Source organism: Virgibacillus byunsanensis, assembly GCF_042675965.1.
Taxonomy (GTDB): Bacteria; Bacillota; Bacilli; order Bacillales; family Amphibacillaceae; genus Virgibacillus_R; species Virgibacillus_R byunsanensis.
Genome location: NZ_JBHTKJ010000026.1, coordinates 1 through 114,931, shown reverse-complemented (window position 1 = coordinate 114,931; position 114,931 = coordinate 1). Strand labels below are relative to the sequence as shown.

The following is a 114,931-nucleotide window of genomic DNA, read 5'->3' as shown; positions in this document are numbered from 1 at the left end:
TATCGGACTTCCACTAACTATGGTGGGTAGGAAAGGACCGGGCGGGGTTTGCCCGGTTTTTCTTATTGTTTAAAAGTGGACAATAAATTACCTATATGCTACGTTTTATGTGGAAATTTGTAAGTTTGAGAGGGTTTGAATAAAATGAACAATACAACTCCGATTCTAATTAAAAATGCAAAGCTATTTTGTGAAAATAAAATGATAAATAATGGTCATTTACTTATAGAACAAGGGCTAATTAGTGCCATATTTTCTGAACAACCAAATCTAACTGAATTACCAAATTATGTGCGTATAGTTGATGGGACTAACTTAAACCTGATTCCAGGATTTATTGATGGGCACATTCATGGTGCAGCAGGTGCTGATGTAATGGATGCTACGGAGGAAGCGTTAGATACGATGGCGAATGTTTTACCTGAGGAAGGAACGACGAGCTTTCTCGCTACAACAATTACACATTCTCCTGAAAATATTGAGAAAGCTTTACGAAATGTTGCAGTTTACAAAAGTAAACTGGGTAAGGCAGAGGTAATAGGTGTTCACCTCGAAGGTCCTTTTATTGAAAAAAGTAAAAAAGGGGCACAACCAGTTGAATACATATTAGAACCAACTATAGAGCAATTTAAGGAATGGCAGAATACCTCAGGAAATAAAATTATGACGATAACAATGGCTCCTGAACATGATGCAGATGGATCGTTTATTAAATATGTTTCACAAACAGGTGTTAATGTTTCTGCTGGTCACACTGGTACAAACTTTGAAGGAATTAAAAATGCCATCAAGCATGGCTTAAGCCAGGTGACACATTTATGCAATGCGATGACCGGAATCCATCATCGTGATATCGGAGTAGTAGGAGCTGCACTACGGTTAAAGGAAATTCGAGCCGAGCTAATTGCGGATGGTATCCATGTTTCTAAAGAAATGATGCAATTAATTTATAACAATATGGGAAGTGAACGTCTCCTTTTAATAACAGACTCTATGCGAGCGAAATGTTTGCATGCTGGGGATTACGAACTTGGCGGACAAGCGGTAACGGTAACTCATGACCGGGCGGTGTTAGACGATGGTACGCTGGCCGGGAGTATTTTGAAAATGTATCAAGGAGCACAACAAATGCTTGCATTAGATGATGTATCCATTCAACATATTATAAACATGGCTTCCATTAATCCAGCAAAACAAGTTGGCATCTATGAGAAGAAGGGTAGTTTAAAAGTTGGAAAAGATGCTGATATGCTTTTAGTTGATGATGAATTGAATATTAAATACACATTTTGCAGAGGACACATAGCTTATGAGGTGAAGTAAAACATGGAAGTGATTAAAGTAAAAAATTATGATGCGATGAGTGAAAAAGCTTGTTCTATCATTATGAATCGAGTTATTAATTTAGACAATCCAGTATTAGGGCTAGCAACGGGATCCACTCCTGAAGGGTTATATGAATATTTGATAAACACGTATAAAGAGGGAGAAATATCATTTAAAGACACAGCGACATTTAATTTAGATGAGTATGTTGGTTTAGCACCAAGCAATCCAAATAGCTATCATTATTATATGAATGAAAAACTATTCAAACATATAGATATCCCAGATAAACTAGCGCATGTTCCGAATGGATCAGCACAAGATCTTGATAGTGAATGTCGTCATTATGAACAATTAATGCGAGACAGAAAGCAGATTGATGTTCAGATTTTGGGTTTAGGTTTAAATGGACACATTGGTTTCAATGAACCTGGAACATCCTTTGAGAGCAGGACACACGTTATTGACTTGGATGAAACGACAAGAAAAGCAAATGCACGCTTTTTTGATGCTCCTGAAGATGTTCCGAATAAAGCTATTACGATGGGCTTGGAGACCATTATGGATAGTAAAGAGATTATCCTACTTGTTTCTGGAGCAAGGAAAGCTGAGCCATTGGCCAGATTATTGCATGGTGAAGTTTCAGAAGAATTTCCAGCATCTATTCTGCAAAATCATAAAGATGTGGTTATTATTGCTGATGAAGCATCGTTATCAGAATTGGAAATATAATAAAGTGGCTTCCATGACACTTTCGTGGAAGCTACTTTATTTAGTCATCAGTAGTTGGAAGTAAATCATTTTCGACATATGCAGTACCTTTTTCCGATAGAATTGCTTGGTCACTTGTCAGGTCAATGATCCAGTTATGGAAGTTCTGTTCTTCCCCGTTTTTTACATATACCAGAAATTCAACTTGTTCTAGGTAGTTAATAGATTCTAATACATGTTCAGAATTACGTATTACATTTTCGAGCTTTCCTAACATGGAGTAATCAACTATAATAGAAATACCTTGCATTAATTGCCTGGTGACGACACCTGTATCCTGTATTACTTGAGATGTTGTACTTCCATATGCGCGTATTAATCCACCGGCACCGAGTTTTATACCGCCAAAGTATCTCGTAACAACTACCACTGTGTCTTTTAATTGTTGTTTTTTTAATACTTCTAACATTGGTACACCAGCAGTTCCGCTTGGTTCTCCATCATCATTTGCTTTTTGAATTTGATCCTGTTCACCGATAATATAAGCAGAACAATTATGATTTGCATCATGATGGTTTTTTTTGATCTCTTGAATGAATGCTTGAGCAGATTCCTCTGTTTCGACCCGTTTTATATATCCTATAAATCGGGACTTTTGGATTATTTTTTGTACCGATCCCTCTTGTTTTATTGTATAATAGTAATTTAGCATCCTTGCTTTTCCCCTCCTAAACTAACATTATAGTATATATAACTTCTAATATTCATTTTTTTTCATTTCAAGGAATAACTTTCCTATTAGTATGATAAAAGACCCTATTAAAAAAAGTAGTTATTGCGAATAAGTATATCATAGGTTGGTGGAATTTAATGGCACAAAAAACAAAAGAGAACGTGTTGGATTCAATTATTGATGAAATGGTAGATGTAGTGGAAAATAGTAAGGATGAAATATTCAACATAAGTGAACTCGCACGGACAGATCATGAAAAGTTAGTACAAGAACTACAAGAAACAAAAGAAAAGGTAGTGCGTCACATTTATGACGGGGATCAGCTAGAACAAAAAGTAAAGTTCTCGAGACAACGACTATCAGAAGTAAGTAAATATTTTGATAGATATTCAGAAGTTGAAATAAGAGAAGTTTATGAAAATACACATACTATGCAAACGGAATTAGCCATGATTCGCCAAGAAGAAAAAGCACTCCGTGTAAAACGTGATGACTTAGAGAGGCGATTACTGTCATTAGATCAAACCATTGAGCGCGCAGAGGGATTAGCTAGTAAGATTTCCGTTATTTTAAACTATTTGAACGATGATTTTAGACATGTAAACGAATTAATTGAGGAAGCAAAAGAAAAGCAGGAATTCGGTCTTAAAATTATTGAGGCACAAGAAGATGAACGGCGAAAGATTTCCCGTGAAATTCACGATGGCCCTGCACAGATGTTGGCAAATATATTGCTTCGTTCAGAGCTTGTAGATAGGACGTTTCGTGAAGGTAGTGTAGACGCAGCATTAAAGGAAATTAAAAGTGTACGTAAAATGATACGGTCTTCTCTCTATGAAGTACGGCGGATTATTTATGATCTTCGTCCGATGGCACTGGATGATTTAGGTTTAGTCCCAACTATTAAAAAATATGTTTCAACTGTTGCTGAGTATAACAATATTGAAATTGAATTTACGACTATTGGCAATCAAAAGCGTTTGCATCAAAAATATGAAATTGCATTTTTTCGTCTTATACAAGAATCCTTGCAAAACGCGATAAAACATGCTGAATCAACGTTAATTAAAGTGAAATTAGAAGTAGGTAGTAATTACCTTACAATGGTTGTGAAAGATAATGGTAAAGGGTTTGACCCAGCCATGAAGCGGGATAAATCATTTGGTCTAATAGGTATGCGGGAGAGAGTGGAGATGTTGGATGGAACGTTGTCCATAGAATCCTTTATTGGTAAAGGGACTTCCATTATTATAAAAGTTCCTTATAATACTGCTGTCTAAAAATTTTAATTTTTATAACAAATAGAGAACAGGTTTATGTATAATAGAAATAAACCGATATAGAAATAAAAGTATAACTATCATAGTAAATGTAATAGGGGTAATATAATTAACTAGAATTCGATGTAGGAGGAACAGAAACAATGAACACAACTAAGCAGACAAAAATTGTTTTAATTGATGATCATAAGCTATTTCGAGAAGGTGTTAAGCGAATATTGGAATTCGAACCGTCTTTTAATGTTGCCGCAGAAGGTGATGATGGTACTAGTGCTTCTGCTTTAGTAAAAGAGCATCAACCAGATGTTGTCCTAATGGATATTAACATGCCTAACATGAATGGGATCCAAGCTACCTCAGATCTTGTACGTCATTTTCCGGATACAAACGTTATTATTCTATCCATTCATGATGATGAAAGCTACGTTACGCATGCACTAAAAACGGGTGCACAAGGCTATTTATTAAAAGAAATGGATTCAGATGCTTTAATTGAAGCAATTAAAGTAGTAAGTGATGGTGGTTCCTACCTTCACCCAAAAGTTACACACAATTTAGTTCAGGAATACCGGCGTTTAGCGCAGGAGAACTCATCAAACATATCTGAAAGTGGAATTGAATACAGGAAACCACTACATCTACTAACGCGTCGTGAGTGTGAAGTACTGCAACTATTAGCCGATGGTAACAGTAATCGTTCAGTCGCAGAAACGCTTTTTATTAGTGAAAAAACGGTGAAAAATCACGTTAGTAATATTCTACAGAAAATGAATGTTAATGATCGTACACAAGCAGTAGTTCAGGCAATACGAAAAGGTTGGGTAGAGGTGATGCAGTAGACTGCAAACTTTTAATTGTTCGCTCTTTTTGTTCCTAACGATGATAGTTATGGTACGTAGAAATAATGTTTTTTTACCCTGATGCGTTGAGAGTATCAGGGTAATTTTTTTGGTAAATAAGAAAGCATAAAACTTGGTCCGGTTATTGGTACTCACTTGGGTAAAGGAGCAATTGAAGTAAGCTGGTATCCAAAGAAATAAAAGTAGTTTATTTATGATGTCAGCCAAGTATGGGTGGCAGAATTCTCTATATCTTAATTCCGACAACAAAATAAAGGAGTGTGACATAATCAAATGAGCACAGAATCCCCTAATAGACCTGCTAAAACCCCCTCAAAGAAACTAGACAAACTAACGGAACTATCTTATCGTTTTTCCGGAAAACTTTTATTGCGTAATGAGATTCCACTTCTTGAGCCCATTTTCCAAAAACTACTATCGGTTTCCTATTTTAAATCTGTTCCAGCTTTTAAACGCAGCCTATTTCGAACGCAATGTCAGCGGTGTGGAAATCAGAAACGGTCTTTACTTGCTACTCTTCCATGCCAAATATGTAATCAGACCCATTTGTACTGTCGTAAATGTATTAAAATGGGAAGGGTGATGGAGTGTGAGGCCCTCTATTATTGGGATGGCCCAGATGTGGAATGGCTACATCATGAAAACCCTTGTACATGGAGCGGTGAACTTACTAAGGCACAAAGTCAAGCAGCACAACGGATTACGAATGCCGTAATAAATAAGGAAAAAGAATTGCTATGTTGGGCAGTTTGTGGGGCAGGAAAAACAGAAATGTTATTTCCCGGAATGACAGAGGCCCTCAAGCAAGGGAAGCGAGTTTGTATAGCAACACCACGTGCTGATGTTGTTCGTGAGCTTTTACCCCGTATTCGCGAAGCGTTTTCTAGAGTTTATGTGCAAGGACTATATGGAGGTAGTAAAGATAACGATGCTACCGCCCAAATTATTATTGCAACAACCCACCAATTACTTCGTTTTTCAGCTGCTTTTGATTTGTTGATAATAGATGAAATCGATGCTTTCCCTTTTCACGCTGATCGATCGCTGCCGTTTGCTGCAAATCGAGCACGTAAACCAATTCATACCACCATTTATTTAACAGCAACCCCACGCCCTAAACAACGTTTGCAAATTGCTAGAAAAAAGTTGCCACATATCTTCGTGCCTATTCGCTTCCATGGCCATCCATTACCTGTTCCGAGATTAAAAATGTGTTTATCTTTACAAAAGCATTTGCTTAAACACCTACCTCCGACTGCATTTATGACATGGTTGACTAACCGGGAAAACAAGGATCGTCAAGTGCTTCTTTTTGTACCGAGTATAGAATTAGCGGAGAAATTACGTGATAATCTTATTCGACTATTGGTTAGAGAGTCTATTATAAAAGAGGAAGATGATGTAATAACGGTGCATGCTGGTGATAAAGACCGTGAAGAGAAGGTTCAACAGTTCAGACAAAAAAGAATTTCGTTTTTAATTACCACAACAATACTTGAGAGAGGCGTAACGTTTCCATCTGTAGATGTTGTTGTATTAGATGCCGGACATGATGTATTTGATGAAGCAGCCCTTGTTCAAATAGCTGGTCGTGCAGGTAGAAGTCCCGATGATCCGACAGGTGAGGTGTTATTTATTCATGATGGAAAAACGGAGTCGATGGTACAAGCAGTTCGTTCTATTATCACAATGAACAAGCGGGGAGGTTTTCATTAACATGTGTTGTTTATGGTGCGACGAAGCTATTATTCCAGAAATAAATTGGAGTAATATAATACTTTTACCAAAGCCAAAAACGTTATGTGATGATTGCAAATCTAAACTAAAGATCTTACATGGGAATAGATGTAAGAAGTGTAGCAGGTCAAGTGAAGAAGTTATTTGTAAAGACTGTAGCAGGTGGGAGGGGCAAACTGCTCAGACTGATCCGTTGCAGTTTAATTATTCCATCTTCAGCTATAACCAACAAATGCAAGACATCATAACGAAATGGAAATATCGTGGGGATTATTGTTTGGGTAATATATTTAAAGATAAATTTGTTCAAGGTTTTAAGGACACGTTTTCATTTTTGTCTAAGGATATTCGGATCGTTCCTATCCCACTAAGCACTGAGCGACTAAAGGAACGGGGATTTAACCAAGCCCAGATGTTAGCAGGTTTTTTACCATATAAACAAAAGGATGTTCTCAAACGAATTCATGGAGAAAAACAATCAAAAAAGACACGTCAGGAACGATTGATTACATCTAATCCATTTATAATCACAGAAAGGCTTAACAAACCTGTAGTTCTTGTCGATGATATATATACAACAGGCACAACAATAAGACATGCTGCAGTGCTTCTGAAAGAACAAGGATGCACGGAAGTATATGCTTATACGTTAATACGAGGATAGTGTAAATACGTTATAAAAAATATGCTATAATTTTTAAAAAGGGGGAAGCAAAATGGGGGAACTTGCAAATTGCTCTCGCTGTGAAGCGGTCTTTGTAAAAACAATTCGGGATATATGTCAAAACTGTTATAAAGAAGAAGAGAAAGAATTTAATACGGTTTATCATTTTTTAATAAAACGCGAGAACCGAGAATCGAACTTAATGGAAATAGTAAAAGAAACAGGTGTTAAGGAAAATATAATTATTAAGTTTATTAAAGAGAAGCGGCTGCGACAATCAAAATTCCCAAAGCTTACATACCCATGTGAGAGGTGTGAAGCGGAGATAATTAAGGGAAGGTTATGCACGAATTGTTCGCAAGAGATTTTAGATGGAGTAGAACAACATGAAAAAATGGAACGTCAAGCGAGTGAAAGGAAAGCAAAAGAGCGAAAGATTTCTCAAGTATATTACACGTTTGATAAAGATTAACATACTTAACTATTTTCACATAAACACTTAATTTTAATGGTTAAGTACCGATAATAATGGTAAGTAAATAAATATAAATTATAAAATAGATCGAAATTTAAAAGAGGTGATTTACCATGAAAATAAATGGACCTAATCAGACAAATTTTAATCCATATAAAAATCAAATCCAAAAGCAGCAAGACTATGCAAAGGATATAAAAAAAGAGGATCAATTACAGATTTCCAGCCAGGCGAAGCAACTACAGGAGAACGAAAAGCCAGAACCTAAACGAGCTGAATATGTGCAGGATATTAAAAAGGCCGTTGAATCAGGAGAATATCTGGTAAATCCTGAGAAAACTGCACAAAAAATGATTTCATTCTGGTCGAAGCAATAAAGGAGGGCATAAGTTGTCCGTTTTTAAAATTATAAAATCACTACATAAGTTAGTGGACATGCATAAAACCCTTATAGATATTTCTGGACAAAAAACAGAAATCATTAAGGAAGGTTCCGTTGATAAGCTGCAAACATTGCTGATAAAAGAGCGAAAACATGTAAAAGCAATCGAACAAATAGAAAAGCTTCGTCAAACTGAAGTGAAAGAATGGTTTACCCAACAGGGATCTAAGGAAGACCCGCCAACGATAACCCGGATGCTAGCTATTATCTCTGATGATGAGCAGCAGAAGGAATTAGAGGCTATGACGGTAAGTTTAACGGAGGCAATTACACAACTCAAGCAACAAGAAGAGCTGAATCAAGCATTAATACAACAATCTATGCAATTTGTTCAATTGTCGTTGGATATGATAAATCCTTCCATAAAAAGTATGAACTACGGCAACAAAAAAGAAACTGAATCCATAAAACGATCTGTTTTTGATTCAAAAGCGTAGGAAATAACAATAATAATTCATAGTGTTTGGAAGGAGCAAGAAGATGAGTACTTTTCACGGATTGGAAATGGCCAAACAAGCCCTGTTTACCCAACAGTCAGCTTTGTATACGACTGGTCATAATATTTCAAATGCGAATACAGAAGGTTATACACGTCAACGGGTCAATTTTGAATCGTTATCACCATATCCAACAGCCTCAAGGAATCGCCCAGAAATACCTGGGCAAATGGGTACAGGCGTGGAAGCGGGTACAGTTGAGCGTGTACGAGATAAATTTTTGGATATGCAATTTCGTGCTGAAAATAGCAAGTCCGGATATTGGGAAGCATTGTCTGCTTCAACCGATCGTATGGAAAGGTTGTTAAATGAACCATCTGAAAGTGGCTTATCGAAATCGATGGATCAATTATGGCAATCTCTTCAAGATTTGTCTGTAAATCCAGAGAATTCTGGGGCAAGATCGGTTGTTGTGCAACGAGGAGTTGCGTTGGCTGAATCATTTAATTATACGTCTGATTCCCTTGAATCCATACGATCTGATCTGAAAAACGAGACAGATGTCACTGTAAAAAACGCTAATTCCTTACTTGAGCAGATTAGTGGAATTAATAATCAAATTAAGCAAATTGAACCACATGGATATTTGGCAAATGATTTGTATGATGAACGTGACCGATTAGTTGACGAACTATCCGGAATTGTCAATATAAATGTTAACTATTCGAAAAGTGGAGGTAACGCACCAGAGATAGCGGATGGATTAGCAACTATTAAGCTAGCAGATAAAAATGGAAAACCTACTGATACTCTTTTAGAAGGAAATGCAGATGAGGGCGTATTTAATCAACTCTCCATTAACTATTCAGATGTGGATGGTGAGCGTAGTGCAGTAACCGGGATTGGTGTAGGTGATGACAAGGTTGTTTCTGTGGAAGAATTCATTTCGAACGGTTCATTAAAAGGAAATATTGAAGCATATGGTTATACTTCAGAAGATAATGCTGGAAATTCTACTGTTAAAGGTCTATATACCGACATGCTTTCTAATATAGATGATATGGTTGTTGAATTTTCGAATGCTTTTAATGGAGTTCATAGTGGAGGAGAGGATTTGCAAGGTCAAACAGGACAAGATTTTTTTGTGAACGGTGATTCTGAAGGAGCACCAATCACAGCTTCAACAATTGCTGTTAATGCTGCAATTCAGGATGATCCTGATTTGGTCGCTGCAAGTGATGAAGATGGAGCATCGGGTAACGGTAATAATGCCATAGAATTGGCAGGCGTTTTTGATGCTGACCTACAAGGATTAGGAGATAATACTACGGTAAGAAGTTACTATGAATCACTTATTGGTGATTTAGGTGTTGTTGCACAGGAAGCGAACCGTATGACAAGTAACACTGGTATATTGCGTTCACAAGTGGAAGAACAGCGTCAGAGTGTTAGTTCGGTATCTTTAGATGAGGAAATGTCCAACATGATTAAATTTCAACATGCCTATAGTGCTGCAGCACGTAATATGACGGCAGTTGATGAACTAATAGATCGTGTCATAAATAATATGGGATTAGTTGGAAGGTAGGTAAAACGGATGCGAATTACACAGAGTATGTTATCGAATAATATGCTGCGGAATTTGTCCGGTAGTTATTCAAAAATGGATACGTATATGAATCAACTTTCGACTGGGAAGAAAATAAACCGGCCTTCTGATGATCCGGTAATTGCAATGAAAGGGATTAATTATCGTTCACAAGTTACTGAAGTTGAACAATTCCAACGTAATACCAACGAAGTACATAACTGGATGGATAATTCGGATGCTGCATTGGATAAGGCAGTTCAGGGTATGCAAAAATTACGAGAATTAGCAGTTCAAGCAAGCAACGATACGTACGATCAAGAAGAACGTAAAAACATCATGCAAGAAGCGGAGCAGTTAAAAGAGCATCTTGTAGATATTGGTAACACAAAAGTAAACGGGAAATACATTTTTAATGGTACCAATACAGATGAAGCACCATTTGATGTGGACGGGACTCCAAATTACAGTGTTAAACCAGTATATATTGAAGTAGCAAACGGCACCAAACTTCAAGCAAATGTAAATCCTGAAGATGTATTTTCTGGAGATCCTGCTAGCGGAGATGATCTATTTGTAAATATTCAGGGGCTTATAGATGACCTTGGTAATAATAACCAAGAGGGAATTGAGGCAAGTATTGAAACAATTGATGCTAATATTGATAACATCATCAATGCTAGAGCTGACCTTGGTAATCGTATGAATAGGTTAGAACTGGTGGAAAATCGCTTAAGTGAACAAAAAATCATTGCAACTGAAACGATGGCTAATAATGAGGACGTTGATTACGAAGAAGCAATTACTAATTTAATTACCCAAGAAAGTGTCCATCGTGCTGCCCTTTCAGCTGGATCACGCATTATACAACCATCTTTACTAGACTTTCTACGGTAAAAGTTAGCCCTGGCCACTTTTGTTTTAGTGTCCGGGGTTTTGTTTCTTAAATGAGGGGGAAGTTTATGCAACTACCGCAAATTCGGATGAATTCACAAATGGCCCAAATTCAAATTCAGCAAACGAACGGTAAACAATACATAAAACAACCAAAAGCTGATCTATTCATACAACAGCCGCAGGCAGATATATCAATTAACACAACCCCTTCCAGGCTAACCATTGATCAAACACAGGCATGGGAAGATATGGGGTTAATGCATATTTCAAAACGTATTAAGCAATTTGCCAATGAAGGGAAACAAGGACTTTTTGAAGGTATTGCTCGAAAAGCACAACAAGGGAATGAATTGATGGAAATTGAAAATCAAGGTAGTCCAATTCCCCGCCAAGCAGCGCAAAATAGTTTTGAAGGTATGAAATCCTTAGCTATTGAATTCATCCCATCGCATTTTGCGGTAAAAACTTCTTTCCAGCCTTCTGAAGTAGACATAAATGTAAAAGTTAACAAACCAATTATAGAAGCTAGAGTAAATAAGCCAACACACCAATATGAAAAAGGTGCTGTCGATACTAGTATGAAACAGTATCAAAGTTTAGAAATTGACGTTGTAAATCTTTTCACTGAATCGGTATAAAAAAGGATGGTAAAAAATGAACATTGAAACAAAATATTTAGGAGAAGTAGAAATAGATACATCTAAATGCATAACTTTCCCTAATGGGTTGCCAGGATTTGTGGAGGAGACTAAATTTGTATTATTAGACTTACCAGGTAATCCTTTATTTCAAGTTTTACAATCAACTCAAACTTCCAATACCGCTTTTATCGTGACAAACCCATATCATTTCTATCAAGCGTATTCATTTGAATTAGATGATGCTATTATTGAAACGTTAAATTTGAACGACCAAAAAGATGTGGTTGTTCTGGCGATTATTACATTAAGAAAACCGTTTGATCAGAGTACTATAAATTTAAAAGCACCTGTTATTATCAATGCAAATAATGGAACTGGAAAACAATTCATTTTGAATACTGATGACTATCCGTCAAAAGCTTCTATAACAATAGAAGCGAAAGGAGATTAATCATGCTGGTATTAACGAGAAAAAAGAATGAAGCAATTCAAATAGGTGAGGACATAGAAATAAAAGTACTCGGAATAGAAGGAGATCAAATTAAGCTGGGAATTAATGCACCTAAGTATGTAGATATTTACAGAAAAGAAATATATCTTGATATTCAAGATCAAAATAATGAAGCTGTAAATCTATCAGCAGATTTACTTGATTTAATAAATAATGATAAAGATCGTACATAAAAGCTTCACAACGAAGCAATCTTTTCCGATATAAGTAAAAAGTAGACATGTAAGAGGAGATGCTAGGGCAATGAGATTTGAACAAATTGGAAGTAGATCACAACCCTTGCAACATAGAGAAAACATAAAGAGTAAAGCACCTACTGAAAGTAATTCTATAGAAGAGCATGAACAAAAACCAAAAGATGAAAAAAGGATTACCACAGAAGAAGTGGAAACAGTAGTCTCTAAACTAAATGAATTTATGGAACCAGAACGAACAAATTTAAAATTTGAATTACATGATAAATTGGATAAGTACTATGTAAAGGTAGTTAACACTAGTACAGACGAAGTTGTCAAAGAGATTCCACCTGAGAAAATGCTTGACATGTATGCGGCAATGGCAGAATTCATGGGATTTTTAGTGGATGAAAAAGTATAAAGGAGTTGATCTATAATGCGTATCGGTGGTTTAGCTTCAGGGATGGATATTGATTCACTTGTTGGCAAATTGATGGAAGCTGAAAGAATGCCATTACAGAAGATGGAACAAGATCAAACTAAGCTTACATGGCAACGTGACAGCTTTCGAGATATAAATAAGAAGTTACTAGAATTAGACGATATGATGTTGAATATGAAGATGAGTAGTACGTATAATTCTAAGTCGGTAAGTTCATCGAATGAGAGTGCTGTAACGGCTACTGCTTCTTCAAGTGCAGATAATGGGTTGTATAATATAGAAGTAACACAAATGGCCACCTCTGCGATAAATATAAGTCAGTCAGCTATTGGCCAAGAGATTGACCCCAATGAATCTATGAATACTCAACAGTTCACAACGGATGTGAATAATGGAACATATAAATTTTCTACGTATGATGAAGAAACAGAAGGAATGAAGGAACATACTTTTGAAGTTAAAGATGGTGATTCATTAAATGATGTGCTAAAGCGGATTACCGACGCAGATAATAATGTTCGTGCCTTTTTTGATGAACCTTCACAGAAAGTTATTATGGAAACGATTAGAACAGGTAATTACAATGAAAACGGTAGTGAAATAGACTTTAACGGAACTGACAACGCATTTTTTACTGACGTATTAAACCTGGACCCAACTCAAGAAGATGGTGGTGAAAACGCACAATTCACTTATAACGGATTAGCTACTGTAATGGAATCAAAAACCAACTCCTACCAGTTAAACGGTGTCAATTTTCAATTCAAAAGTGAAGGAAGTGCTAGTTTAACGGTTACAAATAATGTGGAATCTAGTTTTGAAAAGATCATGGATTTCGTTGATAAGTACAACGAAGTAGTAGAAACGTTAAATGGTACTCAACAGGAAGAGAAGTTTCGTGATTATAAGCCATTAACTGATGAACAAAAAGAAGATATGTCTGAAAAGCAAATTGAACTTTGGGAAGAAAAAGCAAAAAGTGGTTTACTACGTGGAGAGTCATCGATTTCCAGCGGATTATTTTCCATGCGACAAAGCTGGTATTCGACCGTTGAAACGGGTGGAGATATAACTTCTCTAACTCAAATAGGGATTAAAACTTCAAGTAATTATATGGATGGCGGAAAGCTAGAAGTTAATGAAACTGATTTAAAAAATGCACTACGCGATAATCCAGGTGATGTGCAAAAACTGTTTTCCAATAATGCAGAAGGTGATAGTCGTGGGCTTGTTAACCGATTAGAGGATGCTGTTGAATCTACCATGAGTAAAATAGAAGAGCGTGCTGGAAAAGGAACAGATACCCTTGAAAATTATACACTAGGAAAACGTATGAAAGATGTAACCACCAGAATTGCAGCATTTGAAGATCGATTGGTGCAAAAAGAAAACCGTTACTGGAGCCAATTCACACAAATGGAGAAGGCAATACAACGAATGAACCAGCAATCAGCACAATTAGCACAATTTAGTGGCGGAGGCGGAATGATGTAGTCATTGCCTCTATAGAAAGGTATTAATAAAGGAGTGTAGAATGCCGTATGTCAGCGAGCAAACACTATCAAACATATCAAAATAATTCTGTGAATACTGCTTCTAAAGGTGAATTAACGCTTATGTTATATAACGGGTGTATCAAATTCATTAAGCAAGCTATTAAAGATATGGATCAGCAGTATTATGAAGCGAAAAATACAAATATTCAGAAGGCCCAAAATATCATTCAGGAACTGATGGTAACATTAGACCAAAAAGCTGAAATATCCAAGCAAATTCTTCCATTATATGAGTATATGACGCATAGACTTCGAGAGGGAAATATTAATAATGAAGTCGCTGCACTGGAGGAAGTTTTACAACTTACTACTGAATTTCGTGATACATGGAAACAGGTTATTTTAAAAACAAGGCAAAATCAATATTCTGCACAAGGTGCCAGAGTCTGATGAATCGTCTGAGTCGTCTTTATAATATAACAGTGCAGCTAGATAAAATCTTAAATCAAACGATCTCGTCTAAAAACCGTGAAGAAATTATTACAACTGTGAATCAGTTAATTGAACAGCGAGGAGACTATTTGAACCAGGTAACTCCCCCGCTTACAGCAGATGAAAAAATAATTGGTAAAGAAGTTGTTGTGTTAAATGAAAAAATAGAAGAACAGATGAATGATCTTTTTGATTCACTAAAACAAGAAATGAAACAAATGAAGAAACAAAAGAAATCAAATCAGTCGTATATAAATCCGTATAAAAGTGTACAGGCAATGGATGGAATGTTCCTAGATAATAAAAAGTGAAATAATAATAAACACTTTCTGAATTTCAGGGGGTGTTTTTATTTTTTTGCAGAACCGTACGTGTGAAGGGTTTCAATGAAAGCGGTAACAAATCCTGCGAATTCTGCCACAAATAATCAATAGTTTAAGCAGGAATTATGGAGGGAAACATAGTATAATATATATAAGATGAAAGGAGGACACTTTTTATGAAATACAATATTCGTGGGGAAAACCTTGAGGTGACTGGAGCCATAAGGGATTACGTAGAAAAGAAGATTAGTAAACTAGAAAGATACTTTGATACACCACCAACCTCCGATGTACATGTGAACTTAAGTGTCTATAATGATGAGCAGCGAATTGAGGTTACGATTCCAATGACAAACTTGTTATTGCGAGGAGAGGTACAACACGTAGATTTATATGCTGCTATTGATCTTGTAGTAGATAAACTTGAGAGGCAAATTCGAAAATATAAAACAAAAGTAAATCGTAAATTCAGACAAGAAGGTTCTCCAAAACATATTTTTGCTGAACTTGAAAAAGAAGCTAATAATGCTGAAGCGGAAGCGGATGAAATAGAAATAGTTAAAACAAAAAGATTCGATTTAAAGCCTATGGATTCTGAGGAAGCTGTATTGCAAATGGATATGCTAGGTCATGCATTTTATGTATTCACTAGCGATATTTCAGGTGAAACAAATGTTGTCTATCGCCGAAACGACGGCAAATATGGACTAATCGAGCCAAATGCTTAATAATAAGTACGAAAAAGGCGACTCCTACAGGGGTCGTCTTTTAAGTAGATAAGAAAGCATATGCTTTCTTATCTACCAAAGTACATCCTAGGATTTAACCATTAAGGCTTGGCGATAAGCCAAGTCTTCTAATAGTCTAGGAAATTATAAAATTAGGATCGGGTGGATAATTTATTGACTGTGTAAGCCACATTCAGTTCGACATACAGAACAAAGAGTACTTCATACAGCTTAACATCGTACGAAGTTAAGCGAACTTCTTTTTCGGGACGTACTAGTACCGATAACGCTACAGGATAAGGGAAGGTTCTCTTAAAAAGCATCATACGAAGAAATAGCTGTTTTCTTTTTCAAGGACGTGGCGTTTTCATCGACAAGCGCCTAGACACTCGGGGACATTAAGCAGTTCAACTCCCATCCACACTACGCGACCTGTTTATGCTTGTCGTGTCTTTCAAGACGCTTTTGCTTTTGTACAAACAGCTGGATCGATCGTTGTCGAAAATTGTCATACGAAATACTAAAATTAAAAAATAGACGGTTAAAATGTCGCATTTTAATAGGATTCAATTTTATTCACTGACAAAATACCGAAATACACTAAAAAATTTGTCGAATACAACTCTAAAATTGAAAAATGGCAATTAGCATTCCAATCTAATTACATGATATAACTATATCGAAGAGACTAAGAAGGGGGTAAGTTATGGATGACAATGAGTGTCTAACATTTAATGATCTAGTTTTAAAAGTTCAACAACATGAAGAAACCATCACCCAGTTAGTAGAAATAATTGCTGTGACAAATCGAAGGCTTTCTGAACTATATGCCCAAGAACATAACAAGGAACATAACTTTTCGTTTCCGTAACAAGATTTCCACGTAATGAGTTTCTCCCAATATTCCACATAACTCCCACATGTATGGTTTTAATAAAAGAGTAGTTTACCCTCGAACTACTCTTTTTTATGTACTTTCAAGACAGGTCTCGAGTGTCCAAGTAGTTGTCATACAGCTTTATAAAATGTTATTATTTAAGATAGACTAAAATAACTATAGATGTTTATATTTTATTTTGTAGGTAAGAGAGCATAAAACTTCCTTATCTGCATAAGTGTTACTAGGTCATTCGCCATAAAAGCTTGACGAATGCCAGTTTTCTAATAATTAAACTACTAAAAGAAGTTTTATTTATATTATTGAGGAGCGTTTATATGGCTGGATTATTGACGAAAATTTTTGGAGATGGAAATCAAAAGCAGTTAAATCGATTACAAAAACAAGTAGAGCAGATAGAAGCGGTTGAACCTGATTATGAAAAATTGTCTGATTCAGAATTAAAGCAAAAAACAGATGAATTCAAAGAGCGATATGTAAATGGTGAAACTTTAGATGATATGTTAGTCGAAGCATATGCGGTTGTTCGTGAAGCATCAAAGAGAGTGTTAGGTATGCGTCCATTTCCTGTTCAGCTTGTAGGTGCTGTTGCATTACACGAAGGTAACATTGCTGAAATGAAAACAGGTGAAGGTAAAACACTAGCTTCAGCTATGCCTTCATATTTAAATGCATTAGGTGGAGAAGGCGTTCATATCATTACCGTAAACGAATATTTGGCTGATCGTGATGCGAAGGAGATGGGTCGATTATTTGAATTTCTTGGTTTAACTGTAGGCTTAAATGTTAACGGACTAACTAAAGAAGAAAAAAGAGCAGCTTATTATTGTGATATCACTTATGGTACGAATAATGAATATGGTTTTGATTACCTTCGTGACAATATGGTTCTATACAAAGAGCAAATGGCTCAGCGTCCATTAAATTTTGCTATCATTGATGAGGTAGACTCTATTTTAATTGATGAGGCTAGAACGCCCTTGATTATTTCTGGATCCGCTAAAAAATCAGCCTCTATGTACCAACAAGCTGATGGATTTGTTAGTAGACTAAAGAAAGATACTGATTTCACATATGATGAGAAGACGAAAGGTGTTCAGTTAACAGAGGAAGGTATTAATAAAGCAGAACGGTATTTTCAGATTGAAAACTTATTCGATTTAAACCATGTGACATTAACACATCATATTAATCAAGCATTAAAAGCGCACGCATCGATGCATCGTGATACAGATTACGTTATAGAAGAAAGTGAAGTCGTCATCGTAGACCAATTTACTGGTCGTTTGATGAAAGGTCGCCGATATAGTAATGGTCTTCATCAGGCAATTGAAGCAAAAGAAGGTTTACAGATACAAAATGAAAGTATGACGTTAGCATCCATTACATTCCAGAATTTTTTCCGGATGTACAATAAACTTTCTGGAATGACTGGTACTGCAAAAACAGAAGAAGAGGAATTCCGTAACATTTATAATATGGATGTTATTGCAATTCCAACCAATCAACCAATTATACGTGATGACAGAGCAGATATGATTTATAAAACGATGGACGGAAAATTCCGTGCTGTAGTTGAGAGTATTAAAGACGCTTATGAAGCTGGTCAGCCGGTTCTTGTAGGTACTGTTGCGGTTGAAACATCTGAGTTAATTTCAAAACTACTAACCAAAGCCGGTGTTAAACATAACGTACTAAACGCGAAAAATCATTATCGTGAAGCGGAAATCATTGAAAATGCTGGTCAAAAGAAAGCCGTTACGATCGCAACGAATATGGCGGGGCGTGGTACGGATATTAAATTAGGTGAAGGTGTAAAAGAATTAGGTGGTCTAGCAGTTATTGGTACAGAACGTCATGAATCCCGACGAATTGATAACCAGTTACGTGGACGTTCTGGTCGTCAAGGAGACCCTGGTATGTCGTTGTTCTACTTGTCTATGGAAGATGAGCTCATGCGTAGGTTTGGGTCTGATAATCTGCGTAATATGATGGAACGCTTAGGAATGGATGATACACAGCCGATTGAAAGCAAAATGGTATCCCGAGCTGTAGAATCAGCACAGAAACGAGTAGAAGGTAATAACTTTGATGCTCGTAAAACAGTATTGTCCTATGACGATGTACTTCGTGAACAACGTGAAATTATATATAAACAGCGCTTTGAAGTTATTGATTCCGACGAAAATTTACGTGAAATCATCGAGAATATGATTGTTTCTACACTTGAGAGAATTGTAGGTACACACACTCAAGATGACTTAGACGAAAACTGGAATTTAGAAGCAATTACGGAATATGTTTATGGAAACCTATTGGATCAAGAAGATATCTCAGTAAATGATCTGAAAGGTAAAGAGCCAGATGAAATAACAGATACTATCATGGAAAAAGTACGTGCACGATATGATGAAAAACAAGAAGAACTCTCAGAAGAGCAAATGAGAGAGTTTGAAAAAGTGATTTTATTACGTACAGTAGATACGAAATGGATGGATCATATCGATCAAATGGATCAATTACGCCAAGGTATTCATTTACGTGCATACGGACAAAATGACCCATTAAGAGAGTATCAGATGGAAGGGTTTGCCATGTTTGAAGAAATGGTGGCAAATATTGAAGAAGAGGTTTCAAGATATGTTATGAAAGCTCAAATACGGGATAATTTGCAACGCCAGGAAGTTGTAAAGAATACCCAAGCAGTATCAGGTGGTCAGGAAGAAAAGAAAAAATCGCGTAAACCATATGTGAAAAAAGATGATGTTGGAAGAAATGAACCATGTCCATGTGGAAGTGGCAAAAAATATAAAAATTGTCATGGTAAATAGTGAAAACACTCCCACTTTAGGGGAGTGTTTTCATGAGGTTAGAAAAAAATACACAGAGGTGAGTTATATGGAATTAGTAGAAATTAAACATGAATTAGATAAGATGAAAACACGTATTGAAGACTTTAGGGGGTCTCTTTGACTTAGATACAAAGAAAGAACGAATTGGTGAATTAGAAGGACAAATGACCTACCCTGATTTCTGGGATAACCAGGATACAGCACAAAAAGTAATCAATGAAACAAATAGTTTAAAGGAATATGTAGAAACATTTGAGGACTTAGAAGAGCAGTTAGAGAACTTAGAAGTGTCTTATGAATTAGTAAGGGAAGAAAATGATAAGGAACTGTTCGATGAATTAGAAACAGAAATAGTAAATCTTAGAAAAAAGATAAATGAATTTGAATTACAAATGCTGTTGAGTGAACCGTATGATGCTAATAATGCCATATTAGAGTTGCATCCAGGTGCTGGGGGTACTGAGTCACAAGATTGGGCAAGTATGTTATTGAGAATGTATCAGCGCTTTGCTGAAAGTAAAGGATTTACAGTGGAAACATTGGATTATTTACCAGGTGATGAGGCTGGTGTAAAAAGTGTGACGTTGCATATAAAAGGCCATAATGCTTATGGTTATCTAAAAGCAGAGAAAGGTGTCCATAGGCTAGTACGGATTTCACCATTTGATTCATCTGGTAGGAGACATACATCATTTGCTTCTTGTGATGTTCTCCCTGAATTGACAGATGATGTGGATATTGATATTAAGACAGAAGATTTAAATATAGATACGTATCGCGCTAGTGGAGCAGGCGGTCAGCATGTAAATACTACAGATTCGGCAGTTCGGATTACTCATTTACCAACAAATGTGGTGGTTACCTGTCAATCTGAGCGATCTCAAATTAAAAATAGGGAAACAGCAATGAAAATGCTAAAGGCAAAGTTGTATCAATTAGAGATCGAACGCCAGCAGCAAGAGGTGAATGAAATTCGTGGAGAACAGAAGGAGATTGGCTGGGGAAGCCAAATACGCTCCTATGTATTCCATCCATATTCCATGGTTAAAGACCACCGAACTAATATCGAATCCGGTAATACTCAGGGAGTTATGGATGGAGATTTAGGCCAGTTTATTGATGCCTATTTACGGTCACAAATCAACTAGTTGGAATCGAATTCATGAAATTGACACAAATTGTCAAAAGCCTTGATCCGATTACATTTCTCATTGGTTTCGCTTGAATAAGAGTCTACTAAAAGGGTTTTAAAAGTTAATAAATAGGTTATAATGTTAATGATAGCCTTTACACTACATTTTGTTAGGGGGATTTAACATGAAAAAATGGTTATTAACAGCTCTTATCGGTACGGCGCTAGTGCTCGGCGCTTGTGGCGGCGGGGATGATGATGCTGCAGAAGAACCTGCAGACAACGGAGATAATGGAACTGAGGAAAATGCTGATGGTGGCACAGTAGATTCAGCAGCTGCTGAAGCGGCTTTTGAAAGCAATTGTGCATCTTGCCATGGTGCAGACCTATCAAGTGGATCAGCTCCAGACTTAACACAAGTTGGCTCTACTTATTCTGCAGATGAAATTGCTGACATTATCGAAAATGGTCAAGGCAGTATGCCAGGTGGAATGGCAACTGGTGATGACGTAGAATTATTAGCAAACTGGTTAGCAGAAAAGAAATAACTAATTTCATACTTAACTAAACAAAGCTTGGCCATTGGAATTTTCCAATGGCCAAGCTTTTTTATAGCTTAGGAAATTATTGGAAATTATAAAATTAGGAGCCTGTGGATAATTTATTAACTGCTTAAGCCACGTCCAGCTCCGATGTACAGGACGTACTAGTAGGCCTTCCTTTTCCTCCTTGATAAGTCAACATTGAATCGCTTAGCAAAGGAAGGCCGACTAAAACCGGGCTCCCGGCCCAACGTCGGCATACCCCTATGAAGGGGCATGTTTCCTTTTAGATGAACTTGACTTTTCGCCAATAATGGCGAAAGTCAGAGTGAATCTTATACTCTGGAGTGAATCTCATACGGATTTGGAAGATCGACTAACATCACCGCTTTGCGCGACAACGTCGACCCACCCGCGATGCGCGGGCGCAGCCCATACGTCGCTAAACGGGCTCTTACGCTTTTGCTTTTTGCATTCTAATTAATGATTTCGATAGGAGTAATCATTGGTTAAATTAAAATAATTCGAACATTATAGATCAGTTCGCTTCAAGGAAGCTAGCGTGATCTTTTTTTATGGTTTTCATCAAAAAAAACCAAAATATTACAAAAAAACTAAAAATTTAATGGTTTGAAATATAAATGTAATATAATTTTGTCTAAAAAAGTTGGCGAAAAATGTTATAATATAAATTATATATTGAGACTTAGCAACATGTGAACAATAACAAAAAGATAAAGGTGATTACATATATGATTTTAATGAAGGATGTATATAAAACATATCCCAACGGAGTAACAGCTCTAAATGGGATAAACATTGATATAAAACAGGGTGAATTTGTATATATTGTTGGACCTAGTGGAGCTGGGAAATCAACGTTTGTAAAATTGATGTATAGAGAGGTGGGTGCAACCTCTGGATCAATCATTATAAATGATATAGATATGAGTGAGCTCAAAGAACGAAAAGTACCTTTTCTCAGAAGAGATATCGGTGTTATTTTTCAGGACTTTAAACTATTACCAAAACTATCAGTCTATGAAAATATAGCTTATGCATTAGAAGTGATAGAAGAATCTCCACGTAATATACGTAAACGGGTAATGGATGTGCTTGATCTTGTTGGTTTAAAAAATAAGGCGCGTTTTATTCCAGACGAATTATCTGGGGGAGAGCAGCAGCGTGTTTCAATAGCACGTGCGATTGTAAACCATCCCAAAATGGTGATAGCAGACGAACCTACAGGAAATTTAGATCCGGACACATCATGGGGTATTATGCGTGTCTTTGAAGAAATTAATGCAAAAGGTACAACGATTATTATGGCTACACACAGTAAAGATATCGTTAACACGATTAAAAAACGTGTAATTGCTGTTGAAGACGGAATGATCGTGCGAGATGAGCACCGAGGAGAATACGGCTATGAAGTTTAGAACTATAACAAGACATTTTCGAGAAGGGCTTAAAAATATATTTCGTAACGGTTGGATGACTGTTGCATCTATTGGTGCAGTAACCACAACATTAATCCTTGTAGGTGCTTTTCTTGCATTAATGCTGAACCTTAATGAAATGGCAAATAAAATCGAGGAAGACGTTGAAATTAAAGCAATAATTGATGTTACTGCAGATGAAGATCAAATAACTGCCCTTGGTGAACAAATTGAAAATATTAATGAAGTGGATACCGTGGTTTTTTCCTCAAAGGACGACGAATTACAGAATCTTATTGAAAGCATGGGTGAAGAAGGACGAACATGGGAAATGTTCGAGCAGGATAATCCATTAAACCATGCTTATATTGTAAGAACAACAGATCCTTTAGATACAATGGCCATTGCTGCAGAGATTGAATCATATGAAAGTGTAGACGAGGTAAATTATGGCAAAGATGTCGTTCAGAATCTGTTTAAATTTAACGAGTACGCTCGTAATATTGGACTAGCAATAATTGTTGGACTAGTTTTTACGGCAATATTCCTCATTTCAAACACTATTAAACTTACTATTATGGCTAGAAGTAAAGAGATTGGAATTATGAAACTGGTGGGCGCTACAAACGGATTTATCAGATGGCCATTTTTTATTGAAGGAATGCTTTTAGGAGTTCTTGGATCAATCATTCCAATTGCAGTTATATTAACGGGATATTATTACCTAGTGAATAATATTGGCGATAGAATCAACTTTACATTTGTTGAACTATTACCGTTTAATCCATTTGCATGGCAACTTTCATTATTAATTCTAGGGATCGGTACATTCATCGGTGTCTGGGGAAGTGTCATGAGTGTAAGGAAGTTTTTAAAAGTTTAAATATAAAATTTTGTTAGAGATAAAATGCTAACGGTTATACAGAGGGAAGGGGAAAACGAGATGAAAAGAACCGTACTTTACATACTTGTGATTACGTTGATCATGGGTACTAGTCTAGTAGATTGGAAGCAGGTATCAGCACAGTCAAGGGACAGTATACAAAAAGAAATTAAAGAATTTGAAAATAAACAGGATGAATTAAAAGAAAAACAAGGAAATGTAAATAGCAAAAAGAAAAATACAGAAAATAAGATTGATGAAAATTTAAATAAACAAGATACTGTAAAAAATGAAATTGCATCAATCGATCAGAAGCTATCTAAAACACAATCAGCTATCACCACAAAAGAAAACGAGATAACGCAAACGAATAACGAGATTGAAGAATTAAAAAGTCAAATAGATGAATTGAAAAATCAACTTGAGGAATTAAAGGCAGAGATTGAAGCATTAATTGAACGCATAGAAAGACGAGAAGCACTATTAAAGGATCGTCTACGTGCTATACAGAAAAATGGCGGAGACATGAAGTATATGGAAGTGATCTTAGGATCACAAAGCTTTGGCGATTTCATAAGCAGATCCTCAGCAGTTAATACAATCATGGATCAAGATAAAAACATTATGGAAACGCATTTAGCTGAAAAAAAGCAAGTTGAAACTAAAAAAGCTGAATTAGAAAAAAAGAAAACAGATATGGAAGCAAAGAAAGTAGAAGTAGAAGATAAAAAGACTGCACTTGAGGGACAAAAGAATGAGCTTGTTTCATTAAAAGGCCAGTTGGATAGCCAAATGGCAGAAAAAGAAAAGTTACAAGCAAAGCTTGAAGAAGAACATCAGCATTTAGAAGAGCTAAACATGAGTTTGGAAGAACAACAGAGAGTTTTAAAGAATCAGGAAGCTGCTGTTAGGGAAGCTAAAAAATCTGCCAAAGGTAAACTACAGCAATTTGCTGCTAAAGACAAAAGCTCAGGACTTAGTGCGGGTGGAAACGGTATTTTTAAATGGCCAGCTCAAGGGAGATTTTCTTCCGGATATGGACCAAGAAGGCAACCATATGGCGATCATTATGGAATAGATATTGCTGCAAGCAAAGGGACAACAATAAGTGCTGCTGCATCGGGTATTGTAACAAGGTCAGAATATTCAGGTAGTTATGGACATGTAGTATATATATATCATCCACAACATGATATGACAACAGTATACGCTCACTTGTCAACTAGATCAGTAAGTAATAGACAGGAAGTGAATGTAGGACAAAAGCTTGGAGGAATGGGTAATACTGGTCAATCATTCGGTGACCATCTACATTTTGAAGTTCACCATGGTATATGGAGCTATCGTGGTGGAGTAAACCCAATGCAATACCTCAATTAATTTATTTGCATAAGTTTAGTATATTATATAGATAAAAGGCATCGCACATTTCGGTGTGATGCCTTTTTAGTATTTTAAAAACGTATATTAACTTCGATATAAAAATATGGAACGAGTTTGAATACTATATAAAATCCATGAATTAAAGTATACTATTATCAAAAGTCTTATCATAAATTAGGTAGTCTAATACTACATAATTATTAGAAAACTTGGCTTATCATTAAAGGGAATCTTAGTAAGCGTACTTTGCTTTCTTAGAATCCCTTATCTACATAAGTGCAAGCCTTAGTTGCACTTATGTAGATAAGAAAGAATAGTGTATTCATATAAGGTGTGTTTGTTATTAAAGCGTAATTGAAAAAGGGGTGAGGACATGAATTTGAGAAAGACACATATAGTACTTATTCTTCTTGCTGCGGTAGTTTTAGGTTTTATCGGAGCATACGCAGGTGTTAAGATAGCCCAGCCGGAACAAGTAAATCAGGAACCTATATCATTAAGTGAAGAAGATAAAGGTTTAGATGATGAAGAAATACAAGAAGCCAATGTTCCAGAAAACATGGACAAAGTTGTTCAGGCATACAATGTTATTAAAGATAATTATTTAGAGGATGTAGAAAATAAGCAATTAATTGAAGGTGCCATAGAAGGAATGCTTAACACATTGGAAGATCCGTATAGTGCATATATGGATGTTGAGACAATGGAGCAATTCAATGAAACAATCGAATCGTCCTTTGAGGGGATTGGTGCTGAAGTAAGTATGGTGAATGGTAAAGTAACGATCATTGCTCCTATTAAGGACTCACCAGCAGAAGAAGCAGGTTTAAGACCAAATGATCAAATCATAAGTGTGGACAATGAAAGTGTTGAAGGTTTGGATCTATATGAAGCTGTAGACAAAATTCGTGGTGAGCAAGGTTCAGAAGTTATAATTGAGATTCAACGATCTGGAGTATCGGATACATTTGATGTCACAATTGTTCGTGATAATATTCCTCTTGAAACGGTTTATAATGATGTACAATCTATTGATGGTAAAAAGACAGGAATTCTTGAGATTACTTCTTTTTCTGAAAGGACCGCTGATGAATTTGAAGAACAGTTAACTGCTTTGGAAGAAGATGGAATCGAAGGGCTTGTGATTGATGTTAGAGGCAATCCTGGTGGTTTACTTAATTCAGTTCAAGACATTCTAGAAAGTTTTATTCCAAGTGACACCCCCATTGTTCAAATTGAAGATCAGGAAGGAGAAAAGTCACCATATTATTCTGATTTGGAATCTAAAAAAGATTATCCAATCAGTGTTGTAATTGATGAAGGAAGTGCTTCTGCTTCAGAGATTCTAGCAGTTGCCATGAAAGAAGTAGGGTATAATGTTGTGGGAACAAACAGTTATGGAAAAGGAACTGTTCAACAAGCACTCCCACTAGGTGATGGTAGTAATATTAAACTTACATTTTATAAATGGCTTTCACCTAATGGTAATTGGATTCATGAAGAAGGAGTTAAGCCAACAATAGAAATGGAACAACCAGCCTACTTCTATGCTAATCCTGTTCAAGTTGATGATGAATTTTCCTACGATCAATCAGATGAAAAAATAGAAAACATCCAAATTATGTTAGACGGATTAGGGTATGACCCAGGACGCTTAGATGGATATTTCAGTAGAGAAACAGAAGAAGCCGTAAAAGCTTTCCAAAACGATAACAATGTGAATGCAACTGGTGATGTTGATCAAGATACGGCGGGTATGATTGAAACCAAGATGGTGGAGAAAATTCGTAGTGGTGAAGATGATAAACAGTTAGAAGAAGCATTGGACACATTATATAAATAAAATGATCCGCGAGTAGAACTCGCGGATTTTTCAAAAGTAAGGAAAACATATAACTTGAAATTTACGTATATTTTCTACAAAATCAGTCACGTCCAAATCTAGTGTCTAAATACTCGAGTCATAAGTTCTACTCCGTGTGGTAAAGGCATTTACACTACGCGAACTGCTTATGCTTGTCGTGTCTTTCAAGGCGCTAGCGTTTTTGTTCGCAGATAAGCAAGTATAAAACCTTCTTATCTGCATAAGTGTAACTAAGGCTTGCACTCCAGAGCATAAGGGATTCTAAGAAAGCAAAGTACGCTTACTAAGAATCCCTTTAACGATCAGCCAAGTTTTCTAAAGTAACTAAAATTTATAAGGTATTTTGCAGGAATTAATTCGATAACTATCGAATATATGATAAAAGGAATCAGCTACGCTGGAAGGTGATCAAAGTGGTAGAAGCATGGGCTATTGAAACAGCTAAAGGGATAGGAAAGGTATTTTTAAATCCTTTATTATATTGGATAATCCTGCTAGTAGTAATATCAGGATATCAGCGGGTTAAACAAGAAAGAATAAATTTTGGAACCAAAGTGTTTGATATATTTACAGAATGGAAAAATACGTTGGCTGTATCAATAATTGCAGGAATCATTATTTCTCTTGCCGTAGTCGGAACTGGAATTATATTTTCCTATGAAACTATTTTATTGCTGAGTGTTGTGATGATTGTACTAAGTTTGACATTTAGATTCACGATGCTTTCTTCGAGTCATACGATAGGTATTACATATATCTTACTTATTTTTATGCCTTTTTTGTTAAGCCAGCAATCGTTTATGGAATCAGACATGTTTTCTCATACTAATTTTGTTGGATTATCAATATTAATAGGACTATTTTTAATGGTAGAAGCTATTTTAATTAAGACGGTTAAGCGAAATGACTTTTTGCCCAGTTTGGAAGTAGGTAGTCGTGGAGATTGGATTGGAAGACAACAGTTAAAAAAATTAAGTATTATACCTTTTTTTACTTTAGTACCTAGTGGTATGATTACGTCTTTTGCTCCTTTTTGGCCTTATTTTTCGTTGGGAAGTGAGACATATAGCTTGTTAGTAGTACCATTTATAGTTGGTTTTAACCATATAATTAAAGGTGAATTGCCTAGTCTCTCTAGTTCAAAGTTAGCAAGAGCGATTTTCCTGCTTGGGGTAATTATAGTTATGATTGCAGTTGGAAGTGTGTTCTTACCCTGGTTATCGCTTGTTGCTGTTCTTGTTGCAATAGTAGGAAGAGAATATATCAACTTTAGACATCGTATTACGGATAAAGAAAAGACTTTTTATTTTAATAGAAAAGACAATGGTTTAAAGGTGCTTGCAGTTATACCTGGAACTCCAGCTGATCGACTCGGTATATTAGTTGGGGAAACAATTAAGAAGGTAAATGGAATAAGAACAAATGATGTAAATACATTTTATCAGGCACTGCAGGATAGCAGTGCAGTTTTCAAACTGGAACTATTAAGTGATACCGATGAAGTAAGATTTGTGCAAAGTGCTTTTTATCAGGGGGATCACCATGAATTAGGACTTATATTTGTGAAAGAACCACACAAAAATAAAGTGAAGCAGAAAGCAATATAGAATTGGGATAAAGAATCTATACGATAAGCGTTACAGGTGAGAAGGAGAAATCCTTTTCACCTGTTTTTTTGGCAAATAAGAAAGAATAAAACCTTCTTATTTGCATAAGTGTAACTAGGTCATTCGCCATAAAGGCTTGCACTCCAAATAAGGGCTTCTAAGAAAGCAAAGTACGCTTACCAAGAATCCCTTTAACGAATGCCAAGTTTTCTAATGTTTAGCAGTAATGTCAAGTTAACCCTATTATCATGGTAAAAACCATGTAAATTAAAATAAAAAATTGTGAACAGAAATAGTCGCAAATAGTGAGCTGAGTCACTATTATTACATGATTAATTACGTATGATAAATTTGTTAACGCATAAGAGTTATTTTTAGTAGATAAGAAAGTATAAAACTTTCTTATCTACGTAAGTACAACTAAGGCTTGGCGATAAGCCAAGTTTTCTAAGAAATTATTGAAGAAATAATATGTTGGTCAAGAACGAAGAGGGGGGATTTGAAATGGTACAAACAGCAGCATGGATTGTAAGTTTGTTTTTTATGCTTATCGTAGTAGCGGTATTTGGTTTTGTTGCCTGGAAGTCAACAGAGAGACGTGAATATGCACCAATCAAAAAGAAGTGGTATAAGGCCCGCACCTTTTATGGTGTAACATTAGTTGTCTTCTTTTTAATTATTACGATTTATACGTTACGGGAATTACCTTATGATCAACCAATTTACGGGGAAAGTAATGACCCAACCATTGTCGATGTAGAAGCACTTCAATTTGGTTGGAACATTAGTAAAACAGAATTTAAGGTTGGAGAGCCAATCGAGTTTCATGTAACTAGTGCAGATGTTAATCATGGGTTTGGTCTTTATGACGAAGATATGAACATGGTAGCACAAACACAGGCTATGCCTGAGTACACAAATAAGGTGTACATAACTTTTGATGAGCCTGGTACTTATGAGATTCTTTGTTTGGAGTATTGTGGATTAGCGCATCATGTGATGATATCAAAAATAGAGGTCATTGAATAATAAATTGGGGGTGTCTAAAGATGGATATAACGTTAAGCAATAAAGAAGAACGCTCACGTAATAAGCATGTAATCACATATCTAACAATTAGCGGGATTATTATTGCAATTATGATGATCTTTGGGATTTTAATGTTGTTTACCCAAGGTGGGGTATTAAATGTGCCACCTGCAGCTTTTTATCAGTTTCTAACCATTCACGGGACAGGAATGATAGGTGGAGCGGCGTTAGCTGGAGCAGCAGTAATGTGGTATTTCTTAAGTAAATATGTGGAATTATCCAAAAAGATACTCGTTTTAAATCTGGTTCTATTTTTAATCGGAGTAGGAATGGTTATAATCGGGGTATTTTCCTTTGAATATGCTAGCTCATGGACTTTTCTATATCCGCTACCAGCATTATCAGCAAATGCATGGGGAACAATTGGTGCATTATTATACTTGTTCGGTATGTTGATATTAGGAACTGGGTTTCTCCTATTCTTTATTGACTCAGGTCGCGCTATTATAAAAAAATATGGTAGTTTAGCTAAAGGTTTAGGATGGGATGTCATTTCAGGTAAAAAGCCTGAAGAGGATGCTCCTTCATCGACAGTTGTTGCTAGTACAATGGTTACGATTGTTAATGTGACAGCTATTACTGCAGGTGCAATAGTTTTAATCATGAACATTATAAACGTCATTAATCCTGCGTTTACGTTTGATCCTTTACTAGCTAAAAACTTAACATATGCATTTGGACATATTTTTGCTAACTCAATTATTTATATGGCAGTTATTGCGGTGTATGAAATTTTGTCACGCTATACAAAACGTCCATGGAAAGCAAACAAGCCATTTTTGATTGCTTGGACAATGTCAACCGGATTTACATTACTTATTTATACACACCATTTGTTGATGGATTCTGTCATGCCAAAATGGATGTTAATTATGGGGCAAGTACTATCTTACGCTAATGGATTACCTGTTTTAGTTATTACAGCATACGGAGCCTTAATGATTGTATATAAATCTGGCATTAAGTGGGATATGGCTTCAGGGCTCATTTTTCTTTCCATGTTTGGATGGGTAGTAGGTGTAGTGCCTGCAATAGTTGACGCTACGATCGTTGTAAACCATGTTATGCATAATACTAAATGGGTGCCTGGACATTTCCATATGTATATGGCTCTTGGAGCTTGTGCAATGATTTTCGGATTTATGTATTTCCTTGCAAAAGAGGATAGCAATATTAAAACAAATGCGCTGGATAAGATAGCATTTGTTGGTTTCACTGTGTCTATTGTTGCACTCAGTGGCTCCTTTTTAGTATCTGGTGCATTAAGTACACCAAGAAGATGGGCAACACACATACCAGAATGGATGGCACCTGCCAATTTTGGTGCAGTAGCTGGAATAGTTTCTGTATTAGCCGCAACCATATTTATAATTCACTTTATACGCTATATAGGACTTAGAAATAAAATGGACACGGAACAAGTTGATAGAAAAACAGCTTAGCTGCTAAGTCAATTTATTACTTTTAAACTAACTAACAACTTGGGGGGATAATAATGAAGCAGGCAATTAGCGGAACAGTCTTGTATTTGATCTTAATTATCCCTCCAGTAGTTTCTTTTTTAGAATCGATGATGATCTTACACATGCTAGTACAACTCCCTCTTCTGATACTATCAGGGTGGTTGATAGGGAAGGTAATGATCACCAAATATAAAAGTTTATTTAATAAGTGGAATAAAGACGGCGTACCTGGAATAATGCTAGTGGTATTTATAACAATATATTGGATGCTTCCGCGGTCTTTAGATGAAGCTTTGACAATAACGGTTGTTGAGTTGTTTAAGTTTGTTAGCCTTCCTTTATTAGTAGGAATATCATTACGTGATAGCTGGGGAAAACTACAATCATTAGGAAAGAGTTTTATTTATTTAAATTACTTATCGATGTTTGGATTCATGGCGTGGTTATATATAGATACTCCTATTCAAATTTGTAATAATTATTTGGAGATTCAACAGAGAGTTTTAGGATGGGGATTTTTAGTTTTAACTGCAGCAATGGCCCTTTATATAATTCAAATGGTTTTTACAGACCATTCAGAGTCAACTTAAATTGGATAAGGTAATATTTCATAAAACAGTATCTATTAAATAGTAACGGGTCCACTTGTGAGGTGCAAAACAGTGAATCAAAGTTAAATCTCACGTATAATCACATAACTTTCACTATTAAATTCACAGTAAAATCCACAGTAAAAAATGGCTTGGAAAAATATCCAAGCCATTTTTATTTCTAAATATCTGTTGTTAAACTAAAGCACCCTTTACTTAAATAGAAATTATACTGCTTGAACATAAGACAGCCTATCTTTTTTGCGGACTTATTGAACCTTATTTCCTTTCATTATGCATAATTATCGCTGTTGTCGGACTGAGTGGACCTTATTTGTAACAGTTCCAGGAGTTATAGACTATTTTTCATGTAATAAGATCCCCTGAGTCCGCTTAACCTTAAAAATCATTGTTTTTGACACAAATAAGGGCACTGGGGTCCGCTTAAAGTTCGTTCGTCTATTATCTACCTTGTTTACACAAGAAGCGACTGCTCTTCTTGAGCAATCAAAGTTGGCAAGCGTAATATCATTCCTATAAAATTAGGGAATATCGTGGAGTATATAGCTAGTAGCTCTAGTGGGGCTTCATAGATTAAATCTCTTAATTTCTAAAAGGAGTTTTATATCCCCAGAAAATTAAAGTTAGTACCCATCTTGCGAATTAAGTTGTGAATCATTCTGTGAATAGACATTAAAAACTCTTTCAAACCTTGTTATAGCAATAAGAAAACACACGAGATTACCCTTGTGAAAATCCGTGTGTTTTATGATGTGTTTTTAATGTTTGCACCTCTGAAGTGAACCCGTTAATTAAATAGTAGAGCTGTTTTTTTGTATACCCCAAATGTAAATTAATGGTAAATAAAGATGTTTATTTTTGCACATAATGAAAAACATGTTTACCTCATAAGCATAGAGTTAATAAGGTTTTCACTATATTTACTATTGACATATATTGTTCACAAATGCACAAAGTTTGAGTGATGTAAATCACAGGTGTGAAGAGGTGAACAAACTATACTGTAACTAGATAAGATAATCCATTCAGTCAAGTGGAAAAACATAAATCAAAAGTAAGATAGTGATTGGGTGGTCAATGATAAATTGAACTTATCTAATACTAAAACTATGAGGTGAATAACATGTTAAAAAAATTAAGCTACAGTATTGTTGGTTTGAGTGCCGCGGTATTATTGTTATCTGCTTGTGCTGAAGAAACTAAGGAAGCTGAACATGAAGTGTCACCGGAAATAGAAAATGCAATTAAAAATGTAAATGCTGAAGAAAGAACGAATGAAGTATTTAAGCCTCATCAGGGAATCAATCAAGATCCAGTACCGTTAGAAATGGAGCGCGACGGAACCGATGTCTACGTCAAGATGACCGCACAGATTACTGACATCGAAATTGAAGAAGGTTACGACTATAAAGCTTGGACATTTAACGGAGAAGCACCTGGTCCTTTAGTTGTTGTAAACGAAGGAGACACCATTCACTTTACGTTAGATAATATAGACCCAGCGGTTCCACATAGCATGGACTTTCATGCAGTCCACACAGCTCCTAATAAAGGATTTGCGGATGTAGCACCAAATGAAGAAGGTACATTTTCTTACCAAGCAACTAAGCCAGGGGTATTCATGTACCATTGCGGAACTGATCCAGTGCTAGCTCACATTGCTAATGGAATGCACGGTGTCATTATCGTACAGCCTGATGAAGGTTATCCAACAGATGATGAAGTGGATAAAGAATATGTTGTGATTCAAAATGAATGGTATAAATATAACGACTTGGATGATATGACAAACAATGTACCATCTCAAGTAGTATTTTCTACAAAAGCATTACATGAGGATCAAGCTAATACAAACGGAACAGTAACAGCAGTAAAAAATGAACCGTTACTTGCAAAAGTCGGTGACAAAGTACGGATCTATGTGAACAATGTTGGACCAAATGAAGTAAGTAGCTTCCATGTTGTTGGAACTATCTTTGACGATGTATATATCGATGGTAACCCTGCAAACCATTTTGAGGGAATGCAAACGGTTATGTTACCAGCGAGTGGTGGAGCGGTTGTTGAATTCACAGTTAAAGAAGAAGGTGTCTATCCATTCGTAACACACCAATTCAACCACGCAACAAAAGGAGCAGTTGGATATGTTAAAGTAACAGCGGATGGTAAAGATGATGGTTCAGAAGTTAGCGGACATTAATTTAAAAGTAAATATTAAAATAAAAAAACAAGGCTTCTTCTGAATCTAAACAGGAGAAGCCTTTTTATCTTGTCTTATTTAGGCATTTGCGATTCTTAACAGAGGAAAATTTTCTAAAATATACCTTCTATAATTTGAGTCTCTTTTAACCAAACTAAAAAGGAAATAAAGTTAGAAAGAAAGGGATAGAATGAAAAGTTACTTGTTAGGTGTATGGAATGCTATTGACCCTGTATATTATAATCTTACTCGTTTACACTACGTACCAGATACAGAACAGCGCAATACGTTATTTCGCGTAAGACTTACGACATACAGAGGCGTATCAGTAGTACTAAGTGATGGTACATTAATAAAAAAAGGGGATTTATTAATAAAAATTCATTTGCATAATGTTCGAATGATTAATGAACTACAATCCACTACCAGTGAGGTCAAAAAGGCGGTATTCATTTACCATATGGTTAAACGTTCTTTGCCGCGGCTCGCTAATTATGTGGAAAGCAATTATGGAAATAAGAATATTAAAGGCATAATTGGTATTACTACTCTTTATAGAGGTGCTAGTCGACTGGGGTTTGAAGTGTTTCCTATTAAAAATAGGTATTATCGGTTTTTTAAAAAAAGTACCTTCATACCAATTAATCTTTTGGCAAATACAATAGATGATAGCACACCAGTGTATTTATTCATGTCCAAAAGTAATTTAGTAAAAAGGTACACGCTTTAATGTTTAACTAGCTTTTGTTTGGATAGAAAGGTCGTGAAAGGTAATTTCAGGTCTACTTCCTACACGGATATTTACGCCGGTTTGTCCTAGTCCTTCACTTATATAAAAAGGGGCGCTGTTATGCATATGCAAGCCTTTTATAATGTTTTTTTGTGCGAGCTTACCCATTTTTGCGAGATGATATGCTTTTGGATAACATATTTGACCTCCGTGAAAATGGCCTGCCATTAAATAATCAAATTTATATTCTGCCATATCAAGTACAACAGTTGGGTCATGGGTTAAGATAATATTCGTTCCCTGTTTTACTTGCTGGAATGACATGGAAACATCACTTCGGTTTGTACTGTAATCATCTATACCAATAATGTTTATGGTTTGTCCGTTTGCTGTTATTGTTTCACTCGAGTTTTGTAATACGGTGCAATTGTATTGTGTCAAAACATTTTTTAAGGTGTTTAAATCATTTTCCTTTAACACATAATCATGATTCCCTAAAACTGCATATATTCCATACTTTGGCTGAATGTCGTTTAATACTTTCAAATATGGAATCAATTTGGGGATACTACGTTTGCGATCCAGAAAATCTCCGGTTAGGGCGATTAAATCCACAGATTTGTTTTCTAGTTTTTTAGCCAATTGTTCGGGCTTTAGTGAAATATTTTCTAAATGCAAGTCTGAAAGATGCAGAATGGATAATGATTCTGTTGAACTAGTTACTGATTTTGACGCTATCTTTATATTATTTATCTTTATATCTTGTGTGTTTTTATAAGCTTTATAGATAAGAAAACCAATTATAACAATAGATAAAATTGTATAAATCATGTTAGTCTCTCCTCTCCGAATAGAGAGTATAACATGTATTTGTTGTCATTTCATTGGTAATTGAAGGATAAATCCAAAAGGAAACAGATGGAGATGGACGTATGAAAGAGATTCAAGTTAAGGAAGAGGCCTTGTTTTTACCATTTATGCAGATTCCATCAGGACATCATCATGTCGCAGATGCATTAATGTATGAGTTGCAAAACTGTAAAGATGAACTGTACTGTGACAAAGTTGATATATTATCATATAGCTATGGAAGAATCGAAAAGCTTGTATCGTCCACATATCTAACATGGATCAAACTTTTACCAGACGTTTATAATTGGCTTTATTATCAGTCAGCATATAAAAAGGTTTCTCGGCGGAATCGCAATCACCTCTATGAAACATTATTTATGTATTTCTTCAAACGACTGATGAATGAGAAGAACCCAACCATTCTATTTTGTACACATTGTCTGCCCTCAAATATCGCTGGTGTTTTGAAACAACAAGGAAAATTAAATAATATTGTTGTGAATGTTTATACTGATTTTTTTGTAAATCGTGTGTGGGGACTAGAAGGAATTGATTATCATTTTGCACCATCCTTACATGTGAAAGATCATTTGCTGGAACAAGGAGTACTTGAAAATCGTATTTATGTTACAGGAATCCCTGTTCATCCTGCCTTTAATGGAAACGAGATTAGTAACAAGAGCTATAGTACTAAGGAACAGCCAATTTCCGTTTTAGTTACAGGAGGGAATTTAGGGGTTGGAACTTTAGAGAAGTTAGTAACAAATACAGACGGTCAGGTTCACTATTATGTACTTTGTGGTACAAATGAGGCATTGTATCACCGGTTGTGTAATGAGGAGAATTCACTTGTCACACCACTGCCATATATCACTTCACGTATGAAAATGAATAGATTGTACGATAAGGTAGATGCAGTTATAACAAAGCCAGGAGGGGTCACCATAAGTGAATGTTTAAAGAAAGGTAAGCCCACTTTTGTTTATAATCCTCTTCCTGGACAAGAAAGAATAAATGTGGAGCAATTGGAACAATTAGGCGTCATCATGCCATTAGACAAAGATAGCGATGTAGAACAGCAAGTGTTACGTTATTTTCAGGATAGCGCAAAGCAAAATTATTTGAATCAAAAAATACAAGTCTATAATCAAAGCCTAGAAAGTAAATCAATAACGACCATACTAGAAGAAATCATAAATAAAAAAATAAAACATTAGCAATTATTCTGCTAATGTTTTATTGATTTTCGCTTAGTTCACATGAAAAGTAAATTCTTTATGGTCATGAATATCTTCTTTTTTTACATGTACATTAACAACATAATCAACGCGCTCATCAAAGGTAACCTCAGCTACGTATTGGCCGGGGGAGTTTTCGTTTGCTTCTATCCAATTATGTTCTTCTGCTCCTTCATGCCAAATTTCTAGTGAAATAGTTGCAGACTCAAGGGCCTGGTCTTCATGTTGTAACTCTACGGTTAAATCATAGGAATCACCAACAGTTATATTTTCTGGTTGATGAAGCTGGATCGATACATGGGAATCGCTGTGATCACTATCGTCATCGTGTTCGGATTCTGCTTCTGCAGATGGCTCCACATCACCTACTCGTACTTCCTTTTGTGGCATGGCGTGCATTCCCCGTGCAGTAACATGGGATTGAACCATGTATATACCTTCTTTAGAAAATGCCTTTTCAATTGCATAGACACCATTTCCTTCATGTTTTGCTTCGATCATTTCGCTTTCATCTTTTTCAGTGTCTTTCCATATTTCAAAATCAACTTCATCAGCATCTTCAACAGGGTTATCAGCTTGAGTAACGGTTGCCGAGAAAACGGTCAATTCGTCGGCATTTACTTGTTCAGGAGCTTCTAATTGAACATCAATTGCTTGAACAGCATCCTCATTGTTACCACTACTGGAGTCTTCTTCTTGACCACAAGCTGATAAAACAACGATAATAATGAATAAAAATAGGTATGATATATTTTTCATAGATATGTTCCTTTCAAATAATAGTAAGAGCTAACTTGATTATAGGATAGAGAGCAAACGGAAACAATGTTAATCCTGTGAAACCTTTGTGAATGATTTTTCATATAAATAAACGGGTAGTAGTAAATAAATTCTAATCAAAACAATCGAATATTTGTTCGTATCTATGTTAAACTATATAAATAATTATGATAAACTATTAAGTAGGAAGATGAACGGAGGCTTGCCTTGTGATAAATCAGTTTGAACTTGTGGCGCAATACGAGCCACGGGGAGACCAACCAAATGCAATAAAAGAAATAGTAGATAAAGTTCAATCGGGGCAGCGGCATCAAACATTACTTGGAGCAACCGGTACAGGAAAAACGTTTACGATGTCCAATGTTGTTACAGAAATAAATAGACCAACACTTGTGATTGCACATAACAAAACCCTGGCAGGACAGCTGTATAGTGAGTTTAAAGAGTTTTTTCCAAATAATGCTGTTGAATACTTTGTTAGTTATTATGACTACTATCAACCAGAAGCATACGTGCCATCAAGCGATACATTTATTGAAAAAGATGCAAGCATAAACGATGAAATTGATAAACTTCGACACTCAGCAACATCATCTTTATTTGAACGACGTGATGTATTAATTGTTGCAAGTGTGTCTTGTATATATGGGTTAGGTTCACCAGAAGAATATCGTAGTCAAGTACTATCTTTAAGAATGGGAATGGAAAAGGATCGTGATCAGTTATTACGCGATCTCGTGGATATTCAATACGCGCGAAATGATATAAACTTTCAGCGTGGTACGTTTCGTGTACGTGGGGATTCGGTAGAAATTATCCCTGCATCTCGTGAAGAACACTGCATCCGGATTGAGTTTTTTGGAGATGAAATCGATCGGATACGAGAAGTAGATGCATTAACTGGTGAAATTGTGGGTGACCGTGAGCATATTGCCATTTTCCCAGCATCACACTTTGTTACACGTGAGGAAAAGTTAAAAAAAGCAATTGTTAATATTGAGAAGGAATTAGAAGAACGTCTAAAAGAATTGCGTGATGAGAATAAACTTCTAGAGGCACAACGATTAGAACAGCGTACAAATTATGATATTGAAATGATGAAGGAAATGGGATTTTGCTCTGGAATTGAGAACTATTCGAGACATTTAACATTTCGAGAAGCTGGGTCAACCCCATACACACTACTGGATTTCTTTCCAGATGATTTCTTAGTAGTTGTCGATGAATCACATGTTACACTACCACAGATTCGAGGCATGTATAATGGTGATAAAGCTCGAAAGCAAGTGTTGGTTGATCATGGTTTTCGATTGCCATCAGCAATGGATAATCGCCCCTTGAAATTTGATGAATTTGAAAAGAAAACCAACCAACTTGTGTATGTTTCTGCAACTCCTGGACCATACGAGTTAGAACATACTCCTGATATGACAGAGCAAATTATACGTCCAACAGGGTTGTTGGATCCTAAGATTGATATAAGGAAAATTGATGGTCAAATTGATAATTTAATCGGTGAAATTAATAAGCGTTCTGCTTGTAATGAACGCGTTCTTGTTACGACATTAACGAAAAAAATGTCAGAGGATTTAACCGATTATTTAAAAGAAATAGGGATCAAGGTGGCATACTTACATTCTGAGATTAAAACATTGGAACGAATTGAAATAATTCGTGACTTACGTGTAGGAAAGTATGACGTACTTATTGGAATTAATCTATTACGGGAAGGTTTAGATATTCCAGAAGTTTCACTAGTTGCGATCCTTGATGCGGACAAAGAAGGATTCTTACGATCAGAACGTTCCCTTATACAGACCATGGGACGTGCAGCACGAAATGAAAACGGTGAAGTTGTCATGTATGCTGATCGGATCACTAACTCGATGCAAGTGGCAATTGATGAAACAACACGTCGCCGTGAAATACAACATGCATTTAATGAAAAACATGAAATTAAACCAACTACTATTAAAAAAGATGTACGTGATGTAATTCGTGCTACTGTAGCTGCTGAGGACCAGGACGGTACCGAAGAGAAGACAAAGAGTCTTGCAAAGCTAACGAAAAAAGAAAAATCAAAAGTAATCAAACAAATGGAGAAGGAAATGAAGGAAGCAGCAAAGTCGCTTGATTTTGAGAAGGCTGCAGAACTTCGTGATATATTACTTGAACTTAAAGCGGAAGGATGACTTATCCATGCCTAGTAAATCAATTCAAATACAAGGTGCCAGAGCCCATAATTTAAAAAACATTGACGTAACTATACCGAAAAATAAACTTGTAGTCTTAACAGGATTATCCGGATCCGGTAAATCTTCACTTGCGTTTGATACGATATATGCAGAAGGTCAACGACGTTATGTTGAATCATTATCGGCGTATGCACGTCAGTTCTTAGGGCAAATGGATAAACCAGATGTTGATGCAATTGAAGGTTTGTCCCCAGCCATTTCAATTGATCAAAAAACGACAAGTAAAAACCCACGTTCAACCGTTGGTACAGTAACCGAAATCTATGATTATTTGCGCTTATTATACGCACGTGTTGGTCGGCCTACTTGTCCAAAACATGGAATTGAAATTAGCTCACAAACAGTACAGCAGATGGTAGACCGTATCTTACAGTATCCCGAACGAACAAAGATGCAAATTCTGGCACCTGTTGTTTCAGGTCGTAAGGGTGAGCATGCCAAGATCTTTGAAAAGCTGAAGCAAGAAGGTTATGTTCGTATCCGGGTGGATAAAGAAATGCGAGAAGTAACTGATGATATTCAACTTGAAAAAAACAAAAAACATTCTATTGAAGTAGTTGTCGACCGGATTGTTGTAAAGGACGGTGTAGCTAGTCGTTTAAGCGATTCTATAGAAACAGCACTTGGGTTGGGTGAAGGAAAGATCATAGTCGATGTTATTGGAGAAGAAGAATTGATGTTTAATGAAAATCATGCTTGTCCAATTTGTGGGTTCTCCATAGGCGAACTGGAGCCAAGGTTATTTTCATTTAACAGCCCTTATGGTGCTTGTTCTAAATGTGATGGTTTAGGAACAAATTTGGAAGTTGACCTTGAATTAGTTATTCCAGATTGGGGAAAATCATTAAATGAACATGCAATTGCAGCGTGGGAACCAATCAGCTCACAGTATTATCCTCAATTATTGAAGAGTGTCTGTAATCATTACGATATCGATATGAGCGTGCCCGTTAAAAAGATACCGAAAGACAAATTGGATATATTATTATATGGAAGTGGAAAAGAGAAGATTCGTTTCCATTATGTAAATGAATATGGCAATACAAGGGACAATCAAATTAATTTTGAAGGTGTGTTAACTAACGTCGCGCGCCGTTACCGAGAGACGTCATCTGATTTTATACGAGAGCAGTTAGAAAAGTATATGGCGCAAACTAACTGCCCGACCTGTGATGGTTATCGCTTAAAGAAAGAAGCTTTAGCGGTCTTGGTTAATGGTAAACATATTAGTAATACTACCGATTTTTCCATTACGGAGGCGAAGGACTTTTTCAGCAATTTATCATTAACTGAAAAAGAAGAGAAAATTGCCCGAATGATCTTAAAGGAAATTTATGACCGACTCGATTTTCTGAATAATGTTGGACTAGATTATTTAACATTGTCTCGTGCAGCAGGAACCCTCTCAGGTGGAGAAGCACAGCGGATCCGGCTTGCTACACAAATTGGTTCCGCTTTGACAGGTGTGTTATATGTTTTAGATGAGCCATCAATTGGTTTACATCAACGTGATAATGATCGGCTAATTAGTACGTTAAAACGAATGCGGGACTTGGATAATACCCTTATAGTTGTTGAACATGATGAAGATACGATGTTAGCTGCTGATTGGTTGATTGACATTGGACCAGGTGCAGGTGAGCATGGTGGTGAGATTGTTGCTTATGGAACACCTGAAAAAGTAATGAAAAATAAAAAGTCATTAACAGGAAAGTATTTATCCGGGGAAAAATATGTACCATTACCAACGAAACGCCGTAAGCCTGATAAGCGAAAAATCGAAGTTGTAGAAGCTGAGGAAAATAACTTAAAGCGTGCTACTGCAAAATTTCCGATTGGCCTTATGACGGTAGTAACGGGTGTTTCTGGCTCAGGCAAAAGTACGCTTGTAAATGAAATATTATATAAATCATTAGCAAAAGAGTTGTACCGAGGGAAGCATAAGCCAGGCAAGCACAAAAAGGTTAAAGGGATCAATCATATTGAGAAAGTTATTGAGATCGATCAGTCTCCTATTGGAAGAACACCACGTTCAAATCCAGCAACGTATACCAGTGTTTTTGATGATATACGAGATGTATTTGCACAAATGAACGAAGCAAAGATACGCGGGTATAAAAAGGGCCGTTTCAGTTTTAATGTTAAAGGTGGACGGTGTGAAGCATGTCGTGGAGATGGAATCATTAAGATTGAGATGCATTTTTTACCGGATGTGTATGTTCCGTGTGAAGTTTGTCATGGGAAGCGATATAACCGTGAGACATTAGAAGTGAGATATAAAGGGAAAAATATTTCAGAGGTACTCGGATTAACGATTGAAGAAGCACTTGAGTTCTTTGCAAATATTCCTAAGATCAAACGTAAGCTACAAACGATTTATGATGTTGGTCTAGGATATATTAAGCTTGGTCAACCTGCGACAACTCTTTCAGGTGGGGAAGCGCAACGAGTGAAACTAGCTAGTGAATTACATCGCCGCTCAAATGGCAAATCATTTTACATTTTAGATGAACCAACAACTGGCTTGCATGTCGACGATATTAAGCGATTGTTAAGCGTCTTGCAACGGCTTGTTGATAATGGTGATACTGTAATAATCATCGAGCATAATTTGGACGTCATTAAAACAGCAGATCATATTATTGATTTAGGACCTGAAGGTGGTGACCGGGGGGGCGAGATTATTGCTTCAGGGACACCAGAACAAATCTCAGAAGTAAAGGAATCCTATACTGGAAACTATTTAAAGCCTATTCTAGAGCGTGATCGAAATCGAATGGAAGAAACCTTTGCTAAAAAAGAAAAAGTAAGCGTGAAATAAGTAGTAGGGCAGCAAGCAATAGTATGCTTGCTGCCCTTTTTAAACCAGGAAACTAGAGATAAGTTCAAAACTTTTGACGCATAACATTCGTTTCGGTAAGGTTAAACAAGAAGTATGTTGGGAGGAAAAATAAATGAAACCAATTGATATTAATAGTGTACAAAAAACGTTAGAAAGTTTTATAAATAAAGATGTGTATATCCATATCGAAACAACTAATGGGGCCTATGCTAGCCATTTTGACGATAAAGCATATAATGTAGGTGCTTATGTACGGAACGCTAATGTTTCGTTCTCGCAAGCTAAAATAATTGGGGATGGAAAAGTGTATCGTGCAGGTTTGAAAATGGATAAGGGCTGGATTTATGCGGAAGGGTTAACAGATTGGGTGATGCATGAAGATTCGAAATTATTACTTGCTGGTCATGACCGCCAAGGGCGCCTAATGGTATCCTTGCAGGTCAGTGAAACCCCGTTTAATTACTAAAATTAATATATGTAAAAGGAAAGGTGATATATATGGAAAAGCACGTTGTTGTTATTTATCCACATCCAGATGATGAATCATTCGGGGCTGCGGGTACAATTACTAAATTTCGCAAAGAAGGAGTCCCGGTAACGTATTTGTGTGGCACGCTAGGGGAGATGGGCAGAAATATGGGGTCACCTACATTTGCAAATAGAGAAACCCTGCCTGAAATAAGGAAAGAAGAATTGATTCAAGCATGTCAAGTACTAGATGTGGAATTACAGATGCTAGGTTATCGAGACAAAACATTAGAATATGAGGACGTACAAGAAGTAGCAGAACATTTAAAAGGAATTTTAGAGGACATTAAGCCAAGTCTTGTTATTACACATTATCCAAAGCATGCGGTTCACCCTGATCATAATGCACTTGGAGCAGCTGCCATTGAAGCGGTTCGTTTAATGGATGAGGGAAATCGACCTACCGTTTGGGCTCAAGCTATTACTAATAACTATTATGATGTTCTTGGTAAGCCGGATATAAGTAATGATGTTACTCCATTTTTTGATAAAAAAATGGAAGCGATTCTCTCACATGATTCACAAGCTGGTGGTATTCTGGGAAAATTTAAAAACCCTGACGCTGATAATGATTTAAAAGAGGATGCTAAGAAAAGATTAGGCAAAGAACAATTTTATATTTGGAACTTCGGAGCATAAGCTTGAAAATCCCCACCTATAAAAATTAGAGCGTGAGGTTTCTTTATCTAATAGTTATAGAACCTTTTGATGCATTCATTCGTATAAATGTTTATCAGGAAGAGAAAACAGGAAAAACTAACTATAGGAATGAAAAGGAGGGGGATGATGTATGAAACGGTTATATCGATCAAGTAATGAACGTATGTTAGGTGGGGTTTTAGGTGGACTTGCAGAATATTTTAATATAGATGCAACTATTGTAAGACTAGTATTCATCGTAGGATTATTTATGAGCGCATTTACCTTATTATTTGTCTATATAGTAGCCATCTTTATTATTCCTGACGAGAGGGAGATACACTAATGCTGCTTCGCTGGTTTATATCTATATTTTTAAATGCTGTTGCACTAATTGCGGTAGCTCAACTTTTTGATGGCTTTCAACTTAAAGGTTTCGGTACAGCGTTGTTAGCTAGTTTAATTCTTTCTGTTTTAAATATCATCATTAAGCCAATCTTAATTGTGTTTACATTACCGATTACATTTTTGACATTGGGTCTTTTCCTATTTGTCATTAATGCAATTACCCTAATGATAACCCAAGCATTGATGGATGCATCCTTTGTGATAGAAGGCTTTGGAACAGCGATAATAGCAGCAATAGTTATATCGATTTTAAACCTACTATTAAATCAACTGGTGAAAGATACGATGAAAAAATAATGAGTAAGTTTGGTTGATCATTCAGCTACATCCAGCGCAAGCGCCTAGACGCTAGAGGCATAAGTCGTTTCTGCTTATACTTGACGTGTCTTTTAAGGTGATTGCGTTTTTTTAAGGCAGTTTTCGCACGCCCTGTTGCTTTTTTAACTACGTAGTTGATATAAACTGCGACGTAACTTTAGGCTTATTTCTAAGAACGCGTGCTATTGCCGCCGTCTGGGATCGCTACGGTCGGATGCTTTCCGCGGGCACGGCTTCAGCCTCCGAAGCGGTAGGTTAACCGTCACATCAAGTTATGTCGCAGTTTACATCTATTCTCTCAAAGGCAATAGTCTTTACGAAAACAGCCTTTTTAAAAATAAAACTTACCTATTACATCAGTGCAACTAAGGCTTTCACCATTAAAGTTTGGCGATAAGCCACGTTTTCTAAAATTCATTAATCCTTCTACTCCTTCCTAATAAAAAAATATGCTACAATAAAAATCAGTATTGTGCCTTCGGAGGGATAACATATGACCAAAGTTCGAACAAAGGATTTATTAGAAAACTTTAACCTGACACTTATTGCTGGGGAAGATGGAATACATAGAGAAATTACAACTAGTGACATATCACGTCCAGGTATTGAAATGACGGGATATTTTAGATACTATCCAAAAGAAAGACTTCAATTAATTGGTAAAACGGAAATGACTTATTTCCTTGACTTAAATGATGAACAAAAAAAGGATCGTGCAGAACGTTTATGCACAGATATTACACCTGGAATTGTTGTGTCAAGGGGGATGGAAGTACCTGAAGTGTTGATTGAGGCAGCAAATAATTCAGGAGTACCAGTTCTTCATTCTCCAAGGAAAACAACGAGGGTTATTAGTCGGCTGACGAACTATCTAGAAGTTAAGTTTGCACCGTTCACTGCTATCCATGGTGTACTTGTTGATATCTATGGGGTTGGTGTTCTAATTACTGGCCAAAGTGGTGTTGGTAAAAGTGAAACAGCACTTGAACTAGTTAAGCGTGGACATAGACTGGTTGCCGATGACAGTGTTGAAATTCGTCAAGAAGATTATGATACCTTGATTGGTAACTCTCCACCCTTAATTGAGCATTTATTGGAAATTAGAGGGCTAGGTATTATTAATGTTATGACCCTTTTTGGGGCAGGTTCGATTCGTAACTTTAAGAAGATATCCTTAATTATCAATTTGGAACTATGGGATCATCAAAAACAGTACGATCGCCTTGGATTAGATGAAGAAACGATGAAAATTATGGATGTGCATTTACCGAAAGCTACCATTCCTGTCCGTCCTGGGAGAAACCTTGCAGTGATTATTGAGGTAGCAGCAATGAACTTTAGATTAAAACGGATGGGCGTAAATGCTGCTGAGGAGTTTTCTGACCGACTAACAACCATGATTGACCAAGAAAAAGATGAAACAGAATAGGAGTGATTTTTTTGAGTTGTAGCGCACCTGAACTAAACAGGGTTTTTCTTGAAATTGGACCTCTATCAATCTATTGGTATGGTGTCATTATAGCTTTTGGCGCATTTTTAGGATTATATATTGCAACAAGAGAAGCAGATCGCTTAGGGTTAAAGAAAGATTTAATAGTAGATCTAGTCGTTTTTGGGATTCCAATTGCCATACTATCTGCTCGTATTTATTACGTTATTTTTGAATGGGATCGTTATGCTGATGGGCCTTGGTGGAATATTTTTGCCATTTGGGAAGGCGGAATAGCGATACATGGAGCGTTGATCGGTTCTGTTATTACCGCAGTTATATATGCACGAGTGAAAAAAGTTTCATTCTGGCAAATAGTAGATATAACAGCACCTGGTATCATCCTTGGACAGGCAATTGGACGTTGGGGAAACTTTATGAATCAAGAAGCACATGGTGGCCCGATTTCTGAATCTACATATAACAGTTTTCATCAATATTTACCTGATTTTATTATGAACCAGATGTGTATCGATGGTGTCATGTATCACCCGACATTTTTGTATGAATCGCTATGGAATATGTTAGTACTTATATTACTACTTGTATTACGAAGATATAACCCATTACGTGGTGAGGTATTTTTAAGTTATTTAATAGCTTACTCAGTTGGGAGATTCTTTATCGAGGGAATGCGCACAGATAGTTTGTATGTTATCGGGCAAATCCGAACAGCTCAACTTATTTCGATTGTACTAATTTTGGGTGCACTTGCATTAATCCTTTATCGTCGTAAATCAGGCTTGGCAAATAAACATTATGATGGTAAAAAGGTTATTAAGAAAAAATAAATGTTATAAACGAACAGAGAGAAGGAATATAGATTGAATGGAATTGCTTACCGTGGCCTACAACAAGGCTTAAGACTTATATGGACATTAGGGAAGGTAATCTTTCCAATAACTTTAATTGTTACCATTTTGAATTACACACCAGTCTTACCATGGGTCATTAAACAATTAAGCCCACTTATGAATATTTTGGGACTTTCTGGTGAAGCTGCAGTTCCGCTGGTAATTGGTAATGCCTTAAATTTGTACGCAGGAATTGCAGCGATTATTTCCTTTGACTTTACTGTAAAAGAAGTTTTTATATTAGCGATAATGCTATCTTTTTCGCACAATTTATTTGTGGAGTCGGCTGTTGCCTCTAAGGTTGGTGTAAGCTGGTGGTTGATATCCGGAATACGCATTGTTATAGCCCTGGTAGCAGGAATATTGATTAATTTAATTTGGAATGGTGGTTCCGAGCAAGCCCAATATGGTTTCATTTCCTCAAATGAAGTAGTACTTAATGGATGGGGAGAGATTGCTTTACACGCGATTCAAACTGCAGTTGTGGCAGTTGGCCAATTAGCACTTATTGTCATTCCCTTAATGATTATGATGCAATACTTACGTGAGAAAGGTTGGATGACTACTTTTTCCAATAAACTAGAGCCATTCACAAAGTTGCTTGGTATGAATAAAAATACGTCCATGACTCTAGTGGCTGGGTTAACAATTGGTTTAGCATATGGCGCTGGTTTAATGATTCAAGCAGTTAAAGAAGATGGTGTTTCACGAAGAGATATGTATTTAGCGTTACTATTTCTTGTTTCGTGTCATGCTGTAGTTGAGGATACGCTTATTTTTATTCCATTAGGGATTCCTGTTTGGCCCTTGCTTCTTATTCGTTTGACTACGGCAATACTATTAACCATGACTATAGCTTATATTTTAAAAAGACATGATTATCGAAAAAGGAAGGATACACATCATGAGCAGCATTCGTACAATACTATTTGATCTTGATGGCACATTAATTGATACAAACGAACTGATCATTGCTTCGTTTGTGCACACATTCCAGCATTATGGCAAGGAATTTACCCGAGAAGAAATCATTGAATTTAATGGACCGCCATTAAGAGAAACGTTTGAAAATACGTATCCTGATCAGGTGGAGGAAATGATCGAGACGTATCGTGAACATAATCTTTATCACCATGATAACTATGTAAAGCTATTTCCAAATGTAGTGGAGACATTAGAACGGTTAAAAAGTGAAAATATACAGCTAGGAATTGTTACAACTAAAATGCGTAAGACAGCAGAGAAGGGTTTAAAGGCAACAGGTATAGAACATTTCTTTGATCTAATTATTGCTCTTGATGATGTCGTGCATGCTAAACCACATCCTGAACCTGTTTTAAAAGCAATGGAACAATTTGATGCGCATCCAAAAACGACGTTAATGGTCGGTGATAATCCTCATGATATCAAATCCGGGATAAATGCAGGTGTACAGACTGCTGCGGTTGCTTGGACATTTAAGGGGAAAGAAAGATTACAAGCGTACAATCCTACCTATATGTTGAATGATATGGAGGATCTGTTAAAGATTGTAGGGGTGTAAAATATGCGTAAGACACAGCGATATTCTGTTCAAGAAGCTAATTCATTGTGGCAAATATATAAGACGGTTTCATTTTGGAAAGTTGTTAAGAACTTTATCGTCATCCAAGTGGCCCGTTACACACCTTTTATGAAAACAAAAAACTGGTTATACCGTACTTTTTTACAGATGAAGGTTGGTAAACAGACTGCATTCGCATTGATGGTGATGCCTGATGTTATGTTTCCTGAAAAAATTACAGTGGGAAATAATAGTATTGTTGGGTACAATACGACACTATTAGCACATGAATACTTAATAAAAGAATATCGTATTGGTAACGTTACAATTGGAAATGAGGTTATGATCGGAGCCAATTCTACAATCTTACCAGGTGTTACCATTGGGGATAAAGCAATTATATCGGCTGGAACCTTAGTTCATAAAGACGTTCCACCAGGTGTGTTTGTTGGTGGAAATCCGATGAAGCTTATATATACAAAGGAAGAAATGGAAAAACGGATGAACGATGATCAATTCTAAATGGTTGAGACGGTTGTTAGTATCCACCTCAGATTCCGCATCTTGGAATTTTGAAATAAATATTACTTTTCAAAAATAGAGGAGGAAAACGTCATGCAAACATATATTATGGCACTGGATCAAGGAACGACAAGCTCTAGAGCAATATTATTTAATCATGAAGGACAGATCGTAGAAACAGCGCAGAAGGAATTTGAGCAATTCTTTCAAAAGCCTGGGTGGGTAGAACATGATGCTAGTGAAATATGGACTTCCATGCTTTCGTGTATAGCAAATGTATTGCGTAAGGCTGATGTTGATCCAAAACAAATTGCTGGAATAGGTATCACTAATCAACGTGAAACAGCTGTTGTATGGGATAAAAATACAGGTAAGCCTATATATAAAGCTATTGTATGGCAATCAAGACAAACAGCGGATATATGTAATGAATTGCGTGATCAGGGCTACAACAACTTATTTCGTGAAAGAACAGGGTTATTGCTTGATCCTTATTTTTCAGGAACAAAGGTAAAATGGATGTTGGATCATGTGGATGGCGCGAGAGAAAAGGCAGATCGTGGGGAACTATTATTCGGAACGATTGATACGTGGTTAGTTTATAAGTTAACTGGCGGGAAAGAACACATCACAGACTACTCAAATGCATCTCGAACTCTGATGTACAATATATATGACCTGCAATGGGACGATGAATTGTTAGATATTTTAAATGTCCCTAAATCCATGCTTCCTAAAGTAAAACAGTCATCAGAGGTTTATGGTAAAACAGTAAGTTATCATTTCTTTGGACATGAAATACCAATTGCAGGAATTGCTGGTGATCAACAGGCTGCATTATTTGGTCAGGCCTGTTTTGAAAAGGGAATGGCGAAAAATACGTATGGTACTGGTTGTTTTATGCTTATGAATACCGGGGAAAAAGGCATTAAGTCGGAAAACGGCCTTCTTACTACATTAGCCTGGGGTGTTGATGGAAAAGTTGAATACGCTTTAGAGGGTAGTATCTTTGTAGCTGGTTCAGCAATTCAATGGTTGCGTGATGGTTTGAAACTTATTGAAAGTGCACCCGAAAGTGAACCCTTAGCTGAATCGGTAGAATCGACCGACGGAGTATACGTTGTTCCTGCATTTGTAGGGTTAGGAACACCATATTGGGATAGTGATGTCCGTGGAGCAGTTTTAGGACTCACAAGAGGCACAAAAAAAGAGCATTTTGTCCGTGCAACACTGGAGTCCTTAGCCTATCAAACACGTGATGTAGTTGATGTCATGATGGCTGACTCCAGCATTGAATTAAAAACGTTACGGGTTGATGGTGGAGCAGTTAAAAATAACTTTTTAATGCAATTTCAAAGTGATATGTTAGGTGTTCCCGTTGAGAGACCAATCATTAATGAGACGACTGCACTAGGAGCAGCATATCTAGCAGGCTTAGCCGTAGGTTTTTGGCAAAGTAAAGAAGAAATAGCAGAACAGTGGCATATTGATCATACATTTAAAGCTAACTTATCAGAAGATGAACGCGAGAAACTTTATGATGGATGGCAAAGGGCTGTCAAAGCAGCTCAAGCATTTCACTAAAAGATTTTATTGCGAAATATAACGAATGTGTTAAGATTAAAGTAAGTTAATAATTTGGCCGGAGAAATGGAGAAACCGCAAACTACTAATGGTAAAGAAGCCATTAGTGTGTTTTGTGGTTTTTATTTTCTCTTTGATAATACGATGTGCAGAATTTTTAAAGGGAGTGAATTGGAAATGGCTGTTTTTTCTAGTCTAAAAAGAGATGAAATCTTTACATCTCTTACAGAAAAACCGCTCGATATGCTAATTATTGGCGGTGGTATAACAGGCGCTGGAATAGCACTGGACGCTGTGACACGTGGATTACATATTGGATTAATTGAAATGCAGGATTTTGCTGCGGGAACGTCCAGTCGTTCCACTAAGCTTGTTCATGGTGGCTTGCGTTATCTAAAGCAATTCGAAGTGAAAATGGTAGCAGATGTTGGAAAAGAACGAGCTATTGTGTATGAAAACGGCCCCCATGTTACTACTCCAGGGTGGATGATGCTTCCTTTTCATAAAGGAGGATCATTTGGAACGTTTTCCACCAATATAGGGTTATGGGTTTATGATTTTCTAGCAGGTGTTAAAAAGGGAGAACGTCGAAAAATTCTCACCCCTGAAGATGCTTTATTAAAAGAACCATTAATTAAAAAAGATGGTCTTCAAGGTGCTGGGGTTTATGTAGAGTATAAAACAGACGATGCACGTTTAACCATCGAAGTATTAAAAAAGGCAGTTGAGAATGGGGCTTATGCACTTAACTATGCTAAAGTTATTGATTTTGAGTATGATCAGTCTGGTAAACTTGTAGGTGCTGTAGTTGAGAATCAAATAAGTAGGGATGTTCATACCATTTATGCTAAGAAAATCATTAACGCAGGCGGTCCTTGGGTTGATGAATTGAGAAGTATGGATGGTTCCATAAATGAAAAGTCATTGCAATTGACAAAGGGAGTGCATTTGGTATTTTCAAACGAACGTTTTCCTTTGCAACAGGCCATTTATTTTGATGCTCCAGATGGACGCATGATTTTTGCAATACCCCGTGATCATAAAACATATGTGGGTACAACGGATACAAGTTATGAAGGTGATATAGCTCATCCTACCATGACGAAAAAGGATAGAAATTATATACTGGATGCTATCAATTATATGTTTCCTACAATAGATATGAAAGTTAATGATGTTGAATCAAGTTGGGCAGGGTTACGTCCACTCATAGCTGAAGAAGGAAAGAATCCAGGCGAGATATCCCGAAAAGATGAAATTTTCGTTTCTGATTCAGGTTTGATCTCGATGGCTGGAGGTAAATTGACAGGTTATCGAAAAATGGCACATGAAGCTGTGGATAAAGTTGTCGGTTTATTGAAAGAAGAAGATGGGATTTTATATTCCGAATCGGATACAAAGCACCTACCTATTTCAGGTGGAAATGTCGGTGGTTCAGAAGGGTTTAAGCGTTTTAAGCAACAGAAAATATCTGAAGGTATCTCACTTGGATTAGACGAAGAAACAGTGTTAAAGCTGGTTAAAACATATGGTTCAAATATTGACATTATTTTCGATATTTATGAAAGTGAAAAAGACACGGCTATTTTAGAAAATATCGATCCTATTGTGTTTACGGAGTTAGTTTATGCCATGAAATACGAATCAGCTTATAAACCAGTAGATTTCTTTATACGACGTACAGGTGCATTATTTTTTGCCATTGATTGGGTAAATAATCATAAAGAAAATGTTATTAACTATATGGCTAAAACGTTACAGTGGAGTAATGAACAAAGAAAAGTGTTTGTCGAAGAACTTGAACAATCATTAAGGGAAGCGGTAGTTCCAGAAAACGATTAAAATAGTTTAAAAACGTGCTTGGCATGGCTAACGGGTTCACTTCAGAGGTGCAAACATTAAAACACATCATACAGCACACGGGTTTTCACAAGAGAAATCTCGTGTGTATTTCTATTGCTATATCAAGGTTTGAAATAGTTTTTAATGTCTATTCACAGAATAATTCACAAGGGTGATTTATTCTGTGAATAGGGATAGAGCAATGCTTATTCCACTATTGCAGTGATTCTTGTTACGTCACTTGTATGGGTCCGTTTGGTTATCTTCTGAAATGGATAATAAAAATGAGTTATATTAACGTGTATCTTTTAAGCTGCTTTAGTCATTTTATGTAATATCCTTTATTACGAGTTCCCAAACATTTATAAAACTCCTTTAGAAATTATGAGAATTTAATCTACGAAGCCCCATTAGAGCTACTGGCTATATACTCCACGATATTCCCTGATTTTATAGGAATGATATTACGCTTGCCAACTGTGATTGCTCAAAAGGAGCAGTCGCTCCTTGTGTAAACAGGTATATATAGACGAACGAACTTTAAGCGGACCCCAGTGCCCTTATTTGTGTCAAAAACAGTGATTTTTAAGGTCAAGCGGACTCAGGGGATCTTATTGCATAAAAAAACAGTCTATAACTCTGGAAATGTTACAAATAAGGTCTTCTGAGTCCGCCACCACGATAATTATACATAATGAAAGGAAATAAGGTTCACTGAGTCCGCAAAAAAGATAGGCTGTCTTATGTTCAAGCAGTATAATTTCTATTTAAGTAAGGAGTGCTTTAGTGAAAGATGAACAATAAGTTATTGTGCTAATATGGCAGGCTGGTGGAAGGAGTGGGGATTCAGATGAATATTAGAAGAGCAATTTTATCAGACGCAGAAGGAATCGCAAAAGTACACGTTGATAGTTGGATATCTACTTATAAAAACATTGTACCAGACTCATTTCTTGACCAGCTCTCGTATAAACAACGAGCGTCATTATGGGAACGCAATATAGCTAAAGAGGGAAATTATGTATTTATTGCTATTTCGGATGATGGAGAAATCGTTGGATTTGCAGATTGTGGAAAAAGAGATAGTAATAGTGTGGAGAACTCTGGGGACTTAACATCTATTTATTTACTTCAAGAGCATCATGGCAAAGGTATTGGGAAGCTACTTATGAAACAACTTTTTCTTCAATTTAAGGAACTTGGACTCCATAGAGTTTTTGTTGAAGTTTTAGAAGATAATAAAACCTGTTATTTCTATGAATATTATGGTGCTAATTTACATAAATCAGAAACGATTACAATTGCAAGTGCAGAACTGAAACTTCTTATATACGAGTGGGATAACCTTAACCAAGTATTAAATAAGTTCGATTAATTATTATTCAACAAACGCGATTGTTTAACAACAGATATAAGACAGAAAAATGGCTTGGTGAAATATCCAAAGCCATTTTTTACTGTGAATTTAATAGTGAAAATTATGTGATTATAGGTGTGATTTAACTTGTGATTCACTGTTTTGCACCTCATAAGTGAACCCGTTTTAATCCTTAGGTGCAGATAGCCGTCGTGCATACAATGAGGCAAAGCAATATGCGTGTGATCGAGAAGCCTTTGGTCAAACATTAACAAATTATCCGATGATTCGGGATACGTTAGTTGATCTAGCAGTTAAATTAGAAGTGGAGACAAGTGAAACTTTTGAATTAATAGCGCTTTTTGATGAGGTAATGCCAAAAACACAAATGCTACGAATGAGGATCGAGCTCGTCTAAGGCTGTATATAGCTATTTTAAAAAAGGAAACTGCAGAGCAATCCATCCATTTTTGTCATGAAGCAATTGAAATACATGGTGGAAACGGGTATATTGAAGACTTCGTTACACCAAGATTATTGCGTGATGCTCAAGTTTTAACGGTATGGGAAGGGACTGCCAATTTACTTGGGTTAGAAGTATTACGCTTGCTTGAAAAGTTTGAAGTTCATCCATTATTTTTGAATAAGATGAAAGATAGGTTAACTATCATGTCTGAAACAACAAAAGAACTAGCTGCACCAATCTATGATGCGATGGAAAAATTAGCAGAATCACTTGAATTATTATCCCAAATGATGAAAAAGTTCGTTTAATGTACCCGAGAAAAATAGCAAAACAGATGGTTGATATTTTTGAGGGAGTAGTTGCGTTACGAAATATTGAGCTGAGCAAACAGGAAGATCGGGAAAGATCTATGGTAATTGCAAAGATTTATTTAGAAAAAACATTTGGCAACAGAGAAGAGTATCGTGCAGAACCTTTATCACTAAGCTACTTTAACATGATTGTGATGAACAGCTAATAACGAAGCGGGTTGATATTACTATATATCAATCCGCTTGTCTGTTTGTAACGCCTATCTTTCGCCTATATTATTCCTCCTGCGAATATGGTATACTTTTGTCGTATGTTTCACTATAAAATGTTAACTATTATACAATTTATTATATAAGAAAAATAAGGGGGATAAGTATGCAGCATATGAAGGATAAAACAGATAATAATCAGGATAATGTTATCCCTTTTATACCTGACGGTGACTTTTATTTCACGAAGGGCGTAGAAGCTTTTCAGAGAAGGAAATTTGAAATTGCTATTAAATGGCTAAAAAAAGCTGTTGATACAAAACCTAATGATCCATTATATCAATGTCAAATGTCGATTATATATACAGAGGTTGGTGCGTTTCATGCAGCCAATCAATTGCTGACTAAAGTTTTACAATCAACCGGTGATCAGTATGCAGATTGCTATTATTTACTAGCAAATAATTATGCTCATTTAGGGCTTTTAAACGATGCACGAAAATATGCTACATCGTACCTTGATAAGGAGCCTGATGGTGACTTTACCGAAGAGGCAAAAAGTTTGTTGAATTTAATCGACATTGATGAAGAGGATTACGACTTTGAGCTTGAATCAGAAGATGAGCTACTCATTTTCCAGGAAACTGTTTTTTATCACATGGAAAATAAGGAATATGATAAAGCACTGCCATTGTTAGAGGAAATGATCACAATATTTCCAGATCATCAATTACCAAAGCATGACTATACACAAGCGTTATTCTTTTCTGGGAATGAAGAAGAGGCTATCCAAATGGAGTTAGACATGTTAAACGAGCAGCCTGATTCCTTGTATAGTCATATCAATTTAGCGATATTTTATTATGAACGTAATCAAATGCAGGAATATGTTCCTCATATTCAGACATTACTAAATGTATATCCCATACATGAACAACAAAAGCTTAAAATAGCTACAACATTGGCTAGAACTGAGTATTATAAAGAAGCATATTCTAGGTTTCGCATGCTCGTAAAAGGATTGATAAGTGGCCATCTATCCTATTATAGATGGTACAGTATAACAGCTTTTCATTTGGGCGAAACTTCAAAAGCTCTTGCCTTATGGGAAGAAGGGTGTAAGAAACATCCTAATTTGTCTAAAGAAGATAGACCCTGGCAATAGGTTGAGCAGAATAGTAGACGTACAGGACAGTGTCTTATACGATATATATGGCTTATATTTATTAGAGAAAAGGGGCTGAAGTAAATGTCCGAAGACCGTATGTATGATGTTATTATTGCAGGTGCTGGACCGGCTGGAATGACAGCGGCTGTTTACGCATCTCGTGCAAATTTAGAAACATTAATGATTGAACGTGGTATTCCAGGCGGCCAGATGGCTAACACGGAAGATGTGGAAAATTACCCTGGTTATGATCATATTTTAGGGCCAGATTTGTCCAATAATATGTTTGAGCATTCCAAGAAGTTTGGTGCTGAATATGCATATGGCGATATTAAAGAGGTTATTGATCATGGTGATTATAAAACTGTAATTGCAGGTAAAAAGGAATATAACACACGAGTACTAATTATCACTACAGGCGCACAATACAAGAAAATAGGTATTCCTGGTGAAGAAGAATTAGGCGGACGTGGAGTTTCCTATTGTGCTGTTTGTGATGGTGCCTTTTTCAAAGAGAAAAACCTTGTTGTCATCGGTGGAGGAGACTCTGCGGTTGAAGAGGGTATATATTTAACACGCTTTGCCAATAAAGTTACCGTTGTTCATCGTCGTGATGAACTTCGTGCTCAAAAGATTATTCAACAGCGTGCTTTTGATAATGAAAAAATTGATTTTGTATGGGATACTGTTGCAAAAACTATAAATGGACCTGATGGTAAAGTTAGCAGTGTATCATTGCATAACAACAAAACAGGTGAAGAAAATGACTATCCAATTGATGGGGTATTTATCTATATTGGAATGGTACCGTTGAGCGAACCATTCAAATCACTTGGAATTACAAATGATGAAGGGTATATCCCAACAAATGAACACATGGAAACGAGTGTTCCAGGCGTGTTTGCAGCTGGAGATATCCGTGAAAAAACATTGCGTCAAATTGTTACTGCTACTGGTGATGGGAGTATAGCTGCTGAGGCAGCACAAAAATATATTGAAGAATTAATGGAAGAACTTAAAGCTGCTAAATCATAATAAAAACAAATGTAAATTGTTTTTATTATAAAGTAATTGCATTTTAACGCTGTTGTAACATGCACGAAATAATTTTGGGGTACAATGTAATTAACTAATTGACCCCCTTTTAATAGATAAATTAGTTTATTGCACAGGTGCCGAGCATCTGTGCATTTTTTTTGCTAGTAAAGAAACTATATAACTTGAAAGTTATGTATATTTTCCAGAAAATCAGCCACGTCCAGCTCTGCTGTTAGTGGGCTTTTCTGATCCTTCTTATGATAAGTCAACATCGATTCGCTTAAGCAAAAGGAAGGCCGACTAAAATCGGGCTCTCGGTCCAACTTCTTCATAGCCCTATGAAGGAGCATGTTTCATTTTAGATGAACTTGACTTATCGTCAATAATGGAGAAAGTCAAAGTGAATCTTATACTCTGGAGTGAATCTCATAGTAATTGAGGAAGATCGACTAAAACCACCGCTTTCGGCGGCAGCGTTGACCCACCCGCGATGAACGGGCGCAACCCATACGTCGCTAAATGAGCGCTTGTACTGTTGTTCTAGTTTAACGTTAGTACTTCTAGCTACAGTATATGTGCTGTTGAGGCAATTTCCGTTATCTTGGTACCATTAGTCAATGACATTTCGGGTAAACATAAGGAACAATGGAAGCTTTTGTTATAAACATATCCTTGTTGCTTTGGAATTTTTCATTGTATAATAGTAGTAGTGTATTTCTTAGTTTTACATGAAAATAGGTGAATAATGCATGCAACGTGTAACTAACTGCATATTAATAAATGATAATAGGGTGTTGCTTTTAAAGAAGCCACGACGAGGGTGGTATGCAATACCTGGTGGAAAGATGGAAGAAGGAGAAACTGTTAAGGAATCAGTTATTAGAGAGTATCGTGAAGAAACAGCATTAGATTTATTAGACCCAAAAATGATTGGAACTTTTACGTTTAATGTTTTTAGAGAAAAGAAAATTGTTCAGGAGTGGATGATGTTTACGTTCATATGCCGTACTTATGAGGGAGAATTAACGAAGCACTGTGAAGAAGGTGATCTGGAATGGGTAGCTCTTGATCAGATACAAACGCTACCAATGGCAGAAGGAGATCACAAAATCTTTGAGCATATGTTATCATCCGAATCTATGTTGTTTGCATTGTTTGCTTACACGGAGGACTATGAGCTCCTTGATATACGTCAAGACCCATCTGGACCTTAAGGGAGGGATACATAATGGGTACGAATGAACAAGAAACAAAATTAGTAGTTATAACGGGGATGTCTGGTGCTGGAAAAACAGTTGCAGTTCAGAGCTTTGAAGATTTGGGATACTATTGTGTAGACAATTTACCTCCCGCGTTACTACCGAAGTTCCTAGAACTAATGAAAGATGCAACGAACAATATTCGAAAAGTGGCTCTTGTAATGGATTTACGTGGACGAGAATTTTTCGATTCGTTGTTTGAAGCTTTGGATATACTGGGTGATGAAGATTGGCTTCATGAACATATCCTCTTTCTTGATGCGAAAGATGAAGCGCTTGTAACGAGGTATAAAGAAACAAGGCGTTCCCACCCATTAGCTGTAGGAGGCCTACCGCTGAATGGTATCCAGCAAGAACGAAATATTCTTGATGAGTTAAGAGGAAGAGCCCAGCGGATTATTGATACTACCAACTTAAAACCAAAAGAATTACGAGAAAAAATATTAAAAGCATATACAGAAGAGAAGCAGGAGATTTTTTCAGTTCATATGGTTTCTTTTGGCTTTAAATATGGCATACCAATCGATGCAGATTTAGTTTTTGATGTACGGTTTTTACCAAATCCACATTATGTTGCCCATATGCAGCCCTTAACTGGACTGAATCCTGAGGTATCTTCATATGTGTTTAAATGGTCAGACACCCAAAAGTTTAATGAAAAAGTACTTGATTTACTGCAATTCATGCTACCTCAGTATAAAAAAGAAGGGAAGTCACAACTTGTTGTTGCGATCGGTTGCACAGGTGGACAGCATCGATCTGTGGCGCTTGCAGAACATTTCGCTAAAAAGCTGTCTTCATCATATATTACGCATATTAGCCATCGAGATATTGACAAAAGAAAGGGTCATTAACAATGACTAGGATGCCTAATGTTGTTGTAATTGGTGGTGGTACTGGTATGCCAGTGCTGCTCCGCGGATTAAAGGATTTACCCATCCAACTAACAGCGCTTGTTACAGTAGCTGATGACGGTGGGAGTACGGGTAGGCTACGAACCGAACTGGCCATACCGGCCCCAGGAGATATTCGAAATGTAATAGCTGCTTTATCTGATGCAGAACCGATGTTGTTAGAACTTTTTCAACATCGATTTACAATTGGTAATGGATTATCAGGTCACTCGATGGGTAATTTGTTGTTAGCAGCTATGACCTCTATTACTGGTAATTTTTATACTGGTATTAAGGAAATATCAAGAGTATTAAATGTAAAAGGAAAGATATACCCAATATCGAATGAAAGTATGTCTTTACATGCGAAAATGATAGATGGATCCATTGTATCAGGAGAATCTAAAATTCCACTTGCAAATAAGAAGATTAAGCGTGTGTTTCTTAGGCCTAATCCCGTACAACCCTTACCTAACGCAGTTCGTGCAATTGAAAATGCCGATTTAGTTGTGGTTGCACCGGGGAGTCTTTATACAAGTATATTACCGAATATGATTATTCCACAAATAGACACCGCGATACAAGATGCAAAGGGAAAAGTTGTTTATGTTTGTAACGTTATGACACAAGAAGGGGAGACTACCGGCTTTACTGCTTCTGATCATGTCCAAGCGATTTTTGATCATGTTGGTGAAGGGTCTGTGGATTCCATCATTGTACACAATGAGCCTATAAAAAGGGCAGTTAGAGAAGTATATGCAGAAGAAAATGCGAAGCCAGTCGTGTATGATACGGATCGTTTACTCGAGATGGGCTTACAGATTATTGAAGGTGACATCATTAGTCATACACAGTCAACGTTACGACATGATACATCTAAAATTGCCAAGTTACTCTATTCGATCATATAACTTATAAAATATAATTACCATTTTTCAGTAGACAAGTGCAACTTAGATTTTCTAATGATGAGGAGGTGGTGTGATGTCATTTGCATCTGAGATAAAAAAAGAATCAACAACCGTTGAAGTAGACGAATGCTGTTCACAAGCTGAACTTGCAGCACTAATTCGAATGAATGGTGCTATTTCGTTATCTAAACAAAAATATGTATTAGATGTGCAAACGGAAAATGCGGCAATAGCACGTCGCATCTATACTTTGATTAAGTCACTATATTCATTTCCAGTTGAATTACTTGTACGTAAGAAAATGAAGCTTAAGAAAAATAATGTTTACATTGTTCGTATGAAAGAAGATGTTCAAATGTTATTAGGTGACTTAGATATCTTACAGGAACCGTACAAGTTTATTCGGACCATTTCAACTAAATACCTAAAGAAGAATTGTTGTAAAAGATCCTATCTAAGAGGTGCTTTTTTAGCAGGGGGTTCGATAAACAATCCTGAAACTTCATCCTATCATTTAGAAATATCTAATTTTTATCAAGAACACAATGAAGCTTTATGTAAATTGTTAAATAGCTTTAAACTTCGTGCACGAAAATTAGAGCGGAAAAATGGCTATATAACATATATTAAAGAAGCAGAAAAAATTACAGAGTTCCTTAGCATAATCGGAGCATATAATGCATTGTTCAAGTTTGAAGATGTTCGTATTGTCAGAGATATGCGTAATTCGGTAAATCGATTAGTGAACTGTGAGACTGCTAATCTTAACAAAACGATTGGTGCTGCATTCCGACAGATCGAGAACATTAACTTTATTGAAAATACCGTTGGATTGGATGCGTTACCGGAAAAGTTACGAGAAGTCGCTATCTTACGTGTCCAGCATCAGGATATATCATTAAAGGAATTAGGAGAGCTTGTTTCAAGTGGCGAGATTTCCAAATCTGGTGTAAATCATCGTCTGAAGAAAATAGATGAATTCGCTGAAAAAGTTAGACAGAATGGAACGTTGCTTAAAAAGTAAACTGTTCTATATCATTTAATCAGGTTCCATGATATAATATCGATAATTTAAAGTAATCAAAATAGAAAATATTTCTACATGTTAAAAAGTCGACAGAACAGTATTGCTGTACTGTCGATTATGTGTATTTTACCTATATATAATGAAGATTAGCTATTACGTTGATTATTCAAAAATGATAGCGGTTACGAAAACAGGAGAGGATGAGTACTTTGGTTGAAAGATCTGTTACAATCAAACTTGATAGTGGGTTACAAGCAAGGCCGGCTGCTCAGTTTGTACAAGAAGCAAATCGTTATTCTGCACATTTGTTTCTAGAAAAAGATGGGAAGAGAGTAAATGCAAAAAGTATTATGGGTCTGATGAGTTTAGCTATTACAACTGGGGAAGAAATCACATTAATAGCCGATGGTTCGGATGAGGAAGTAGCACTAAATCATTTAACTACTTTTGTTACGAATTCATAACTAGTACGTTATAACATAATTTCATTTAAAATCCCCCTCCATCTATGATGGAGGGGGATTTTCTTAACTGTCTAGGAAATTATAAAATTAGGAGCCTGTGGATAATTTATTTACTGCTTAAGCCACGTCCAGCTCCGACGTACAGGACGTACTAGTGCCGATGACGCCACAGGACGTGGCGTCATCGGCCAGCGCCCGTGCTGTTAGTGGGCTTCCTGATCCTCCTTACGATAAGTCAACATCGAATCGCTACCGCTCTTCGTGTTTCCTTTATCTCATGCGAATTTGGAAGATCGACTAACTTCGCCGCTTTGCGCGGCAACGTCGACCCACCCGCGATGCGCGGGCGCAGCCCATACGTCGCTAAACGGGCGCTTGCGCTTTTGTTACTTACTTTTTATCTTTATCTGTATTACGCTCAAGAATCTTGTCAATCATACCATATTCAACTGATTTCTCAGCAGTCATGAAATTATCACGGTCTGTATCACGTTGAATAACTTCCAAAGGCTGTCCTGTACGCTCAGATAGAATTTTGTTGATTTTTTCACGCATTTCAATAATACGTCTAGCATGAATTTCAATATCAGATGCTTGCCCCTGAGTACCACCTAATGGTTGGTGAATCATTACTTCACTATTTGGTAGTGCATATCGTTTACCTTTTTCACCAGCAGCCAATAAGAATGCACCCATAGATGCTGCCATACCAGTACAAATGGTTGATACGTCTGATTTAATAAATTGCATGGTATCATAGATTGCCATACCTGCTGTAATCGATCCACCTGGTGAGTTGATGTATATGGAAATATCTTTGTCTGGATCTTCTGCTTCCAAGAACAGTAATTGTGCTACGATTGAGTTGGATACATTGTCATCTATAGCACTTCCAAGCATAATAATACGGTCTTTTAATAAACGTGAGTAAATATCATATGCGCGTTCTCCACGGTTCGTTTGTTCAATAACTGTAGGTATTAAATTCATGTGAAAATCCTCCCTTATTCCTTAACGTGTATCCAATTAATTTGGATCTAATTTTATGATAACTAAAAGGTCAATTAAGGTCAAACGAAAACGTTTGACAATAAATTTACTGATACTTAAGAAATCATAAAAATTCTTCTTCCATCATTCCCTTATCTAAGTAAAATAAACCTATATACTAATTTAAACAAGCTTATATTTATTTTTAGGCCGCCCTTTTTTCCCGTACTGTGCAAGAACTTCAACTTCACCTCTTCCTTCAAGGTAATTTAAGTATCGATGAACGGTTTGGTATGCAATTGGTAATGCAAGTTGAATTTCATTTATGGTGGTCGGTTGCTCTTGTTGTATGAGAAAGTTTTTGATAGACATCATCGTTGCTTGTTTTATTCCTTTCTCGACAAAGGCACTGTCTTTATCTTCTGTTAACTTGGCTATTTTTAAATTTATTTTGATTCTTGAAATTAGGTCTGGTGCTTTAATTGGCTTTAGTGCAAAGTCTGTAGCACCAGCATCTAAAAAGTTATTAGCAATTTCTTGACGTTCATCGACCGTTAAAACAATGATGGGAGTACTTGCATTTGCTTTCCTCATTTCTTTTGTTGTTTTAATTCCATCCCAATCGGGCATATGATAGTCCAGCAAGACTAAATCTGGATTTAGCATATGGAATAGTTCCACTGCTCTTTTTCCAGTTGATGCTTGTATTACATTCCAATTAGCATATTCACAAATTTCTTTTAATGTAAATCGAATATCTTCATTATCATCAACGATTAGTATGGATGTATTCATTGGTTTGTTCACCTACCTTATGGATTGGTAGCAAGATATTCATTTGGGTATGGCTACCTGGAACACTATCTACGGTCACTGTTCCTTCATGATTTTCTACAACACGTTTTACAAAAGAAAGCCCAATCCCAGAAGAGTTTCTCGTGCTAAATCCATCTATCCAAATATTTTTTAAATGTGAATTTTTAATTCCTGGTCCGTTATCCTGTATTTGAAACAAAATATCGCTATCTATTCTTTTGACATTAATATGTATATATCCTTCTTTTCCTGCCAAAGAAGTGACTGCATTTTCTAATATATTGGATATGGCACGGGAAAATCGAGTTTTATTTACATATATTTGAGGTAAGTTTGGTTCCATTTTAATATCCAGATCAATAAATTGTTCATCTAGATTTAAATGACTTGTGACATATTCTAACAGTTCCTTAATATGAATAGGTTGTTTAATATTTTCATAGAGAATTTCAGAAATCATATCCTTCATTATTTCGATCGATTTATCCGTTCGTTTTAAATAAGTAGCTAATGGTCTATCTTCTGAAAGCTGCATTTTCATCTCTATTAAAGAAAGTAAACCTTCAACTGTCACAAGGGGGGTTTTTAAGTCATGAACCAGCATAGTCATTTCCTCATACACCTTTGACTCAACTAAAGCTATCCGTGTTTCCTTAAGTTCTTCTTCCTGTTCTTGGTATTTTTTAAGCGTGTATACCTGCTTGTTAACTAAATGGATTAAAAATGTGAATATAATTGCTATTATAAAGAAAGCAATAAAAAAGATAGTTGCTAATGTATTAAACAAATTGTTTTCCGTAAAAAAACTATCTGCCATTTTAAGACTTATTGCTATATCGTCCGTACCAAATCCAAGTGAAGAAAGTACTGGAATCAATTGAAGCCATTGAACAGAAAGTATTACTAAAAACAAAATGATGGAGAATATAATATAAAAGTTTTTCTGTTTAGGGATATATATTTGTAGAAATACAACAATACCTAGTGTTACGATATGACCCAAATATGAAAAGTGTTCATGATAGATTTGGTTAAATAGAAAAAGGGAAGCCATAACCGTTACGATCAATAATAATGGAAAAGATGACTGTTCTAAATCTTTAGACAGTGAATGTGCAATCATCATGGATCCCAGATAGATTAGGGAAAATATAATGAGGTACTTAGCGATATATGCAAATGAAGAAATAATTAACAGTCCACTATCTAGTAACAGTATACTTTCGTTTATGGATTCAATAATGAATATGGACCACTCATTAAAAAAAGACGGTAATAACTCCCCATAAAATAGAAGTAGCATGCCAATTATACCGATAAATAAATTTTTTCTTTCCCTCATAATTGTGCCCCCTATCGAAATGCAGAGTTAAGTGGTATATGTAGGTCATCGAGTTGCTTAACAAGAGTAGTAGGCACATGATGTTTCTTAAGTTCATTTTTATAGCGGTTCATATTGTATCCATTATTTAATCCGATATAGTAATTTGCATAACCAACAGTATAGGTAAATAACTCCCACGTTCTTTCCTCTTCACGAAAGGGACCGGAAAGATTTATAAGAATAACTGGTAAATTGTTTAGTTTCGCTTCTTCTACAATTTCTTTTGTTCGAATCAATTCCTCTTGAAAACTGCGATTAACATGTGATAATCCATTGGAACTATAACCTAATACAATTATAACACTTTTATAATCATATAAATCTGTTCCAAGTGCTCGTGGGCGATAGTCAGCCTCTAGGTTAAGATTCTCAGCAATTGTGAGAATTATAGTACCTTCAACAGCTTGTCCGGCAGAGGTTATTAAAATTCTTTCTTCTCCAATAGGTGCTGGGAGGTTAGGGTAAGTGTTTATGTGTTTAGCTGTTGAAGAGTTTATAGATGAGAATAAAAAGATCAAACCAAGTAATACGCAAATGAAAACAGGGGTATATTTTTTTAGCAAATAAAGCACCTCCAACTACCATTAAAAGGTAAAGCGTCGCTTTACCTTTTAGTTTACTATATAAATTAAATGGTGTAACTATTTCTTTAACCTTGGATCTAATGCATCTCGTAATCCGTCTCCAAATAAGTTAAATCCAAGTACAACTAGAAAAATAGCTATTCCTGGAAAACCAACTACCCATGGAGCGTTTTGTAACGCAGCGCGCCCATCACTTAACATGGCACCCCATTCTGGAGCAGGAGCTTGTGCACCTAGTCCAAGGAAACTAAGCCCGGCTGCATCTAATATAGCTGTACCAACCCCTAATGTAGTTTGTACAATTATTGGTGCTAAACAATTTGGTAGCACATGCTGCATTAGAATTCTTCCATTTCTGGCTCCAATTGCGCGGGCTGCTTCAACGTATTCGGTCTCCTTTACTGACAGAACGGCTGATCGGACAATTCTAGCAAACTGTGGTATTCCTACTATTCCTACCGCTATCATCGCATTCGTTAAACTTCCTCCTAATACGGCTACTAATGCTATTGCTAATAAAATACTAGGAAAGGCCATCATTATATCAATAAATCTCATAATAATTAGGTCAATCCAGCGTCCAAAGAAACCTGCCACGCAACCCAGCGTAACGCCGATAATTAAAGAAATACCTACAGCAATAACGCCGATTTGGATGGAAATTCTAGTACCAAAAACAATCCGACTGAATATATCTCTTCCTAGTTCATCCGTCCCCAGAAAGTGCTCAGCAGATGGGGGCTGATAACGGTTAACGATATTTTGGTCAGTTATACTATGTGTCGCAATTAGTGGTGCAAATATTGCTGTTAATAGTAAAATAACAATAATACACAAGCCGATAATGGATGTTTTACTCTTAATAATTCGTAATAAGGAGTCAACCCACATACGGTTGGATTTTAATTTTTCTACTTCCTCATTTGGTATTGAATTTGGATCAGGTATAGGATTTGGTTGAAGTGACATAAGCTGCACATCCTTTCTTATTCTCAGTCATAACGAATTCTAGGATCAAAGTATTTATAGAGAAGATCAGTTAGTAGATTTACTAACACAAAAATGGTAGCTATGATCAGAATAGTACTTTGTACTATGGGATAATCGCGTCCCATTACAGCTAAATATACATAGCGCCCTACACCTGGCCAGGAAAAGATTGTTTCTGTTAAAACGGCACCACCAAGTAGTAACCCGAATTGTAGTCCAATTACGGTAAGAACAGGGAGGAATGCATTTTTCAAGGCATGTTGAAAAACTATTAAGTGTTTTTTTAATCCTTTTGCATCTGCTGTTCTAATATAATCTTGGTTCATTACTTCTAGCATGCTAGAGCGAGTCATACGTGCAATGATAGCCATTGGTATGGTTCCCAGTGCTACACCTGGCATTAATAAATGCTGGAATACATCCTTAAACGCAGTCCAATTTCCTGTTAAAATACTGTCTAAAAGATAAAAATTTGTTATGGTATGTAATTCAATTCCCGAAGATATCCTACCTGAGGGAGGTAAAATATTTAATGTTACCGAGAAAAGCCATATCATCATTAAACCGAGCCAAAATATCGGTAATGATACACCAAACAGAGCACCTGTCATACTTAAATTATCAAACCATGAGTATTGCTTCACAGCAGCAATAACACCAGCAAATATACCAACACTCATTGCTAAGATCATGGCGAAGATCGTTAGTTCCACAGTAGCAGGTAACTTACTAGCCATTTCAATCGTTATGTCTTCCTTTGATTGAATGGATTCCCCTAAGTCACCTTGCAAAATATTACCAACAAACCGTCCATATTGAATAATATAAGGATCATTCAAACCCAACTCAACACGTAGGTTCTCAAGCTGTGCCTCAGATGCCTTATCGCCAAGCATGCTCCTAGCTGGATCTCCCGGGATTAAATGGATAAGGGAAAATGTTAGAATGGAGACACCAATTAGTACGGGGATAAGCATGAATAGTCTTCGAATAATGTACTTTAGCATGGTTGCATTCCTCCGTTAAATTTGCACTATTAAACTTTTTACTTTAGAAGTTGTAATAACTGTTTATTTTCAGCATAAAAGTTATCCAGAAGTTTATTTCTAGAGGTTGACTAAGACAATGCAAAGTGCAACCTCTAGATTAAACATGTAATGTACTAAAAATTAATAATCTATTCGTCTAGTTCAATCAAGTTAAATGGTTCACTACCAGTTGGGTGTGGAAGATAATTCAACACCTTTTGACTAGCAGCAATAGGTGGTGTTGTATGCGCAATTGGGAACCATGGTGCATCTTCATGAATCAGTTCTTGGGCTTCCATATAATATTCAGTACGTTTATCTTGGTCCATTTCAGTTTGAGCTGCTTTTAAGAGATCATGTACTTCGTCATCTTTATAAAAAGCGATGTTTCCTGCTGAACCTACTTTTGCATTATCCTTATCTAATAATACATATAGGAAGTTATCTGGGTCACCATTATCTCCAGTCCATCCTAAGAATGCCATATCATGTTCGCCGTTCTCTGTGACTGTTAAATGTGTATCCCAATCATTCTCAACAATTTCTACATTAATGTTTACTTCTTTAAGCATTTCCTGAATAGCTTGAGCTGCAAATTTAGGTTGTGGCATATACGGTCTTGGGTTAGCAAACGTATAAAGTGTTATATCAAAGCCGTCTGCATATCCAGACTCAGCAAGTAATGCTTTAGCTTCCTCTGTATCATAGCCATAATCTTCTATATCGTCATTAAATCCCCAAAGTGATGGAGGAATCGGATTTTTAGCTGCTTTTCCAATACCTTCATATAAGCTAACAAGCGCATCTTTATCAATTGCTAAGTTAATTGCTTGTCGTACCAACTGTTCAGACATAGGACCTTCTTTACTTGTGTTCATTGCCATGTAACCAACGTTCATAGATGGTCTACGTACAATTTGTAAATTCTCATCATCTTCAGCTGTTTGAATATCTTGTGGGTTTAATCCCATCATGAAGTCAATTGATCCTGCTTGAAGCTCCATAAATCTAGCTCCATTGTCAGGAATAGTACGAAAAATAACTTCATCTACTTTTGCAACTTCCCCAAAGTAATCGTCATTTTTTGTGACTGTAATGCTGTCATCTGGCACCCATTCATCAAAGACAAATGCACCAGTTCCGACAGGATTTTTAAAGTAATCTTCCCCGTGTTCTTCTACAGCTTCTGGACTTGCAATTCCGAATGGAGGCATAGCAAGTGTCTGAAGAAATGGTGCATTTGGCTCTGTAAGCGTAAATTGAACTTCATAATCACCAGTGGCTTCTACATTTTCAATAATTCCACTTAAATTGTCTTCAGTAGCACCAAACATATAACCATAGTAAATAAATTCACCAGATGTTGCCCAACGCTCAAAGTTGAAAACTACATCTTCTGCAGTAAATGGATTGCCATCATGGAAAGTAACATCATCGCGTAGTTGGAACGTCCAAACTAAGCCATTATCACTTGTTTCCCATTCAGAAGCAAGTGCAGGTTTCACTTCTGTGTTTTCTTCCTCATATCTGACTAATGTATCGTAAATTTGATTCGTTACGTATATAGATTCACCGTCAGTAACCTTAGATGGATCTAACTGTATGGAGTCAGCACCACGTCCGAAAATAAGCGTTTTCCCACCACTACTGTCATCTGTACTGTCCGTATCTTCTGTGTCATCTTCAGTACCTTCTGTATCCTCTGTTGCTTGATCAGTTGTGTCGTCCGAGTCATCAGAGTTGGCATCATCACTACATGCTGCAAAAACGATTACGATTGCAAATAGTAAAGCAAATAAAGCAAATAAATTACGTTTTTTCAATTTCAGTCCCCCTTTAGAATGGTTGATTAATAAAGTTGCCTGATCGTGGTATTAGTTTTCAACCACCTCCTTAACGAAATGACAAGCCGCCATTTGGCCATCCGAAGAAACTTGCTTCAATTTCGGTTCCTTTGTACGACAAATTGCTTCTGCGTATGGACAACGTGTGTGAAATTTACACCCCTTAGGTGGGTTAGCGGGTGAAGGTAAATCACCGGTTAAAATGATACGCTGCTTTTCCTGTTGTGTATTTGTTTCTGGTACGGCTGATAGCAATGCTTGTGTATATGGGTGCTTAGGACTACTATAAAGTTCATTAACCTCGGCAATCTCGACCAATTCCCCAAGATACATAACTGCTACACGATCACTTATATGGTGGACAACACTTAAATCATGGGCAATAAAAACATATGTTAGATTGAATTCCTCCTGTAAATCCTCCATTAAGTTAATTACCTGGGCTTGAATAGAAACATCCAATGCTGATACAGGTTCATCACAAATGACAAGCTCAGGGTCTAACGCTAATGACCTCGCAATACCAATTCGTTGGCGCTGGCCACCACTGAATTCATGTGGATACCGATGCTTGTGATGAGAATTCAAGCCAACGACATCCAGTAGGCGTTCCAGTTTTGAATTACGTTCTTCTTTTGGTATGTTAAATATTTTCATTGGTTCTGTAATGATCTTTTCAATTGTTTTTCTTGGGTTTAGTGATGCATAAGGATCCTGAAAAATGATTTGCATTTCTTTACGTAACTTGCGAATTTTTTCGCCTCGAAAAGAGGTTATATCTTCCCCCTTAAAGTATATTTCTCCTTCTGTTGGTTCTAGTAATTTAAGAATAGATCTACCTGCAGTAGATTTACCACAGCCACTCTCCCCAACAAGTCCAAGAGTTTCACCTGCTTGAACGGAAAATGAAATGCCGTCAACCGCTTTGAGGACAGGCTTATCCTTTGAAAACATATGTTTACTCTTTAAAGGAAAATGCTTTTTTAAATTTTTTACTTCTAATAATGTACTCATGGAGTTACCACCTTTTCCTCTTTAGACTCTTCATATAATAAGCAACGTACAAGGTGATTATCATCTACTTTTGTTAATGCTGGATCGATGGCTAAACAACTTTCCATGACATGTTTACATCTTGGAGCAAAACTGCACCCTTTTGGCAATGAACGCAAGTCTGGTGGAACACCGTCAATTGCTTCTAACTTCTGCTTTTCAGGTGTTATTTTAGGAATCGAATTCATTAATCCTAATGTGTAAGGGTGTTTTCCATTGTCAAAAAGCTTTTTTGTTTCTGTGAATTCAACCGGCTTGCCTGCATACATTACCATTACTCGATCACAGACCTCGGAGACAACACCTAAATCGTGGGTAATCATAATGATTGACATATTCAATTGCTGTTGCATTTTTTTAAACAGTTCCAAGATTTGTGCTTGAATCGTTACATCTAACGCAGTAGTTGGTTCATCAGCAATAAGTAATGAAGGGTTGCACGATAATGCCATAGCAATCATTACACGCTGACGCATACCCCCACTAAATTCATGTGGGTAGTTTTTTAATCGCTTTTTAGCGTCAGGTATACCGACTAATTCTAACAATTCAAGTGCACGAGTTTTGGCTGCCTTTTTTGAAACAGGCTCATGTGCCAATATGGTTTCAATCATCTGTTTCTCAACCGTAAAAACAGGATTTAAGGAAGTCATGGGATCCTGAAATACCATAGCAATTTCTTTACCACGAATTTGTCGCATTTGTTTAGAAGATTTTTGGAGAAGATCCTCTCCTTTGTAAATAATTTCGCCATTAACAATTTTTCCAGGTGGAGAAGGGATTAACCCTAAAATGGACATAGCCGTTATGCTTTTACCAGAGCCTGATTCTCCAACAATCCCCAATGTTTCACCTGGTTTAATATCAAAAGTAACTCCGTCAACAGCCTTAACAACACTAGATTTACTAAAAAAGTGCGTATGTAAGTTGCTCACTTTAAGGAGTGATGAATCTGTTTCTTCCATATATGTATCCTCCTTTATTGAAAATAGTATTATAATTATTAGACTGTTTAGAATTAACTTATATTATACAATTAAAATCCTGGAATTGAGGTTTTTCTCTTTTTTCCCAAAAACAATAGTATTCAGAATTAATGTAATATGATGGTGGAGGGGTTAGTATTATAGAAAAAGACTTGTTAATCCATAGATGGGACGTTATAATGTGGTATGTGCGTGAATTTATTTTTAGTATGCGCTCGTAGCTCAGTTGGATAGAGCGTTGGTTTCCGGTACCAAAGGTCGGGGGTTCGAGCCCCTCCGGGTGCGCTTATATAAATAAAAAAAAGCTGTCCTTAAAGGGTTCAATAAAACCCCAAAGGACAGCTTTTTTAATTGAATTTATCTTTGCTCTAATCTGCGTATTCTCTCGTCTAGGTCTGGGTGAGAGGAGAATAATTGTGACATACTAGGCTTGTTGCTTATCTTAAGTGTTTGAATGGCAGCATCGTCGGTTTGGTCAACTCTACCAACATGGTTCTTCAGTGAACGCAGGGCATGTGCCATTTTATCTTTTCCGGCAAGGTCTGCTCCGCCTTTATCAGCATGGAATTCTCGGTAACGTGAGTAAGCCATGACGACAATACTTCCTAATATCGAGAACAAAATCTGGAATATAATAATCGCTGCAAACCGGACAATGAATTGCAATTCAGGTTTTACTAAGCGTGAAACGAGAATGGCTGCAATTCTGGAGAAGAATACAACAAATGTGTTCACTACTCCTTGAAGTAGTGTCATCGTTACCATATCACCATTTGCTACGTGCGCAACTTCGTGTGCGATAACACCTTCAACTGCATCCTCATCCATGGAGTTTAGTAGACCAGTAGAAACAGCTACAAGTGATCGTTTTTTACTAGGTCCTGTCGCAAATGCATTAACTTCCCGAGATTGGTAAATCCCCACCTCTGGCATGTGCATTAACCCTGCAGCACGTGATAAGCGGTGCACTTTATCTACAATTGCTTGTTCTCCACGTGAAAGGTTGTCTTCAGGTTTTAATACTTTGACTTTCATCATTTTCTTGGCCATCCATCTGGAAATCATAAGCGAAATGAATGCCCCACTAAAACCAACTAATATACTAAATACCATTATTGATCCAAAGTGTATGGTCTCTCCTGATTGAAAGGAGCCATTAAGATCAGTGAACGATGTGATGAGTGACCATACTATGACGATTGTTGTCATCACTAAAATGTTTGTCAATATAAAAAATAATATTCTTTTCCCCACTAGTACAACTCCTATTCTAGTTAATCTAAATTCTATTAATTAAACTTCATTATAACATGAAAAACGGGTCGAGAGAATGCCTATTTAAGACAAACTAATTCATATGGATGGCACTTCTAGCTAATTTATCAGCGTGATTATTTTTCTTCTCTGGGATCCATTTAATGAAGAAATAAGGAAATTCGCTTGCTTCTTCTTTTATTTTTTCAAGCAAGGGAAGGAACATTTTGTTTTTTGTAAAATCTTTTTCAATCACATCGACAACAAGCTTAGAATCTGAACGAAAAGATAATATCTCATTTGGAAAGTATTCCTGGCATACTTGAAGTCCCTTTATTACTGCGTGGAACTCGGCTTCATGATTGGATAACATTCCTAATGGAAAGGCATGTTCGTAATGATTTCCATCTTTTTTTATATAGATGCCAGCTCCACTTAAACCTGGATCACCGCTTGCTGCACCGTCTGTATATACTTCAATCAATGTTAATAACACTCCTTATCTAAGGCTAAGTATATATTACAGGTGAGTTTTTTCAAAATGTATGGCAAAATAGAAGTAGGACACTTGCTAGGAGGAGAGACAATGGAACCTAAACTCACCCAAGAACAAACATTGCAACGGAAACTGAATCAATCTCTTTTACAAGCAATTCAGATCCTGCAGTTTTCTGGTATTGAATTAATCGAATATATTAAAGAAATAGCTAAAGAGAACCCATTAATTGAAGAAGTGAATTATGATTATGATATTGCTCAGTATAAATCGGCAAATTATAATGAAGTAGCTGTTGGTGAAATCAACCAAACAGAACTATCGATGTATGAACAGTTGAGGCAACAATTATACACACTGGATATATCTGAAACAATGGAGCCCATTGTACACTTTGGAATTGATTCTTTGAACGAAGATGGCTATTTGGATATAGAACTAAAAATGTGGGCAGAGGAATGTAGCACAACTGTTAATTTGGTGGAAGAAGCTCTCGTGAAGATTCAATCACTGGAGCCTTCCGGAATCGGAGCAAGGTCTATTAGTGAGTGTATCCTCCTACAACTAAAGCATACAAGTGTTTATAAGCCATTTGTCGAATCCTTACTAACAGAACATTTAGATTGGATAGCCGATGAAAATGTTAATGCCATCATAGAAGAATACGATACAATAGAGGAAGATGTTTATGCGATATTAGATCAGATTAAACGATGTCACCCTAAACCTGGTCAACTTTTAGCCGTAAAACGCCCAGAGTATGTTATCCCAGAAGCCTCCATTTATAAAGAGGACGGCGAGTGGAGGATTTCGTTTTATAAATGGAATTCACCAACTATTGAGCTTAATCGTTCATATGAAGGTCTTACGAATCTAGAAAAAGACGCTGCCAATTATCTGAAGGAAAAATACAAGCAAATTGACTGGTTGAATCAAGCAATAACCTACCGAACAAATACATTAGAATTAGTGATAAGAAAATTAGTGGAGAAGCAACAACTGTTTTTTGAACATGGATCCTTCATGTTAGAACCGTTAACTTTAAGAGAAGTGGCACAAGAGTTGGATGTGCATATTTCAACCATTAGTCGAACGATAAGTAATAAATATGTTCAAACGAAGCAGGGTGTTGTACCAATTAAGTTCTTTTTACAATCAGGAGTTACGCAGCGAAATGGAAAGAAAACTGCTGCATTTGCTATAAAGCAGTTAATCCATGAGTTAATTCAGCATGAAAATAAACAAAAGCCATTATCGGATGAATTAATAAGAATACGATTGTATGAAGAGTTTGGAATCACGATCGCTAGAAGGACAGTAATGAAATATCGTGAACAATTACAGATACCAGCTTCTATCAAACGTAAATAGTCAAGCTACAGGAGGAATCATATATGTTACATGTTATTTTTTATACAAAAGAGGTTTGCTCATTATGCGACGATGCAAAGGCATTATTGCTTATGTTAGAAAACGATTATCCTTTTCAACTAGAAGAACGTGATATCTATACAAATGATGAATGGTTAGAAAAATATCAAATTTTAATCCCGTTTGTAGAAGTTAATGGAAACACGCTTAACTGTGAGGAACTTAATATTGACTCATTGGAAGAATTGCTTCGGGATGCTTCTCAATCATAATGGTTGAATATTTAGTTTACTGTGGTACAATATTAATGAGCAAATAATTATTTTGCTGTATTTTTTTACATAAGGTGGGACACAATAAAATTACCCGGGACTGAAAACGTCCATCCAAAGGAGTCTCAATATGCGAGATTTAGTTGAACTACAGAAAAAATTGTACCCCGACCTGTTAGAAGTAATACAGCAGAGGTATGTCATTTTAAATACGCTAGCTCTATTTCAACCTATTGGCCGAAGAGGACTTAGTGAACGAACCAATTTAACCGAACGCAATGTCCGTGGAGAAATTGATTTTTTACACGCACAAGGTCTTGTTGATGTAACTACGAAGGGAATGCATATTACAAAAGAGGGAAGGTTAGTTATTGATCAATTAGCTGACTTTATGCGGGAAATAACTGGTTTAAGTGTTTTAGAAAAGCAGTTACAGGATAAATTACATATAGAGAACGTAATGATCGTTCCTGGTGATAGTGATCAACACGATTGGGTGAAAAAAGAAATGGGAAAAGCATGTATATCCTTTCTTGGATCTCGCTTCAGCACGAATCAAACAATTGCTGTTACTGGTGGGACCACTATGGCAGCGGTAGCTGATGAAATGACCCCTTTTGAACATACAAGCCATTTATTTGTTCCAGCAAGAGGAGGCATTGGTGAAAAGGTAGAAAATCAAGCCAACACAATTGTTTCTAAAATGGCAGTAAAGGCTAAAGGTGATTATCGATTGCTTTATGTTCCTGATCCACTTAGCGAAACTTCCTATCAAACCATGATTAAAGAGCCATCCATTATTGAGGTTTTACAAATCATAAAGGATTCGGATGTAATTCTTCACGGTATAGGTGAAGCAATTACCATGGCTAAGCGTAGAAAAACAGAAGAAAGTGTTGTCCAGCATTTAGAAGCAAATCAAGCTGTTAGTGAAGCGTTTGGGTATTATTTCAATGAAAATGGGGATGTTGTTCATAAAGTCCGAACAATTGGCATCCACCTAGATGATTTAGCATCTATTGGTTGTGTTGTAACAATAGCTGGTGGCGGGACGAAAGGAAAAGCAATTTCATCCTATTTTCGTCAAGGAAAAAGTAATGTACTTATAACGGATGAAGTTGCAGCAGAACAGATTTTAAGGGAAAATTCCCCTTTAAATAAATAGAAAGTATAAATTTTTTTAAGAATATAGGAGGAATAAATATGACAGTAAAAATAGGTATTAATGGATTCGGCCGTATTGGACGTAATGTATTCCGTCAGTCTTTAACAAATGATGAAGTTGAGGTTGTGGCTGTTAATGATTTAACAGATGCTGATATGCTTGCACACTTGTTAAAATATGATTCGGTACATGGCCGATTAGATCAGGAAGTGACGGTAAATGGTTCAAATATCGTAGTTGGTGGAAAAGAAATTAACGTGCTATCTGAGCGTGATCCAGCTAATCTAGGCTGGGGAGATCTTGGAGTCGAAATTGTTATTGAATCTACTGGCCGCTTTACTCAACGAAATGATGCACAAAAACATATTGATGCTGGTGCAAAAAAAGTAATTATTTCAGCACCTGCTAAAGAAGAAGACTTAACAATGGTTATGGGTGTTAATGAGCAGGATTATAACCCAAGTGAACACCATGTGGTATCTAATGCTTCATGTACAACCAACTGTATCGCACCACTAGCTAAAGTACTTCACGATAGCTTTGGTTTAAAACGTGGTTTAATGACTACAGTACACTCGTATACAAATGATCAGCAAATTCTTGATTTACCACATAAGGATTATCGTCGTGCACGTGCAGCAGCACAAAACATCATCCCAACATCAACAGGTGCTGCAAAAGTCGTTGGGAAAGTATTACCGGAATTAGATGGAAAACTTAACGGTATGGCAGTGCGTGTACCAACTCCTGATGGTTCATTAGTTGATTTAGTTGCCGAATTAGATAAGAATGTAACGGAAGAAGAAGTAAATGAAGCATTTAAAGCAGCAGCTGAAGGTGACTTAAGCGCAGTGTTGCAATATAGTGACGAACCACTTGTATCCTCAGACATTGTTGGGAATCCATACTCTTCTATTTTTGATAGCTTGTCTACGATGACACTAGAAGATAATATGGTTAAAGTTGTTTCGTGGTATGACAACGAAATGGGCTACTCAGCTCGTTGTATAGACTTAGCGGCTTATATTCAAAAACAAGGACTATAAGTATATATTGTAACGAATTAGGAGGAGGATAAAATCCTCCTCCTTTTCAACGTTAAAACATCTAGAGTATATATTTTCCTGTTACTAAAGTATAATGGTTAATAGATGGAAATCGGGGAAAACCTAAATAAGGGGTTTTTGTACATAAAATTTTTTACGGATTAAAGTATAAGTAAAACTTCGGCACTCGCTACAAGTACGAGGCGACTGCTGCGTTATTCTAATAGAAGGAGGTTGCATCTATGGATAAGAAAACGTTGCACGACTTGGATTTAAAGGGTAAGAAGGTCTTTTGTCGCGTCGATTTTAATGTACCAATGAAAAATGGTGAGGTAAGGGATGATACGAGAATCAAAGCAGCCTTACCTACTATCAATTATTTGGTTGAACAGGGCGCTATAGTTATTTTAGCCAGCCACCTTGGAAGACCTAAAGGAGAAGTTGTGGAAGAACTGCGGCTTGATCCTATAGCAAATCGACTAAGTGATTTGATTGGCAAAGAAGTTGTTAAAACCGATGCTGTTTATGGAAGCGAAGTTAATGAAGCCGTCTCCAATATAACGGATGGCGACATTTTATTAATTGAAAATGTACGATTTGAGGCAGGAGAAGAAAAAAATGATGCACAACTTGCCCAGAGCTTTGCAGATATGGCTGATGTATATGTGAATGATGCTTTTGGGGCTGCACACCGGGCACATGCCTCCACAACAGGTGTAGCTGAAAAACTACCTGCTGCTGCTGGATTTCTTATGGAGAAGGAAATTAATGTGTTAGGTAAAGCATTAGCTGACCCTGAGCGTCCCTTTACTGCGATAATTGGCGGTGCGAAGGTTAAGGATAAAATAAATGTAATTGATAATTTATTAGACAAAGTAGATAACCTGATTATAGGTGGTGGACTTGCTTACACATTTATCAAAGCAAAAGGATATGAAATAGGAAATTCATTACTTGAAGAAGATAAAATAGATTTAGCTAAAGAATTTATGCAAAAAGCACAAGAAAAAGGTGTAAATCTTGTCTTACCAGTAGACGCTATTGTTGCTGATGATTTTTCAGAAACAGCAAACACGAAAATTGTCGATATTGAAGAAATTCCTGCAGATTGGGAAGCACTTGATATTGGTCCTAAGACTCGTGATAAGTTCACACAAATTATCGAAGCGTCAAAACTGATTATATGGAATGGACCGATGGGAGTGTTTGAGTATAATGCATTCGCCGGAGGTACAAAAGCTGTTGCAGAAGCATTGGCAAACACAAATGGTTATACCGTAATTGGTGGTGGAGATTCGGCTGCTGCTGTTGAAAAATTTGGCTTTGCCGAAGAAATGGATCACGTATCTACTGGTGGTGGAGCTTCCTTAGAGTTTATGGAAGGTAAAGTTCTTCCAGGAGTACAAGCACTAAATGATAAATGAATACAAATAAATTATTATTTTAAGAGGTGAGACGATGCGCAAAAAAGTAATTGCTGGTAATTGGAAAATGAACAAAGTTTTATCAGAAGCAAATCAATTCGTCGGTGAGGTTGCAACAAAAGTACCTAACGACACAAATGTAGAGGCAATTGTATGTGCACCATTTCCCTTTTTAGCTTCTCTTGTGGAAAAAACTAAGGATTCAAACGTGAAAATTGGTGCACAGAACATGTACTTTGAAGAAAGTGGAGCGTTCACAGGAGAAGTAAGCCCTGTAATGCTTCGTGATTTAGGTGTTACGCATGTAGTTTTAGGCCATTCGGAGCGTCGTGAATATTTTAACGAAACAGATGAAATGGTAAACAAGAAGACACATGCTGCATTTAAACATGATTTAACACCAATTGTATGTGTTGGGGAAACGCTTGAACAACGGGATGCAAACGAAACAATGACTCATGTGGAAAACCAAGTAAAACAAGCGATTAAAGGTTTAACAGAGGAACAAGTAGCGGAAACGATTATTGCGTATGAACCAATCTGGGCAATTGGAACAGGAAAGACGGCATCGAGTGAAGATGCAAATGAAGTATGTGCCCACATTCGAAACGTTTTAAAAGACGTTACCTCTGACGTTACGGCTGAAAAAGTAGTTATTCAATACGGGGGAAGTGTGAAACCGGCGACAATTGATGAACTACTAGAACAATCAGACGTAGATGGAGCATTGGTTGGGGGAGCGAGCCTAGAGGCAGAATCGTTCTTACAACTTGTGGAGGCAGGTACGAAATGAATCAGGAAAAGTTAGCTGCATTAATTATTCTCGATGGTTATGCTATCCGCGATGAAGTGATGGGTAATGCAGTAAAACAAGCAAATACACCTAATTTTGACCGGTATTGGGAGAAATACGCACACAACCAATTAATTGCAAGCGGTAAGGCGGTTGGACTCCCTGAAGGACAGATGGGTAATTCGGAGGTTGGCCATTTAAATATTGGTGCAGGTCGAATTGTCTATCAAAGTTTAACTCGTGTTAATTTTTCGATTGAAGAAGGAGCATTTTTTGAAAAAGAAGCCTTTTTAAAATCGATAAATCATGCTAAAGAAAAGAATAAAGCATTACACATCTTTGGATTATTATCCGATGGTGGTGTTCATAGTCATATAAATCACCTTTTTGCATTGCTAAAATTGGCAAGTGATAGTAACCTTGAACGTGTTTATGTTCATGCTTTCTTAGACGGTCGTGATGTTGGACCGCAAACAGCTAAAAAATTTATTCAGGCAACTGAAGATAAAATGAAGGAATTAGGCGTTGGTCAATTGGCAACAATATCAGGACGTTATTATTCCATGGATCGTGACAAGCGGTGGGATCGTGTGAAAAAAGCATACGATGCGATGGTGCACGGAATAGGTCCTACGTATAAAGATCCGTATCAACTAATAGATGATTCCTATGAAAATGGAATATATGACGAGTTTGTTATTCCTGCTGTTCTTACAGACGAGAATGATAAACCTGTTGGAACAGTTGAAGATGAGGATTCTATCATTTTTTATAATTTCAGACCAGATCGTGCTATTCAAATTTCCCGCACATTCGCAAATGATGACTTTCGCGACTTTGATCGTGGAGAAAAGGCGCCAAAAGATTTAGACTTTGTTATGCTGACGAATTTTAGTGAATCTGTAGATGGTTATGTTGCCTATAAGCCAGTCAATTTAGATAATACGATAGGAGAAGTGCTAGCTCAAAACAATATGAATCAATTACGTGTTGCAGAAACGGAAAAATATCCACACGTAACATATTATATGAGTGGTGGTCGCGAACAGGAATTTCCTGGTGAGAAGCGCGTGTTAATTGATTCTCCAAAAGTTCCAACATACGACCTAAAGCCAGAGATGAGTGTATATGAAGTTACCGATGCCCTGTTAGAGGAGCTTGAAACTGGATCACAAAATGCAATTATCCTAAATTTTGCAAACCCGGACATGGTTGGTCATTCTGGAAAACTAGAACCAACTATTAAAGCAATCGAAGCAGTCGATGAATGTCTCGGTAAAGTAGTTGATAAGATTATGGAGCTTGGTGGAAATGCGATTATTACAGCAGACCACGGAAACTCTGATGAAGTTATAACAGTTGATGGAGATCCAATGACTGCACATACGACAAATCCTGTACCCGTAATTGTAACAAAGGAAGGTGCAGAACTTAGAGAAGGCGGGGTCTTAGCAGACTTATCCCCAACCTTACTCGATTTATTAGGGTTAGAACAGCCTAAAGAAATGACTGGTAAATCATTAATTAAATAAAAAAGGAGAGATTTATATGCCATATATTACAGATGTTTATGCTCGAGAAGTATTAGATTCACGTGGTAATCCAACAGTTGAGGTTGAAGTTTTTACAGAATCAGGTGCTTTTGGTGCTGCATTAGTTCCAAGTGGTGCATCAACAGGTGAATATGAAGCGGTAGAACTACGTGATGGCGATAAGGACCGTTACTTAGGGAAAGGTGTTTTAAAAGCTGTTCAGAATGTAAATGAAATAATTGGACCAGAATTACTTGGAATTGATGTAACACGTCAAAACATCATCGATCATTTAATGGTGGAGCAAGATGGTACAGAAAACAAAGGTAATTTGGGTGCCAATGCTATTTTAGGAGTATCTATGGCAGTAGCACATGCTGCGTCAAGCTTCCTGGAAATTCCGCTATACAATTATCTAGGCGGATTTAATGCAAAAACACTTCCAACACCAATGATGAATATCTTAAATGGTGGTGAGCATGCAGACAACAATGTAGATATTCAAGAATTCATGATCATGCCTGTTGCTGCTCCTACATTCAAAGAGGCTGTACGTACTGGTGCTGAAATTTTCCATTCCTTGAAAAATGTTTTGAAGTCAAAGGGCTATAATACATCTGTAGGGGATGAAGGTGGGTTTGCACCAAACCTTGGCTCTAATGAAGAAGCATTACAAACAATTATGGAAGCAATTGAAGCTGCTGGATATAAAGCAGGTGAAGAAATTCAGTTAGCAATGGATGTTGCTGCATCTGAAATTTATGATAATGGCAAGTACAACCTGAAAGGTGAAGGTGTTGTTCGCACTTCAGCTGAGATGGTTGATTGGTATGAAGAGATGGTTAATAAATACCCAATTGTATCAATTGAAGACGGACTTGATGAAAACGACTGGGAAGGATTTAAATTTTTAACAGATCGTATCGGTGACCGTGTCCAACTAGTAGGCGATGATTTATTCGTTACTAATACAGCTAAACTAGCACAAGGTATTGAACAGGGTATTGGAAACTCTATCTTAGTTAAAGTAAATCAAATTGGTACACTAACCGAAACATTTGAAGCCATTGAAATGGCTAAACGTGCTGGATATACAGCAGTAATTTCCCACCGTTCAGGTGAAACAGAAGACGCAACCATTGCTGATATCGCAGTAGCAACAAACGCTGGGCAAATTAAGACAGGTGCACCATCCCGTACAGACCGTGTCGCAAAATACAACCAGTTACTTCGTATTGAAGACGAGCTAGCAGGCATGGGTGAATACGCTGGTTTGAGAGCATTTTACAACTTGAAAAAGTAAATTTTGTATGAAGGGGCGGAGCAATCCGCCTCTTTGTTTTTTTAATGCTGTTTTTGTACGCATTGTTGCTTTTTTTTCTTCATAGTTGATGTATATTGCGACGTACGTGGATTTATTTTCTCGACATTGAGTGCTACAAAACCGCTCCGGTAGAATACTTCGCTTTCCGTGGGCACGGCCTCAGCCCCCGGAAGAAGCAAAGAAAGCTTCTACCGGGGTCTTCGGACACGTGCTGTTCCCACAGGAGTCTACGTATTCTACCTACGCTGGTCATGGCTTTCTAATCATTGTTTGGATAAAACATTTGGAATCTTGTTACTTGAACAGAAAGCTATTATAAGTTGCGAAAAAATGTGACACTCCTGGGGGATGCAGTTCCCGATAGGAGTCGACTGGCCTCCGCTCCAATCAAACACCATAAAGGGGTAGTTTATGCTATAAAAAAACGAAATGATAGCAGTTGTTTAATTTTGGACGTTATACCAGCGGCGGAAATACACGAAGACTCCTGCGGGAGGATAGGCCTAGGTGAGATTCTGAAATGCGTTAGCATGAAGAAGCTCACCAGCCGCCCGCGGAAAGCGAAGTGTATTTCCAGAGCGAGTAACAGTGTCACCCATCATCTAAAGTTATGTCGCAGTTTATATTTATTCTCTCAAAAGCAACAAACTTTATTAAAACAGCCTTTATTAAATAAAAACTGTGTATAACTCTGTACAATTACACTATAACAGTTATTATAAATGCCTCTTATCTACAACTAGATAAGGAGCATTTAAATTTAAAATTATCTAGATACAAACATAGGACAGAACCCATGTGCAATAGATTAGATATAGGATAAGTATCTCAATCAGGGGAGAGGATGTAAATTGGCTCAAAAAGTGTTACTATTTGGTGACATTGGAATTGATGATACGGTCGCACTTATATACGCTTATTTTAATGATGCTGTTGATATAGTAGGTGTGGTGGCAGACTATGGAAGTATCCCCAGAGAGAATGCTGTCGCAAATGTACATTATGTTAGAGGATTATTTGATACTGAAGACACAGAAACTGTTACGGTAATTGGAGGAGCTCGAATCCCGATGACTGGGGAGAGTCCTGTTTTTTATCCCGAGATTCATGGGGAATATGGACTTGGACCTATAGAACCTCCTCCAGCGGAAAATGATATAATCGTTGAAAACTTTCATGAAGTTGTAAACATTATAGAAGAGTATCAGGAAGAGTTATTAATTGTTAATACTGGGCGGTTGACTTCTCTTGCAACCATGTTTATTTTATATCAAAATTTAATGACTAATGTTAAAGGATTTTATATTATGGGTGGGGCATTTTGGGTTCTTAGGTAACGTGACTGCAGTATCAGAAGCTAATTTTCATGGTGATCCTATCGCCGCTCAAACTGTACTAAGGTACGCTCACAACGTTACCATTATCCCGCTTAATGTAACTGAACAGGCAATCGCTACACCACAAATGATTAATTATATTGACGAAGTAGGGGAAACAAAAATAGTAAAAACTTTATTAGATTATTATTATAATTTTTATAAAGAACGTAATCCTAATGTGCAGGGGAGTCCACTTCATGATGTTCTTACATTAATGGCAACAGTACGGGACGATATGTTCCAGTATAGAACATTTCCTGTTCATATCGTCCAAGGGCAAAATGGAGTAGAAAGAGGTCAAAGCATTGCAGATATCCGTCCTTTTGTAGATCAGGAGGAAGGTGCAGAAGAGGAACGACATCGTATTGCTTTCACACTTGATTATCAAAAATTTTATATCGATTTTATGTCGGTAATGACGGGGCAAAGGTTTGGATGAGGAGTATGGATCAAGCATTTTTAGAAAACTTGGCTTATCAAAGCCTTAGTTGCACTTATCTGTTATCATATAATGTAGTTATAGATGGGGAGGATGAGTAAGAATCGAAATTCTAAAAACAATTAAAGAACGTAGATCGATTTATAATTTTAAAACAAAAACAATAGATAATACCATTATAAAAGACATATTCACTTACGGTTCTTATGCTCCAACACATTATATGAAAGAACCTTGGAATGTTAAACTATATCAAAAAGAAGGAAAATATGTATTTGTGGAGGCTATTATTTCAAGCTATAAACGTATAGGACTTTTAAAAAATGATAAAGATCCAAAGACGATAAAAATGATAGAATCCATGAAGTCTTTCTTGTTGGAAATTCCTCACCACGCAGTAGTATATTTTGAAAAAGAAGCAGATCCTGTACGATTTGAAGAGGAGTATGCTGCTGTTTGTGCATTCATTCAAAATACGCAATTAGCAGCATGGGAATATGGTGTTGGTATGCTTTGGACGATTACACCATACATGCATGATCCTAGGTTTTTAGAGGATATAGGTTTAAACAGTGATAACGTGAAAATTGCAGCTGTTATGCAAATGGGTTATCCTGCGAAAGTTCCGAGAGATAAAGGTCGAAAGTCAATAGACGATAAAATGGAGTTTATAGAAAACTAAATAGAAAAGTTACCGCTAACCTGCCGAGTATCAAAATGCCGCCTGAACTAAGCGTTCAGACGGCATTTTAATTTATTTTGTTTTTTCTTTTATAAACTCTTCTACTTCTTCTGCTGTTCCCATTGCTAACAATTTACTCTTATAGGACGCGAGCTTTTCCTTTGATAAATCACGAATTTGTGTACGAGCAGGGAGGATAGACGTTGAACTCATACTGAATTCATCCAATCCAAGACCTAATAAAATCGGAATGGCAATTGGATCGCCAGCCATTTCTCCACACATGCCTGTCCATTTTCCTTCCGAATGTGCTGCCTCAATTACTGTGTTTACCAAGTTTAAGATGGCCGGATGATATGGCTGGTATAAATAGGACACACGCTCGTTCATTCGGTCAGCAGCCATTGTGTATTGAATTAAATCATTCGTACCGATGCTGAAGAAATCCACTTCCTTCGCAAATTGTTTAGCAATTACGGCAGTTGATGGAATTTCTACCATAATCCCAACTTCAATGTGCTCTGCCACTTTTAGGCCTTCGTTTTTAAGATCATGTTTTTCATCCATCAATATTGCTTTAGCTTGACGAAACTCCTCAAGCGTTGCAATCATAGGGAACATAACCTTTAAATTACCATGCACACCAGCACGTAATAATGCTCGTAATTGCGGGCGGAACACATCTTCATTTTCTAAACAAAAGCGGATTGCACGGAACCCGAGAAAGGGATTTAATTCTTTTGGCAGGTCCAAGTAGCTTAATTCTTTATCGCCACCAATATCAAGTGTACGAACAACTACTGGTTTATCACCCATTTGCTCTAAGACAGATTTATAAGCATTATACTGTTCTTCTTCTGTCGGCAGTTCACTTTTGCCCATGTAAAGAAATTCCGTTCGATAAAGCCCAATTCCTTCACCACCATTATTCAAAACACCTGTAACGTCTTCTGGAGTACCAATATTTGCTGCCAATTCCACCTGTTCGCCGTCTTGGGAAATAGTGGGTTCATCCTTTAATTTCGCCCACACTTCTTTTTGTTTCGCAAACGTTTCTTGTTTTTCACGATATTTTGCTAGTTCTTTATCAGACGGGTTTAAAATAAGATTGCCTTCAATTCCATCAACAATAATTAAATCATTTTGTGACACGGTTTCTGTCACCTCTTTTGTACCAACAACTGCTGGTATTTCAAGAGATCTTGCCATAATTGCTGAATGCGAAGTGCGTCCACCAATGTCTGTTGCAAATCCTTTTACAAATTGGCGATTTAATTGTGCTGTATCAGAGGGTGTTAAATCATGTGCGATTACAATAACCTCTTCATCAATCAGTGCTGGATCAGGAAATCTAACACCTAATAAGTGAGCCAATACACGTTTTGTAACGTCATGTATATCAGCAGCACGTTCTCTCATATATTCGTTGTCCATATTTTTGAACATATCAATAAACATGTTTGCAGTTTCTTCTAATGCTGTCTCTGCCATTGCATTCTCAGATGTAATCTTCTCTTTTATCGGATTAATAAGTTCAGGATCACTCAACACAAGTAAATGAGCAGAGAAGATCTCAGCATGCTCATCACCAATTTCTTTTTTTGTATGAGCTTTTATTTTTTCTAGTTCCTGTTTTGAAACGTCCAGTGCTTTATCTAATCGTGCAATTTCTTGCTCTGTGTTTTCAATTGTTATTTGTTCATACGTTAATTCTGGTGTCACCAGTTGATATGCTTTAGCAATGGCAATTCCAGTTGAGGCTGCAATTCCTTGGATGTCTCTCATGTCTTTTTCGACCAACCCTTCAATATGAAATTCATATTTCACTCTACCCTTTATTCTAAACTGTTTGAACATATAGATTCAAGTTAAACAAAGCCATGTCCATAAAATGTTCATTTGTAAGCGGTTTATCGATCATTAGTAATATTTTGTCACCCATGAAAGTATGGTTTCGTAGACTTCATCCTTATTTAGCTCATTTAATAGTTCGTGACGACCATTTTCAAACAGCATGGTTGTAATATCTTGAAGACCTGCATCTTGATAAAGATGAGCCGTCTTCCATATCCCTTTTGCATAATCTCCTACCGGATCAGCATCACCGCTAATTAATAGTACAGGGATATCGTGACGAATTGATTTGTTTAACTGATGATCTTGCATCCTTATCAAACCAGACATGAGATCGTAAAAAAACCGTGCTGTAGGTATGAAGCCTGAATGTGGATCATCCATGTAATCCTGCACCGCTGATTCGTCACCCGATAGCCAGTCAAAGCTTGAATTTTTGCTCTTAATTTTTCTATTATACGAACCGAATGCAAGTGTATTCATCAATTTTGATTCTTCTTTTGGTGGCAATAATGCTGCTAGTCTTTTACCGGCTTGTGATTTAAGTGGTGGAAAATAGCCTGTTCCAGAGAGGATTACCCCATCGATATTTCTGCTATATGTTTGAATATAGTTTCTTACTAGAAAAGACCCCATACTGTGACCAAGTAGAATTATTGGTGTATTTGGATGTTCCGTTTTTATATGTTTTGTAATGACGTGTAAATCATTAGTTGTTTTCTCAAATCCATCTTTTGCTGCAAAATACCCTAGTAATCCTTGTTTCACGCCTGTCTTTCCATGTCCACGGAGGTCATTGCCGTAAACAAATATGTTGTGCTTTACTAAAAAGTTAGCAAATTCGCTATATCGATTAATGTGTTCCACCATACCATGGGCGAGTTGGATAATTGCATTTGGCTTTTTTGTTTCGTTTGACCATTTCTTTACGTAAACTTCTACGCCATCATCCATTTGTAACCAAAATTCATTTTCCATTTCTATTCACCTTTTCATATCTATTTTTTAGTTACCTTTATAATAGAATGAAAATAGAAAAACGTCTAAAATTAAACACCAATATTATAATTTCTAGTAAAATTTACTTGCTATATAATTTGAATTTATGCTAAAGTAACTAGTAGGTATTTGTGTTACAGGAGGTGTCATGGTAGCATGACTGGATTAGTAAACGTATTATTAGTAGTTGATGCAATAATTATGATCGTTTTAGTATTATTACAGACAGGTAAAAGTGCTGGTCTATCAGGTGCTATTTCTGGTGGAGCTGAACAACTATTTGGAAAACAAAAAGCAAGAGGTGTTGATTTAGTTTTACACCGTGGAACAATAGTTACGGGAACATTATTCTTTATTTTAGCTTTCTTGAGTGCATACGTTTTACAATAGACTGTATAACCCTTATCACAATAAAAGTGGTAAGGGTTTTTAATTTCTTAGTAATTAGGGTAAATTAGTTTTATGAGGAAAGATAGCATATCTTGGAAAGTAGTGTATGATTATCAACAGAATAGTTATGCCTAGCTCCAGACCTAGATACTCAAGGCATAAGCAGTACGACTCCGTGTGGTAAAGGTATCAACACCACGCTATTGTTCTACATAAAACAGCAGGAATATAAAAGGAGATGTCGTTTTATGAAAGTTAAACAACCTAAACCTTTTACGTTTGAAGCAGGGCCACGTGCGGTATTGTTATTACATGGGTTTACTGGCCATTCTGCAGACGTGCGAATGCTTGGTAGGTTTTTAGAAAAAAAGGGATATACATCGCATGCACCGATCTACCGTGGACACGGGTTACCTCCAGAAGAATTAATAAAAGCATCTGCAGGAGAATGGTGGGAAGATGTGGAAGAGGCATTTCAGCATTTACAAGAACTTGGCTATAAAGAAATTGCTGTTGCAGGACTATCACTAGGTGGTGTATTAGGTTTAAAGCTAGCTTATTCCAAGAAGCTCAAAGCAGTTATTCCCATGTGTTCTCCCATGTTTTTTGATAACGAAACACAGTTAACAAAAGGTTTTAAGTTTTTTTCAAAAGAATATAAACAATTAGAAGGAAAAGATGAGAAAACCATTAAAGAGGAACTAGATGAACTCATGGATAATTCAACGGAAGTCTTTGAACAAGTAGATGCGTTTATTCATGAGGTAAAAGATCAAATTGATACCATTTACACACCGACATTTGTTGTACAAGCCAGAAAAGACGAAATGATTAATAAAAAAAGTGCAACGTACATCTATGATCATGTTGAGGCAGGTGTTAAGGACATCAATTGGTATGAAGAATCCGGTCATGTTATTACGATGGATAAGGAGAAAGAACAACTCCATGAAGATGTATATCAATTTTTAGAATCACTTGATTGGGAAGAATGATTATATTATCGAAAAAAAGTTAAGAATACTAAAGAAAGAAGGTGAACAAATGAATGATGATTTGAAAGAAGTTATTCGTGATTATTTTAAAGAAAATAATTCAAAGCCCTTATCTGTTGATGAGTTAGAAGAAGTTTTGGAATTAGATCATTCAGAAGGTTTTAAGGAGCTTGTAAAATCCTTAAATGAGTTAGAAGAAACAGGTGAACTGGTTCGAACACGGAAAAACCGGTTTGGACTACCAGAGAAAATGAACTTAATTCGAGGTAAAATTCAAATGCATGCAAAGGGATTTGCATTTTTAATCCCTGATGAAGAAGGACAGTCGGATGTGTATATTCATCACTCAGACTTAGCTTCAGCGATGAACAATGACAAGGTACTAGTACGAATTGAAAAGCGCAATGATGACGGTTCAAGACCAGAAGGAATTGTTATACGAATTCTTGAGCGTGCCGTGCTACAAGTTGTCGGTACGTTCGAAGATAATAGGTCTTTTGGTTTTGTAATAGCAGATGATAAACGGATTCCAAATGATATCTTTGTTCCTAAAAGCATGACAAATGGTGCTGTAAGTGGACATAAAGTTATTGCCCATATTACAAAGTACCCTGAAGGACGCAAGAGTGCTGAAGGTGAGATCATTCATATTCTTGGACACAAAAATGATCCTGGAATTGATATAGTTTCAATTATTCACAAACATGGGATTACAGTAGATTTTCCTGATGAAGTGTTAGATCAAGCAGCCAGTACACCTGAATCCATTTCGGAGACAGAAATACAGAACCGTCGTGATTTACGTGATGAGACGATTGTTACGATTGATGGTGCAGATGCAAAAGACCTTGATGATGCCGTTACTGTACAAAAACTGGATAATGGCAATTACAAGCTTGGTGTTTATATTGCTGACGTTACGTACTATGTTAATGAGGATACACCAATAGATAAAGAGGCACTAGAACGTGGAACGAGCGTATATCTCGTTGATCGGGTTATTCCGATGATCCCACACAGATTGTCAAATGGTATCTGTTCGTTGAATCCACAAGTAGACAGGCTAACACTTGGATGTGAGATGGAAATCAATGCACATGGTGAAGTTGTGAATCACGAAATTTTCCAAAGTGTTATTCAAACAAACGAACGTATGACGTATAAAGATGTGAACAAAATTTTAGTTGATCAGGATGAAATTGTTCGAGAAAGATATAATAAACTTGTTCCGATGTTTGAAAATATGGAAAACCTTGCAGCAATACTACGTGGGAAAAGAATGGGCCGTGGAGCAATTGATTTTGACTTTAAGGAAGCTCAAGTTTTAGTAGATGATAAAGGAAAAGCCGAAGATGTTGTGTTACGTGAACGATCTGTAGCCGAGAAGTTAATAGAAGAGTTTATGCTAGCAGCCAATGAGACGGTTGCAGAACATTTCCATTGGATGGATGTACCGTTCATTCATCGTATTCATGAAGACCCTGATGAAGGGAAACTGCAGCACTTCTTTGAATTTCTAGCAGGACTTGGATATGTTGTAAAAGGAACAGCAAATGAAATACATCCTCAAGCATTACAAAAGGTAATAGAAGAAGTAAAAGGTAAACCAGAAGAAATGATTGTTTCCAAGTTGATGTTGCGGTCTATGAAGCAGGCAAAGTATGACTCACAAGGTGTTGGGCATTTTGGTTTAGCAACTAAATTCTATACACATTTCACTTCACCGATACGCAGATACCCTGATTTAATTGTACATCGACTAATTCGTACGTATCTTATTGAAAAGCAATTGGGTGAGAAAACGATACAACGATGGAAAGAAAGTTTGCCCGAAATTGCAAGACATACATCTGAAAGGGAACGGGCTGCAGTTGATGCAGAACGAGAAACAGATGATTTGAAAAAAGCAGAATATATGCAGGATAAAATAGGGGAAGAATTTACCGGTGTAATTAGTTCCGTTACAAACTTTGGCTTATTCGTTGAATTAGAAAATACAGTTGAAGGACTTGTACATGTAAGTAATTTAACGGATGACTACTATAAATACGATGACAGGAATTACGCTATGATAGGAGAGCGAACTGGTAATATATATCGGATCGGTGATGAGATCAAGATAAAGGTTGAAGGTGTTAATCTGGATGAACGTGCTGTGGATTTTGAATTAGTTGATGCAATAACTAGTTCAGGAATTAAAAATGGCAAATCAAATCAAAAGACTCGAAAGAAGATAAAAGCCAAAAAGAAAAAATAACGTTGGTTTGAATAGTTTAAAGACTGTTTCTGAAGAATATAAAAACAGAAACAGTCTTTTTTGCTTTTTGAAATAATTTAAATTCTTTCATAATACGTACAATATTATTTTCTCATAATTATTAAAAATTTGTTGCATTTATTTACCTAATAGAATAATATGAGTCTATAATTAAAGAGTTTCCTTAAGGAAACTTTCGTTAATATGTACAACAAAGGGGTATGTATGATGTCAGATGTTTTACTTGCTTTTCTATTCACGCTAGTCGCTGGCCTTGCCACTGGAATAGGTAGTTTGTTGGCATTTTTTGCGAAAACAACTAATACAAAATTCTTATCATTTGCGCTAGGATTTTCAGCAGGTGTTATGATATATGTTTCATTTGTTGATATTTTTGTAAAAGCAAATGACGCATTAGTCGGTGAACTTGGTGAACAAGGAGGCAGTTGGCTAACCGTTTCTTCATTTTTTGGAGGTATGCTGTTAATAGCCTTAATCGATAAGTTTATTCCCAAACATTCCAATCCACATGAAATGAAAAAAATTGAAGACATGAAAAAACCAGGATCAGCAATCAATGATCCTGCATTATTGAAAATGGGTGTCTTTACAGCGTTGGCGATAGGTATTCACAACTTCCCAGAAGGCATTGCGACGTTCGTATCTACTTTACAAGATCCAGCATTAGGCTTGGCAATTGCGATCGCTATTGCCATCCATAATGTGCCAGAGGGAATTGCCGTTTCTGTTCCAATTTATTATGCAACTGGTGACAAGAAAAAGGCATTTAAGTTATCAGTTTTGTCCGGATTGTCTGAACCGATTGGTGCAATTGCAGCATTTTTAATTCTAATGCCATTTTTAAATGATATAACATTTGGTGTAATATTCGCTAGCGTAGCTGGGATTATGGTGTTTATTTCATTGGATGAACTATTACCTGCAGCCAAGAAGTATGACGAAGCTCATTTATCGATATACGGATTAATAAGTGGGATGGCTGTAATGGCGGTTAGTTTATTACTGATTATCTAATCAGGATGAGGCTGTATCCAATTTTGGGTGTGGTCTTATTACTCGAGACATAACCACTAGGCACTCCTAGCTTTTGTTTCTTGGAATAATAACGAATGTTTGGTAAAATAAGTTGCACGTAGAAGTAGGAGGAAGTATGTATGCCTAAAGGAAAAGGAAATGCGATAGCCCAAAACAAAAAAGCGTCACACGATTATTTTATTGAAGAAACCTATGAAGCAGGAATTGTTTTGCAAGGTACTGAGATTAAATCAATTCGTGCTGGTCGTGTAAATCTAAAGGATTCGCACGCACGTATTAATCGTGGTGAAATGCAAATAATTAATTTACACATTGCTACGTATGAACAAGGAAACCGTTTTAATCATGATCCTACACGTACTCGCAAATTGTTATTACATCGTAAAGAAATTGACAAATTAATTGGTTTAACCCAACAACAAGGTTATGCATTAGTACCTTTAAAAATGTATATTAAAAATGGTTTTGCCAAGGTTTTGATTGGTCTTGGTAAGGGGAAGAAGAAATACGATAAACGGGAAGACTTGAAACGAAAACAAATGAAGCGTGATGTTGATCGTGCAATAAAGGATCACATGAGCTAATCTGATAAATAGCTTGTAAAACCTTCCAGTCCTTGAATTTAACGTGATATATGGTATAATAGTTATTGTTGAAGATGACTAACAATTAATTAAATAAGTGCTCGATTTTTTCCCGAGCGTTTCTCCTAAATGGGGACGTTACGGATTCGACAGGGGTAGATTGAGCTCAGGTTGCGCGTCGAGGTTACGGCTCGTAAAACGTTACTCGCCTATAATAATTGGCAAAAATAATCAACCTGCTTTAGCAGCTGCGTAAGTAGTTCTAAAGCGATCCTTCCTGCTATCGCCCGTGTGGCAGATTGAAGGGTCTCAAATGAAGCGGGCTACACTGTCATCCACCGTCTGAGGATGAGAGTTGAAATTAATCAGACTAGCTACTCGGAAGCCTGTTGGTAGGCTGGTGAGTTTAGTGAATTTTAATATACCGACTATGCGTGTAGAAGCCTGAGTGGCAATATCTCTGGACGTGGGTTCGATTCCCACCGTCTCCACCAATACATATGTTGGTGGTTTTTTTATGTTCAAAAACCAATTTTTAACGCTCTTATAATTTTAAGAACTTTGCCTACTCCATTTTAGGTATATTCCCATAGGCTGTAATGTAAGTATTAAATCAGCTGATAAAAAGGATAATTGTGTATGTATAGAAGTGGGTACGGTGACCCACCCCACCTAAGACAACTTGGACCTGGATATGGCGGGCTCGGACCAGTCGCTACAGGACTTTTAGGTTAGGTGGAGGATTAATGAATCCAAATTATAATGGATATGGACCAGGATATAGCGGATATGGAAATCCAGGAAACTTTGGCTATGGTTATGGAAATCCCGGACATGGACCAGGTTTTTTCTAGATAATAGAAGTTAAGTCACCCATTTAGTATGATTGATGGGTGACTTCTTAAAGTTAAAAATAGTTGATTCATTCATCGATTTAAGCAATCATTGTCATAAGAAAAGATAAAGAATAGAAAAGGGGAATATTATGCGTACATATCCAAATGTAGTTGAAACGAAAGAACTAATTAAGAAATTAGTTTCCATACCAAGTCCTTCAGGTAATACTGCGGAAGTCATTCAATATGTTGAGGACTTTTTACAGGAATTAAATGTAGAAACGAAACGTAACCGTAAAGGTGGCTTAATCGCAACATTACCTGGTGCAAATGACAACGAACATAGAATGTTAACAGCTCATGTGGATACACTTGGTGCAATGGTTAAAGAAGTAAAAAGCAATGGACGTCTTCGTCTTGATCTTATAGGTGGATTCAAATATAACGCTATTGAAGGAGAGTATTGCGAAATTCAAACATCAAGCGGAAGCGGAAAGGTTTTTACAGGAACCATTTTAATGCGTCAAACATCTGTTCATGTATATAAGGATGCAGGGGATGCAAAACGTAATCAGGAAAATATGGAAGTTCGAATCGATGCAAAAGTGGAAAACGCTGAAGAAATACGTGAACTCGGAATTGAAGTAGGTGATTTTGTTTCATTTGATCCTCGAGTTCAAGTTACGGATAATGGCTTCATGAAATCCCGTCATTTAGATGACAAAGCGAGTGTTGGCATTCTTATGCAACTTATCAAGAGACTTAAAGAAGAAGATGCAAAACTTCCGTATACGACTCATTTTCTTATCTCCAACAATGAGGAAATTGGCTATGGTGGGAATTCTAATGTTACACCTGAGACTGTTGAGTATTTAGCAGTTGATATGGGGGCGATGGGGGATGGACAATCTACTAATGAATATACCGCTTCTATTTGTGTGAAGGATGCAAGCGGTCCTTATCATTACGGACTACGGAAGCATCTGGTTGAACTTGCAGAAACGAATGGGATCGGTTATAAATTGGATATCTATCCGTACTATGGATCTGATGCATCTGCTGCAATTAAAGCAGGAAATGATATCATTCATGGACTTATCGGACCAGGAATAGATTCATCTCATGCTTATGAAAGAACACATGACAAATCTTTAGAAAACACTGAAAAATTAGTCTATCACTATGTTCTTTCCGAATTGGTTTCGTATTAAATAAAAGCGAACTCATCACTTGGTGGTGAGTTCGCTTTTTTTAATAGTAAGGACAGGGTAACTGTAGAGCTTTGTATAATCATTTACAGAATCAGCTTTGTTAAGCTCCAGTACTTTTGATCTTACAATACATAACTATATATGCAGAAAAAATGAAAGAAGCTACCAAATAAAATAAATACATGAAAAATCTCATGAAAGCCAACATGTTTAAAAGATAAGAACTTAGGTTTCAGCCAATAAATAATTGCTCCAATTGTGTAGAACAAACCACCTAAAACTAATAACAGCATTCCGTTGAAACCAATAATTGGCAGAAGAGAGGAACTGAAGAAAATAACAATCCAGCCCATCACCACGTATAGCGCTGTTGATAACCATCTGGGAGCGTGAAACCATACTAGTTTAAAGGTAACTCCCAATAGTGCAATCATGTTAATTACAGCAAATAAAACCCAACCGGTAACTCCATTTAAACTAATGAGGCACAAGGGTGTATATGTTCCTGCGATCAATACGAAAATCATCGAATGATCAATTCGTCTTAAAAATGCAATGACATGGTCTTTTGCAACTACCATGTGATAGGTGGCAGAAGCTGCATACAACAGAATCATGCTAATTCCAAAAATAATAACTGCCATAACAGCAAGTGCAGAATCTGCAGTAGTTGAAGCCTTGATAACTAATGCAAGTAACCCTGCAAAAGATAATATTGCTCCGAATAAATGTGTAAGTCCATTAATAGGTTCTCGAATATAAACACCCATGTTTTTCAACACCTTATATTATGATATAGCTTAAAAAACTATATAACTATAATATAGGAAACCTGAAATGAGTAAAAGTAATCGATACTAACTTTAAAAAATGGAGCACTAGTTACCCGTTTTAAGTCGTTTACGGGCTGAATTTAAAGGTGTGGAGATTAATCGGTGTCCTGCAGCTTTAGCAAGTCCAAAAACGGGCATATTTCCGTAAACACTTTCATAATTTCCCTTTTCGATTACGTATGTTTCATGATAAATCCCTACGGCGTTATTATTTCCTATTTTTTTGTTAAATCTTCTCCATGCAGTTAAATGTGTGGGGCCTTTGGCGTAGGTAATCAGATCATCTGATGAACGCCAATACTGGACTAACAGAGTTGTACGGAGACTAAAGAAAGATTCCATTGATAAAAAGCCGGTTTTCTTATTCATATAAAGCTCACGAATCATTGGAGGCATTGCAGTAAAAACAGGTAACCATTTATGGATGGCCCACCATTTATTTATCCGCATGCCAATAAGAAATACAACAACATTTTCTTCCTGTTCTGTTGTGTAGCGACCAGGAAATACTTCTTTACCCAAAATATCACACCCTCTTATTCTTTTAATTTTTCTTGCGTATCTTCACACCATTCGATGGCTGCTTTTGTCGTTCTTTTGCCGTAGTCGAGTGTAATAAGCCAAAATGGAGAATCTGCTTGATCTAATAAGTTTTCAGTAATTAGTTGTTCAATAGATAGATATGTATGGTAACGTTCAGTAAGTTGATTTAAGTAGTGATCAATTTGGTTAATTGTAATGTCTGCATGCTGGTGACGGCTAAAGAATAATTTTAGCAAAAGTTCATTTTTTTCAGTAGGGATAGCTTCTATTGGATTATTAAGCCATGACTGTAGAGCGGTTTTCCCGTCCGAGGTTAAATAATATTCTTTTTTGTTCGGTTTGCCAGTTTGGGTAGTGTCTTTAACGGTTGCTAACCCCTCTTCAACTAACTGTTTCAAAGTAGGATATATCTGCCCATAACTAATTTTCCAGAAATGGTTTAGACTACCGTCAATCATTTGTTTAATGGAATATCCTGAATGACACCCTGTTGTAAGTAAGCCAAGTATTGCATATTTTGTATGATTTTCTTTTGTCATAATACCACCCTATATCAAGTTACTATATATCAATTAGATATATAGTAACAGAAAAGCTTTAAATTGAAAACATTATAAAGGATTATTTTTAAAATTATTTACATGTTATTGTTATACTAATCAAATACCAGTTTATAGAATAATCAAGAAAGCAGGGAAAAATATGAAACTCAGCATATTGGATCAAGCTCCAATTTCGAGTGGTACAAGTGCACAAGATGCATTAAAAGCATCTATTGAACTTGCTAAGCAAGCAGATAAAGCAGGATACACACGTTACTGGATAGCTGAACATCATGATATGTCTGGACTGGCATGTCCAGCACCGGATATCATGCTTGGAATTATCGGTTCACAAACTTCCACTATACGTATAGGTTCTGGTGCTGTGTTACTGCCACACTATAAACCGTATAAAGTAGCTGAAGCTTATAATCTTCTAGCAACATTATATCCTAATCGAATAGACCTAGGTATAGGACGAGCACCAGGAGGATCAGCTGAGGCGACAATGGCGCTATCGACTAATTTTCTTGAAAATGTACGGAAAATGCCAGAGATCCTTGATGAAATGCTCCAATTTTTACATAGTAATTTTCCAAAAGAACATCTTTATGCAAAAGTTGCACCATCACCAGTACCTCCTATCCCACCTGAGCCATGGTTATTAGGTACCAGTCAAAAAAGTGCTGTTTTAGCAGCAGAAAAAGGAATGCAATATGCTTTTGGACATTTTATGAGTGATCAAGACGGTCCTTTAATCGTAGAAAAATATCGGAAAATGTTCTTAGAACACAACGAGGGCAATAAACATCCAAAAGCCCTTGTTGCTGTCTCAGTTATTTGTGCAGAAACGACAGAAGAGGCAGAAGAACTTGCTTTAAGCAGCCTTATATGGAAACTGAAAGAAGATAAGGGAGATCGGGAAGGGGTTCCAACTATAAAAGAAGCAAAAGCTTACACATTTACTGATGATGAGAAAGAAATCGTCCAAAGTATGCGAGAGAAAATAATAGTCGGGAATCCAACGAAAGTGAAGCATAAACTACAGGAACTAAAAGATAAATATCAAACAGACGAGTTTATGATTGTAACAATAACACACAGTTATGAAGCAAGACGAAAATCCTATGAACTTATTGCCCAGGAAATAGGTTTAAAAAAGAGATGAAAATTCATCTCTTTTTTAGATTAACATTTAAAGGAACGGCCACATTCAGCTCCAACGTACAGGATGCTCCGACAGCGAAACACCGCACGAATCTGTAAAGGCGCTTGCGCTTTTGATCTGTTTTCAACAAGTCCATAGCTTAATACGCCTCAAGACCTAGTTAAAGATATGGCTCTGGATCATTACTAAAGACCTGTTTTCTCGGTAAGATGGATTCAAGATAAAGAAAGGAGGCAGGAACGATGAAAAAGTTTATGTTGTTTATTGGAGGGTTAATTGCATTACTTATTTTGCTAGCTAATCTTGGCCCAATGGTTTTATTAGGTCTTAGCATTTGGTTGCTATATGTAATCTTTAAGCAATTCATTAAAAGCGATTCTACTGGAGGTAAGATTGGGTGGGTTATTCTTGGTTTACTTGTCCTTAGCATTGCATTATCCAATATCTATGCAGTACTCGGGGTCGCGGCAGCATATGTATTGTACCTTATTTATACAAACTGGAAGAAAGATGATGGGCAATCAGCTGAGCAAGTAGTAGAGTCGAATGATCCATTTGCAAATTTTGAACGTCAATGGGCGGAACTGAATAACTAATTCAATTATAAAAGGAGCGAATTACAAATGACAAATATATTTACACGTATGAAAGATTCCATTTCATCAGATCTTCACAATATGATGGATCAAAAGGAACAGAAAAATCCAATAGCTGCATTGAATCAATACTTGCGTCAAAGTGAACAAGAAAAAGAAAAGGTACGTAAGCTTGTTGACCGTCAATATAAACTAAAGGATGAGTTTTCAAGAGAGTATCACAAAGCACAGGATCTTGCAGATAAACGAATAAAACAAGCAAATATCGCCGAAAAAGCTGGAGAAGAGCAGATGCATGAATTTGCAGTTAAAGAATACGAGGAGTATCAAGGGCGTGCAGATCGTATGAAAGCATCACGCGAAGAAGCAGAACAACAACTTGAAAGTTTGGAACAAAAATATGAAGAAATGAAACATAAACTAAAAGATATGCATTTGCGCCGTATGGAATTGATGGGTCGTGAAAATATGGCGCATGCTAACCATCAAATAAATAGAGTGGTAGAAGACTCCCCAGATAAACCATACTCACGATTTGCTGAAATGGAACAGTATATTGAGGGATTGGAGTATAAAGTTAATAGCGCGTATTACCGAAGTACATTCGATAGTAAAATAGCTAAACTAGAAAAAGAAATGAACGAACAGGGAAGTAAATGACATATTTCTCCATAAGATATAAAAAATGATATACTAAAACAGGCGCATTCAAATGCGTCTGTTCTATTACATTAGAGAATGGGGGGTCACCTTTATGTTTAAACGATTGACTACAGATACGTTCAACTGGATTCTAATAATTGGGGTGATCCTCTTTATTGTTGAGGTCGCTTTCTTTCATGGTGGTATGATTGCTTCTGCCTTATTTTCAGGATTGTTTATTTATATCGGGTGGAAGAAATTTAATCGTTTATGGGGGAAAATTTTATTTTGGTTAGGCGTAGTTGGATTAGTTTTCGCTATTTTAAATATGCTGGCAGTACGTTTCTTAATTATTGCAGCAATTGTATTATTCATTATGAACTATTCAAAATCGAAAAAGGAAGCAGAACATTTTATGCCACATTTTCCAGGTCACGAGCAAGTGATAGCCGATCCGATTGTGGAAATCAAACCACTGTTTGACCATAAAATCATGGATGATCAACAAACGGAAGATACAGCTTATCAATGGCGGGACATTAATATTCATGGTGCATTTGGTGATCGAGTAATTGACTTGAGCAATACGGTTCTACCTAGTGATACAGCAATTATATCCATACGACATATTGTTGGAAATATCGTAATATACGTTCCTTATGAAGTGGAAGTAAGTATTCACCATAGTTCAATCTTTGGGCGTGCACATGTTCTAGGTCAGCATCACTGGAGATTAATGAACCAGTCCCTTCATTATCAAACAAAAGAATACGATACGTCACTTTCCAGAGTGAAAATAGTAACCTCTTTATTTTCTGGAGATATTGAGGTGAAGCGAATATGAATACGGTTGTACGTCATGTATTCACCGCGATATTATTTAGTTTAATCATCTCTATAATGATGATCACCGTAACATTTATCGCTTTTCCATTAGATGATTGGGCTTTTGTAGTGGATCGAAATTTATACGATATCCCTTTTCTGGTTTTTGTGTTTAGTATACCTATTGTTGCAGGAATGATCATCGGTATCACAACAGGATTGTATTGGAGACAAAGGCTTCATCAAATTGATCGGCAATTAAATGAAATGGTTAAAGGTCAAAAATTTACAATAGATGAAGAACCATATAAAGAACTCGAAAGTATCCAAAGTCATATGGAACAGATACAAGAGAAAATCAGAATCCAAACAGAAAACGCACAACGATTAGCTACAGAAAGAGCCAATGAACGTGAAAAAAGTCTTCAGGAAATTGTTGTTCAGGAAAGAAATCGCTTGGCACGTGAATTACACGATTCCGTTAGTCAACAGTTATTCGCTGCATCGATGATGATGTCTGCTATAAATGAGTCAAGCCCCCCAGAGGACCTAGCTATTCGAAAGCAGCTACAGATGGTGGAAAAAATGATTCATCAATCACAGCTTGAGATGCGTGCGTTATTACTGCATTTACGTCCTGTAGCATTAAAAGGAAAGTCATTACAAGAAGGTGTCGAAGAACTGTTAGTTGAACTTATGCAAAAGGTACCAATGGAGATTGAATGGAAGGTAGAAAATTTCACAGTTGATAAAGGTGTCGAAGATCAGTTATTTCGGATTCTTCAGGAGTCTGTTTCCAATACACTAAGACATGCTGATGCAAAAGAACTTCACGTTATGTTAATCGAACGAGATGAGACAGTGATTTTAAGAATAGTTGATGATGGAATAGGGTTTGATGTTGAGAAAGTGAAGACAAGTTCATATGGACTTGAAAACATGCGTGAACGTGCATTTGAAGTGGGTGGAACGTTTAAAGTAATTAGTTTACCAAAGCAGGGGACACGTATAGAAGTGAAAGTACCTACCTTACAAAGAGAAGGTGAGATTAATGATTAGTATTTTGTTTGCAGATGATCATGAAATGGTTAGAATTGGTGTTTCTGCTTATCTGTCAGCACAGCCAGATATGGAGGTTGTGGCTGAAGCGGATGATGGGGAAGAAGCTGTCCAGATTGCTCTGGATTTAAGGCCTGATATTATTTTAATGGATCTAGTGATGAAAGAAATGGATGGTATTGAAGCTACTAAAAACATTATCGCAGAGTGGGCAGAGGCAAAAATTATCATTGTTACAAGTTTTCTTGATGACGAAAAAGTCTATCCTGCGCTTGAAGCCGGAGCAACTAGCTATATGCTGAAAACGTCAAAAGCAAGTGAAATTGCAAAAGCAATTCGTGCTACATTTGAAGGTCAATCGATTTTAGAACCTGAAGTAACAGGTAAAATTATGAACCGGATGCGTGAGAAAAACGTGGAAAACCTGCATGATCAATTAACGGAGCGTGAAATGGAAATATTGTTGCTTGTTGCACAAGGGAAAACAAATCAGGAAATTGCTGATGAATTATATATTGCCATGAAAACGGTGAAAGTTCATGTTAGTAACGTATTAGGAAAACTGGAAGTACATGACAGGACCCAGGCAGTTATTTATGCGTTTAAGCATGATCTTGTAGAATAGATCTACTGACATGAAAATTAATTCAAAAAGCCACGCTAATGCATGGCTTTTTTTCGTAGATAGGAAAGTATAAAACTTTCCTATCTGCATAAGTGCAACTAAGGATTTCGCCATAAAGGCTTGCACTCCAGAGCATAAGTGACTCTAAGAAAGCAAAGTACGCTTACTAAGAATCCCTTTAACGATAAGCCAATTTTTCTAATATTCTTTATAAAATTTATCTACTAGGTTGTATATATTTACAAGTTCATACAAAATAATTAACTCAGGAGAAAAATTGGTTGGATGCGCTTTGTTTTTCTTGGTGATTTCCCCGTCATCATCCCAAAGAATCTCTGTAATAAAATTTAGTTGACGCTGATGTGTCAATTGATCATAAGAAGATGGTTCTTGTAATGAGTGAGTTAATTCTGTAATAGCTTTAAGAATAATTTCTCGATCCTCTTTAGACCATGACGTTGTTTGTAATGGAGTGTTAATTAACGTATCCAGGTGATAATGGATCAACCTAAGTCTTATTAATTGATCCTGCGCATGTTGAAACTGATATTTCTCAACACCTACTAAAGGATGGAATTTAGATTCATCTTTTTGAAAACGGATTAACGTATCTGTCTGATGAATTGTTTTATCCAGTTGGTCGACTAACAATTGTTCATTTGCATGTCTCTCATGTTTATCTTCTAAAATATCCTTAAATACTTTTTCGATAACTATTCCTGTTCGTCCGGCTATGTTTTGAATGTTCTTTACGATGTCATTTGTATAATCAGGTGGAAGCACAAACATGTTTACAACGGTTGATACGACCAGACCGATTGTTGTTGTTCCTAAACGGATAAAAAATGAAATAAGATAATTGCTATGTATTACTTCAATCATTGCAACAGCAGTTAGGGTTGCTACAAGTAGACCAGCATGTAATTTAAGCCGGTAGCAAGTTGCAATTGTAAAAACAGCAGAAAGTGTGTACGTTATAGGTGAATCTCCAAAAAGTGATATAAACAATACAGCATAAGCAGAACCAATAGCCGATGCCGGAAAACGAACCATTCCTTTCTTAATGGAATCCGAAACAGTTGGTTCTATCGTTACAATGGCTGTAATTACTGCAAATACTGGTGGCCAATTTAACAACTCACACAACAATGCGGTGATAAATATGGCCACACCCGTTTTAATAACACGGCTACCAGTAATGTGAAATTTCTTCAAGACTTTAGACCTCCAGACGCTTACTCGCAAAACTACTTAATACCTATCATATATTGTCTGTGTAACGATGCAACTATTTTTCCTGTCATAATTATTTTGACAGGATATTTTTTTTATTTTTAAGTGGTATTGTGTCGGGGTTAGAGAGCATTTTTGGAATAGTTAAATTGAAAATTTCAAAAAAAGAGTTGCTTTTTTTGAGAACTACACATAGACTGTATTATAACAATAACAATAATTAATAAACTGTTATATAAGAGGAGGGGTAACTTGAAGCTAAATGATACTGCGATTTGTCCGGAGTGTGGAAAAAAAGTTGATGAACGAAGCCTTACGTTAGAATGTGAGTATTGTTTATCAAAACAGGTAGAGTAATTTTTTTGCATATGTTGTTATATAACAACATATGCAAAAAAATAATTGTATTATAACAATCAAAGAGATATGTAAATGCTGATCAGGGAGTTCATCTTTCAGGTAAACTGCTTCCTAGGGTTGAGATCGTGTTAACTGAAAGAAGCCTTTCAATTTCTTATTAAACTTCATAAGCGCTTTAATGACCGAAGAAAAACACTTCTGAATTTTAGGTATAAACTGCAGTCTAGGATAGACGATGGGAAAAAGCCTGGTTTTTTAGCAGGTAAGAAAGTATAAAACTTCCTTATCTGCATAAGTGCAACTAGGCCATTCGCTATAAAGGCTTGGCGAATGCCAAGTTTTCTAACCTGAAATGAAAAATGTCCGGGAAAAGGAGTGGTCAATTTGGACTTTACCGAAAGACCTGCAAGATAGAAGAGTAGAAATTACGGGCCCTGTTGATAGAAAGATGATTATTAATGCCCTAAATTCCAGGGCAAAAGTGTTTATGGAGGATTTTGAGGATGCCACCTCTCCTACTTGGAAAAATATTATAAACGGTCAAATTAACCTAATGGACACAATACGTAGAGAAATAGATTTTCAGGAAGATAATGGAAAGAGCTATACATTATATGATGAGGTTGCTGTTTTGATGGTCAGACCGAGGGGCTGGCATCTGGATGGAAGGATAACCAAGAAAAACACTTTCAGCAAGCTGCTCAGATTTTTAAGAGAACTTGTGTCAGAAGAGCGCTTCACTAAATTTTTAACATTGCCAGCATATGAGCAATTATTAAAAGGAGGAAAATAAGCATGGATCAAGCACGTATAGAGAATTTAATAAACGAATGGGAAAATAAAATGCGTTGGGTTGGGGTTGAACGTCCATACACTCCTAATGATGTGGTAAGGCTGAGAGGGTCAATTGATATTGAGTACACCATTGCCAAAAAAGGTGCTGAAAAACTGTGGGATTTACTTAAAGATGAGGATTACGTGAATGCGTTAGGAGCACTGACAGGTAACCAAGCAGTTCAACAAGTAAAGGCAGGATTAAAAGCAATTTACTTAAGTGGCTGGCAGGTTGCAGCTGATGCGAATGTAGCCGGTCACATGTACCCGGATCAAAGTTTGTATCCAGTCAATAGTGTACCTGATGTTGTAAAACGAATTAATCAGGCATTACAACGCGCAGATCAAATTCACTTTGCTGAAGGTAAAGATTCAATCGATTGGTTTGCTCCTATAGTTGCAGATGCAGAGGCAGGTTTTGGCGGACAACTGAACGTATTTGAATTAATGAAAGCAATGATTGAAGCAGGTGCTTCCGCTGTACACTTTGAAGACCAGCTTTCTTCTGAGAAGAAGTGTGGACACTTAGGCGGTAAAGTATTATTGCCAACACAGACAGCAGTACGAAATCTTATATCGGCTCGCTTTGCTGCAGATGTAATGGGGACATCAACGTTAATTATTGCAAGAACAGATGCAAATGCCGCTGACTTAATAACAAGTGACATAGATCCATACGATGCAGCATTTATTACAGGTGAGCGTACTGCTGAGGGATTTTTTAAAACAAAATCTGGAATCGATCAGGCTATCGCTCGTGGTTTAGCGTATGCTCCTTATGCAGATCTTGTCTGGTGTGAAACGTCTGAACCAAATCTTAAGGAGGCGCAATTATTTGCAGACGCAATCCACAAGAAGTATCCGAATAAATTACTAGCATATAATTGTTCGCCATCCTTCAATTGGAAACGGAAATTATCTGACAAAGAGATTGCAGGTTTTCAACAAGAACTTGGAAAAATGGGCTATAAGTTCCAGTTTGTTACACTAGCTGGTTTTCATGCACTGAATCACAGTATGTTTGAGCTTGCCAGAAAATATAAGGATGAAGGGATGGCTGCATATTCCGAGTTGCAGCAAGCAGAATTTGCCAATGAGCAATTTGGTTATAGTGCAACGCGTCATCAACGAGAAGTGGGAACTGGCTATTTTGATGAAGTTGCTCAGGTGATATCAGGTGGAAATTCTTCAACAGGTGCATTAAAGGGGTCTACGGAAGAGGAACAATTTACTAGATAAGTAAAATTTGCAATCGTTAACAAAAACACTCTTTAGGTAGAATGAAGGGTGTTTTTGTTTGTTTTTGAAATATAATTGTAATATCCCTATTACATGCATGTCATTTTTAGATGTTATACTACTAATTACCTAATAGTATATTAATAGATTAACTAGAGAGATACATATAAAAATATAAACCACTATGACAAATGACCTGGTAACGAGAAAAATACATATTCATTTGCGGTGGAAGCGGGAGCGGGGAATCAGAATTGAAGAAATATTTAGTAGCCTTAACAACTGTTACAGTAGTTGGTTTAAGCGGTGTGTTTTTAAGTGATGCTGTACAAGCAGAAACAATCGGTGAAATCCAAGATGAACGTTCATCTATCAAAGCTGATTTATCAGATGCAGAAGCTAAAATTGCGGATGTTTTAATGGAGCTAAAAGAATTAAATGATGAAATTGAACGAGTGGATGAAGCTTTAGTTCAAAATAGAGAAATGATTGCTACTACCGAAGAAGATTTAACGAATACGGAAGAAGAAGTTTCCCTTCTAGAAGATGAGATTAGTGAATTAGAAGAGGTTATCGAAATACGTTTCGATATTTTAAAGGGTCGTGTTAAATCCTATCAAAAAAGTGGAGGTAATATAGGGTTTTTAGACGTATTGTTTGGTTCAGCAAGCTTTGGTGATTTTATCAGTCGTGTAACAGCTGTTACAAAAATAGCTGACTCTGATACAAGATTGATGGAAAAGCAAGAAGAAGATAAAGCAGTATTGGAAGAGAAACAGGATAAAGTGATGACGAAGCTTACGGAATTAAAAGATATGAAATCAGAACTTGAAGGTATGAATGCATTAATTATAGAGCAACAAGAAGAAAATGAAGATAAAAAGAAAGAATTAAAGAAAAAAGAGAGAAACTTACTAGAATTAAAAGCTGAATTACAAGTGAAAGATAGTAATTTAGCCGCACTTGAAGAGCAAATAAATAGAAGTGTTACTACTACTGAGAGCGGTACAAATTCTGATGGAAACCTTACACAGTTAAGTAGTAAAACAAGTAATAAGGTATCATCTAAGCCAGTTCAACGAGTCTCAGGCAATGGAAATCTTAATACAGCAATAAATGTAGGTTACAATCATCTTGGCACACCATATGTATGGGCTGGTAAGTCTCCAGGTGGATTTGATTGTTCTGGATTCGTTTCTTGGGCATTTGCACAAGGTGGATACTCTATACCATCTAGTACAGCTGGGTTGCAAAGTACTGGTACAAAAGTATCGTATAGTAACGTCCAGCCTGGTGATTTAGTTTTCTTCAACACGTACAAGACGAATGGTCATGTAGGAATTTATGTTGGTAACGGGAACTTTATAGGAGCACAAAATTCTACCGGAGTTGCAGTTGCTAACATGACAAGCGGTTATTGGAAAAATCACTTTGCAGGTCATGTACGTCGTGTAAGATAAAATTGATATAATAAATAATTTTATAAAATCCATCCTGATTTAGTGCAGGGTGGATTTTTTTACTTTAAAATAGTTAAGTGATAGATGTATAATAGTTTAGCAACTATTTTAAGTAATATTGAGTAGAGAAATAGAGGAGGAAGTCATCTTATGAATAATGTAAAAGATTTTCGTAATGCGTCTTATGATATTGACCCTATTTACTTAAAACGGTGGTCACCGCGATCGTTTAAGGATAAAGAGGTATCTGATGAGGATCTAAATAGTATATTTGAAGCTGCACGGTGGGCACCTTCTGCTGCTAATGTTCAGCCATGGAGGTTTATTTTTGCTCAATCTGCGGAAGACCGAAATAAATTTCTTTCCTTTATTCATGATGGAAATGTAGCATGGTGTGATAAAGCACCTGTACTAGTAGCGGTTGTGTCTAAAATGGATGAAGTTAGATTTGGTGGAGATAATCCTACTCATGCTTTTGATACTGGTGCAGCGTGGGGATTCTTAGCACTTGAAGCAATACGAAAAGGTCTAATTACACACGCGATGGGTGGTTTTGACCGTGAAAAGGCTAAGAAAGTATTACACATTCCTGAAAATTATATGATACATGCGATCGTTGCCGTTGGGTACCAGGGTGAAACAGCCGAGTTGAAGGAGCAATATCAGGAACGCGAAAAACCATCTGATCGACATGAAGTAGAAAGTTTTATTTCAGAAGGTATTTTTATAGAAAAGTAAGTGGTGTAGGATGACTTTCTTAATAAGAAAGTCATCCTTTTTTGGCAGGTAAGAAAGTATAAAACTTCCTTATCTGCATAAGTGCAACTAGGCCATTCGCTATAAAGGCTTGGCGAATGCCAAGTTTTCTAAGCTGTTAAGCACACACTGTTGCTTTCTATCTGCATAGTTGATATAAATTAATACTTAACTTATTCGTGGATTTGCTTTTTCCAATATTGAGTGGTATACAGCCGCTTCGGCAGAACACTTCGTTTTGCGTGGGCACGGCCTCAGCCCTCCTCAGAAGCAAAGAACGCTTCTTCCGAGGAGTTCGGACACGTGCTGCGGGAGGATAGGCATAGGTGAGATTCTAAAAATGCACTAGCATAAAGAAGCTCATCAGCCGCCCGCGTAATGTACTTCCAGAGCGACAGTTACCTCGCATTTAATATTTATGCATTACGAAAACAGCCTTTTTTCATAATAATTTAAAAAAGTTTTGTGCTACCCATTACTTTGTGGTAGTATTCTAATCTTAGCTATTTAAAAAGGGATGACTTCATATGAATGCGAGAAAACGGGTAATTGGTATTGCGCTTTTAACAGCATTGTCTGTTGTGGGAGATTCGATGTTATTTATAGTGCTTCCAATTTATTGGGAGGATTTTGGTTTAACTGCCGTATGGCAAATAGGTGTATTGTTATCCGTAAATCGTTTTGTCCGTCTACCTATTAATCCACTAATAGGATTATTTTATAAGCACTTTCAATTAAGAACAGGGTTGTATATTGCTGTTTTTCTCGCAATTTCTACTACTTTTTCATATGGTGTCGTTAAGGAGTTTTGGCTACTGTTTTTCATGCGTGCGCTCTGGGGTGTAGCATGGTCGCTACTACGATTAGGTGGTTATCTAACAGTTATAGAATTTACTGAACAAATGAATCGAGGGAAATTTGTCGGTTTGTATAATGGTTTGTGGGGGCTTGGAGGCCTCGTAGGTATGCTAGGTGGTGGATTACTGGTTGATCAAACATCATTGTTTTTTGTAACTACTCTTTTTGCATTACTCGGTTTACTAGCGATTCCAATGGTAGTATTATTTGTTCCTGTGTCACAGCCTAATACAGAAATTAAACCAACCACTGGAACAAAAGTGAATGGTTTTTCTACATATATTTGGCTTGTACTTGCAACTGGATTTACAATGGGATTTGTTGTATTTGGTTTATTTGCATCCACTTTGAGTCAATTAATTAATAATAATTATAGTAATGAATGGACGATCATGGAATTTACCGTTGGTGCTGCAACAATTGCAGGTATAATACAAGCGATTCGATGGGGGTGGGATCCGTTTATCGCTTCAGCTATAGGGAGACGTTTAGATATCGCATCATCCCAAATTAGAATTTTATATATTCCACTATTAGGTGGGGGCTTATTATTACTTATACTAGGATTCTTGCAGTCAATTATTCTATTAATTGTATCTCTTTTATTATTTCAGTTAATGTCAACTTTGTTTGTTACCACAACAGATACACTAGCAACAAATACAGCAGGAAATTCTTCTAACTCGATCAAGGTTATAACCGCACACACTATTGTGATTGATGTTGGAGCAGCAGTAGGGCCATTTATGTCATATGTTGTAATTCAGTATTTTAATCTTATTACAGTCTACATAATGGCAAGTGCGCTTATGACCGGACTGGCATTGATATGGTATATATACAATCGATATACATTCAAAAAATCCTATAATTTAATATAAGTATCCAATTGGTATAAAAATGTATCATCTTCAAAAAAATAGGTTTAATGAATGACTATCAAGGTAATATTACATTTGTTAAACTATTTTCTTCATCTCCTGCAACAAAAATAGAATGCAGAAAGGAAACAATATGGAAAAACATACGTATAAGAATCCAGTATTTTATGTATCTTCAATTATTATCTTACTTATTGTGATTTTAGGAGCATCAGTACCAGAAAGATTTGGGCAGGTTGCTGAAGCATTGTTTGATTTCACAACCATTAATTTTGGATGGTTTTACTTACTAGCTGTTTTTATATTTGTCCTATTTTTATTTGGTATTTCTATTACTAAGTATGGAAAAATTCGCCTTGGTCCAAAAGATTCTCGCCCAGAATATCCATTTTTTACATGGATTGGTATGCTTTTTTCTGCTGGTTTTGGTGCCGGTTTAGTATTTTGGGGTGTTGCTGAACCAATGAGTCACTTTTTCACAACTCCATTTGAAGGATTGGAAGCCCAAACAGAGGAGTCAGCAAGAATAGCAATGGGTTATGCTTTTTTCCATTGGGGGGTTAGTCAATGGTCTGTTTTTGCGATTGTTGGACTTATTATTGCGTATCTACAATTCAAGAAAGATAGGAAAGGATTAATATCCACGTCCATTCAACCTGTAATTGGAATGAATAAGGGTGTCAGTAATACGATTGACTCTTTGGCTGTTATTGCAACAGTTATGGGTGTGGCAACTTCATTAGGACTTGGTATTTTACAAATGAATGGTGGTTTAAAACATGTATTTAATATACCAAATACAGTTTGGGTGCAAATAGCAATTGCAGGGGTTATGCTTGTAACCTATTTACTATCATCTAGTACGGGGTTAAATAAAGGAATTAAATGGTTAAGTAATCTAAACTTAGGGTTATGCCTATTGTTACTAGTCTTTGTATTTCTAGCAGGACCAACCGTATTTATTTTAAATACGTTTGTCCTGGGACTTGGTGATTATTTTACGAATTTTGTTCAATATAGTTTGCGTTTAACACCATATTCCGGTGAAACATGGGTCCGTGATTGGACAATTTTCTATTGGGCATGGGCAATAGCATGGTCTCCATTTGTTGGTGCTTTCGTTGCACGTGTTTCTAAAGGAAGAACGATTCGTGAATTTGTCTTTGGGGTATTAATTGTTCCACCAGTTATAGCATGCTTATGGATTGCGGCATTTGGAGGAACGGCTATATTTAGTGATTTAAACGCTGGAACAGAAATTGCTGAAGCAGTAAATGAAGATATGGCAGTTGCGTTATTTGAAACGTATGGTGATTTACCGCTTTCCAATATATTATCATTGTTAACGATATTTTTAATTTTCACGTTCTTAGTCACTTCCGCTGATTCGGCAACATATATTTTAGGAAGTATGACGTCTAAGGGAAGTTTGAATCCTGCTTTAGTAGTGAAATTGATTTGGGGCATATTAATAACAGCTATAGCAGTTGTGTTATTACTTGCTGGCGGGTTAGATGCCTTACAGACTGCTTCATTAACATCCGCACTTCCGTTTACAGTGATTTTATTGTTGATTGTAGTCGCCTTTATTCGGATGATAAAGAAAGACCCTGAGGCGAAGAAAGAACAGAAATAGCTATAAACTTAGGATTGGCCAAGGGGGTGAATTCCTTGCATGACAATCATGTAAGGGCAGAAAATTGGTCGTTATTAATTTACTTTTAGTTGTTCTTTTAATCTTGTTAACAGCCTTCTTTGTAGCAACTGAATTTTCCATCGTAAAGGTAAGAACAACTCGTATTAATCATTTAATAGAAGAAGGCAATAAAAAAGCAGTGTATGCTAAAAAGTTAACCGATAACTTAGATGCTTATTTGTCTGCATGTCAGTTAGGAATTACGGTTACAGCATTAGGTTTGGGTTGGTTAGGCGAACCAACCGTGGAAAGGTTACTACATCCATTGTTTGATAACCTTGGTTTAAATGCTGCTGTATCTTCCATTTTATCCTTTGGAATCGCCTTTATTCTAATTACATTTTTACATGTTGTCATCGGGGAACTTGCTCCAAAAACAATTGCAATTCAGAAGGCTGAAGCAGTTACCTTGTTATTAGCAAAACCACTCATTTTATTTTACAAGGTTATGTATCCATTTATATGGTTATTGAATGGTTCTGCTCGCTTATTTATCCGATTATTTGGCTTTCGACCAGTGCAAGAACATGAAGTTGCCCATTCAGAGGAAGAACTGCGGTTAATTCTTTCTGAGAGCTATAGAAGTGGTGAAATAAATCATTCGGAAATGACATATGTAAATAAGATCTTTGAATTTGATGAACGGTTGACTAAAGAAATAATGATACCTCGAACAGAGATGATCTGCTTCTATTTGGAAGATTCGTTTGGGGAAAACATTACCATTGTAAAAGAGGATCAATTTACACGTTATCCTGTAGCTAAGAATGACAAAGATCATATTGTAGGATTAGTAAATATAAAAGAGCTATTTACAGGACATGTATCGAATGAAGAAGTTTCGATTGAGCCTTATATTAGACCAATCCTTCATGTTTCAGAAGTTACACCAATTAAACAAGTCTTGTTGAAAATGCAGAAAGAGAGAATACACATGGCCATTGTTATTGATGAATATGGTGGTACAGCAGGTCTTATAACTGTGGAAGATATATTAGAGGAGATCGTTGGGGAAATTCGGGATGAATTTGATGCAAATGAAAAGCCTATGATTGAGAATATAAATGATGATATTACTATAATAGACGGCAAAGTATTACTCGATGAGGTTAACGAACTGTTTGGAACTAAACTTGAAGATGATGAGGTAGATACGATAGGTGGTTGGATTATTACGAAGAACTTAGACTCGAAAAAAGGCTCAATTGTTGAGCGTGATGGCTATCAATTTATCGTTGAAGAAAATGACGGGTATCAAATAAAAAAGGTGAAAATTGTAAGAAAATGAGATGTAATAGGGGCGAATTCACATAGGATTCGTCCTTTTCTATTTATATCAAATGTGTAATAATAGTGTTAATTATCTAATAGTTATCGAATTATACAGGAGAAAGGTGCACATAAATGAATAACATAAATCAAGCAAAAGAAGCATTAAATTAGCATTGATATTACTAGTCCAGGATTATCAAATTGTTCTGTATGCTATGATGCACTTTATCCTATTAATATTTGGTTATATAAGTAGTCATTTAGCAGTGATTAAACAGGAAGAGCGAAAACAATTTGATCGTAAATTATGGCTTTATATTCTTCTGTTTTTTGCCTTTGGCTCTGTGGTCGTTTTCCCTTTATTTGATATAGGGAGGTACATATTTTTAAAAGTGTGGGAAGGCTTTGCCTATGTATTTACGTTTATAGCAAGTAAAATAGGTGAATTACTAAAGTTCATAGAACCAATTGAAAGGGAAAGACAAGAACAAGAATCTTCTCCACTTGGGGGAGGGGAACAAGATAATTATGACGAATTAGGCCCCTCATTAATGGAAATAATAGGACCAATCATATACTGGAGTATCCTAACCCTGATCATTGGGGTTATCTGTTCATTGCAATCCGTGTTTTTAAAAATAAATTCGACCAAATGAATTATGCAGGAGATAGTGAAGCTGTATCATATGGTGGTCTAGATGAAAAAACAAGACGGGATAAGCGATCCATCAGGGGAATGTTTGCAAGTTATTTTAACAAACCTGATCATCCTGTGCGCAAAATGGTTTATCAATTTGAAACTAAAGCAGGTAAAAGCGAGTAGGGACGATATCCCTTTGAAACTATTGAGGAATGGTTAAAACGTATTAATGCAAACGCGGACTTTGACGTCTATCAAAAGGTTAGATATGGACAAAGCGATGTAAGTGATCAGGAAATAAGAGATTTGAAAGAACAGTTAAAAGAACTGGAAACTAATTTTGAAATATAAATCAGTAAAAAATGGATTATTTCTGTAGGCTGTTTTCGCAAGCATTGTTGCTTTTTTATCTTCATAGTTGATGTAGACTGCGACGTAACTTTAGGCTTACTTCTATTGGCCCCTTCTGGGATCGCTACGGGCGGATGCTTTCCGCGGGCACGGCCTCAGCCTCCACGAGAAAACCACTCTGCGGGGTCTTCGGACACGTGCTGTTCCCGCAGGAGTCACCGCCCTCCGCTCACCCTGACTGGTAAGGTGTTTTATTAATACTGATACAGTCCCACGACAGTAACGGAAATAACAGCGGAGGAAAAACACGTAGACTCCTGTGGGAGCAGAGGAGCAGAGGCCTAGGAGGCTGTCCGACGGAATAATTTCTGTGAATATATATGCATTCACACTGAATTATTAATGTATAATCCACCATATTTTGAATAAATATTCGGCAATTTCACTTCGTCGGACAGCCTCCTAGTTGAGACCCCAGAGAGCGTTAGCTCGAGGAGGCTCATCAGCCACCCACGGGTAGAAGACACTGCGCAGTGAAACGAAGCAGATGTCGCACTTGTACCCGGATGGGTGAAAGCGAAATGTATTTCCGTAGCGGTAGGTTAACCGTCACATCAAGTTACGTCGCAGTTTATATCTATTGTGACAAAAGCAACAATCTTTACGAAAACAGCCTTTCTGTAAGTGACTATATAATTCAATTACAAAGTTTTCTAGGGTTCCGCAACACTTGTTGGACTGGTCCAAGAGAAAACGCACGAATGTGTACACGGAGGGATAAAAGCCCGGGAGATATCTGTTGGATAGATAATCTCACGGGTTTTTTTATTGTCTAGGAAATTATAAAATTAGGAGTCTGTGGATAATTTATTTACTGCTTAAGCCACGTCCAGCTCCAGCGCCCAGCGACTAGTGGGCTTCCTGATCCTCCTTACGATAAGTCAACATCGAATCGCTTACGCTCTTCGTGTTTCCTTTATCTCATGCGGATAAGTCCAGCCCATACGTCGCTAAACGGGCGCTTGCGCTTTTGTTATATAATAATGGATTGGAGTGATATATATGAAACAGGATTGGTATATCGTTTTTCTTGCAGGTTTTTTTGAAGTAGGTTGGGTAGTCGGTTTAAAACATGCTTTTAACTGGTGGACATGGGGACTAACTGCGATTGCTATTTATGTTAGTATGCACTTACTCATTATTGCATCAAGGCGACTTCCTGTAGGTACCACGTATGCTGTTTTCACTGGAATGGGAACTGCGGGTACGGTTATTTTGGATATTGCTTTATTTGGGGAACCTTTCCAATTAATAAAAGTATTGTTAATTATATTATTGCTTTGTGGTGTAGTTGGTTTAAAAACAATCACAGAGGTTACAGAAGGAGAACGTACGTAATGGATTGGTTTTATTTACTTATTGCCGGAGCAGGGGAAGTAGTGGGAGTAATAGGGATTAATAAAGTAAATAAGGAGAAGAGCTTTTCCTCATTTTTTGTATTGTTTGGTGGTTTTATTATTAGTTTTATTTTTTTATCAATCGCCATGGTAACGATTCAAATGAGTACAGCGTATGCAGTTTGGACAGGGATGGGGACGATTGGAAGTACGGTTGTAGGTATGCTTATTTATGGGGAATCAAGGGAATGGAAGCGAATTTTATTTATAGGCATGGTACTTTCTGCTGCTATTGGTTTGAAGTTAATTTCCTAGGTGAATGTTTATAACGTTTAGATATCGGATACTGTCTACTAGAATCAAAATTCTGTAAAGGGAGACTGATATCTTATGGGTTTATGTGAACAAATAAAGGAATTCGATAGTGTACGTAAAGAAGGTGCCAATAAGGTTTTTACAATGTACTTAAATACCGACCCATCAGACCCTGAACAACAGGCTGGTGAATGGAAAATACATTTCAAAAATGGATTACGAAACTTTGAGAAATATCTAGAAAAAGCAGATGATCCTGAATTATTCATACTTCCAAGTTAAGGCATAAACTGAAATTAAAGCTAAGCACTTTTTGCTTTCT

109 protein-coding genes, 1 tRNA gene, 1 other RNA gene, 4 pseudogenes and 1 riboswitch are annotated in these 114,931 nt (G+C 36.6%); of the genes and pseudogenes, 95 read left to right on the top strand and 20 right to left on the bottom strand.

What is annotated here, in order from left to right:
• Positions 1-144: 144 nt before the first annotated feature.
• Together nagA and nagB are read left to right on the top strand one after the other, a co-directional pair.
• A complete protein-coding gene (gene nagA, locus ACFQ3N_RS10905; protein WP_390362295.1) occupies positions 145-1,323 on the top strand; it encodes an N-acetylglucosamine-6-phosphate deacetylase in 1,179 nt (392 codons plus the stop codon).
• Positions 1,324-1,326: 3 nt separating this feature from the next.
• Positions 1,327-2,058 carry a glucosamine-6-phosphate deaminase gene (nagB, locus tag ACFQ3N_RS10900; RefSeq protein ID WP_390362293.1) on the top strand — a complete coding sequence of 244 codons (732 nt, stop codon included), beginning with the start codon at positions 1,327-1,329 and terminating at the stop codon, positions 2,056-2,058.
• Between the two features lie 40 nt (positions 2,059-2,098).
• Here the strand turns inward: nagB and ACFQ3N_RS10895 are convergent, their stop codons facing one another.
• Entirely contained in the window at positions 2,099-2,749 is a 651-nt protein-coding gene (locus ACFQ3N_RS10895) for a YigZ family protein (protein ID WP_390362291.1), read from the bottom strand.
• 158 nt (positions 2,750-2,907) lie between these two features.
• On the opposite strand from ACFQ3N_RS10895, the gene ACFQ3N_RS10890 reads away from it, so the two are divergent.
• From ACFQ3N_RS10890 to ACFQ3N_RS10740, 31 genes are all read left to right on the top strand, one after another.
• Positions 2,908-4,050, top strand: a complete 1,143-nt coding sequence (locus tag ACFQ3N_RS10890; protein ID WP_390362289.1) for a sensor histidine kinase — start codon at positions 2,908-2,910, stop codon at positions 4,048-4,050.
• Positions 4,051-4,193: 143 nt separating this feature from the next.
• A complete protein-coding gene (locus ACFQ3N_RS10885) occupies positions 4,194-4,889 on the top strand; it encodes a response regulator (RefSeq protein ID WP_390362287.1) in 696 nt (231 codons plus the stop codon).
• A 642-nt stretch (positions 4,890-5,531) separates the two neighbouring features.
• A complete protein-coding gene (locus ACFQ3N_RS10880; RefSeq protein ID WP_390362285.1) occupies positions 5,532-6,626 on the top strand; it encodes a DEAD/DEAH box helicase in 1,095 nt (364 codons plus the stop codon).
• Position 6,627: 1 nt separating this feature from the next.
• A complete protein-coding gene (locus ACFQ3N_RS10875) occupies positions 6,628-7,311 on the top strand; it encodes a ComF family protein (RefSeq protein ID WP_390362283.1) in 684 nt (227 codons plus the stop codon).
• A gap of 52 nt (positions 7,312-7,363) precedes the next feature.
• Positions 7,364-7,783 carry a TIGR03826 family flagellar region protein gene (locus ACFQ3N_RS10870; protein ID WP_390362281.1) on the top strand — a complete coding sequence of 140 codons (420 nt, stop codon included), beginning with the start codon at positions 7,364-7,366 and terminating at the stop codon, positions 7,781-7,783.
• 116 nt (positions 7,784-7,899) lie between these two features.
• The gene (gene flgM / locus ACFQ3N_RS10865; RefSeq protein WP_390362279.1) at positions 7,900-8,163 is read left to right on the top strand and encodes a flagellar biosynthesis anti-sigma factor FlgM; all 264 of its coding nucleotides are present in this window, start codon (positions 7,900-7,902) and stop codon (positions 8,161-8,163) included.
• Positions 8,164-8,176: 13 nt separating this feature from the next.
• Complete coding sequence (locus tag ACFQ3N_RS10860) at positions 8,177-8,665, top strand: flagellar protein FlgN (protein ID WP_390362277.1); 489 nt, start codon at positions 8,177-8,179, stop codon at positions 8,663-8,665.
• Positions 8,666-8,708: 43 nt separating this feature from the next.
• Positions 8,709-10,253, top strand: a complete 1,545-nt coding sequence (gene flgK / locus ACFQ3N_RS10855; RefSeq protein ID WP_390362275.1) for a flagellar hook-associated protein FlgK — start codon at positions 8,709-8,711, stop codon at positions 10,251-10,253.
• Positions 10,254-10,262: 9 nt separating this feature from the next.
• Positions 10,263-11,150, top strand: coding sequence for a flagellar hook-associated protein FlgL (flgL, locus tag ACFQ3N_RS10850; protein ID WP_390362273.1), 888 nt, complete (start codon positions 10,263-10,265; stop codon positions 11,148-11,150).
• 65 nt (positions 11,151-11,215) lie between these two features.
• A complete protein-coding gene (locus ACFQ3N_RS10845; protein ID WP_390362271.1) occupies positions 11,216-11,788 on the top strand; it encodes a DUF6470 family protein in 573 nt (190 codons plus the stop codon).
• A gap of 16 nt (positions 11,789-11,804) precedes the next feature.
• Positions 11,805-12,242: a flagellar assembly protein FliW gene (gene fliW, locus ACFQ3N_RS10840; protein WP_390362269.1), complete on the top strand. Its 438-nt coding sequence runs from the start codon at positions 11,805-11,807 to the stop codon at positions 12,240-12,242.
• Between the two features lie 2 nt (positions 12,243-12,244).
• The gene (gene csrA / locus ACFQ3N_RS10835; protein WP_390362267.1) at positions 12,245-12,475 is read left to right on the top strand and encodes a carbon storage regulator CsrA; all 231 of its coding nucleotides are present in this window, start codon (positions 12,245-12,247) and stop codon (positions 12,473-12,475) included.
• Between the two features lie 70 nt (positions 12,476-12,545).
• Positions 12,546-12,899, top strand: coding sequence for a flagellar protein FlaG (gene flaG / locus ACFQ3N_RS10830; protein WP_390362265.1), 354 nt, complete (start codon positions 12,546-12,548; stop codon positions 12,897-12,899).
• Between the two features lie 15 nt (positions 12,900-12,914).
• A complete protein-coding gene (locus ACFQ3N_RS10825; protein WP_390362263.1) occupies positions 12,915-14,414 on the top strand; it encodes a flagellar hook-associated protein 2 in 1,500 nt (499 codons plus the stop codon).
• A gap of 47 nt (positions 14,415-14,461) precedes the next feature.
• Positions 14,462-14,866 (top strand): flagellar export chaperone FliS, encoded by a 405-nt coding sequence (fliS, locus tag ACFQ3N_RS10820; protein WP_390362261.1) that lies wholly within the window; start codon positions 14,462-14,464, stop codon positions 14,864-14,866.
• Positions 14,866-15,219, top strand: a complete 354-nt coding sequence (locus ACFQ3N_RS10815; protein WP_390362259.1) for a flagellar protein FliT — start codon at positions 14,866-14,868, stop codon at positions 15,217-15,219. The genes fliS and ACFQ3N_RS10815 overlap by 1 nt, the downstream gene beginning before the upstream one ends.
• Before the next feature lie 188 nt (positions 15,220-15,407).
• Complete coding sequence (gene hpf, locus ACFQ3N_RS10810) at positions 15,408-15,959, top strand: ribosome hibernation-promoting factor, HPF/YfiA family (protein ID WP_390362257.1); 552 nt, start codon at positions 15,408-15,410, stop codon at positions 15,957-15,959.
• Between the two features lie 706 nt (positions 15,960-16,665).
• The gene (locus ACFQ3N_RS10805; protein ID WP_390362255.1) at positions 16,666-16,830 is read left to right on the top strand and encodes a hypothetical protein; all 165 of its coding nucleotides are present in this window, start codon (positions 16,666-16,668) and stop codon (positions 16,828-16,830) included.
• 344 nt (positions 16,831-17,174) lie between these two features.
• Complete coding sequence (secA, locus tag ACFQ3N_RS10800; protein ID WP_390362253.1) at positions 17,175-19,688, top strand: preprotein translocase subunit SecA; 2,514 nt, start codon at positions 17,175-17,177, stop codon at positions 19,686-19,688.
• A gap of 67 nt (positions 19,689-19,755) precedes the next feature.
• A protein-coding gene (gene prfB, locus ACFQ3N_RS10795; protein WP_390362309.1) for a peptide chain release factor 2 occupies positions 19,756-20,857 on the top strand; the annotation gives its coding sequence in 2 pieces (ribosomal slippage) (positions 19,756-19,827 and positions 19,829-20,857; 1,101 coding nt in all).
• A 169-nt stretch (positions 20,858-21,026) separates the two neighbouring features.
• Positions 21,027-21,389 (top strand): cytochrome c551, encoded by a 363-nt coding sequence (cccB, locus tag ACFQ3N_RS10790; RefSeq protein WP_390362251.1) that lies wholly within the window; start codon positions 21,027-21,029, stop codon positions 21,387-21,389.
• Between the two features lie 746 nt (positions 21,390-22,135).
• On the top strand, positions 22,136-22,822 hold the full coding sequence (gene ftsE / locus ACFQ3N_RS10785) for a cell division ATP-binding protein FtsE (protein WP_390362249.1): 687 nt from the start codon (positions 22,136-22,138) through the stop codon (positions 22,820-22,822).
• A complete protein-coding gene (gene ftsX / locus ACFQ3N_RS10780; protein WP_390362247.1) occupies positions 22,812-23,705 on the top strand; it encodes a permease-like cell division protein FtsX in 894 nt (297 codons plus the stop codon). The genes ftsE and ftsX overlap by 11 nt, the downstream gene beginning before the upstream one ends.
• Before the next feature lie 60 nt (positions 23,706-23,765).
• The gene (locus ACFQ3N_RS10775; RefSeq protein WP_390362245.1) at positions 23,766-25,085 is read left to right on the top strand and encodes a murein hydrolase activator EnvC family protein; all 1,320 of its coding nucleotides are present in this window, start codon (positions 23,766-23,768) and stop codon (positions 25,083-25,085) included.
• Positions 25,086-25,461: 376 nt separating this feature from the next.
• Positions 25,462-26,931: a S41 family peptidase gene (locus ACFQ3N_RS10770; protein WP_390362243.1), complete on the top strand. Its 1,470-nt coding sequence runs from the start codon at positions 25,462-25,464 to the stop codon at positions 26,929-26,931.
• Positions 26,932-27,365: 434 nt separating this feature from the next.
• Positions 27,366-28,559 carry a PDZ domain-containing protein gene (locus ACFQ3N_RS10765; protein WP_390362241.1) on the top strand — a complete coding sequence of 398 codons (1,194 nt, stop codon included), beginning with the start codon at positions 27,366-27,368 and terminating at the stop codon, positions 28,557-28,559.
• A 504-nt stretch (positions 28,560-29,063) separates the two neighbouring features.
• Positions 29,064-29,588 (top strand): cytochrome C oxidase subunit II, encoded by a 525-nt coding sequence (locus tag ACFQ3N_RS10760; RefSeq protein WP_390362240.1) that lies wholly within the window; start codon positions 29,064-29,066, stop codon positions 29,586-29,588.
• Positions 29,589-29,608: 20 nt separating this feature from the next.
• A complete protein-coding gene (locus tag ACFQ3N_RS10755; RefSeq protein WP_390362238.1) occupies positions 29,609-31,090 on the top strand; it encodes a cbb3-type cytochrome c oxidase subunit I in 1,482 nt (493 codons plus the stop codon).
• A gap of 53 nt (positions 31,091-31,143) precedes the next feature.
• Positions 31,144-31,701, top strand: a complete 558-nt coding sequence (locus ACFQ3N_RS10750; RefSeq protein WP_390362236.1) for a hypothetical protein — start codon at positions 31,144-31,146, stop codon at positions 31,699-31,701.
• A gap of 1,144 nt (positions 31,702-32,845) precedes the next feature.
• On the top strand, positions 32,846-33,922 hold the full coding sequence (locus ACFQ3N_RS10745) for a multicopper oxidase domain-containing protein (protein ID WP_390362235.1): 1,077 nt from the start codon (positions 32,846-32,848) through the stop codon (positions 33,920-33,922).
• 190 nt (positions 33,923-34,112) lie between these two features.
• On the top strand, positions 34,113-34,652 hold the full coding sequence (locus tag ACFQ3N_RS10740; RefSeq protein ID WP_390362233.1) for a YkoP family protein: 540 nt from the start codon (positions 34,113-34,115) through the stop codon (positions 34,650-34,652).
• A gap of 3 nt (positions 34,653-34,655) precedes the next feature.
• Here the strand turns inward: ACFQ3N_RS10740 and ACFQ3N_RS10735 are convergent, their stop codons facing one another.
• Complete coding sequence (locus ACFQ3N_RS10735) at positions 34,656-35,483, bottom strand: metallophosphoesterase (RefSeq protein WP_390362231.1); 828 nt, start codon at positions 35,481-35,483, stop codon at positions 34,656-34,658.
• A 101-nt stretch (positions 35,484-35,584) separates the two neighbouring features.
• On the opposite strand from ACFQ3N_RS10735, the gene ACFQ3N_RS10730 reads away from it, so the two are divergent.
• Positions 35,585-36,721 (top strand): MGDG synthase family glycosyltransferase, encoded by a 1,137-nt coding sequence (locus tag ACFQ3N_RS10730; RefSeq protein ID WP_390362228.1) that lies wholly within the window; start codon positions 35,585-35,587, stop codon positions 36,719-36,721.
• Between the two features lie 33 nt (positions 36,722-36,754).
• Here ACFQ3N_RS10730 and ACFQ3N_RS10725 read toward each other — a convergent pair whose 3' ends face one another.
• The gene (locus tag ACFQ3N_RS10725; protein ID WP_390362226.1) at positions 36,755-37,501 is read right to left on the bottom strand and encodes a FixH family protein; all 747 of its coding nucleotides are present in this window, start codon (positions 37,499-37,501) and stop codon (positions 36,755-36,757) included.
• Between the two features lie 230 nt (positions 37,502-37,731).
• Here ACFQ3N_RS10725 and uvrB point away from each other — a divergent pair, with 230 nt between their 5' ends.
• The 25 genes and pseudogenes from uvrB (at position 37,732) to ACFQ3N_RS10600 (ending at position 61,450) form a co-directional block, all read left to right on the top strand.
• Positions 37,732-39,714: an excinuclease ABC subunit UvrB gene (gene uvrB / locus ACFQ3N_RS10720; protein WP_390362224.1), complete on the top strand. Its 1,983-nt coding sequence runs from the start codon at positions 37,732-37,734 to the stop codon at positions 39,712-39,714.
• 7 nt (positions 39,715-39,721) lie between these two features.
• On the top strand, positions 39,722-42,598 hold the full coding sequence (gene uvrA / locus ACFQ3N_RS10715) for an excinuclease ABC subunit UvrA (protein ID WP_390362222.1): 2,877 nt from the start codon (positions 39,722-39,724) through the stop codon (positions 42,596-42,598).
• Positions 42,599-42,731: 133 nt separating this feature from the next.
• Positions 42,732-43,085 (top strand): YojF family protein, encoded by a 354-nt coding sequence (locus ACFQ3N_RS10710; RefSeq protein ID WP_390362220.1) that lies wholly within the window; start codon positions 42,732-42,734, stop codon positions 43,083-43,085.
• A gap of 32 nt (positions 43,086-43,117) precedes the next feature.
• Positions 43,118-43,786, top strand: a complete 669-nt coding sequence (gene bshB2, locus ACFQ3N_RS10705; protein WP_390362218.1) for a bacillithiol biosynthesis deacetylase BshB2 — start codon at positions 43,118-43,120, stop codon at positions 43,784-43,786.
• A gap of 151 nt (positions 43,787-43,937) precedes the next feature.
• Positions 43,938-44,132, top strand: a complete 195-nt coding sequence (locus ACFQ3N_RS10700; protein ID WP_390362216.1) for a PspC domain-containing protein — start codon at positions 43,938-43,940, stop codon at positions 44,130-44,132.
• A complete protein-coding gene (locus ACFQ3N_RS10695) occupies positions 44,132-44,491 on the top strand; it encodes a phage holin family protein (protein WP_390362214.1) in 360 nt (119 codons plus the stop codon). The genes ACFQ3N_RS10700 and ACFQ3N_RS10695 overlap by 1 nt, the downstream gene beginning before the upstream one ends.
• Before the next feature lie 514 nt (positions 44,492-45,005).
• Positions 45,006-45,941 (top strand): HPr(Ser) kinase/phosphatase, encoded by a 936-nt coding sequence (gene hprK / locus ACFQ3N_RS10690; protein ID WP_390362212.1) that lies wholly within the window; start codon positions 45,006-45,008, stop codon positions 45,939-45,941.
• 11 nt (positions 45,942-45,952) lie between these two features.
• Positions 45,953-46,792: a prolipoprotein diacylglyceryl transferase gene (gene lgt, locus ACFQ3N_RS10685; RefSeq protein ID WP_390362210.1), complete on the top strand. Its 840-nt coding sequence runs from the start codon at positions 45,953-45,955 to the stop codon at positions 46,790-46,792.
• A gap of 33 nt (positions 46,793-46,825) precedes the next feature.
• The gene (locus tag ACFQ3N_RS10680) at positions 46,826-47,788 is read left to right on the top strand and encodes a nucleoside recognition domain-containing protein (protein ID WP_390362208.1); all 963 of its coding nucleotides are present in this window, start codon (positions 46,826-46,828) and stop codon (positions 47,786-47,788) included.
• Positions 47,760-48,398 carry a pyrophosphatase PpaX gene (gene ppaX, locus ACFQ3N_RS10675; protein WP_390362206.1) on the top strand — a complete coding sequence of 213 codons (639 nt, stop codon included), beginning with the start codon at positions 47,760-47,762 and terminating at the stop codon, positions 48,396-48,398. The genes ACFQ3N_RS10680 and ppaX overlap by 29 nt, the downstream gene beginning before the upstream one ends.
• A 3-nt stretch (positions 48,399-48,401) precedes the next feature.
• Positions 48,402-48,920: an acyltransferase gene (locus tag ACFQ3N_RS10670; RefSeq protein ID WP_390362204.1), complete on the top strand. Its 519-nt coding sequence runs from the start codon at positions 48,402-48,404 to the stop codon at positions 48,918-48,920.
• A 93-nt stretch (positions 48,921-49,013) separates the two neighbouring features.
• A complete protein-coding gene (gene glpK / locus ACFQ3N_RS10665; protein ID WP_390362202.1) occupies positions 49,014-50,504 on the top strand; it encodes a glycerol kinase GlpK in 1,491 nt (496 codons plus the stop codon).
• A 177-nt stretch (positions 50,505-50,681) separates the two neighbouring features.
• The gene (locus tag ACFQ3N_RS10660) at positions 50,682-52,346 is read left to right on the top strand and encodes a glycerol-3-phosphate dehydrogenase/oxidase (RefSeq protein WP_390362307.1); all 1,665 of its coding nucleotides are present in this window, start codon (positions 50,682-50,684) and stop codon (positions 52,344-52,346) included.
• A gap of 850 nt (positions 52,347-53,196) precedes the next feature.
• A complete protein-coding gene (locus tag ACFQ3N_RS10655; RefSeq protein ID WP_390362200.1) occupies positions 53,197-53,721 on the top strand; it encodes a GNAT family N-acetyltransferase in 525 nt (174 codons plus the stop codon).
• A 199-nt stretch (positions 53,722-53,920) separates the two neighbouring features.
• Positions 53,921-54,121: pseudogene (locus tag ACFQ3N_RS10650) on the top strand (acyl-CoA dehydrogenase family protein); the annotation flags it as partial.
• 2 nt (positions 54,122-54,123) lie between these two features.
• Positions 54,124-54,234: pseudogene (locus ACFQ3N_RS10645) on the top strand (hypothetical protein); the annotation flags it as partial.
• Between the two features lie 6 nt (positions 54,235-54,240).
• On the top strand, positions 54,241-54,477 hold the full coding sequence (locus tag ACFQ3N_RS10640) for a hypothetical protein (RefSeq protein WP_390362198.1): 237 nt from the start codon (positions 54,241-54,243) through the stop codon (positions 54,475-54,477).
• On the top strand, positions 54,477-54,686 hold the full coding sequence (locus tag ACFQ3N_RS10635; protein WP_390362196.1) for a hypothetical protein: 210 nt from the start codon (positions 54,477-54,479) through the stop codon (positions 54,684-54,686). Before ACFQ3N_RS10640 ends, ACFQ3N_RS10635 begins: the two co-directional genes overlap by 1 nt.
• 170 nt (positions 54,687-54,856) lie before the next feature.
• Positions 54,857-55,855: a tetratricopeptide repeat protein gene (locus tag ACFQ3N_RS10630; RefSeq protein WP_390362194.1), complete on the top strand. Its 999-nt coding sequence runs from the start codon at positions 54,857-54,859 to the stop codon at positions 55,853-55,855.
• An 84-nt stretch (positions 55,856-55,939) separates the two neighbouring features.
• Positions 55,940-56,893, top strand: a complete 954-nt coding sequence (gene trxB / locus ACFQ3N_RS10625) for a thioredoxin-disulfide reductase (protein WP_390362193.1) — start codon at positions 55,940-55,942, stop codon at positions 56,891-56,893.
• A 752-nt stretch (positions 56,894-57,645) separates the two neighbouring features.
• Positions 57,646-58,110: an NUDIX hydrolase gene (locus tag ACFQ3N_RS10620; protein ID WP_390362191.1), complete on the top strand. Its 465-nt coding sequence runs from the start codon at positions 57,646-57,648 to the stop codon at positions 58,108-58,110.
• A 14-nt stretch (positions 58,111-58,124) separates the two neighbouring features.
• Complete coding sequence (gene rapZ / locus ACFQ3N_RS10615; RefSeq protein WP_390362189.1) at positions 58,125-59,009, top strand: RNase adapter RapZ; 885 nt, start codon at positions 58,125-58,127, stop codon at positions 59,007-59,009.
• A gap of 2 nt (positions 59,010-59,011) precedes the next feature.
• Positions 59,012-59,959 (top strand): gluconeogenesis factor YvcK family protein, encoded by a 948-nt coding sequence (locus ACFQ3N_RS10610; protein WP_390362187.1) that lies wholly within the window; start codon positions 59,012-59,014, stop codon positions 59,957-59,959.
• A gap of 73 nt (positions 59,960-60,032) precedes the next feature.
• The gene (gene whiA / locus ACFQ3N_RS10605; protein WP_390362185.1) at positions 60,033-60,983 is read left to right on the top strand and encodes a DNA-binding protein WhiA; all 951 of its coding nucleotides are present in this window, start codon (positions 60,033-60,035) and stop codon (positions 60,981-60,983) included.
• Between the two features lie 212 nt (positions 60,984-61,195).
• The gene (locus tag ACFQ3N_RS10600; protein ID WP_390362305.1) at positions 61,196-61,450 is read left to right on the top strand and encodes an HPr family phosphocarrier protein; all 255 of its coding nucleotides are present in this window, start codon (positions 61,196-61,198) and stop codon (positions 61,448-61,450) included.
• Between the two features lie 390 nt (positions 61,451-61,840).
• Here the strand turns inward: ACFQ3N_RS10600 and clpP are convergent, their stop codons facing one another.
• The 9 genes from clpP to ACFQ3N_RS10555 form a co-directional block, all read right to left on the bottom strand.
• A complete protein-coding gene (clpP, locus tag ACFQ3N_RS10595) occupies positions 61,841-62,440 on the bottom strand; it encodes an ATP-dependent Clp endopeptidase proteolytic subunit ClpP (RefSeq protein ID WP_390362183.1) in 600 nt (199 codons plus the stop codon).
• A 183-nt stretch (positions 62,441-62,623) separates the two neighbouring features.
• A complete protein-coding gene (locus ACFQ3N_RS10590; RefSeq protein WP_390362181.1) occupies positions 62,624-63,235 on the bottom strand; it encodes a response regulator in 612 nt (203 codons plus the stop codon).
• Positions 63,210-64,598: a sensor histidine kinase gene (locus tag ACFQ3N_RS10585; RefSeq protein WP_390362179.1), complete on the bottom strand. Its 1,389-nt coding sequence runs from the start codon at positions 64,596-64,598 to the stop codon at positions 63,210-63,212. The genes ACFQ3N_RS10590 and ACFQ3N_RS10585 overlap by 26 nt, the downstream gene beginning before the upstream one ends.
• A gap of 11 nt (positions 64,599-64,609) precedes the next feature.
• Positions 64,610-65,203 carry a DUF6305 family protein gene (locus tag ACFQ3N_RS10580; protein ID WP_390362177.1) on the bottom strand — a complete coding sequence of 198 codons (594 nt, stop codon included), beginning with the start codon at positions 65,201-65,203 and terminating at the stop codon, positions 64,610-64,612.
• A 78-nt stretch (positions 65,204-65,281) separates the two neighbouring features.
• Positions 65,282-66,193 carry a nickel transporter permease gene (gene nikC, locus ACFQ3N_RS10575; protein ID WP_390362175.1) on the bottom strand — a complete coding sequence of 304 codons (912 nt, stop codon included), beginning with the start codon at positions 66,191-66,193 and terminating at the stop codon, positions 65,282-65,284.
• A 23-nt stretch (positions 66,194-66,216) separates the two neighbouring features.
• A complete protein-coding gene (locus tag ACFQ3N_RS10570) occupies positions 66,217-67,221 on the bottom strand; it encodes an ABC transporter permease (protein WP_390362173.1) in 1,005 nt (334 codons plus the stop codon).
• A 170-nt stretch (positions 67,222-67,391) separates the two neighbouring features.
• Positions 67,392-69,065: an ABC transporter substrate-binding protein gene (locus ACFQ3N_RS10565; RefSeq protein WP_390362171.1), complete on the bottom strand. Its 1,674-nt coding sequence runs from the start codon at positions 69,063-69,065 to the stop codon at positions 67,392-67,394.
• 51 nt (positions 69,066-69,116) lie between these two features.
• Entirely contained in the window at positions 69,117-70,100 is a 984-nt protein-coding gene (locus ACFQ3N_RS10560) for an ABC transporter ATP-binding protein (protein ID WP_390362169.1), read from the bottom strand.
• Entirely contained in the window at positions 70,097-71,104 is a 1,008-nt protein-coding gene (locus ACFQ3N_RS10555) for an ABC transporter ATP-binding protein (RefSeq protein WP_390362167.1), read from the bottom strand. Before ACFQ3N_RS10555 ends, ACFQ3N_RS10560 begins: the two co-directional genes overlap by 4 nt.
• Before the next feature lie 232 nt (positions 71,105-71,336).
• Between ACFQ3N_RS10555 and ACFQ3N_RS10550 the strand changes: the two genes are divergently transcribed.
• Positions 71,337-71,410: transfer RNA gene (locus ACFQ3N_RS10550), tRNA-Arg, on the top strand.
• 72 nt (positions 71,411-71,482) lie between these two features.
• Here ACFQ3N_RS10550 and htpX read toward each other — a convergent pair.
• Complete coding sequence (gene htpX, locus ACFQ3N_RS10545; protein WP_390362165.1) at positions 71,483-72,379, bottom strand: protease HtpX; 897 nt, start codon at positions 72,377-72,379, stop codon at positions 71,483-71,485.
• 94 nt (positions 72,380-72,473) lie between these two features.
• Positions 72,474-72,863, bottom strand: a complete 390-nt coding sequence (locus ACFQ3N_RS10540; RefSeq protein ID WP_390362163.1) for a ribonuclease HI family protein — start codon at positions 72,861-72,863, stop codon at positions 72,474-72,476.
• A 102-nt stretch (positions 72,864-72,965) separates the two neighbouring features.
• On the opposite strand from ACFQ3N_RS10540, the gene rpoN reads away from it, so the two are divergent.
• The 10 genes and pseudogenes from rpoN (at position 72,966) to ACFQ3N_RS10490 (ending at position 84,302) form a co-directional block, all read left to right on the top strand.
• Entirely contained in the window at positions 72,966-74,246 is a 1,281-nt protein-coding gene (gene rpoN / locus ACFQ3N_RS10535; RefSeq protein ID WP_390362161.1) for an RNA polymerase factor sigma-54, read from the top strand.
• 23 nt (positions 74,247-74,269) lie between these two features.
• Positions 74,270-74,518, top strand: coding sequence for a glutaredoxin family protein (locus ACFQ3N_RS10530; protein WP_390362159.1), 249 nt, complete (start codon positions 74,270-74,272; stop codon positions 74,516-74,518).
• A gap of 130 nt (positions 74,519-74,648) precedes the next feature.
• Positions 74,649-75,683 (top strand): sugar-binding transcriptional regulator, encoded by a 1,035-nt coding sequence (locus ACFQ3N_RS10525; protein ID WP_390362157.1) that lies wholly within the window; start codon positions 74,649-74,651, stop codon positions 75,681-75,683.
• Between the two features lie 38 nt (positions 75,684-75,721).
• Complete coding sequence (gene gap, locus ACFQ3N_RS10520) at positions 75,722-76,729, top strand: type I glyceraldehyde-3-phosphate dehydrogenase (RefSeq protein ID WP_390362155.1); 1,008 nt, start codon at positions 75,722-75,724, stop codon at positions 76,727-76,729.
• 242 nt (positions 76,730-76,971) lie between these two features.
• Positions 76,972-78,153, top strand: a complete 1,182-nt coding sequence (locus tag ACFQ3N_RS10515; RefSeq protein WP_390362153.1) for a phosphoglycerate kinase — start codon at positions 76,972-76,974, stop codon at positions 78,151-78,153.
• Positions 78,154-78,187: 34 nt separating this feature from the next.
• Positions 78,188-78,946, top strand: coding sequence for a triose-phosphate isomerase (gene tpiA, locus ACFQ3N_RS10510; RefSeq protein ID WP_390362151.1), 759 nt, complete (start codon positions 78,188-78,190; stop codon positions 78,944-78,946).
• On the top strand, positions 78,943-80,478 hold the full coding sequence (gene gpmI / locus ACFQ3N_RS10505) for a 2,3-bisphosphoglycerate-independent phosphoglycerate mutase (protein WP_390362149.1): 1,536 nt from the start codon (positions 78,943-78,945) through the stop codon (positions 80,476-80,478). The genes tpiA and gpmI overlap by 4 nt, the downstream gene beginning before the upstream one ends.
• A gap of 16 nt (positions 80,479-80,494) precedes the next feature.
• Positions 80,495-81,781, top strand: a complete 1,287-nt coding sequence (gene eno / locus ACFQ3N_RS10500) for a phosphopyruvate hydratase (protein WP_390362147.1) — start codon at positions 80,495-80,497, stop codon at positions 81,779-81,781.
• Between the two features lie 872 nt (positions 81,782-82,653).
• A pseudogene (locus ACFQ3N_RS10495) lies at positions 82,654-83,620 on the top strand (nucleoside hydrolase).
• Between the two features lie 103 nt (positions 83,621-83,723).
• Entirely contained in the window at positions 83,724-84,302 is a 579-nt protein-coding gene (locus ACFQ3N_RS10490; RefSeq protein ID WP_390362303.1) for a nitroreductase family protein, read from the top strand.
• Between the two features lie 72 nt (positions 84,303-84,374).
• Here the strand turns inward: ACFQ3N_RS10490 and ptsP are convergent, their stop codons facing one another.
• Positions 84,375-86,087, bottom strand: coding sequence for a phosphoenolpyruvate--protein phosphotransferase (gene ptsP, locus ACFQ3N_RS10485; protein WP_390362145.1), 1,713 nt, complete (start codon positions 86,085-86,087; stop codon positions 84,375-84,377).
• A 135-nt stretch (positions 86,088-86,222) separates the two neighbouring features.
• The gene (locus ACFQ3N_RS10480) at positions 86,223-87,134 is read right to left on the bottom strand and encodes an alpha/beta hydrolase (protein WP_390362143.1); all 912 of its coding nucleotides are present in this window, start codon (positions 87,132-87,134) and stop codon (positions 86,223-86,225) included.
• A gap of 177 nt (positions 87,135-87,311) precedes the next feature.
• Between ACFQ3N_RS10480 and secG the strand changes: the two genes are divergently transcribed.
• The 7 genes from secG to ACFQ3N_RS10445 all read left to right on the top strand — a co-directional run bounded on the left by secG (position 87,312) and on the right by ACFQ3N_RS10445 (position 94,484).
• Positions 87,312-87,545 carry a preprotein translocase subunit SecG gene (gene secG / locus ACFQ3N_RS10475; RefSeq protein WP_390362141.1) on the top strand — a complete coding sequence of 78 codons (234 nt, stop codon included), beginning with the start codon at positions 87,312-87,314 and terminating at the stop codon, positions 87,543-87,545.
• Between the two features lie 248 nt (positions 87,546-87,793).
• Positions 87,794-88,540, top strand: coding sequence for an alpha/beta hydrolase (locus ACFQ3N_RS10470; protein ID WP_390362139.1), 747 nt, complete (start codon positions 87,794-87,796; stop codon positions 88,538-88,540).
• A gap of 49 nt (positions 88,541-88,589) precedes the next feature.
• On the top strand, positions 88,590-90,797 hold the full coding sequence (rnr, locus tag ACFQ3N_RS10465) for a ribonuclease R (RefSeq protein WP_390362301.1): 2,208 nt from the start codon (positions 88,590-88,592) through the stop codon (positions 90,795-90,797).
• A gap of 225 nt (positions 90,798-91,022) precedes the next feature.
• Positions 91,023-91,832, top strand: coding sequence for a zinc transporter ZupT (gene zupT / locus ACFQ3N_RS10460; protein WP_390362137.1), 810 nt, complete (start codon positions 91,023-91,025; stop codon positions 91,830-91,832).
• Between the two features lie 140 nt (positions 91,833-91,972).
• A complete protein-coding gene (gene smpB, locus ACFQ3N_RS10455) occupies positions 91,973-92,437 on the top strand; it encodes an SsrA-binding protein SmpB (RefSeq protein WP_390362135.1) in 465 nt (154 codons plus the stop codon).
• Between the two features lie 131 nt (positions 92,438-92,568).
• Positions 92,569-92,931, top strand: a transfer-messenger RNA (tmRNA) gene (gene ssrA, locus ACFQ3N_RS10450).
• A 491-nt stretch (positions 92,932-93,422) separates the two neighbouring features.
• Complete coding sequence (locus tag ACFQ3N_RS10445; protein ID WP_390362134.1) at positions 93,423-94,484, top strand: M42 family metallopeptidase; 1,062 nt, start codon at positions 93,423-93,425, stop codon at positions 94,482-94,484.
• 122 nt (positions 94,485-94,606) lie between these two features.
• Here ACFQ3N_RS10445 and trhA read toward each other — a convergent pair whose 3' ends face one another.
• The 3 genes from trhA to ACFQ3N_RS10430 form a co-directional block, all read right to left on the bottom strand.
• Complete coding sequence (gene trhA / locus ACFQ3N_RS10440) at positions 94,607-95,254, bottom strand: PAQR family membrane homeostasis protein TrhA (protein WP_390362132.1); 648 nt, start codon at positions 95,252-95,254, stop codon at positions 94,607-94,609.
• A 108-nt stretch (positions 95,255-95,362) separates the two neighbouring features.
• The gene (locus ACFQ3N_RS10435; protein ID WP_390362130.1) at positions 95,363-95,839 is read right to left on the bottom strand and encodes a DUF4188 domain-containing protein; all 477 of its coding nucleotides are present in this window, start codon (positions 95,837-95,839) and stop codon (positions 95,363-95,365) included.
• A 14-nt stretch (positions 95,840-95,853) separates the two neighbouring features.
• The gene (locus ACFQ3N_RS10430; protein WP_390362128.1) at positions 95,854-96,399 is read right to left on the bottom strand and encodes a PadR family transcriptional regulator; all 546 of its coding nucleotides are present in this window, start codon (positions 96,397-96,399) and stop codon (positions 95,854-95,856) included.
• A 163-nt stretch (positions 96,400-96,562) separates the two neighbouring features.
• On the opposite strand from ACFQ3N_RS10430, the gene ACFQ3N_RS10425 reads away from it, so the two are divergent.
• The 6 genes from ACFQ3N_RS10425 to ACFQ3N_RS10400 all read left to right on the top strand — a co-directional run bounded on the left by ACFQ3N_RS10425 (position 96,563) and on the right by ACFQ3N_RS10400 (position 101,317).
• Entirely contained in the window at positions 96,563-97,570 is a 1,008-nt protein-coding gene (locus ACFQ3N_RS10425; RefSeq protein WP_390362126.1) for an LLM class flavin-dependent oxidoreductase, read from the top strand.
• 242 nt (positions 97,571-97,812) lie between these two features.
• Positions 97,813-98,166 carry a lmo0954 family membrane protein gene (locus ACFQ3N_RS10420; protein WP_390362124.1) on the top strand — a complete coding sequence of 118 codons (354 nt, stop codon included), beginning with the start codon at positions 97,813-97,815 and terminating at the stop codon, positions 98,164-98,166.
• 27 nt (positions 98,167-98,193) lie between these two features.
• Positions 98,194-98,826 carry a PspA/IM30 family protein gene (locus ACFQ3N_RS10415; RefSeq protein WP_390362122.1) on the top strand — a complete coding sequence of 211 codons (633 nt, stop codon included), beginning with the start codon at positions 98,194-98,196 and terminating at the stop codon, positions 98,824-98,826.
• A 94-nt stretch (positions 98,827-98,920) separates the two neighbouring features.
• On the top strand, positions 98,921-99,652 hold the full coding sequence (liaF, locus tag ACFQ3N_RS10410; protein WP_390362120.1) for a cell wall-active antibiotics response protein LiaF: 732 nt from the start codon (positions 98,921-98,923) through the stop codon (positions 99,650-99,652).
• Positions 99,649-100,692, top strand: coding sequence for a sensor histidine kinase (locus tag ACFQ3N_RS10405; RefSeq protein WP_390362118.1), 1,044 nt, complete (start codon positions 99,649-99,651; stop codon positions 100,690-100,692). Before liaF ends, ACFQ3N_RS10405 begins: the two co-directional genes overlap by 4 nt.
• Positions 100,685-101,317: a response regulator gene (locus ACFQ3N_RS10400; RefSeq protein ID WP_390362116.1), complete on the top strand. Its 633-nt coding sequence runs from the start codon at positions 100,685-100,687 to the stop codon at positions 101,315-101,317. The genes ACFQ3N_RS10405 and ACFQ3N_RS10400 overlap by 8 nt, the downstream gene beginning before the upstream one ends.
• Positions 101,318-101,515: 198 nt before the next feature.
• Here the strand turns inward: ACFQ3N_RS10400 and ACFQ3N_RS10395 are convergent, their stop codons facing one another.
• The gene (locus ACFQ3N_RS10395) at positions 101,516-102,532 is read right to left on the bottom strand and encodes an aromatic acid exporter family protein (protein WP_390362114.1); all 1,017 of its coding nucleotides are present in this window, start codon (positions 102,530-102,532) and stop codon (positions 101,516-101,518) included.
• Between the two features lie 519 nt (positions 102,533-103,051).
• On the opposite strand from ACFQ3N_RS10395, the pseudogene ACFQ3N_RS20455 reads away from it, so the two are divergent.
• The 12 genes and pseudogenes from ACFQ3N_RS20455 to ACFQ3N_RS10330 all read left to right on the top strand — a co-directional run.
• Positions 103,052-103,574, top strand: a pseudogene (locus tag ACFQ3N_RS20455) (hypothetical protein); the annotation flags it as partial.
• Between the two features lie 131 nt (positions 103,575-103,705).
• Positions 103,706-104,983, top strand: coding sequence for an isocitrate lyase (gene aceA / locus ACFQ3N_RS10380; RefSeq protein WP_390362110.1), 1,278 nt, complete (start codon positions 103,706-103,708; stop codon positions 104,981-104,983).
• Between the two features lie 254 nt (positions 104,984-105,237).
• Positions 105,238-106,443 (top strand): C40 family peptidase, encoded by a 1,206-nt coding sequence (locus ACFQ3N_RS10375; protein WP_390362108.1) that lies wholly within the window; start codon positions 105,238-105,240, stop codon positions 106,441-106,443.
• A 150-nt stretch (positions 106,444-106,593) separates the two neighbouring features.
• Entirely contained in the window at positions 106,594-107,181 is a 588-nt protein-coding gene (locus tag ACFQ3N_RS10370; protein WP_390362106.1) for a nitroreductase family protein, read from the top strand.
• A gap of 545 nt (positions 107,182-107,726) precedes the next feature.
• Complete coding sequence (locus tag ACFQ3N_RS10365) at positions 107,727-108,938, top strand: MFS transporter (protein ID WP_390362104.1); 1,212 nt, start codon at positions 107,727-107,729, stop codon at positions 108,936-108,938.
• A 133-nt stretch (positions 108,939-109,071) separates the two neighbouring features.
• Positions 109,072-110,574 carry a BCCT family transporter gene (locus ACFQ3N_RS10360; protein ID WP_390362297.1) on the top strand — a complete coding sequence of 501 codons (1,503 nt, stop codon included), beginning with the start codon at positions 109,072-109,074 and terminating at the stop codon, positions 110,572-110,574.
• Between the two features lie 64 nt (positions 110,575-110,638).
• Complete coding sequence (locus tag ACFQ3N_RS10355; RefSeq protein ID WP_390362102.1) at positions 110,639-111,922, top strand: hemolysin family protein; 1,284 nt, start codon at positions 110,639-110,641, stop codon at positions 111,920-111,922.
• Between the two features lie 157 nt (positions 111,923-112,079).
• Positions 112,080-112,562, top strand: a complete 483-nt coding sequence (locus ACFQ3N_RS10350) for a hypothetical protein (RefSeq protein WP_390362100.1) — start codon at positions 112,080-112,082, stop codon at positions 112,560-112,562.
• Positions 112,559-112,729, top strand: a complete 171-nt coding sequence (locus ACFQ3N_RS10345; protein ID WP_390362098.1) for a hypothetical protein — start codon at positions 112,559-112,561, stop codon at positions 112,727-112,729. Before ACFQ3N_RS10350 ends, ACFQ3N_RS10345 begins: the two co-directional genes overlap by 4 nt.
• A gap of 870 nt (positions 112,730-113,599) precedes the next feature.
• Positions 113,600-113,691: riboswitch (guanidine-I (ykkC/yxkD leader) on the top strand.
• Between the two features lie 268 nt (positions 113,692-113,959).
• On the top strand, positions 113,960-114,295 hold the full coding sequence (locus tag ACFQ3N_RS10340) for a DMT family transporter (protein WP_390362096.1): 336 nt from the start codon (positions 113,960-113,962) through the stop codon (positions 114,293-114,295).
• Complete coding sequence (locus tag ACFQ3N_RS10335; protein ID WP_390362095.1) at positions 114,295-114,609, top strand: DMT family transporter; 315 nt, start codon at positions 114,295-114,297, stop codon at positions 114,607-114,609. Before ACFQ3N_RS10340 ends, ACFQ3N_RS10335 begins: the two co-directional genes overlap by 1 nt.
• Before the next feature lie 75 nt (positions 114,610-114,684).
• Complete coding sequence (locus ACFQ3N_RS10330; protein WP_390362093.1) at positions 114,685-114,891, top strand: hypothetical protein; 207 nt, start codon at positions 114,685-114,687, stop codon at positions 114,889-114,891.
• Positions 114,892-114,931: the final 40 nt, after the last annotated feature.

Coding starts and splice junctions, on each gene's coding strand:
- glpK (WP_390362202.1), top strand. CDS start 49,014: ATGCAAACATATATTATGGCACTGGATCAAGGAACGACAAGCTCTAGA.
- ptsP (WP_390362145.1), bottom strand. CDS start 86,087: ATGAGAGACATCCAAGGAATTGCAGCCTCAACTGGAATTGCCATTGCT.
- ACFQ3N_RS10330 (WP_390362093.1), top strand. CDS start 114,685: ATGGGTTTATGTGAACAAATAAAGGAATTCGATAGTGTACGTAAAGAA.
- ACFQ3N_RS10775 (WP_390362245.1), top strand. CDS start 23,766: ATGAAAAGAACCGTACTTTACATACTTGTGATTACGTTGATCATGGGT.
- ACFQ3N_RS10400 (WP_390362116.1), top strand. CDS start 100,685: ATGATTAGTATTTTGTTTGCAGATGATCATGAAATGGTTAGAATTGGT.
- ACFQ3N_RS10735 (WP_390362231.1), bottom strand. CDS start 35,483: ATGATTTATACAATTTTATCTATTGTTATAATTGGTTTTCTTATCTAT.
- ACFQ3N_RS10745 (WP_390362235.1), top strand. CDS start 32,846: ATGTTAAAAAAATTAAGCTACAGTATTGTTGGTTTGAGTGCCGCGGTA.
- ACFQ3N_RS10710 (WP_390362220.1), top strand. CDS start 42,732: ATGAAACCAATTGATATTAATAGTGTACAAAAAACGTTAGAAAGTTTT.
- ACFQ3N_RS10480 (WP_390362143.1), bottom strand. CDS start 87,134: ATGGAAAATGAATTTTGGTTACAAATGGATGATGGCGTAGAAGTTTAC.
- smpB (WP_390362135.1), top strand. CDS start 91,973: ATGCCTAAAGGAAAAGGAAATGCGATAGCCCAAAACAAAAAAGCGTCA.
- ftsE (WP_390362249.1), top strand. CDS start 22,136: ATGATTTTAATGAAGGATGTATATAAAACATATCCCAACGGAGTAACA.
- ACFQ3N_RS10895 (WP_390362291.1), bottom strand. CDS start 2,749: ATGCTAAATTACTATTATACAATAAAACAAGAGGGATCGGTACAAAAA.
- aceA (WP_390362110.1), top strand. CDS start 103,706: ATGGATCAAGCACGTATAGAGAATTTAATAAACGAATGGGAAAATAAA.
- ppaX (WP_390362206.1), top strand. CDS start 47,760: ATGAGCAGCATTCGTACAATACTATTTGATCTTGATGGCACATTAATT.
- cccB (WP_390362251.1), top strand. CDS start 21,027: ATGAAAAAATGGTTATTAACAGCTCTTATCGGTACGGCGCTAGTGCTC.
- rapZ (WP_390362189.1), top strand. CDS start 58,125: ATGGGTACGAATGAACAAGAAACAAAATTAGTAGTTATAACGGGGATG.
- ACFQ3N_RS10415 (WP_390362122.1), top strand. CDS start 98,194: ATGACAAATATATTTACACGTATGAAAGATTCCATTTCATCAGATCTT.
- trxB (WP_390362193.1), top strand. CDS start 55,940: ATGTCCGAAGACCGTATGTATGATGTTATTATTGCAGGTGCTGGACCG.
- nagA (WP_390362295.1), top strand. CDS start 145: ATGAACAATACAACTCCGATTCTAATTAAAAATGCAAAGCTATTTTGT.
- ACFQ3N_RS10755 (WP_390362238.1), top strand. CDS start 29,609: ATGGATATAACGTTAAGCAATAAAGAAGAACGCTCACGTAATAAGCAT.
- secA (WP_390362253.1), top strand. CDS start 17,175: ATGGCTGGATTATTGACGAAAATTTTTGGAGATGGAAATCAAAAGCAG.
- fliS (WP_390362261.1), top strand. CDS start 14,462: ATGTCAGCGAGCAAACACTATCAAACATATCAAAATAATTCTGTGAAT.
- ACFQ3N_RS10890 (WP_390362289.1), top strand. CDS start 2,908: ATGGCACAAAAAACAAAAGAGAACGTGTTGGATTCAATTATTGATGAA.
- csrA (WP_390362267.1), top strand. CDS start 12,245: ATGCTGGTATTAACGAGAAAAAAGAATGAAGCAATTCAAATAGGTGAG.
- ACFQ3N_RS10570 (WP_390362173.1), bottom strand. CDS start 67,221: ATGCTAAAGTACATTATTCGAAGACTATTCATGCTTATCCCCGTACTA.
- ACFQ3N_RS10340 (WP_390362096.1), top strand. CDS start 113,960: ATGAAACAGGATTGGTATATCGTTTTTCTTGCAGGTTTTTTTGAAGTA.
- ACFQ3N_RS10630 (WP_390362194.1), top strand. CDS start 54,857: ATGCAGCATATGAAGGATAAAACAGATAATAATCAGGATAATGTTATC.
- zupT (WP_390362137.1), top strand. CDS start 91,023: ATGATGTCAGATGTTTTACTTGCTTTTCTATTCACGCTAGTCGCTGGC.
- ACFQ3N_RS10770 (WP_390362243.1), top strand. CDS start 25,462: ATGAATTTGAGAAAGACACATATAGTACTTATTCTTCTTGCTGCGGTA.
- ACFQ3N_RS10750 (WP_390362236.1), top strand. CDS start 31,144: ATGAAGCAGGCAATTAGCGGAACAGTCTTGTATTTGATCTTAATTATC.
- ACFQ3N_RS10620 (WP_390362191.1), top strand. CDS start 57,646: ATGCAACGTGTAACTAACTGCATATTAATAAATGATAATAGGGTGTTG.
- rpoN (WP_390362161.1), top strand. CDS start 72,966: ATGGAACCTAAACTCACCCAAGAACAAACATTGCAACGGAAACTGAAT.
- nagB (WP_390362293.1), top strand. CDS start 1,327: ATGGAAGTGATTAAAGTAAAAAATTATGATGCGATGAGTGAAAAAGCT.
- bshB2 (WP_390362218.1), top strand. CDS start 43,118: ATGGAAAAGCACGTTGTTGTTATTTATCCACATCCAGATGATGAATCA.
- ACFQ3N_RS10420 (WP_390362124.1), top strand. CDS start 97,813: ATGAAAAAGTTTATGTTGTTTATTGGAGGGTTAATTGCATTACTTATT.
- ACFQ3N_RS10845 (WP_390362271.1), top strand. CDS start 11,216: ATGCAACTACCGCAAATTCGGATGAATTCACAAATGGCCCAAATTCAA.
- ACFQ3N_RS10695 (WP_390362214.1), top strand. CDS start 44,132: ATGCTGCTTCGCTGGTTTATATCTATATTTTTAAATGCTGTTGCACTA.
- ACFQ3N_RS10655 (WP_390362200.1), top strand. CDS start 53,197: ATGAATATTAGAAGAGCAATTTTATCAGACGCAGAAGGAATCGCAAAA.
- eno (WP_390362147.1), top strand. CDS start 80,495: ATGCCATATATTACAGATGTTTATGCTCGAGAAGTATTAGATTCACGT.
- ACFQ3N_RS10740 (WP_390362233.1), top strand. CDS start 34,113: ATGAAAAGTTACTTGTTAGGTGTATGGAATGCTATTGACCCTGTATAT.
- ACFQ3N_RS10875 (WP_390362283.1), top strand. CDS start 6,628: ATGTGTTGTTTATGGTGCGACGAAGCTATTATTCCAGAAATAAATTGG.
- ACFQ3N_RS10805 (WP_390362255.1), top strand. CDS start 16,666: ATGGATGACAATGAGTGTCTAACATTTAATGATCTAGTTTTAAAAGTT.
- ACFQ3N_RS10815 (WP_390362259.1), top strand. CDS start 14,866: ATGAATCGTCTGAGTCGTCTTTATAATATAACAGTGCAGCTAGATAAA.
- ACFQ3N_RS10430 (WP_390362128.1), bottom strand. CDS start 96,399: ATGACAAAAGAAAATCATACAAAATATGCAATACTTGGCTTACTTACA.
- ACFQ3N_RS10530 (WP_390362159.1), top strand. CDS start 74,270: ATGTTACATGTTATTTTTTATACAAAAGAGGTTTGCTCATTATGCGAC.
- ACFQ3N_RS10335 (WP_390362095.1), top strand. CDS start 114,295: ATGGATTGGTTTTATTTACTTATTGCCGGAGCAGGGGAAGTAGTGGGA.
- whiA (WP_390362185.1), top strand. CDS start 60,033: ATGTCATTTGCATCTGAGATAAAAAAAGAATCAACAACCGTTGAAGTA.
- ACFQ3N_RS10590 (WP_390362181.1), bottom strand. CDS start 63,235: ATGAATACATCCATACTAATCGTTGATGATAATGAAGATATTCGATTT.
- ACFQ3N_RS10825 (WP_390362263.1), top strand. CDS start 12,915: ATGCGTATCGGTGGTTTAGCTTCAGGGATGGATATTGATTCACTTGTT.
- tpiA (WP_390362151.1), top strand. CDS start 78,188: ATGCGCAAAAAAGTAATTGCTGGTAATTGGAAAATGAACAAAGTTTTA.
- gpmI (WP_390362149.1), top strand. CDS start 78,943: ATGAATCAGGAAAAGTTAGCTGCATTAATTATTCTCGATGGTTATGCT.
- hprK (WP_390362212.1), top strand. CDS start 45,006: ATGACCAAAGTTCGAACAAAGGATTTATTAGAAAACTTTAACCTGACA.
- ACFQ3N_RS10360 (WP_390362297.1), top strand. CDS start 109,072: ATGGAAAAACATACGTATAAGAATCCAGTATTTTATGTATCTTCAATT.
- liaF (WP_390362120.1), top strand. CDS start 98,921: ATGTTTAAACGATTGACTACAGATACGTTCAACTGGATTCTAATAATT.
- ACFQ3N_RS10585 (WP_390362179.1), bottom strand. CDS start 64,598: ATGAGGGAAAGAAAAAATTTATTTATCGGTATAATTGGCATGCTACTT.
- flaG (WP_390362265.1), top strand. CDS start 12,546: ATGAGATTTGAACAAATTGGAAGTAGATCACAACCCTTGCAACATAGA.
- nikC (WP_390362175.1), bottom strand. CDS start 66,193: ATGTCACTTCAACCAAATCCTATACCTGATCCAAATTCAATACCAAAT.
- gap (WP_390362155.1), top strand. CDS start 75,722: ATGACAGTAAAAATAGGTATTAATGGATTCGGCCGTATTGGACGTAAT.
- fliW (WP_390362269.1), top strand. CDS start 11,805: ATGAACATTGAAACAAAATATTTAGGAGAAGTAGAAATAGATACATCT.
- ACFQ3N_RS10555 (WP_390362167.1), bottom strand. CDS start 71,104: ATGGAAGAAACAGATTCATCACTCCTTAAAGTGAGCAACTTACATACG.
- flgK (WP_390362275.1), top strand. CDS start 8,709: ATGAGTACTTTTCACGGATTGGAAATGGCCAAACAAGCCCTGTTTACC.
- ACFQ3N_RS10725 (WP_390362226.1), bottom strand. CDS start 37,501: ATGAAAAATATATCATACCTATTTTTATTCATTATTATCGTTGTTTTA.
- ACFQ3N_RS10885 (WP_390362287.1), top strand. CDS start 4,194: ATGAACACAACTAAGCAGACAAAAATTGTTTTAATTGATGATCATAAG.
- secG (WP_390362141.1), top strand. CDS start 87,312: ATGACTGGATTAGTAAACGTATTATTAGTAGTTGATGCAATAATTATG.
- ACFQ3N_RS10515 (WP_390362153.1), top strand. CDS start 76,972: ATGGATAAGAAAACGTTGCACGACTTGGATTTAAAGGGTAAGAAGGTC.
- ACFQ3N_RS10870 (WP_390362281.1), top strand. CDS start 7,364: ATGGGGGAACTTGCAAATTGCTCTCGCTGTGAAGCGGTCTTTGTAAAA.
- ACFQ3N_RS10425 (WP_390362126.1), top strand. CDS start 96,563: ATGAAACTCAGCATATTGGATCAAGCTCCAATTTCGAGTGGTACAAGT.
- clpP (WP_390362183.1), bottom strand. CDS start 62,440: ATGAATTTAATACCTACAGTTATTGAACAAACGAACCGTGGAGAACGC.
- rnr (WP_390362301.1), top strand. CDS start 88,590: ATGAATGATGATTTGAAAGAAGTTATTCGTGATTATTTTAAAGAAAAT.
- hpf (WP_390362257.1), top strand. CDS start 15,408: ATGAAATACAATATTCGTGGGGAAAACCTTGAGGTGACTGGAGCCATA.
- ACFQ3N_RS10635 (WP_390362196.1), top strand. CDS start 54,477: ATGTACCCGAGAAAAATAGCAAAACAGATGGTTGATATTTTTGAGGGA.
- ACFQ3N_RS10365 (WP_390362104.1), top strand. CDS start 107,727: ATGAATGCGAGAAAACGGGTAATTGGTATTGCGCTTTTAACAGCATTG.
- ACFQ3N_RS10345 (WP_390362098.1), top strand. CDS start 112,559: ATGAATTATGCAGGAGATAGTGAAGCTGTATCATATGGTGGTCTAGAT.
- trhA (WP_390362132.1), bottom strand. CDS start 95,254: ATGGGTGTTTATATTCGAGAACCTATTAATGGACTTACACATTTATTC.
- ACFQ3N_RS10445 (WP_390362134.1), top strand. CDS start 93,423: ATGCGTACATATCCAAATGTAGTTGAAACGAAAGAACTAATTAAGAAA.
- flgM (WP_390362279.1), top strand. CDS start 7,900: ATGAAAATAAATGGACCTAATCAGACAAATTTTAATCCATATAAAAAT.
- ACFQ3N_RS10560 (WP_390362169.1), bottom strand. CDS start 70,100: ATGAGTACATTATTAGAAGTAAAAAATTTAAAAAAGCATTTTCCTTTA.
- ACFQ3N_RS10730 (WP_390362228.1), top strand. CDS start 35,585: ATGAAAGAGATTCAAGTTAAGGAAGAGGCCTTGTTTTTACCATTTATG.
- uvrA (WP_390362222.1), top strand. CDS start 39,722: ATGCCTAGTAAATCAATTCAAATACAAGGTGCCAGAGCCCATAATTTA.
- ACFQ3N_RS10610 (WP_390362187.1), top strand. CDS start 59,012: ATGACTAGGATGCCTAATGTTGTTGTAATTGGTGGTGGTACTGGTATG.
- ACFQ3N_RS10760 (WP_390362240.1), top strand. CDS start 29,064: ATGGTACAAACAGCAGCATGGATTGTAAGTTTGTTTTTTATGCTTATC.
- ACFQ3N_RS10525 (WP_390362157.1), top strand. CDS start 74,649: ATGCGAGATTTAGTTGAACTACAGAAAAAATTGTACCCCGACCTGTTA.
- ACFQ3N_RS10370 (WP_390362106.1), top strand. CDS start 106,594: ATGAATAATGTAAAAGATTTTCGTAATGCGTCTTATGATATTGACCCT.
- ACFQ3N_RS10405 (WP_390362118.1), top strand. CDS start 99,649: ATGAATACGGTTGTACGTCATGTATTCACCGCGATATTATTTAGTTTA.
- ACFQ3N_RS10670 (WP_390362204.1), top strand. CDS start 48,402: ATGCGTAAGACACAGCGATATTCTGTTCAAGAAGCTAATTCATTGTGG.
- ACFQ3N_RS10700 (WP_390362216.1), top strand. CDS start 43,938: ATGAAACGGTTATATCGATCAAGTAATGAACGTATGTTAGGTGGGGTT.
- ACFQ3N_RS10470 (WP_390362139.1), top strand. CDS start 87,794: ATGAAAGTTAAACAACCTAAACCTTTTACGTTTGAAGCAGGGCCACGT.
- ftsX (WP_390362247.1), top strand. CDS start 22,812: ATGAAGTTTAGAACTATAACAAGACATTTTCGAGAAGGGCTTAAAAAT.
- flgL (WP_390362273.1), top strand. CDS start 10,263: ATGCGAATTACACAGAGTATGTTATCGAATAATATGCTGCGGAATTTG.
- ACFQ3N_RS10660 (WP_390362307.1), top strand. CDS start 50,682: ATGGCTGTTTTTTCTAGTCTAAAAAGAGATGAAATCTTTACATCTCTT.